Origin of the sequence: Kocuria sp. 2SI, assembly GCF_005502825.1 — a bacterium.
Classification (GTDB): Bacteria; Actinomycetota; Actinomycetes; order Actinomycetales; family Micrococcaceae; genus Kocuria; species Kocuria palustris.
On record NZ_SCNB01000001.1, the window covers coordinates 115,344 to 230,686 of the forward strand.

The following is a 115,343-nucleotide window of genomic DNA, read 5'->3' on the forward strand; positions in this document are numbered from 1 at the left end:
CAGGTGTAGGCCGCGCCCTCGCCGATGAACGTGGTGAGGAAGGCCAGCAGGCCGAAGGACGAGGTCACCAGCAGCGCCCGCATGGGCACGCCGCGGCGGTTGACCTTGGCCAGCCAGGCCGGGGCCTTGCCGTCGGTGGCCATGGACCAGAGCATGCGCGTGGAGGCATACAGCCCGGAGTTGCCGGCCGAGAGGATGGCCGTGAGGATCACGGCGTTCATGACGGAGCCGGCGAAGGCCACGCCCGCGTTCTGCAGCACCAGGGTGAACGGCGAGATCGCGACGTCCTCGATGTCCGAGGCCAGCAGGTTCGGGTGCGTGTACGGCAGCAGGAAGCCGATCACGATGATCGCCAGCACGTAGAACAGCAGGATGCGCACGAACACGGTGCGGATCGCCTTGGGCACGGTGCGCTCGGGGTCCTCGGCCTCACCGGCCGCCACGCCCACGAGCTCGGTGCCCTGGAACGCGAAGCCGGCGACCATGAAGATCGCCAGGATCGACATGGGCCCGCCCACGAACGGCGCCTGCCCGTCGGTCCAGTTGCCGAAGCCGGGGGCGTCGCCGCCCATGATGCCCAGCACCATCAGCACGCCCAGCACCAGGAAGACGACGACGGCGGCCACCTTGATCGCCGAGAGCCAGAACTCGCCCTCGCCGTAGGCCCGCGTGGACAGGGCGTTGAGCCCGAAGACGATCAGCAGGAACAGCGCCGACCAGACCCAGGCGGGGACGTCGGGGAGCCAGTAGCGCATGACCAGTGCGGCCGCCACGAGCTCCGCGGCCAGGGTGATGGCCCAGTTGAACCAGTAGTTCCAGCCGATCGCGAAGCCGAAGGACGGCGAGACGTAGCGCGCCGCGTGATCGCCGAAGGATCCGGAGGTGGGACGCCAGGCGGACATCTCGCCCAGGGACTGCATGAGCAGGAAGACCATGAGCCCGATCGCTATGTAGGCCACGAGCGCACCACCAGGCCCGGCCGTGGCGATCGAGTTGCCGGAGGCCACGAACAGCCCGGTGCCGATCGCACCGCCCATGGCGATCATGGTCATGTGCCGGGTCTTGAGGCTGCGGCGCAGGCCCTCGCCCTCGGACCGCGCCGAGGCGGGGTCCAGTCTGGTGCTCTGTGTGGACACGGTCAGTCACTTCCGACGTCGGGGATCGAACGGCGCCGCGACGGGCATCGATCAGTGGCGCCTGCATGCACGACGAGGCGCAGCACGCCCAGGGGTCTGCCAGATGCTATCCGACACGGCGGGCGAGCCCGGTCCGCGCGCGGGACGGTGACGCAGCGGATGGTGACAGATCGGCACCCCATCAGGGCTGATGGGGTGCCGATCTGTCACCATCCCGAGCGCCTGTCCTCGCACGGGCGAGGCGGCGTCAGTCGATCAGGTCGCGCAGCTCGATCGTGTTCTCGCGGCCCGGGCCCACGCCGATCGCGGAGAACCGGGTGCCGGACATCTTCTCGAGCGCCAGGACGTAGTCCTTGGCGTTCTGCGGGAGATCGTCGAGGGTCTGGGCCTGCGAGATGTCCTCCGACCAGCCGGGGAACATCTCGTAGATCGGCTTGGCGTGGTGGAACTCGGTCTGCGTCATGGGCATCTCGTCGTGGCGCACGCCGTCGACGTCGTAGGCCACGCACACCGGGATCTCCTCGAGCCCGGTGAGGACGTCGAGCTTGGTCACGAAGTAGTCCGTGAAGCCGTTGATCCGCGAGGCGTGACGCGCCATCACGGCGTCGTACCAGCCGGTGCGGCGCGGGCGCCCGGTGTTCACGCCGAACTCGCCGCCCACGGTGCGCAGCCGCTCCCCGGACTCGTCGAACAGCTCGGTGGGGAACGGACCGGCACCCACGCGGGTCGTGTACGCCTTGATGATGCCGATCGAGCGGGTCAGGCGCGTGGGCCCGATGCCCGCGCCCACGCAAGCGCCGCCGGTGGTGGGGTTCGACGAGGTCACGAACGGGTACGTGCCGTGATCGACGTCCAGGAAGGTGGCCTGCCCGCCCTCGAGCAGGACGGTCTCGTCGCGGTCCAGGGCGTCGTTGAGCAGGCGCGTGGAGTCCACGATCATGGGCGCCATGCGCTCGGCGTAGCCCATGAAGTAGTCCACGATCTCGTCGTTCTCGAACGCGCGGCGGTTGTAGACCTTGAGCAGCAGCTCGTTCTTCTGCCGCAGGGCGCCCTCGATCTTCTGGCGCAGGATCGACTCGTCCAGGATGTCCTGCGCGCGCAGGCCCAGGCGCCCGATCTTGTCCATGTAGGCGGGCCCGATCCCGCGACCGGTGGTGCCGATCGCGCGCTTGCCCAGGAACCGCTCGGTGACCTGGTCGAGGGTCTGGTGGTACGGGGCCACCAGGTGCGCATTGGCCGAGACGCGCAGCTTGGAGGTGTCCGCGCCGCGGGCCTCGAGGCCGTCGATCTCCTCGAACAGCGCCTGCGGGTTGACCACCACGCCGTTGCCGATCACGGGGGTGGCCCGCGGGGAGAGGATGCCTGCGGGGAGCAGCTTGAGCTCGAACTTGTCGCCGCCCACCACCACGGTGTGCCCGGCGTTGTTGCCGCCGTTCGGCTTCACGACGTAGTCCGCGCGGCCGCCGAGGATGTCCGTGGCCTTGCCCTTGCCCTCATCGCCCCACTGGGCTCCGACGATCGAGATGGCTGGCATGCGACTGCTCTCCTGACTGGGCCCGCACGAGGTCTGGATGCTGCGCCACGCGCCTTGTGGAGGCCATGGTGGATCGCGCGCCACGGGCCGGGGGCGCGACGGTCCGGGGCGATCCTATCGCGCGCCCCTCCCTGGCGGCCGTGGCAGATCTCGGGGGTTGACAAGCAGGGCCGCCTGGGGTGGTATCTATCTCGCTATCTATCCAGAGCGACCGAGAGACCTGGCTCGTCGACGTCGCAGCAACCATCCCCGCGGATCTTGCGGGGACCGGTGCTCCCGCCAGGACCGATGGAGCGTCTTCTCAGACTTCCGTGGTCCACCGGACCCGTGCCTTTCCGCGCATCGTTAGCGCCGGCACGGGCCTCCGTGCGCACCCCGTGGTCTGCCCTCCATCGGGCATCCACGGAAAGGCGAACACGGAATGTCCGATCACCATCCCCCAGCACCGCGCTCGGATCGTCCCCCGGAGACGGGGGCGCCGTCGCACCGCAAGACGGTGCCCGCGCTGTCCTACGAGCTCTACCCGCCGCGCAGCGCAGCCAGCACCGAGTCCCTCCTGCAGACCATCGAGGCCCTGGCGCCCACGGTGCCGGACTACGTCTCGGTCACCGCGGCGGTCGATCCGCAGCGCCGCGTCCAGTCCATGGCGCTGCTGTCCCACCTGATCTTCGAGACCCCGCTGCGCCCCCTAGCCCACGTGCTGTGCACGGGAGTCACGGAGACGCAGCTGCGCGAGCTGATCCACGAGCTGCTGGACCTGGGCGTGCGCGGCGTCCTGGCCCTGCGCGGGGACCGGGATCCGGCCGTCGAGCCCGGCCCTGAGGAGCTGCCCTTCGCCCGGCATCTGGTGGACCTGATCCGCTCGGTCGAGCGCGGCCGAGCCGCCCAGCTGTGCGCCGGCAACGTCTCGATCGGCGTGGCCGCCTATCCGATCAAGCACCCCGAGTCGACCTCCGTGCACCAGGACCTCGAGGTGCTACTGGCCAAGCAGCGCGCCGGCGCCGACTTCGCGATCACTCAGCTCTACCCCGAGGCCGACGACTACGCGGCCTTCGTGTCCCGGGCTCGTCGCGCCGGAGTGGAGCTGCCGATCATCCCCGGGATCATGCCGGTCACGAGCCTGCGCCGGTACCTGCGCATCTGCGACCTGGCCGGCCTGGAGCCGGACCCGCTGCTGGCCCACGAGCTCGAGACGGCCGACTCGGACGCCGAGCGCCACCGGATCGGCGTCCGCTGTGCCGTGCACAGCGCACGCGCTGCCTTGGATTCCGGGGCTCCCGGGCTGCACCTCTACACGTTCAACCAGCACGAGGCCGCCCTGGACGTCCTGGAGCAGCTCGATCTGCCCCGCCCCACCCCTTCAGCCGGACTCGCCGGACTCATCCCCGCATCCCAGCCCGCCGACGGGCGCCCCATCCGCACCTATGAGGAGACCGCAGTGACCATCTCGAACGACGCCCAGCCCGCCGCCTTCCCGACCGCCACGATCCTGGGCTATCCCCGCATCGGCCCGAACCGCGAGCTCAAGCGCGCGCTCGAGTCGCACTGGGCCGGACGCAGCGACCTGGAGCAGCTCGAGTCCTCCGCCGCCGAGCTGCGTGCCTCCATCGCCGAGCGCCTCGAGGGGCTGGGCCTGGAGCAGGCCTCGGCCGTGCCCGGCTCCTACGCGCTCTACGACCACGTGCTCGACACCCTGATCGCCGTCGGCGCGGTGCCGACGCGCTTCGGCGACCTGCGCACCGAGGCCGGAACCGTGGACCGCTCCGGGGAGTTCGTGCTGGCCCGCGGCGACGACGCCCGGCAGCCGCTCGAGATGACCAAGTGGTTCGACACCAACTACCACTACCTGGTGCCCGAGATCGGCGCGCAGACGCAGTTCGCCGCAGCGCCCGGCCGCCTGCTGGAGCAGCTGGCCGAGGCCGCCGAGCAGGGCGGGAGCCTGCGCCCCGTGCTCGTGGGCCCGGTGACCTTCCTGGCCCTGGCCAAGGACGACGGCACCGCAGCCGAGCCCATCGAGCCCCTGGATCGTCTCGAGGAGCTGCTGCCGGTCTACGGCGAGATCCTCGCAGCGCTCAAGGCCGCCGGGGCCGAGTGGGTGCAGATCGACGAGCCCGCCCTGGTCGCGGACCACTCCCGCCTCTCTCAGCAGGACCTGCGCACGGCGATCGAGCGCGCGGCCGGATACCTGGGCGGGCTCGACGAGCGCCCCCAGCTGCTGCTCACCTCCCCCTACGGCGATGCGGGCGAGCTGCTCGGCGCGCTGACCGGCTCGGGTGCCGAGGCCGTGCACGTGGACCTCGTCCGCGGCGGTCTCACCGACGACCAGCTCGGCCTGTTCACTTCGGCAGACGCCCCGGTGCTCGTGGCCGGAGTCGTCAACGGGCGCAACGTCTGGCGCACCGACCTCTCCGCCGCACTCAAGCGGCTCGAGGGCTTCCGCGACGCAGGCGCCCGGGTCTCCGTGGCCACGTCGAACTCGCTGATCCACGTGCCGCACAACCTCGAGGCCGAGCCCGAGCTCGACCCCGAGATCCGGTCCTGGCTGGCCTTCGCCGACGAGAAGGTCCGCGAGGTCGCCGTCCTGGCACGCGGGCTCGCCGAGGGCCGCGGGGCCGTGGCCGCCGAGCTGCAGGAGGCCGACGAGGCCCGCCGCACCCGCGCTGCGGCCCCGGGTGTGCGCATCGACGAGGTCCGCGGTCGCACTGCCTCCCTCACCGAGGCCGACTCGCGGCGCGGCACCGCCGAGCAGCGCCGAGCCGCCCAGGCCGAGCGATCGTTCGGCAGCGGCCGCCTTCCAGTGCTGCCCACCACCACGATCGGGTCCTTCCCCCAGACCGGGGAGGTCCGCCGCGCCCGCGCCGATCACCGCGCCGGACGGATCGACGACGCCGCCTACGACGGCTTCCTGCGCGAGGAGATCTCCCGGGTCATCGCCCTGCAGGACGAGCTCGGCCTGGACGTGCTGGTGCACGGCGAGCCGGAGCGCAACGACATGGTCCAGTACTTCGCCGAGCACTTCGACGGCTTCGCGACGACCGCCAACGGCTGGGTGCAGTCCTACGGCTCCCGGGCCACGCGTCCGTCGATCCTGTGGGGCGACGTCTCCCGCGAGGGCGAGGGGCTGCGCGGCGAGGCCTTCACGGTCCCGTGGATCACCTGGGCGCAGCAGCAGACCGACAAGCCGGTCAAGGGCATGCTCACCGGGCCGGTCACCATCCTGGCCTGGTCGTTCGTGCGCGACGACCAGCCGCTGGCAGAGACCGCCGATCAGGTGGCCCTGGCCCTGCGCGATGAGATCGCCGACCTCGAGGACGCTGGGATCGGCATCATCCAGGTCGACGAGCCGGCCCTGCGCGAGCTGCTGCCCCTGCGCCGAGCCGATCGCAGCGCCTACCTGGACTGGTCGGTCGAGTCCTTCCGCCGGGCGACCTCCTCGGTCGACGACGCCACGCAGATCCACACGCACCTGTGCTACTCGGAGTTCGGCGAGGTCATCACCGGCGTAGACGCGCTGAACGCCGATGTCACGAGCATCGAGGCGGCCCGTTCGCGCATGGAGGTGCTGGCCGACGTCCGCGCGGTCGGCTTCGAGCGCGGGCTCGGCCCCGGCGTGTGGGACATCCACTCCCCGCGCGTGCCCAGCACCGACGAGATCGAGTCGCTGCTCACCCAGGCCCTCGAGCACGTCAGCTCCGAGCTGCTGTGGGTCAACCCCGACTGCGGCTTGAAGACCCGCGGCTACGACGAGACCCGCACCTCGCTCGAGCACCTGGTCGAGGCCACTGCCCGCGTGCGCGAGAGCCTGGCGGCCAGTCAGGCCGCCTCCGCCGAGACGGCTGAGGCCTCCGCGGTCTGATCAGCCGTCCGGGCCTTCGCTGCTCGGCGACGACGAACGGCGCGGCCGCACCCCTGCTGCAGGGGGTGCGGCCGCGCCGTTCGTCGTCAGGCCGTCGCCGGGGTCGACGTCAGCTCTGGAGCTGCTCGGCCGCCGTCGGGTCGGAGTCGTTGAGGAACTTCTGGATGCGCTGGGCCTCGTCGAGCTCGCCGATGGCCGCTGCCGCCTGGCCCAGCGCCGACAGAGCGCGCAGGAAGCCGCGGTTGGGCGCGTGGCTGTACGGCACCGGGCCGTGGCCCTTCCAGCCGCTGGCGCGCAGGGCGTCGAGACCGCGGTGGTAGCCCACTCGGGCGTAGGCGTAGCCCTCGAGCGTCCGGCCGTCGGCCAGCGCCTCCTCGGCCAGGATCGCCCAGGGCAGCTGCTCCTTGGGGAAGGCCTGCGCCAGGTCCTCGGCCTCGTCGCCGGCGTCGAAGCGCGCGACCATCTCCGCGTTCTCCTGCAGCAGGGTGGGATCGGGCTCGCCCAGCAGGTTCTTGCCGATGCTCGACATCGGTGCTCCTCTCGTCGTGCGTGCCCCGGGCTCCCCGGGACGCTCTGCTCCCAGCCTATGCGTGGTGGCACCACGCCCGCTCGGTCGCTGAGATCATGCTTCCGTGCGGCCCAGCCGCCGAGATCCCGCTTCCGTGCGCGAAATCGCCCGAATCGCGCACGGAAGCATGATCTCGGCGGACGGCGGCGTGCGCTGGCAGACGCAGCAAGGCGCGACGCAGGAACGACGGCGGCCCGGCATCCCCTGAAGAGCAGGGGATGCCGGGCCGCAGCGCGGGTTGCGCGGATCAGGCCGCGCGAGAGGTCACTCGACCGTGACGGACTTGGCCAGGTTGCGCGGCTGGTCGACGTCGTAGCCCTTGGCCTCGGCCATGGCGGAGGCGAAGATCTGCAGCGGCACGGTGGCCAGCAGCGGCTGGAGCAGCGTGGGCGACTGCGGGATGCGGATCACGTGGTTGGCGTAGTCCTCGACCGAGGTGTCGCCCTCCTCCGCGATCACGATGGTCTCGGCACCGCGGGCGCGGATCTCCTGGATATTGGAGACGACCTTGGAGTGCAGCGAGTCGCGGCCGCGCGGGGACGGCACGATCACGAAGACCTTCTGGCCCGGCTCGATCAGGGCGATCGGACCGTGCTTCAGCTCGCCGGCGGCGAAGCCCTCGGCGTGGATGTAGGCGATCTCCTTGAGCTTGAGCGCGCCCTCCATGGCCACCGGGAAGCCGACGTGGCGGCCCAGGAACAGCACCGAGGTGGTCTCCGCGAAGTCCTTGCCGAGCTGGCGGATCTGGGACTCGTCGTCGATGACGGCCTGGACCTTCTCCGGCATGGCCTGGAGCTCCTCCAGGACGTCCTGGATCTCGTCGGCGAACATGTTGCCGCGCAGCTGCGCCAGGTACAGGCCCAGCAGGTAGGCGGCGGTGATCTGCGCCAGGAACGCCTTGGTGGAGGCGACCGCGATCTCCGGGCCGGCGTGCGTGTACAGCGAGGCGTCCGCCGCACGCGGGATGGAGGATCCGTTGGTGTTGCAGATCGCCAGGACCTTGGCGCCCTGCTCCGAGGCGTGGCGCATGGCCATGAGGGTGTCCATGGTCTCGCCGGACTGCGACAGCGCGACGACCAGGGTCTTCTCGTTGACGATGGGGTCGCGGTAGCGGAACTCGTGCGCGAGCTCGACCTCGGTGGGGATGCGGCACCAGTGCTCGATCGCGTAGCGGGCGACCTGGCCGGCGTAGGCGGCGGTGCCGCAGGCGATCACGACGATCTTGTCGACGGAGCGCAGGACGGACTCGTCGATGCGCAGCTCGTCCAGGGTCAGCTTGCCGTTCTCGTCCAGGCGGCCCAGAAGGGTGTCGCGCACGGCGGCGGGCTGGTCGTGGATCTCCTTGTCCATGAAGGACGGGAAGCCGCCCTTCTCCGCGGCCTCGGCGGACCACTGGACCTCGAAGGGCTTGCCCTCGGAGGGGGCGCCGTCGAAGTCGGTGATCTCGAAGCCCTCGGGGGTGACCGTGACGATCTGGCGGTCCTCCATCTCGACGGCGGACTTGGTGTGATCGATGAAGCCCGAGACGTCGGAGCCCAGGAAGTTCTGGCCCTCGCCCACGCCGATGACCAGCGGGGAGTTCAGGCGGGCCGCCACGATGCGGTCCGGGTGGTCGACGTGGATGGCCAGCAGTGTGAAGGCGCCCTCGAGTCGGGCGCAGGCCAGCTGCATGGCGCGGGTCAGGTCCTGGTCGGCCTGGTTCTCGTAGATGTCGGCGAGCAGGGAGGCGGCGACCTCGGTGTCGGTCTCCGACACGAAGGTGTACCCCTTCTCGGTCAGCTCGCGCTTGAGCTCCACGAAGTTCTCGATGATGCCGTTGTGCACGACGGCCAGGCGGCCACCGGCGACGATGTGCGGGTGCGCGTTCTCATCGGTGGGGCCGCCGTGGGTGGCCCAGCGGGTGTGCCCGATGCCCAGCGGCGATCGCGGGAGGGGGCGCTCGGCGAGCTCGGCATCGAGCGCGGCGACCTTGCCGGCCTTCTTGCGCACCTCCATGACGCCGTCGGCGAGCACCGCTACGCCGGCGGAGTCATAGCCGCGGTACTCCAGACGACGCAGTCCCTCCAGGACCACGTTCAGAGCGTTCCGGTTCTCATCGATCTCGGGGGCTCGCCCGACATATCCCACGATTCCACACATGCCGGGAATGCTACCGCAAACCTTCGGCCGCACACCGGTGTCGGTGCAGGCAGCGGGCACCGACCTGCGACGACAGGGCCCCGCCTCCGTCACACGTCGTCGTCGCTGCTGCGCTCCCGTCGCGCTGCGGTGACGACGACGGCCCCCGCCCCCGCCCCCCGACGGGGCAGGAGCGGGGGCCGACGAGGCCGCGCTGATCAGGCCGCAGCGAAGACCTCGGACAGCGCCGGGAACAGCGGGTGCTCGTCGGCGATGCCGGTCAGGTCGGTGACCAGCGCATCGGTGGCCTGACGATCCCCGCGCGCGGCGGCCAGGCGGGCCTGCAGCTCGGCGGACTCCGGGTCCTCCGGGACGTCGAAGGCCAGGGCCGCGGCGACGGCGGCCACCAGGGCGTCGGCGCTCAGACCGCGCTCGGCGAGCTCGGCGGCCGGGCCGACGAAGCGCTCCGTGCGCGAGATCTTGCGCAGCGGGGCACGGCCCACGCGCTCGACGGTGTCCGGCAGGTGCGGGTTCGTGAAGCGCGTGATGATCTTCTCGACGTAGGCCTGCTGGACCTCCGGCGCGAAACCGAACTTGGCCACGAGCAGCTCCTTGGTCTCGGCCAGCACGGCCTCGACCTGGGAGCGGACCTGGGCATCGGCCAGGACGTCGGAGATCTTGGTGATCCCCGCCTGGCGACCGAAGTACGCGGTGGCCGCGTGCCCGGTGTTGACCGTGAACAGCTTGCGCGTGATGTACGGCTCGAGGTCCTCGACCCAGGTGATGCCCGGGACGTCCGGGGTCTGGCCCTGGAAGGGACCGGACTCGACGGCCCACTCGTGGTAGGTCTCCACGGTGACGTCCAGGCCCTGGCCCGGCGCCTGATCCGGCACGATCCGGTCCACCGCGGTGTTCGCGAAGATCGCGACCTGATCGGCCTCCGGGTACGCGGCGCGGATGGCCTCCGCCAGCCCGTCGGTCGCGTTGATCGCGTTCTCGCAGGCCATGACCGCCACGCGGCCCTCGACCCCGGCCTCGGCGCGGGCGCGCAGGCCCTCGGCGATGGTGGGCCCGATGATCTGCAGGACGCGCGGTCCCACGGCGGTGGTGATCATGTCCGCCGAGACGATCTGCTCGCGCAGCCCGTCCAGGTCGGAGGCCGAGTTCACCCCGGAGAAGCCGGTGACCTCGTGATCGCGGGCGCCCTCGCCGACCTCGTGGACCACGTACGAGTCCTGGTCGTTGATCTGCCCGATCAGAGCGTCGGCGACGTCCGCGAAGACCAGCTCGTATCCGGCCTCGTGGAGCAGGACCCCGACGAAGCCGCGTCCGATGTTGCCTGCGCCGAAGTGCAGTGCCTTCATGAGTTCACCTTTCCGAAGATGTCGAGGATCTCCTCCGGAGTCTGCGCCGCCTCGAGCTGGGCGACGGTCTCCTTCTTGGAGAAGATCTTGGCGATCTTGGACAGCAGGGCCATGTGGCCGCCGTCCGCACCGGCGATGCCGATCACGAACCGGGTCTCCTTGCCGTTCCAGTCCACCGGCTCGTCGTAGCGGATGAAGGACATGGCCGACGTGCGGATGGCCTCCTTCGCCTCGTTCGTGCCGTGCGGGATCGCCAGGCCGTTGCCCATGAACGTGGACACGGACTGCTCGCGCTCGTGCATGGCCGTCACGTAGGACTGCTCGACGGCGCCGACCTCGACCAGGAGGGCTCCGGCCTGGTCGATGGCCTCATCGCGCGAGGCGGCCCGGCCGTCCAGACGGATGGTCTGGGGCGTGAGCACCTTCTGGTCGTCTTGGTGCTCGGCGGCCTCGGAGGCCGGCGTGGGATCGGTCTGCGATCCGGCCGGAGCGGCGACGGCGGTCGCGGTGCCGGCTGCGGCGCCTGCTCCCGCACCAGCTGCGGCGGTGCTGCCCGAGGTGCCCTGCTCGGCCGGGATCTCAGCGGAGCCGGTCGAGCCGCCCTGACGCTGCTCGCGGATGAGCTCGACGATCTCGTCGTAGCGCGGGGACTGCATGAAGTTGTCCACCGTGACGTGATGCACCGAGGGCGTGGGGGTTGCCGCGCGATCGGCCAGGTCCTCGTGCGAGACGAGCAGGTCGTACTCGTCCGTGAGCGAGTTGATGGCCTTGTTGACCACGGTGACGTCGCCGCCGAAGCCGGCGTCCTTGATCTTGCTGCGCAGGACCGAGGCGCCCATGGCGGAGGAGCCCATGCCGGCGTCGCAGGCGAAGACGATGGCCTTGATCTCGGGGATCGAGCCGGCGGAAGCACCTGCAGCGCCGGCGGCGCCGCCGGCTGCGAACATGCCGCCCACGGAGGACTTCTTGCCCTTCATGGCCTCCATGTCGGCGGCCGCCTTGGCCAGGTCGCCCTCGTCGCTCTTGGACATGCGCAGGATGGCGCAGGAGATCGCGGCGGAGACCACGGTGGCGGCCAGGAAGCCCAGGATCACGCCGAGCATTTGGGCGGGCGGGGCGTTGCTGATGAGGAAGATGATCGAGCCCGGGGCAGCCGGTGAGCGCAGACCCGCGTCGAAGAGCAGCTCCACGAGCACACCGGACATGCCGCCCAGGATGGTCGCGATGAGCAGCTGCGGCTTCATGAGCACGTACGGGAAGTAGATCTCGTGGATGCCGCCGAAGGTGTGGATGATGGCCGCGGCCGGTGCGGAGCCCCGCGCCATGCCCTTGCCGAAGATCATGTAGCCGATCAGCACGCCCAGGCCGGGGCCGGGGTTGGCCTCCAGCAGGTAGAGGATCGAGTAGCCCTGCTCGAGGGACTGCTGCGTGCCCAGCGGGGTCAGGATGCCGTGGTTGATCGCGTTGTTCAGGAACAGGATCTTGGCCGGCTCGATCAGCAGCGAGGCCAGGGGCAGCAGCGAGCTGTCGATCAGGAACTCGACGGCCGCACCGGCGCCCGCCATGAGGAGCAGCATGATCGGGGCCAGCAGGAACATGGAGGCGATCGCCATGATCGCGCAGATGATGCCCGCGGAGAAGTTGTTGACCAGCATCTCGAAGCCGGCGGGGATGCGGGGCACGGCCCACTGATCCCACTTCTTGATGACCCAGGCCGACAGCGGGCCCATGATCATGGCGCCCAGGAACATGGGCGAGGCGGGGGCGTCGCCGATGAACACCGGCGAGGAGGCTCCCGAGATGACAACCACACCCCGTTGGCGTCGGTGTTCAGGCGCCCGCCCGATGGGGCAACGAGTGTCATACGGCCAGAATGACACGGTGCTTGGTGGCTGCCTCTTCGAAGCCTGGAGCGCTGCTCGTTTGGGTATGTTGTCCTTGTGCATCTGTAATGGCCGGTGCACCCGAGGCGAGTCCGAGGGTCCTCCCATCGAGGTCAGCGCACTGCCGAGGGTTTGGTGCGGTTGCCAGGAATCTCTAGCATCACCACGTGCCGTTCGATGGGGCTGTCGCCCATCATGACGGTCGTGTGGGAGACGTACTCAGTCAGGTGGTTCGAGGGGGACTTGTCTTTCGGCGGGGTAAGCCTCAGCACAACCAGGAATCCGATGCGGACGTCGGAGGCCTCGTAGGCCACGGTCTGCTTGATGTAGGCGGCCTTGCCGTTCACGGGGATGGCCGTGTGGTCCGCCTTTAATTCCAGGTACAGGTGGAAGCCCGAGAACTGGATTTGGATGTCGACCCGGCCGGAACCGACCTCCTGGACCTCAACGTTCGTGAAGCTGCCGAGCTGGCCCTGACGGAGCCAGTCGTACAGGTCCTTGTGGAGGTCGTGTTCGTCCGCGTCCCGGTCAAAGAGGTAGGATTTCCACGACTCCTGAGAGTTAAGTCGCTGACGGACGAACTTGATGAGCTGGTCGAGCACGGTGGTGACCGCGGAGACCACGTCCTCTTTGAAGTCTGCGCTCGCCGACAGGGCCGCGAGCATCTCTTTCCGTATTGCTGTGACTATCAGATCAGGATCCAGGTCTGTGCTGGCCTCGCGGTCCGCGAGGTCGGCGGAGATGCGGATTAGCTCGTCCTGCGGGACGCTTGCTAGCGCCTCGGCGGCCTTCGGGGCAGATCCGAGAAGGTCGGCTAGCAGGGGCGGTAAATCCGCCGCCTGCTTATCCGGTTTTCCCAGCGGCTCCAGCGCGGCCGTAAGGCTTGCCCGTGCGCAATCTAGGATCTTTTCGGCGGTCGTCACACGGATGCGAAGTTCTTCGTCGTCCTCGGCTTCCGCGAGACGTGCCCGAAGCGCTTCGGTGTGGTCGACCAGGTTCCGCAAGAGCCCGGCACGGGCTGCGAATCCGCTGGCTACCGCTGGACGAAGCACCGCGACAACGCTTTCGTCTCTCGCCCCTCCGAGCGTGAGCTCGTAAGTTCGGGAGGCCGCGTAAATCTCACCGAGGTCGTCAAGCACCACCGAGGCCTCGTACAGACTGTCTCGAGTGAGCGCATCACCGAGATGTGCGAGGTCGTTCGCGAAGCGGCTCCACCCCTGCAGAACAGTCGACTTGCGGTCCCCGCTCCAGTGGTTCAGTCCGTGGGTGTCGAGAGCGAACTCGTCTGCTCGCGCGGCGATGACACGTGCCGTGTCAAGGTCGGCCGCCCAAGTGTCGGCGTCCTTCGGGCCTGGCCCGTTGGGGAGCGACGTCAGGAGGTTCCGCAACAAGCGAAGGGCTGCTTGGAGTAGTTCGGCGTCCTGCCGATCGTCGGCGACGACGACTGCTGCGAGATGTTCCAGGGCGTTGTCGAGCTCGGTGCAGATGTCGGAGGCAGTGGTGAGGTTGAGGGCCTTCGAGACGGAGATGTTGGCCAAGGCCCATGCGGCGTCGGGCGCCACCTCGTGGCGGTAGATCTCGTTACGGACCAGCACGCTGCCGTCGACGGAGGTCGAGTACTTCGGTGCAGCGACGCCTGTCAGGATGTCGATGACTCCGGCAACTTCGTCGTCGAGTGTCCAGTGGTCGAACGCGGTCGTGACCGTGCGGACCACAGCCTGGGCGTAGCGGCGCGGTTGAGGCTCGGGTATGTCCTCCAGGAGTCCCAGCAGCTTGTTCTTTGACCCGTGGCCGCTCACGGCGAGCCGGACGAGAGCCTCGAGCGCAGTTGCGCGACGGACGACGGACGCCTCCGCGAGTCCGTCTTGGACTGTGGTCGGCGGTGCCGCGAGCCGAAGGCACTTGGCTGCGACCCCGTCTCCGGCGAGGTCAGCGAAGACTGCGTTGGAGCACAGAAGATCTACGCCCCACGCAAATGTGCCCGGGTCGGTGGTCTCCAAAACCGCTGCGGCGACAGCAGACAGCGCCGGCATGAGCACGCCGATTTCGGAGCCGTCGCCTGCTGCACGCCCGGCGTCCCGGGCCACGAGCGTGGCGACCGGTCCGAGAAGTGGGTCATCGACAAGCAGGGGTGCTGCGGCCTCGATGGCTGCCCAGCCTCCGAGGGACTCGAGCAGGTCCGCTGCGGGTTCCGTGCCGACGAAGGCTTGTCGGAGCGAGGCGACGACGGCGTCGCGATCGAGCTGATCCGTCATTGCACCTCCTTGTGGGCCTTGGGGATTGAGGACTGTTCTAATCGGTCTTCAGTTGGTCGTACGCGCCGCGTGGCTGGACGCAATCACTTGGTCACCAGACGAAGTCCGTTCCGGTGGCGACCAGCAGGTTGGGCTTCGGGAGGACTTCGATGAGCATGGATCCGTGGGTGGTGGCGACCACGATCTGCAGGTCGGTCTCCTCCGCCACTGCGGTCATGGCTTCCAGCATGATCTTTAGGTCCGCCTCAGGAATCTCCTCGGCTGCCGGCGAATCGACAAATAGCAGACCGGGGTGCCGCCCGACGCCGTCACGGTGGCCCAGCTCGATCAAGGCGATTACCGCCGCGAGCTTGATCCGCAGCTTCTCTCCGTTGGTCAGGCCACTGTAGGTAGCGTTAGCACCGCCCTTGACGATGTCCATGTTGCCGTTGCCTTTGAGTTTCACGCCCGTGATGTTCGTTGACCCGAACCGGCGGGCGAGGACAGCAATGGCTTCCGAGACGGACTCCAGAAGCGGACCTTGGTCGTCCCTAACCCACTTCTTGGTTAATTCGGATGCGGCACGCAGTACGATCAGCTCGGCATCGTCGGCGGCGTCGATGGGCTGCTGGGTGGTCGCGTTCTGAAGCGTCTCGAGCGCGCTCTGAGCGCGCGCCAGCTCGAACTCTGCTTGGAGTCGGGCACGAGCGGCGTCGAGCTTCTCGCGGCCTTCCACGGCCGCACCCTCTGCCTCGACGCGCTTGGCCTCGGCCTGTTGGTGCATCTGCTGCAAGGCTGTCACGCCGGCTTCGGAGTCGGCGACGGCTTCGCGCAGTGCCTGAAGCGGGTCGACATTCTCCTCAACAAGCTCCTCGTCATCGACCTCGCCCTCGCGCTCTTCACCGCCGTCACCGTCCGGGCCGTCGACCTTGATGGCGATTTCCTCATCAAGGTCGAACTCGTGCAGGCACAGGGAACACTCGTGATCGGTTGCCTCGGCGGCGTACCGCTCAAGGGTTACCTTCGTTGAGCAGCGAGGGCATACCGATGGTGTCATCCCGTTGAACATGCGCCGGGCGACCGCATCTTCGGCAGCCGCTTGCTGACGCATCTCTTCGGCACGCAGGTGGGAGCGCACCTCAGCGTCCGAGCTCCGGGCAGTCATTAGCTTTAGCGAAAGATCTTGGGCCTCGCGAGCACGCTCAGAAGCGGTCGAGGCGAGCGCGAACACGGCGTCGACGTCTGGTTCGGTCGTGTCAAACTCGTCGTACAACTCCTGGGCCCTTGCTACCCGATCCTCGGCCAGCTCGAGCGCGGTCGCGGTGACCGACGCCGCGGCTTTCCGCTGGGCCTTGCTCTCCTCGTCCGCATAGGTAAGGGAGTTCAATGCGGTCGCGACCTGTGCGTCGACCGTGGCCCAGCTCGTCCCGACGAACATCTGAAGGATGCGGGTCTTGAGGGTGTTCTCGTTGCCGATGATCGGGTCGAGCTTGTCGGCGTGCACCGTGAGCGCCGCCGCGTAGGAGGGCCAGGTGTGCTCGGTCTCGACACCCTTGGAGAACACCGAGATAGCATCGAGGCGGAGCCGCTCGAGCATGACCGAGCCCATGACTGACTCGAATTCGGCGTGTCCGGAGAATGCACCAAGGACGGTCCGGCTACCCGAGGTGACCTTCTGTTCGACCTTCCCGGCCGGCATGCCGTTGTTGACGTCGAATTCTACGTAAAGCGGGACGCCGTCGACCTCGAACTCGGCGTTGACGTGGTCGACCCAGGAGATGACGTCGGCTTGCAGGTGGCTACGACCGGTGAGCGCCCACATGGTCAGGTGCAGGACTGAGGACTTCCCGCGAAGGTTTGCTTCGGACCCGACACCGTTGACCCCGGCCCCGGGCGTCCAGTTCAGGTCGATAGGCGCGGTCTTCATTGCAGCCGTCGCGGTCTCTCTTCCGGGCGTTTCGGAGTACTGCTTGTTACCGCTCACGTGAAGTCGCTTGACCCGCAGTCGTGCGGGGACGCCGCGGGATGCGGTCGAAGAGACGTCCGCGTCAAGCAGGATCTTCTCGACCTGGGCCAGGTCGATCTCCACTCCGCGGCGCTCGAGTTCGGCGCGGACCGCTTCACCAAGGATGGTCATGACGCTCCTTCTCCGGCCACGCCAGCCGCCATGGTCTGAACCGCAGCCAGCCGTTCACGGACGCCGTCGTGGATAGGTGCGATATTCGTGCCAAGCTTAGTGCGGGCGTACTCGGCCTGTTTGTACTGACGCTTTTTCAGCTTGCTGCCGATGTCGGTCCCGGCGACGAGTGCGACGAGCTCGACTTGGTCGGTGTACCAGGACAAGACCTTCTCGGTGCGCAGGTCTTCGACTGCCTTCCGGCCAGCCTCGGTCAGGAAGAATTGGCTGCGGGCTGTCTTCTTGATGCCGCCTTTGCGGGTGACCTTTGCGAGCCCATAGGCGGAGAGTACAGAGAAGGCGTCGTCTATGGTCTCGTAGGCGCCGTGATGCCAACGGGGCATCGGGTACCAATGCAGGTCGGGTTCGGAGTTATTGAGCAGACCCTCGACGACTTGCAAGTACTCAGCGGTATCCAGCGCCCCTGCCTCGACCATCGTGAGGAGCTCCCCGGCGAGGTAGTCGGGGTTTCGGAGCCAGAAATCGAGCGCTTGCAGGCGTAGCTCAGCGCGAATGACGGCGACACACCCTTTGGGGTCTCCCTGCACAACGGATTCCCCGCATCCATCTAGGAGCACAAGGAGCCGAATCGCGTGCTGCATGACGCTAGGGGCTGGGCGCACCGATTCGTCGGCGTCATCACTCCTGCTCATCGTCCCCTCCATCCGAGACAATGTAGGACCGTTTTTAGACAGTCTATCCGGGGCGGAGGAGCAGCGCGGCTTACTGGCTGCTACGGCGCGTCCCTCGTCCGTCGGCAGCTATCAACAGACCGGGCTGTCACGGCAACAACACCGTCGGCCTGCCGCTGTCGCGGCGCAGGACCGCCGAGGAACCATCCACCAGTTGCCGCTCCCTACCGTGTCAGGGAAGGATCGTGCATCCGACTTCAAGGCGCCAGCAGGTCGGAACCGGCCTTCAGAGCTGCGTCTAGCCGCCGCGAAGGTTCGGTTCGTATCCGGCATGACCCCGGGATGTTGGTTGTTGACGGGTAAGACCACCTAGGTCGTCTCGAAGTAGACAGCTAGACTCGTCTCAACCAATCGGGGTGCACTTTCAATTCCTCGACGAGGTCGCCAGGATGACACCCATGGTGCCCACTGCGCCCACGACGCCGCCGCGGACATCCGCCACGAGCTTGCCGCCCGTGTAGGCGATCAGCAGGGGCAGCAGGTACGTGACCATGGGCCCGACCATGGAGCCGATCTTCTCGTTCGGCGTGAAGCCGGCCGGGATGAACAGAGCGGTGATGATGCCCCAGGCGATGAAGGCGCCGATGTTCGGCATGATCATGGAGGAGAGGAAGGTGCCGAACTTCTGCACGCGGACGCGCGCTCCGCCCTTTTTCTTCTCGGTCTGCGCGGGGGCAGACGCGGTGGCGGTGGTGGACAAGGGACTCCCCTGGTGTTTCAAGTCGCCTCGCCTCGAGGGGCAGGGCCTGCAAGCGGGGCTCACGGACCGGTCTCGAAGGCGGAGTCGAGCGTTGGTGCGGTCTCCGGTCGGAGGGCGCGGAAGGCGTCGGTCTCGACGCGCGTTCGGTCAGCTGGTGGTGCGCTCGAGATGAGCCCCACAAGGGGCAGTGCCCGGATGCTGCCCACAGACTAATGCCCCGCGTCACACCTGGGAACACGCTGAAGCACATCTGACGCACTGGCCGTCTCAGATGTGTCCACAGGCTGCAACGCAGGCACGAGGGTCCGAGGGCGAGCCCGCAGCGGTCCGGGCACGACGACGGGGCCACCCTCCCCTGCGGCGGGGAGAGCGGCCCGTGGAGCCGACGACGATTGCGCGGTCAGCGCAGCGCGTCGGCGATGATCAGCAGAAGATCACTTGACGCTGGTACCGGCGGAGCCCAGGTTCTCGCAGGCCTGGACCACGCGGGCGGCCATGCCATCCTCGGCCTTGGCGCCCCAGACGCGGGGATCGTAGAGCTTCTTGTTGCCGACCTCGCCGTCGACCTTCAGCACGCCGTCGTAGTTGGCGAGCATGTGACCGGCGACCGGGCGGGTGAAGGCGTACTGGGTGTCGGTGTCGACGTTCATCTTGACGACGCCGTAGGACACGGCATCCGCGATCTCCTGCTCGGAGGAGCCGGAGCCGCCGTGGAACACCAGGTCGAACGGGCGGTCCTTGCCGTACTTCTGGCCGACCTCGTCCTGGATCTGCTTGAGCAGCTCGGGACGCAGCTTCACGTTGCCCGGCTTGTAGACGCCGTGCACGTTGCCGAAGGTCAGCGCCGTGATGTAGCGGCCCTTCTCGCCCAGGCCCAGGGCCTCGACGGTCTTGATGGCGTCGTCGGAGGTGGTGTAGAGGGTGTCGTTGATCTCGCCAACGACACCGTCCTCCTCGCCGCCGACGGCGCCGATCTCGACCTCCAGGACGATGTGCGCCTTGCCGGTGCGCTCGATCAGGTCCGCGCCGATGCGCAGGTTCTCGTCCAGGTCGATCGCGGAGCCGTCCCACATGTGCGACTGGAAGATGGGGTCCTCGCCGCGGGCGACGGCCTTCTCCGACTCCTCCAGCAGCGGCAGCACGAAGCCCTCGAGCTTGTCCTGCGGGCAGTGGTCGGTGTGCAGGGCGATGTTGACGTCGTACTGCTTGGCGACCTCGCGGGCGAAGGCGGCGAAGGCCAGCGAGCCCACGACCATGTCCTTCTTGGAGGAGCCGGACCAGTAGGCGGCGCCGCCGGTGGAGACCTGGACGATGCCGTCCGAGCCGGCCTCCGCGAAGCCGCGGATGGCGGCGTTCAGGGTCTGGGAGGAGGTGACGTTGATCGCGGGGTACGCGAAGCCCTTCTCCTTGGCGGTGTCGAGCATCTGGCCGTAGACGTCAGGTGTGGCGATGGGCATGCCTGGCTCCTTCTTCCTCTGGAGGATCTCCGGACGGACGCTGAGCTGCGCGGCCCGGTACGTGCTCCCTCCAGTCTAGGCCGTGCGCTCTCGCGGCGGCAGGCTCCTGCACCCGGTGGCCTCAGTTGCCGGTCGCGGCCGGGTCCACACGCAGCACGACGCCGCGATGCGGCTCCAGCACGATCGAGCCGCCCACGGTCCGACCCTGCCCGTCGACGAGCCCAGGAGGCAGATCGATCCGCCGCCGGCGTCGTCCGTCCTGGTTCAGGTTCACGGCGGCGAAGCCGTGCGCGAACCGCCGCTGCCAGACGTGCCGATCCCCCTGCGGCTCCTCGAGGGGGGCACCCAGGTCCATGTCGAGCTCGGGGACGTGCTGGAGCTTGGAGTAGTCGTCGTGGCCGGTGGCCGAGTAGGCACCGCGGCCCTCGCCGAAGATCCAGAAGGCCGCCAGGCCGTACAGGAAGTTCGGGTGGGTGTCGGTGCCGTCCGTGGGAACCCGCAGGATCGACAGCCCAGGCCCGGCAGCCTGGGGCAGCTGTGCCTCGGCGGTGACGGGGTCGAACAGGTCGGTGGGGCTGTAGCCCAGCCAGACCTCCTCGAACCCGCCGCCCCAGCGCGCGTGCTCCTGCCAGCGCCCCGGTGTGCGCCGGGACTCGGCGATGTTGGGGATCAGCACCTTGCCGTGGTCCTGCAGCCCCGCCCCGGCCGCGGCCACGAGCTCGCCCAGGGCCTCGCGGATCTGCGCCATGGACTCGATCCCCTGAAGGGGCACGTCCAGGCCGTAGTAGTCGTCGTAGACGTCGTTGTCGGCCATGACGCCGTCGAACGGGGAGCCCTCGAGCTCGGCCACGACATTTCGGACCCATCGCTGCCGATACCGCGGATCCCACACGGCCATCTGCCAGTGCCCCGGATAGCGCTGCCACTCGATCCGAGATCCGTCCGGGCGCCGGGCGAACCAGTCGCCGCCGGCGCCCTCGGCCTCCGCGTGGGAGACGCCCGAGGAGTAGACGGGCCCGGGCTCGTAGGAGCGCGTGGAGGACAGGCACTTGTAGCAGATGACCGTCATCTCCGGGCGGCGGCGCTTGAGCTGCGCCGCCGCCTCGAGCTCCCAGGGCTGCAGGATCGCTGCCCGGTAGTGCTCGGCTGCGAAGTCGAGCTCCTCCGGGCGCAGGGGCTCGCCGTAGCGGATCCAGGCCCCGGCACCGCTCACCGGCGGTGCCCGGACTCGCGGATCGCCGCGAGGTCGAACACGGTGTCCAGCTGCGAGACCGCGGACTCGTCGGCCTGCTGGGCCGCAGCGGCCAGCGGGCCGTCCACCGGGTCGAGCAGCTCGTAGTCCTCGAGGTACAGCGAGGCCGGCACGCGGCCGGGGATCCCGCCGAGCATCCGGTAGAGCTGGTTGTAGGAGGCCATGACCTCGTGCAGCTGGAAGAAGTTCTGCACGCGGTCGCGAGCGGTCTGGCTGTAGGCGCGATAGCGCTCGGGATCGCTGATCACCGCGCGGATGCCGTCGGCCATCATGCGGGTGTCGCCGGCCTCCACGAGCTGACCGCAGGGGCCGTAGACCTGATCGTCGGCGCCCTTGAGGTCGTCCCAGATCAGCTGCTGCATGCCGCCCACGTTGGTGCCCACGGTGGGGATGCCGGCGGCCATGGCCTCCAGGACCACGATCGGCTGGCCCTCGTTGTAGGACGGCAGGACCAGCAGGTCGAACTCGTGCAGCATCTCGCGCACGTTGACCGTGCCGTAGATCGTGACCATGTCCTCGAGGTCCAGGGCCTTGATCTTCTGCAGGCACATGTCGCGATAGCCCGGATCGTGCTCAGTGGGGCCCAGCACGTGCAGGTGCACGTTGCCGTGCCCGGACTCGCGCAGCATGGACATGGAGTCCAGCAGGTCGAGCAGGCCCTTGATGGGCACCAGGCGGGCGATGTAGACGAGGTTCCAGGTGTGGCTGGACGGATCCGCGAGCATGGACTGCATGGCCTCGGCCCGGGCCATGTACGGGCGCTCGAACTCGTCGATGACCATGCCGTTGGGCAGCACGACCGCCTTGTCGATGTCCGAGCCCAGCGAGGCTGCCTCGGCGATCGCCGACGGATAGAGGTAGGTGACCACCTTGGCCGACGGATAGCAGAAGTGGCCCATCTCGATCCACCAGGCCATCCAGGCCCGCTCCTCGGCGGAGACGTCGAAGGTGCGGTAGTCCCCGGAGGCGATCGGCAGGGCCATGTTGCGCCCCAGCAGGGTGTTCACGGTGTCGCGGACGTACAGGTTGTGCTCGGTGAGCAGGAAGGACGTGCCGTGCTCGCGCGCCGCGCCGGCGGCCATGAGCGAGGCATAGCCGGTCGTGTGCGCGTGGTAGACGCGAGCCCGCGGCATGGTCTCGCCCAGCACCGCATGCGCCAGCGAGAAGTAGTTGCGCAGCAGCCAGAACGCGTCCGACAGGGACATCCCGAGCCCCGGCAGGCGGCGGGAGACGCCCTCCATGAACTCGCGGGTGCCCAGCAGCGCCCACAGCGGGTACGTGCGGGTGGACTCGAGCATGCCCTCCTCGAGCAGCTCCCACAGGGGGCCGTCCTCGCGGCGCTCGGACAGGGCCTCCAGGGCGTCGAAGAGCCGCTCCACGAGACGGCGGCGCTCGCTCGGGCTCATGCCCAGGGCCTCGGGGCGCACCGAGGAGAAGTCGTGGCGGTGCTCGTCGAGGGCCAGGAAGACCGGACGGACCCACTTCACGTTCGAGGGGACGTCGTAGAGATCCGTCAGCGGGGAGTTCGAGTCCCAGGCGATGTGGATGATGCCGAACTCGATGTCCGGGTTGCCCACCACGATGTCGTGCACTACCGCGGAGACGCCGCCCTTGAGATAGGGGTAGGTCGACTCCATGACGATCGCGACGTCGACCTCGGGGTAGTCCCCGCTGCGGACCGCGACGGCCGGGATGGACATGTCGGTCGAGGGCGTGCCGAAATCCGGGCGACGGCGCCCGAGGGCGCTGGTGAGGTGGTCGAGGATGCTCATGCGGAAGTCTCCTGTGCGGCGATGCTGCGCGGGTCTGGGGGTACGGCGGACGACGGGGCGTCGGCAGGCGGGGCCTGCAGGGGGTCGGCGCGCGAGAGCCCGGCGCCGACCCGAGGGGTCACCAGGCGACGGCGTGGCGCCAGAAGAGCGTGTACTCCGGCTGCGACCAGTGCCGCTTGTAGAGGACCCAGGCGATCGTGACCAGGACCAGGTCGGCCAGCAGGACCACTCCGTAGGCGCTGAGCACGGGCAGCGCCGCGAAGGACAGCGCGAGCACGGCGATGTGGATGGCGCCCAGGGACTGCGGGGCGAACCGCTCGCCGATGTAGTCCAGCTCGTAGCTGAGCATGGTCAGCATCAGGAAGCACCAGGACGACAGGGCGACGACGACGGCGAGCATGAGCTGCTCGGGGAAGATCGAGCCCAGCACCAGGGAGCAGGCCAGGGTGAGGACCATTCCCAGGGCGCCGGTGCGCAGCACCGAGCGGTCGATCACCCGGGACAGGCGTCCCGAGGTCGAGACGAGCTCGGTCATGGACTCGCCCTGGATCGCGGTGTGCAGGCCCTGGATGGACTTGTCCACGGCCGGGGCCAGGTTCACGAAGTAGAAGTTGTAGGCCAGCACGGCGGGCAGCATGGCCATGAAGACCACGATCACGTGGAAGCCGCCGTCGGTGCTCAGGAAGAGCACGAACTTGTCCGCCCACAGCACGGCGCCCAGCAGCAGGCCGCGCACGAGGTCCTTGGCGACGTCCTGGTGCGCCAGGCGCTGCACGGCCGCGATGTGGCGCAGGTTCCCGCGGATGAACCAGAGCTGGGTCGCGGCGGCGGCCAGCGGCGGCAGCCACACCCAGGTGGGGGCCACGGCCAGCGCCAGGGCGTAGGCGGCCCAGGCGGCGGCCCAGTGGCCGCGGTTCTGGCCCACGTTGGCGATCACGAGCGACTGGACGAACAGCAGGTGCAGGAGGCACAGCACTCCGTAGAGCCCCACGGCCTGCAGGTTCCACCCGGTGGCCAGCCACAGGGGCACGGCGAAGAGGACGACCAGCGGCATGGACTGCACGAACATGGGCAGCCAGCCCTGGCAGAACCGCCGTGCGATCCGGTCCATGTCCTTCTCGGCCATCATCTCGGCGATGCCGCGGTAGGCCGGCATGCAGGCCGCCTGGGCGAGCCAGGGGGTGGTGATCGAGCTGGCCAGGATGATGTGCGTCAGCGAGACGCCCGCGAACTCCTGCTGGGAGATCGTCGGCGAGACCAGCGGGAACACGATGTTCAGCAGGATCAGCGGCGACAGGTAGAGCACCAGGGCCACGCCCTGGCGCATGGTGCCCGCGCTCTCGTGCTCTCCCACGATCGCGGAGTTGAGCCTGGTGCTGGGCATGGACATCACGGTCACCAGGCCGATGACCACGCCGGCGGCCAGGACGATGCCGCGCTGCCCCTGGGGGACGCTCGGCAGCAGCAGCGGAACGGCCAGCGTGGCCAGTGCCGCGACGGCGATGGTGATGATGCGTCGACGGCTGTAGACGTCGTGAAGGACTTCGGACACGGTGGCCATGGCTCTCCCCGGAAATCGTGCGCCGACGAGATGACATGCCTGCGGACCCCCCGGTCCTCACGGACTCCCCGGTCCGCTGAGCTGTCAGACATTCCTGCGGGAATGGTCGTCGCGCCCCTCAAGAATGGGCCGGGACGACGGGAGCATTCCCGTCTTTTCGCGGTGACCTGCATCTCGGTTCCGCTCCAACCAGGGACGATGAACTGTCATAGAGGGAGGTCATGCCTGCGATCATGCGGATCGTTCATTTTCAGGACACGACCGCGATCACACCTGTTCGCGCTGGTCGCAGCGGACTATGACGAGTTGCTACGCGCCGGTACGATGAATTCGCACTTATAAAGGTGCAATAGCAGTTCTAGAGAGGCAGGTCTCAGCTCTCTCCAGCGGGGATCTGCCCGTGGACATGCCGTCGGATCCACGCATGCATCGTCACGGCTGCCGCGGCACCGGCATTGATCGAGCGGGTCGAGCCGAACTGCTCGATCGCCACGGTGGCCACTGCCGCCTCCAGGACCTCGGGCGAGACGCCGGGGCCCTCCTGCCCGAACAGCAGGACGCAGCGCTGCGGCAGGTCGAAGAGCTCGAGCGGCTCGGAGCCTGCCACGTTGTCCACCGCGATCACCGGCAGCCCCTCCTGCCGGGCCCAGGCCAGGAACTGCTCAGTGCTGGGGTGGTGGCGCAGATGCTGGTAGCGATCCGTCACCATGGCCCCGCGCCGGTTCCAGCGGCGGCGCCCGATGATGTGCACCTCCCTGGCCAGGAAGGCATTCGCGGTGCGCACCACCGAGCCGATGTTGAAGTCGTGGCCCCAGTTCTCGATCGCCACGTGGAAGCCGTGGCGCCGCTCGTCGAGGGCGGCCACGATGGCCTCCAGCCGCCAGTAGCGGAACTCGTCGACCACGTTGCGGCGGTCGCCGTGGCGCAGCAGCTCGGGGTCCCAGTGCTCACCGTCCGGCCATGGGCCCTCCCACGGGCCGACGCCGACCTGGTGCGGCCCGTCTTCCGCTGGCGGCTCAGTCAAGCCCGAGCTCGTCCTTGCCGAAGGCGTACAGGCAGGGCACCCCGGCGGATTCCTCGATGCGCTCCTTGGCGCCGGTGGCGCGGTCCACGATGATCGCGACGGCGACCACCTCCGCCCCGGCGCGCTGCAGCGCCTCGACCGCGGTCAGCGCGGAGCCGCCCGTGGTGGAGGTGTCCTCCACCACGACGACGCGGCGGCCCTCGACCGAGGGGCCCTCGACCTGGCGCCCCATGCCGTAGGACTTCTGCGCCTTGCGCACCACGAAGGTGTCGATGGGACGCCCGGCGTCTCCGGCGGCACGCATGATCGCCGAGCCGACGGGGTCGGCGCCCATGGTCAGCCCCCCGGCGGCGTCGAACTCGATGCCGGCGTCATCCAGCAGCTCCAGCATGACCTGCCCCACCAGACGGGAGGCCTCGTGCTGCAGGGTCACGCGGCGCAGATCGATGTAGTAGTCGGCCTCCATGCCGGAGGCCAGGGTGACCCGTCCGCGCACGACGGCGAGCTCGACGATGAGCTCGCGCAGCCTCTCGCGAGCTGCGGCGGAATCCGGGGCGGTCTGCGTCTGAGTGGTCATGGTGGAGATTCTAGGCGGCGGGGCAGTCGTGGCCCGGGTAGCGCAGCCCGATCTGGGCGCGCATCTCATCCAGCAGCTCCATCTGCCGCAGGGTGTCGGCCCACGGCATCACGGGCGATTCCTGCAGGCCCTCCTGGACGCAGCGGGTGGCCTCGCGCATCTCGTAGCAGTACCCCGCGCCCTGGACCTCGAAGCTCTCCTCCCTTCGGCCGCCCTGGAGATCGACCACGGTGAACGAGGCCGGGCGGTGCATGGGGGAGGCGATCTCGATCATGCCCTGCTCACCGGAGATCACCGCGCGGCGCGGACCCTGGGACAGCAGCGAGACGGCCATCTGGGCGCCTCCGTGCTCGGTCTGCAGGGAGATCTGCGTGAGCCCGTCGACGTCGCCGCGGAAGACCGCCGAGGCGCTCAGCCGGGTCGGCTCCCCGAGGGCCAGCCACGGCCAGTGCAGGGCGTAGCAGCCCATGTCGAGCAGGGCGCCGCCGCCGGCGTCGACCCGCCACAGGCGATGCTGGTCGTCATCGGGGCCGCGGAAGCCCAGGTCCGCCTGCACCCAGCGGGGACGCCCGATCTCCCCGGAGTCCAGGATCTTGGCGATCCGCCGGCGCACCGGCAGGAAGCGCGTCCACAGCCCCTCCATGAGGAACAGCCCGCGCTCCCGAGCCAGCTCGATCGCCTCCCGCGCCTGTGCGGCAGTCATGGTGAAAGCCTTCTCGCAGACCACATGCTTGCCCGCCTCCAGCGAGGCCATCAGGTGCTCGTGATGCTGCCCGTGGGGCGTGGCGATGTAGACGACGTCGACCTCCGGGTCGGCGAGCAGCCGCTGCATGCCGTCCACACCGCCACAGGCCCGTTCGATCCCGTGCTCGGCAGCGAAGGCCTCTGCGGAAGCGGCGGTGCGCGAGGAGACGGCGACCATGCGGGCATCGGCCAGGGCGGCGATGTCCGGCACGACCTTGCGGGCGATGGCTCCGGTGGAGATCACGCCCCAGCCCAGGGTGCGGCCGGTGGCGGTCAGGACGGGATCGGAGGCGCTCATGGAGGCCATGCTGGCACGCGGCACCGACTCAGCGGATCCGCCCGGCCTCCAGATGCAGGGTGCGATCGGCCAGCGCGCGGGCGTCGTCCGGGTCGTGGGTGACCACCACGGCGGTGCGGACCTCGAGCAGGCGCGCGAGCAGCTCGCGCAGGTCCTGCGAGCCCTCGGCATCCACGGCCGCCAGCGGCTCGTCGAGCAGCAGCACCTCCGGCTCGGCTGCCAGGGCGCGAGCCAGGGCGACGCGCTGGGACTGCCCGCCGGAGAGCTCGTGGGCGCGGCGCCGGGCGTACTGCTCGGTGCCGGTCGCCTCGAGGCAGCGGCGGGCCCGTCGGCGGGACTCGGCACGGCTGGCCCCAGCGCTGCGCGGGCCGAAGGCGACATTGTCGAGCACGTCCAGGTGCGGCAGCAGCAGCGGGTGCTGGGCCATGAGGGTGATCCGGCGCCGATGCGGCGGGACCCAGAGGCCGCGGCCCCGCAGATCCATCAGCCGGCGCCCGCCGAGCTCGAGGCTGCCCCGATCGGGCACCAGCAGCCCGGCCACCACCTCCAGGATCGTGGACTTCCCGGAGCCGTTGGGGCCCCTCAGAGCGACGGTCTCCCCGTCGGCGACCTCGAAGGCGACGTCGAGCCCGCGCTGGGCGAGCGCGAACTGCACGCGCAGGCTCACGGGCGCTCACCGCCGGAGCCCAGCGGGGCGGCGGCAGCGACGGGGTCGCGGGGGCTGTCGCTGCGGGGCTCGACTTCCCGGGCGCGGGCATCGCGAGCGCGCGCAGGCCGAGCCCGTTCGAGCTGCCGCGGCGCGGACAGCCCCACGATCAGCACCGCGACCAGCACCAGCACGAGCGCCAGCGCCACGGCCGCCTGCGGATCGGACTCCCGCTGCAGATAGATCTCCAGGGGCAGGGCCCGGGTGACGCCCTGCAGCGACCCCGCGAAGGTCAGGGTCGCGCCGAACTCCCCCAGGCACCGGGCGAAGGCCAGGACCGCGCCCGAGCCCATCCCCGGCAGCACGAGCGGCAGCGTGACCCGGCGCAGCACGGTCGACGGCGAGGCCCCCAGGGTGGCGGCGATCGCCTCGTGCCGATCGCCGGCGCTGCGCAGGGCGCCCTCGACCCCCACGACCAGGAAGGGCAGCGCCACGAAGGTCTGCGCCAGCACCACCGCAGCCGTGGAGAAGGCGATCTCGATCCCGAGCGCCTCCAGGTGGCGCCCGAGCAGCCCGACCCGACCGAAGACGTAGAGCAGCGCCAGCCCGCCCACCACCGGCGGCAGGACCAGGGGCAGCAGCACGACCGAGCGCACGAAGCGGTGGCCCGGGAAGCTGGTGCGCGCCAGGATCAGCGCCATGGGCGTGCCCAGCACCAGGCACAGCGCGGTGCTCACGGCGGCGGTGCGCAGGCTGAGCCACAGGGCATCCAGCGAGGCCTCGGACGTGATGAGCGGCCAGAGCCGCCCGGGCTCGATCCGCAGGATCATCCCGAGCACGGGCAGCACGATCAGCAGCGCGCCGACGACGGCGGGGATCAGCAGCCAGCCGGGGAGGGCCAGGCGGGGGCGTCGGGCCCGCGGAGGCCTTCCTGCTCCAGCCGTACGCCGCGCTCTTCCCCGGCTCGCTGCTCGGTCCCCGCGTCCGGCACCGTCCGCGGGGCACTGCTCATCAGCGCTGGGCTGCCCGGACTGCTCGCTCACGGAGCGCCGAAGCCCTGCTGCTCGAGCCGCTCCCGCCCGGTGTCGCTGCGCACGAAGTCGGAGAACTCCTGGGCCAGGTCCTGGTCCTCGGAATCGGTCAGGACCGAGATCGGGTAGCGGTTGACGGCCCGGTCGGCGTCGGGGATCTCGATCTCCTCGACCTGATCACCCGCGGAGGTGACGTCGGTGCGATAGACCACGCCTGCGTCCGCCTGGCCCGAGGTCACCTTGCCCAGCACGTCCGTCACGGAGCCCTCCTCGCTCACCGCGGCCACCTCCACTCCGGTGACGTCCTCGAGCTCGACGGTCGCGGCGCCGCAGGGCACGCGCTGCTCGCAGATCACGGTGTCGAGCGCGGCGGAGGAGAGGTCCTCCCAGGACTCGACTCCACCGGGATTGCCAGCCGGCACCGCGATGGTCAGGGTGTTGGTGGCCAGCGTCTGCGGCTCGCTCTCGAGCAGCTGGCCCTCGGAGGCCTGGTCCATGGTGCGCTCATCGGCGGTGGCCAGGATGTCGGCGTCGGCGCCCTCCTCCAGCTGGGAGACCAGCGCGGAGGAGCCGGCGAAGCTGAGCTGCACGTCCACGCCGGGGTGGTCCTCCTCGAACTGCTCGGCCAGATCGGTGAAGCTGTCCGTCAGCGAGGCGGCCGCGAAGACCGTCAGCGTCTGCTGCTCCTCGCCGTCCTCTTCCAAGCCTCCGCAGCCGCTCAGGGCCAGCGCGGCGACGGCCGCCAGGGCCAGCGGGCGGAGGGCGCGCGCGCTCATCGCCCCTCCCCCGGGACGTCGACGACCACGTGGGTGGCCTTGACCGAGGCGGTGGCGATCGAGCCGGGCTCCAAGCCCAGCTCCTGCACGGCCTCCGTGGACATCAGCGAGACCACGCGGTGCGGACCGCACTGCATCTCGACCTGGGACATCACCGTGTCCGAGCAGACCTCGGTGACGAGCCCGACCCAGCGGTTGCGCGCCGAGCTGACCACGGCCGTGGGGTCCTCCGGCTGATGGGCCTGGCTCTTGGCCAGCTGCGCCAGCTCGAGGGCATCGACCACGCCGCGCCCGGCGTCGTCGCGGTGCTCCGTGAGCCTGCCCGCCGAGATCCACCGCCGGACGGTGTCGTCGCTGACATCGAGGAAGGAGGCCGCCTGGGCCACCGAGAGCGCCTTCATGCGCCTCACTGTATTCCGGATCCGCAGATGCGGCAAGAGGTTGCCTGATGTTCCGCAGATCGGGCTTCATGCGGGGTTTCCGCCCGCACTCAGAGCCCACGTCCCCGGACGTGCAGGCTGGCTACAATGAGTCCATGCGCAAACTGCAGAAGGCGATCATCGAGGAGATGGGCGTCCAGCCCCGGATCGATCCGGCGCAGGAGGTCCAGCGCCGCGTGCAGCTGCTGTGCGATTACGCGGCGGCCTCCCACTGCCCTGGATTCGTCCTGGGGATCTCCGGCGGTGTGGACTCGACCCTGGCCGGGCGGCTGGCCCAGCTGGCCGTCGAGCAGATGCGGCAGGAGGGGCGGGAGGCCTCGTTCGTGGCCGTCCGCCTGCCCTACCGCGTGCAGGCCGACGAGGACGACGCCCAGGAGGCCCTCCGCTTCATCCGCGCCGACGAGGCGCTCACGGTCGATGTGGCCCCCGGAGCCGACGGGATCGCCCAGCAGGTCGAGGCCGCCCTGGGCGCTGCGACCAGCGACTTCAACAAGGGCAATATCAAGGCCCGCGTGCGCGCCGTGGCCCAGTACGCGATTGCAGGCCAGCGGGGCCTGCTCGTGCTCGGCACGGACCACGGCGCCGAGTCCGTGACCGGCTTCTTCACCAAGTTCGGCGACGGCGCCGCCGACGTCCTGCCGCTGTTCGGCCTGGACAAGCGCCAGATCCGCAGCATCGTCCGCCACCTCGGCGGGCCCGAGTCGCTGTGGTCCAAGGCCCCCACCGCCGATCTGCTCGACGCCTCCCCCGGTCGCACCGACGAGGACGAGCTCGGGCTGGGCTACGACAGCATCGACGACTATCTCGAGGGCCGCGAGGTCCCCGACGAGATCGCCGAGCGGATCGAGGCTCGCTGGCGGATGACCCGGCACAAGCGCACCACCCCGGCCACGCTGCTCGACGACTGGTGGCGCTGAGCACTCGCTGAGGGGCCCGGGCGCCAGCAGCCCAGGCCGCGGCCCTCAGGCGCGGCGCAGCAGGATGCCCTGGTGCGCGCGCAGGACCTGGGTGCCGCGCATCGGGGCCCCGTCCGGGCCCAGCATGCCCTCAGGGATCGTCACATGACGGCGACGCCGCCCGTCGGAGGCCAGGTTGACCACGGCCCAGCCGCCCTCGAACTCGCGCGACCACATGCTCACCACGCCCTCGGCAGGTCCCAGCGGGGCTCCGAGGTCCCACTGCATCTCCGGGATCCAGTGCGCCCGGGTGCCGTCGCGGGAGCCCGCTGCGAAGCGGCCGCGCCCGGCGCCGAAGACCCAGAACGCCGCCAGCCCGCAGCGCACGAGCTGCTGCTCCTGGGCCTGGTCCAGCTCGGTGCGACGCAGCAGCGACGCCGCGATCGGCATCCGCACGAGCACGAGCTGCTCGGCCGGCACCCGACCCGGGCCCTCGCTCGTGATGAGCGAGGCCTGCTGCCGGGCGGCCCCGGGATCGAGCATCCGGCCGTGGGCGGTGCTCAGCCACGTCGGCTCGCACACCCCGCCCCAGGCCGAGAGCTCGACCCAGCGCGCAGGCATCCGCCGCGCGTCCTCGACGACGGCGATGAGCAGCTTCCCGATCCCGTTCAGCGCCTCGCCGGCCTGGCGGATCAGGGCATCGTGCGCCTCGCGCAGCTGCGTGTCGGAGCCCAGGTCCGGCAGCGGGAGGTCCAACGGGTGGTCGTAGAGGTCCAGGTCATCGGCCAGCACGCCGTCGAAGGGCGAGTCCGACAGCTCGCGCACGATCGCCTCGGTCCAGGCGGTGCGGCAGGCCGGGTCCCAGATCCGCAGCTGCCACTGGCCCGGGTGCGCCTCCCATGTGATGGCCTCCTCGGCCCGGCTGCGCGCCACCCAGCCGTTCGCCTCGGCTTGGTCGCAGGACAGCCCGTTCGAGTGCACGGGGCCGGTCTCGGACTCGTCCACGATCAGCGTGCGCCGGCGGCACAGCACCACGACCGCCGGGTCCTCGGACTTCAGCCGTTGCGCCGCGGCCGTCTCCCACGGCTCCAGCACGACCGTGCCGACCTCGCCCACGGCGTGCCCGATCTCCAGTGCGCGCCTGCCCTCGCTGGCGGCGCCTCCCAGCCGCACCCACGCGCCCGGACGGCCGCCCCCGATGCGCTCTCGAGCGCTGTCCGTCGAATCGGCCATGTGCTCCGCTCCCCCTTCTCGTCGGCCGGCGCGCACTGCGCACGACCCGTGCCCGGTCGCGGACGATGCCGTCGCCGGGACTCCCCTGTACCGGGCGACGGCCCCCACCGTCGCCCCTGCGCCGCTGCCCGCGGCGCCGCGCGATTCCGCGCTGGGCAGACACATTGGAACCGACCGCGCATCGCAGCGGCAACGCGGGGCATGTCCCCTCAAGGGCGAACGGCACGGCCAGCACACCCCCCCCTGCGAGCCCCGACGAGCACAGGATCGATGCCGCCCGGTTCCAACGACAATCATCATCTCTGCACGTCAGCAACGTGTTCCGGAGCACCCGGCTCGCACGTGGGCGGACACCGCCGATCTGGGGTCGGGCTGAATCGCGGCGGATGTCTGTGACCCGTTGTGTCGACGGGCTCCCGGCCTCCGGCCCGCGTGCTGCGTCGACTCCCCCGGCTGCGGCGTCAGCCGGCACCGATACCCTGAGGCCCATGAAGATCGCCACCTGGAACGTGAACTCGATCCGTGCCCGCGCCGATCGCGTGGAGGCCTGGCTCGAGCGCACGGACGCCGACGTCCTGGCCATCCAGGAGACCAAGGCCAAGGACGAGTCCTTCCCGTGGGAGGCCTTCGAGTTCTCCGGCTACGAGGTCGCGCACTTCGGGCTGAGCCAGTGGAACGGGGTGGCCATCGCCTCGCGCGTGGGCCTCGAGGACGTCGAGCGCACGTTCCCGGGGCAGCCGTCATTCGGCAAGGAGGGCCAGGAGCCCGTCCAGGAGGCGCGCGCGATCGCCGCCACCTGCGCAGGGGTGCGCGTCTGGTCTCTCTACATCCCCAACGGCCGCGGCCTGGACGACCCGCACATGGTCTACAAGCTCGAGTGGCTCTCGGTGCTGCGCGATCGCGCCCGCGAGTGGTTGCGGGAGGATCCCCGGGCGCAGATCGCCCTGGTGGGCGACTGGAACGTGGCACCGCAGGACCACGATGTCTGGGACATGCAGTTCTTCCTGGACAACGGCATGACCCACGTCTCCGCCCCGGAGCGCCGGGCCTTCCAGGCGTTCCTGGACGAGGGCTATCGCGACGTCGTGCGCGAGCGCCTGCCCGGCCCGGAGGTCTACACGTACTGGGACTACACGCAGCTTCGCTTCCCCCGCAACGAGGGCATGCGCATCGACTTCCAGCTGTGCTCCCCGGCGCTGGCCGAGCGCGTCTCGGATGTGTCGATCGACCGCGACGAGCGCAAGGGCAAGGGCGCCTCGGATCACGTGCCGGTCGTCATCGAGGTCGAGTGATGCCCGCCGTCGTCGCGGTGACGGGGTCGCTGCCGTGGCGCCGCTGAGCGGGCTCGGAAGCGCCTGGCGCGCATCGACCGCACCGGCGCAGCGCTTCGCCCTGCGCGTGTACGTGCCGCAGGACGACCTCGACGGCATCTACCAGCCCCTGGTCCCCGCAGCGGTGCCGCCGGAGGAGGGCTCGGCAGCGCAGCTCGAGGAGCAGCTGGTCCGGCTGGCCGTCGCCGAGGACGGCTCCCTGCCCCCGCGCTTCGACGCCCTGTGGAGACTGCCGAGCTCAGCCGCTCCGGCGCACCCGGGCGAAGGCCCGCCCAGGCCGCTGTTCCACCCGTCGCAGCGCCTGCGCCGCAGCCTGCAGCTGTTCGCCGCGGCCGAGGAGGGCGATCAGGACGCCGCGCTGCTGTCCCTGCTGCTGCCGCATGACGAGGTCGTCGGCCGTGCCCGGAGTGCTGCCCCCGAGCATTTCCTGCCGCAGTACGCCCGCCAGTCGGACTGGACGGTGCCGCTGTCCTGGTTCGCCCTGTTCCTCGAAGAGGACCTGGTGCGCACCCCGTTCCGCGGGCGGATCGTCCACCGGCTGATCGCCCCTGCCTCCGTGGCCGCCCAGCGCGCCGGGGAGGCCTCCGGGACCATCGCGTCGCTGCAGCGCGAGGACGTGGCCGAGCTCGCCGAGGATCTGCAGCGGCTGTCGCGATGGGTCGGCTCCTTCGGGCACGGGGCGCTCATCACCCTGGACTACGGCGCGGTCGCCGATCGCCTGCAGCCGGACGAGAGCCCCCGCGACATGGCCGATGCCATGGCCTTCGCCCGCGACGGAGACCTGGAGTCCACGGCGCTCGCCCTGCGGCGGCTGGTGCGCCGCTGGCTGCCGATCGCGCAGCTGGAGCACGCGAGCTGAACCGCACGGGTTCGGCTCCGCCCTGATCAGGCCCCTTCCGCTCCCGGATGCCGTAGAGACACGTGCGGAGACCTCGGCGGACAGCTCGAAGGCCGTGACCCCCAGGCCGGAGAGGTGCTCCTCCGGCAGCCAGACGACGAAGCCCTCCTCCTCCATGACCCGCAGGAGGTGATAGGCCGAAGAACGGGGCAGCTCGAGCGCCGAGGCGATCGACGCCGCAGCCACCGGACCGCCCCGGCCCGCCAGGTTGCGCAGGGTGCTGCTTGCCGCCGGGACCTTGGATCAGGCCATGGACTTCATCCTCCACGTCGTCGTGAATGCCCTGAGGGCCTCGTGCGCACAGGGCGATCGGGTCGTCGTCGACCCCGGCTCAGTGAATGTGCATCTAGCACTGTGCCACTCGAATCGGCGGAGGCGAACCGCACCTGCCAAGATGTGTGCTGCGGCTCGGGAGGATATGCCATCGCGGACAGATCCTCAGCCCACTGCCTGCCCGAGCGCACCCCAGAGCTGGATCTTCAGGAGAGCCCATGACCCACCACGACCCTGCCCGGCAGCCTGCCGCCGACCTCGCTCCCGGCAGGGAGGGCACCGAGCTCAAGCGCGGGCTGAGCAATCGGCATATCCAGTTCATCGCGCTGGGCTCGGCGATCGGCACCGGCCTGTTCTACGGCTCCGCCTCGGCCATCTCCATGGCCGGGCCCTCGGTGCTGCTGGTCTACCTGATCGCCGGGCTCGCGGTGTTCATGGTCATGCGCGCCCTCGGCGAGCTCGCTGTGCGCCACCCGCTGCCGGGCTCCTTCGGCCAGTACGCGGCGCGCTACCTCGGGCCGTTCGCCGGCTACGTCACGGGCTGGACCTTCGTGTTCGAGATGGCCGTCGTGGCCATCGCCGATGTCACCGCGTTCGCCGTCTACATGAGCTTCTGGTTCCCCGGCACGCCGGCGTGGATCTGGATCACCGCCGTCATCCTGTTCATCGGGGCCATCAACACCCGCAACGTGAAGACCTTCGGCGAGCTCGAGTTCTGGCTCTCGAGCATCAAGGTCCTGGCGATCATCGCCATGATCGTCGGCGGCATCGCCCTGATGGTCATGGGCGTCTCCTACGCCCCGGATGCCTCCCCCGGCCCGCACAACCTCCTCGACCACGGCGGCTTCATGCCCGAGGGCGCATGGGGGCTGCTCGCGTCGCTGTCGGTCGTGGTCTTCGCCTTCGGCGGCATCGAGACCATCGGCATCACCGCCGGCGAGTCCGACGACCCCGGCCATGCCATCCCGCGGGCCATCAACGCGGTGCCGTTCCGCATCCTGCTCTTCTACATCATGGCCCTCGGCGTGATCATGTCGCTGGTGCCCTGGGACAGCATCGACGGCGAGACCAGCCCGTTCGTGCAGATCTTCGACGCCCTCGGCGTCCCGTGGGCCCCCTCGATCCTGAACCTCGTGGTGATCACCGCCGCGATCTCCGCGATCAACGCCGACACCTACGGCGCGGGCCGCGTCCTCTACGGCCTGGCCCAGCAGGGGCACGCGCCCAAGGTCTTCGCCCGCGTCTCCCGCACCGGTGTCCCGTGGCTGACCGTTCTCGGCATGCTGCTCGTGCTCGCACTGGGCGCGGTGCTCAACACCGTGATGACCGACGTCTTCGTCTTCATCGCCTCGATCGCGACCTTCGCGACCGTGTGGGTGTGGCTGATGATCCTGCTCTCCCACCTGGCCATGCGCCGAGAGCTCGGCCTCCGCGGCGGCCCCGAGTCCGAGTTCAAGGTGCCGCTGTGGCCGGTGGCCTCCTGGGCCGCGGTGGCCTTCGTGCTGCTCGTGATCGTGGTGCTGGGCATCATCCCGGACACCCGGATGGCCCTGGTGATCGGAGTCGGCTGGCTGCTCCTGCTCGGCATCGGCTACCTGTTCATCCGCGGACGCGGCCACGCCCGCCCCGAGCTCGACGACCGCACCGCGACGAACCCCCGCGTCCGTCGGGACTGAGCCGCCGTCGGGGCCCCGCAGCGCGGGACCCCGACGGCCGGGCGGTCCTCGCGCGTGCCTTGCGGCCCGTGCGCGAACCGAGCGGCGCCGCTCGATCTCAAGGCGCACACCACGGAGCCACTGGATTCCCATAGTGCTCCGCAGGGGACGTCACAAGCCCGTGCGGTCGCCGAGCGTCCCCAAACAGCTCACGCGGGGCGGGTCAGGATGAGGGGGTGCTCGACGACGACGCGTCCTCGCCGCACTGGTGTTGCTTGAGGACCTCGACGTCGATGGCACCCGTGATTGCCTCGTCGTCGGCCACTGACTCGCCCGCGTAGCGCTCCAGGTGCTTCTCGTGGCCCTGGGTGTAGGTGCGTCGCGGGTCCTCGCGCAGCGTCAGCAGGGCGCGGATGCGATCGCGGCGACCGGTCTCGCGCACGAGCTGCACACGGCGGCGCGACCACACCACGAACAGCGCGCGTCAGTACGCCGAAGAAGCCGCCCCAGCGGGCTTCGCGGGTGTTCGGGAGGCTTCCGCCGATCACCAGGGTCATGGAGACGGCCAGCATCATGTTCATGCAGGCGTAGTTGATGCCGGAGAGCCACCAGGGCCGCACGGGGGTCTCGTTCTGCTGGGCGACCTCGTTGAACGCAGAGGTGTCCACGGGCAGCTGGAGCATCGTGTAGACGAAGGCCGCCAGGACCGCGATCACGATCAGCTGCGTCACCAGGGAGATGATGTTCGAGACCCGGTCGACGTCGAGCTGGCCCACCGCCAGCACGCGCAGGGTCATCAGACCGGCGCCCATCCAGGTGGGGATGCCGATCGCGCCGAAGGAGATGAAGTACTGGATCACCTCCTGGCCCGTGGCGAAGCCGGCTCCGACCACCAGCCCCACGAAGGCCTGAGCTGTCATCAGGACGGTGCGCATGCGCATGGAGGATCCCGGGCAAGCGTGGATCGGGCACCCGGGTCCCCAGCGGATCCCCCAGGGCGGGCGCCGCTGGGCACGCCCTCCAGTGCAGGCCCCCTCACATGCTCGGGGCCCGCCGGGGCGTCAGCCCCGCTGCTGCGAGGAGCCGCCCCGGCCGCGGCCGTCGTCGCGCGCGCCGCCGCCGTCGGCACGCGCCGCACGGCCTCGCGCCTCCTCGATGAGCTCCAGGTCCAGCGCCTCGGTGAGGGTCTCGCCCTGCGCCGAGGAGTCCTGCAGGTACCCGGCCAGCTTGCGCTCGTGGCGCGCCGTGAAGCGCCGCTTGGGATCATCGCGCAGGCGCAGCAGTGCGCGGATGCGATCGCGGCGCCCGGTCTCCTGGCCCACCTGGACGCGGCGGCGCACCCACCAGACGATGAAGACGACGATCATCAGCATCCCGATGTAGCCGACCAGCGGGTAGATGTAGGACATCAGCGTGGAGAAGCCCAGGAAGCTCAGGGCGTAGGCCACCAGGCACACCAGCAGGAACACGGGGCGGTAGCGGTGCGGGGCCCGCACCGTCAGGCGCCGCCCGAGGGCGTAGAACAGCCCGATCACGGTGTTGAAGATCATCAGGTAGACGATGACCACCATGACCGCTGCGGCCGCCGGGTGGATGGACTCGAAGAGGCTGAGCATGGGGACCTCGGCCTGCCCCACGTCCTGGATGTTCAGGTACAGCAGCACCACGACCATCAGCACGAGGATCATGTAGAGCAGGCCGCCGCTGAAGCCGCCCCAGACCGCCTCGCGCGTGTTGGGGGTGCTGCCGCCGATCACCAGGCACATGGACACCGCGACCATGAGGTTCATGCCCGTGTAGTTCATGGCCGAGACCCACCAGGGCCGCACCGGCGACTCGGCCTGCTGGGCCACGGCGCTGAGCTGGGAGAGGTCCTGCGGCAGAGCGAACATGGTCCAGACGAAGGCCGCCAGGATCGCGATGACCACCAGCGGGGTGATCCCGGAGATGATGCTGGAGACGCGGTCGACGTCGAGCTGACCCGCCGCCAGCACGAGCAGGGTCATCAGCCCGGCCCCGATCCAGGTGGGCAGGCCGAACTGCTGCTCCAGCGTGGAGCCCGCGCCGGCGATCATCACGAAGCCGACCGAGAACAGCGTGAAGGTCACCGACCAGTCCAGGAACCGCGACAGCCACGGGTGCGCGACGTTGCCGAAGACCTTGGAGTGGCTCTCGGCCATGAAGTAGCTGCCCAGAAGCAGGGTCACCGACCCCGCCGCCGTCACCAGCAGCCCGGAGATCACCGCGCCCCAGATCCCGATGGCGCCGAAGGACGTGAAGTACTGGATCATCTCCTGGCCGGTCGCGAACCCCGCCCCCACGATCAGCCCCACGAATGCCAGGGCGACCTTCACGGCCGTCATCTTCCTCATGCGGGTCAGTCCCTCCTCGGAGATGGAGCAGGGCGGGCCGAGGCCCGCCCTGCTCCGGATCGGCTCGGTGAGCTTCCGATCCTATGCGCCCTGCGTGGTGCGCCTCACATCACACGACGCCGACGGACGCGCAGCGAGGCAGCTGCACCGAGGCTCACGCCGGCGCGCGGTCGCCGTCGTGCTCCGCGGAGCCCTCGTCGTCCGAGAGCTCGAGGTCCTGCTCCGTGCGCGATTCGAGCACCTGGGTCAGGCGGTCGTCATCGGCCGGCGACTGCCGCACGGCCTCCTCGTAGCGCTTCTCGTGACCGGGGGCGTAGTCCTTGCCCGGGTCGCGGCGCAGGCGCAGCAGGGCGCGCAGACGGCCGCGGCGCGTGGTCTCCTCCGCGATCTGCGTGCGGTAGCGCGCCCAGCCGAAGACCATGACCACGATCATGACCATGCCCGTGTAGCCGATCACCGGGTAGACGTACTCCATGAGGGTGTCGAAGCCGGCGAAGCTCACGCCGTAGCCGAGCAGGCAGGCGAGCAGGAAGACCGGGCGGTACTTGTCCCGGTGCGAGGCCGTCAGCCGGCGCCCCAGTGCGTAGAACATGCCGATCGCGGTGTTGAAGATCATCGCGAAGATGATGAACACCATGATCGTGGCCAGCACCGGGTGCATGGCCTCGAACAGCTGCAGCATGGGCACCGCGGAGTCGCCGACCTCCGCCATGTTGAAGTACAGGGCGACCGCTGCCATCAGCAGCAGCACCGTGTAGAGGATGCCCCCTATCAGGCCGCCGAGACCGGCCTCGCGCGGCTCGGCATTGTTGCCGCCGATCACCAGGCACATGGACACGCCCAGCAGCAGTGCCAGGCCGTTGTAGTTCAGGGCCGAGAGCAGCCACGGCTGGACAGGGGAGGCCTGCTCCTGAGCGACCGAGCTGAGCTGCGAGAAGTCCTGCGGCAGGTTCGCCATCGTGTAGATGAACGCGACGATCACGGCCAGGATGATCAGCGGGGTGAGCATCGAGATGACGTCGGAGACCTTCTCGACGTCCAGCAGGCCCACCAGCATGACGATCACCGTCATCACCGCAGCGCCTGCCCAGGCGGGGAAGCCCCACTGCTGCTCGAGCGTGGAGCCGGCTCCGGCCAGCATGACGAACCCGACCGCGAAGAGGGTCAGGGTCACGGCGATGTCCAGGAACCGCGAGATCCCGGGGTTGGCCACGCTGCGGAAGACGCGGTTGTGCTCCTCAGCCAGGTAGAAGCTGCCCAGCTGGATGATCACGGCGCCGGCCAGCGCGAACACCACGCCTGCGACCACGGCGCCGACGAGGCCGATGGCCCCGAAGGAGAGGAAGTACTGGATGACCTCCTGGCCCGTGGCGAATCCCGCTCCCACGAGCAGGCCCACGAAGGACAGGGCGATCTTGCAGGATCTCTTCAGAGACACTCTGTACAGGCTCCTCATCGTCTGTTGTCCGTCCCGGAGACGCCGTCGCGGCTGCGGCAGGGCGCGAAACGGCCCCCAGCCTCTTGTCGTCCTGGGGGCCGCGGATCTTCCGGGTGGGCGCTCATGCGCCGACGTTCCACTGTAGGGGAGCCCGCTGATGATCCCCAGCGCGGGGTCACAGACCGGTCACGACGTCCGCCGCTCAGCTCGAGCAGTGCCGCCTGATCCAGAGATCGACGGGGTCCAGGTCCGTTCGCAGCTCGTCGAGCTCCTGAGGCTCCAGGCCCATGCCGTAGTCCTCGAGCAGTCCGGCGGCCTCGTCGAAGTCGTCGCGCACGGCGGCCGGTGCGTCATCTGCGGCCTCGCGCACGTCGGCGGCTGTGGCCGCGGGATCCAGCGACGGGGCGCCGTCCTCCTCGGCCAGCGGCAGCAGGGTGAGGGAGAGGTACAGCTCGGAGACGACGGCACACTGCTCGGGTGCGGCCGGATGCGGCTCAGCCTGCTCGCGCGATACGGTGCCGGCTTCCGCGCTGGCCTGGGGCCCCGGCACGGCTTCCGGGCTCTCCAGGGGCGCATCGCCGCCGGCGGCGCAGCCCGGCAGCACCGCGACGGCCGCCAGCAGGGCGGACGCGGCCATCAGACGACGCGGTGCGGATGCTCGGCTCACGCCCACACAGTAGCGGCCGCGCGAGCCGTCACGGGCGGGCGAGCTCGAAAGCCACGATGTCAACGGCGCTGCCACCGGGCATGTCCGGGTAGTGCCGGTCGAGAGCGGCCTGCAGCTGGGCGAGGGACTCGAAGCCGTCGCGCACGGCGTCCTGCTCGCTGAGCTCGTCGCGGCGCACGGTGCGCGCGCCAGTCACCTCCGCGCCGATCACGACGTCCTCGCCGGAATCCTTCTCGAACACGATCTCGGCCGGACCCGGGACGAAGGGGTCCTGGTACCGCACGGTCTGGCGCTTGCTGCCATCCCGGATCAGGGTCTCGTAACCCTCCCACATGAGGATGCGCTGCAGCGGCTGTCCGCCGGCGTCGGGGCTCTGGTGCTGGTTCGGCTCTGCGGTCATGACGCCCACGGTAGCCGCCGCTCCGTCGCCCTCGACCGGCCGATTGCGGACTGCCCAGCCGTCGGCTGGTGGGATGGGGAATCGGCCGCTCGGACAGCGGAGGGGCTGACGCTCGACAAGCGGGCGGGCATGCAGAAGGCCCCCGCACTGGTGTGCGGGGGCCTTCTGGGCTGTGGCTCCGACCGGCGTCGATCCGGTGACCTTACGATTTTCAGTCGTACGCTCTACCAACTGAGCTACAGAGCCAGGCATCCGGTGTCTCAGATGCCAAGACGGCCTCAGCTGAGCTGACGCCGTCCGTGCGACCCTGACGGGACTTGAACCCGCGACCTCCGCCGTGACAGGGCGGCGCGCTAACCAACTGCGCTACAGGGCCTTGTGGAGTGCTTACAGGCGGTCCCGCGGGACCTCCCTGCCGTTTTCCAACGAGGCAAGATATTAGCACCATGACAGCCCCTGCGCGCAAATCGGGATCCGCAGCCCCCGGAGCTCATCCGTCGGGCGCTGAATGCCCCCGGAGACGACGAAGCGCCCGGCCGGCTGATGCCGACCGGGCGCTCGCCTGCGCTGGTACCCCCAACGGGATTCGAACCCGTGTCGCCGCCGTGAAAGGGCGGTGTCCTAGGCCTCTAGACGATGAGGGCGCACCGCGCGCAAGGCACGCGGACGGAACCGGAGCCTATCAGGTCCGCCCCCTCCCCCGAGGGCCCGACGATGCCTCGACGACGGCGATCAACAGCCGTTGTCAGGCCCTTGCGCGAGAATGCAGCGGTGATGGACGTCAGCGAGGCCGAGTTCGAATCCCTGGTCGATGATGCCCTCGACGGCATCCCCGAGGACATCTTCGCGATGCTCGACAACGTCGTCGTGCTGATCGAAGCACGGCCTCCGGAGGGGATGCCGGAGCTGCTGGGGCTCTACGAGGGCGTGCCGCTCACCGAGAGGGACTCGTCGTGGATGGGCTCGCTGCCCGATCACATCCGCATCTTCCGCGAACCGCTGCTGCGCATGTGCCGCGATCGGGATGAGCTGGTCCACGAGATCACCGTGACCGTCGTGCATGAGATCGCCCACCACTTCGGGATCGAGGAGCAGCGGCTGCACCGACTCGGCTGGGGATGAGGCAGCCGTACCGCGTGCTTGCAGGAGCGCGGGGCAGAATGTCCGCAGGAGCCCACCGCACACCACTCGTCAGCAGGAGACAGCGATGACCGCAGAGGATGGACTGCCCTCGGAGACGAGGCCCGCGACCTGGAGCACCTGGGACCGCTCCGGGACGGCGGAGGACGTCCGCACGCTGCGCCCCCAGACCGTCGAGCAGCTCTCCGAGGCCATGGCGGCGGCCGCGGCGGCGGGGCTGAGCACCCGGGTCACGGGCGCGGGCCACAGCTTCAACCTGCTGGCCGAGCCGCAGCAGCTGCGCCTGGACACCTCCGAGCTCGTGGGGCTGCAGGAGGTCGACCGGCCGGGGCGCCGAGCCACGTTCCTGGGCGGCACACCCCTGATCCAGGCCGCGCGCGAGCTCGACTCCTGCGGGCTGGCCTTCTCCAACCTTCCCGACACCCTGCACCAGTCCATCGCCGGGGCGATCTCCACCGCCACGCACGGCACGGGCGCCGGCTTCCAGTCGCTGTCGGGGCAGGTCGTGGCGCTGACCCTGGTGCTGGCCTCCGGCGAGATCGTGGAGTGCTCCCTCACCCAGCGCCCGGAGCTCTTCCAGGCGGCTCGCGCCGGGCTGGGCGTCATCGGCGTGATCGCCGCCGTGACGGTGCAGTGCGAGGAGTCCTACCGCCTGCACTCGGCCGAGTTCAACGAGTCGCTCGAGCCGGTGATGGCGGGGCTGGGCGAGCGCATGGCCTCGGCCGATCACTTCGAGCTGTACTGGAACCCGGGCAGCGACTCCGCCCACACCCACATCATGAGCCGCCTGCACCGGTTGCCCTCCGAATGGTCCGCCCCCGGCTCCCGGATGGCCCAGGGCGTGCGCCGCAGCGACGACGCCGTCCTGCGCCGCGCCCTGCCGGCGGCCCTGAACCGCCTGGCCGGGGCCGCCCCGCGGGCGATCCCCGGGCTGCGCCGGCTGGACTCCCTGTCGCTGAGCTCGCGGCGCTACACGGATCTGTCCTACAAGGTCTTCGCCTCCTCGAGGCCCGTGAAGTTCCTGCAGACCGAGTGGGCCGTGCCCCTCGAGCAGCTCCCGGAGACCTTCCGCGAGGTGCAGAAGGTGCTCGATCGCGAGCAGGCCGATCTAGGTCTCCCGCTGAGCGTGCGCTGCTCGGCACCGGAGGAGACCTGGCTGTCGCCGGCGCACGCGCGCTACACGGGGTGGATCACGGTGCGGCAGTTCTGGCGGCGCTGGCGCCCGGAGACCTTCGAGGCCCTCGAAGAGGTGTTCCTGGCCCACGACGGACGCCCCCACTGGGGCGGCCGCCACAGCCTGCAGGCCGAGCAGCTGCGTCCCATGTACGCGCACTGGGACGACTTCCTGGCCGTGCGCGAGCAGGCAGACCCCCGGGGGCTGCTGCTCAACGACACCGCCCGAGGCCTGCTGGGCCTCTGAGAGCAGCTGCCGGTCCCGCCCCGCGAGCGGGGCAGGTCCGGCAGACAGGGCTCAGCCCTGTCGGGAGACCCGGACCATCTCCTCGCGGTCCACGACCTTCACGCGCTCGCGGGGGTTGCCCTCGGCGTCGTGGGAGGAGGCGCCGAGCGCCTGCTCGTGCTCGTCGAGCTGCAGCCAACCGTCCCAGGTGGTGTACTCGACGCCCTTGGACTCGAGGGTCACGACGACCGCCTCGGGCTCGGGGCGCACGGCCGAGAGCTGGCCGCGGTCCTCGAGCAGGTGCGTGATGGTCTCGAGGGCATCCGACTTGGTGGCGCCGATCAGGCCCACGGGTCCGCGCTTGATCCAGCCGGAGGCGTAGACGCCGTTGAGCACCGAGCCCTCGGGATCGACCACGCGCCCCTCCTGGTTCAGGATCACGCCGCGGTGGAGGTCGAACGGGATCTCCGGCAGCGGCGAGCCCAGGTAGCCGATCGCGTAGTAGACGGCGCCCATGGGGTGGTCGACGTACTCGCCGATCGGGGACACGGAGCCGTCCTCGTTGAGGCGGGTGCGCTCGGTGCGAAGCGCCACGACCTTGCCGTCCTCGCCCAGGATCTGCTCCGGGCGCTGGAAGAAGTGCAGGTGCAGGCGGCGCGAGGCCGTCTTGGGGGTCTCGTCCTCGACCCACTTGCGCAGGGTCTTGAGCATGACCTTGGCCTGGTTGGAGTCACCGGCTGCCTCGTCGGCCACATCCTCCGGGGAGTAGTCCTCGTCGTGGACGATGACGTCGACGTCCGGGACCTTGCCGAGCTCGCGCAGCTCGAGCGGGGTGAACTTCATCTGGGCCGGGCCGCGGCGGCCGAAGACGTGGACGTCCGTGACCGGGCTGGCCTTCAGCCCCTGGTACACGTTGCCCGGGATCTCGGTGGTGAGCATGTCATCCGCGTGCTTGGCCAGCACGCGGGCCACGTCCAGGGCCACGTTGCCGTTGCCGATGACCGCGACCTGCTCCGCCTCCAGGGGCCACTCGCGCGGGTAGTCGGGGTGCCCGTCGTACCAGGCGACGAAGTCCGCCGCTCCGTGCACGCCGTCGAGCTCGACGCCCTCGACCTCGAGCGGGGCGTCCTTGACGGCTCCGGTGGAGAACACGACGGCGTCGTAGAGGTCCTGGAAGTCGCCCAGGGTGAGGTCCCGGCCGTACTCGACGTTGCCGAAGAAGCGCACCGCGCCGCTGCCCAGGATCTGACGCAGGGCCGTGATGATGCCCTTGATGCGGGGGTGATCGGGGGCCACGCCGTAGCGGATCAGGCCGAAGGGGGTGGGGTAGCGGTCGAAGAGGTCGATCGAGACCTCCACCTCGCCGGACTTCACGGCCTCCGACTTGGCCAGCATGTCCGCGGTGTAGATGCCCGCGGGGCCGGCGCCGATGATCGCCACGCGCAGCGGCCGTGCGGCGCCCTGCGTCTGCGTCTGCTCCGTCATGTATCTCTCCTCCTCGGCCCCAGCCGGGGGCCGTGCGTACGTTTCTGCGGCTGATCCACTGAGGCCAGCCTAAGCAATGAGTTGGTCCGCTCAGGACCGCAGCAGGCCGCGACCTCGCAGCAGCCGCTTCTCGAGCGGGTTGAACAGCAGCAGCTCGATCACGATGCCGACCGCCAGGATGGTCAGCACGGCGGTCAGCACGACCGCCATGTCCGAGACGGTGCGGCCCTGCGCCAGCAGGGAGCCCAGCCCGAAGCCGATCGAGCCGCCGATCGCGATGAGCTCGGCACCCATCAGGGAGCGCCACGAGAACGCCCAGCCCTGCTTGAGCCCGGCCACATAGCCCGGCATCGCCGCGGGCAGCACGACCTTCAGCGCCAGCGTGGAGCCCGTGGCCCCCATGATCCGCCCGGCCTTGAGCAGCTGCGGCGGGATCTGGTCCACGCCGGCCAGCATGCCGTTGACGATCGACGGGATCGCGCCCATCAGCACCACGAAGTAGACCGTGGCATCCGACAGGCCGAACCACACGATCGCCGCCGGCACCCAGGCCACCGAGGGCAGCACCTGCATGCCGGAGATCAGCGGGCCCACCGCGTTGCGCAGCCCCTGCCACGAGGCGATCAGCAGGGCGAGAGGCGTGGCCACGAGAACCGCGATCAGGAAGCCGCTGATGCCTCGCCACAGCGACGTGCCCAGCGCCCCGGGAAGCGTGCCGTCGGCGGTGGCCGCCCCGATCTGCCGGGCGACGTCGATCGGTCCCGGCATGATGTCCGGGCGCGGATCCATCAGGGCCACGAGCAGCTGCCAGATCAGCACGGCGGCCACGAGCGCGGCCAGCGTGGGGGCGGCGCGCTGCCGGAAGACCTCCCCCGGGGAGCGTCGACGGCGGCCGTCGGACTGCAGCGCGTCCAGCCCCGCCAGGGCGCTGTCCGGGGAGTCGGGGCTGGACGCGGACGTCGCCGAGGACGACGGGCCCGACGACGGCGTGCCGCGACCCTGCGCCCAGGGCGTCTGGGCGTCGGCGGTGGTGCGATCAGCGGGCATGGCGGCCGATCTCCTCCCTGAGGCGGCGGGTGATGGTGCGGGTCAGCTCCGCCAGCGTCTCCTCGGAGGTCTGGCCGCTGGCCTCGAAGCCGTAGGAGTCCGGATCCTTCCAGGGCCCCGTGTCCCACTGCTCGACGATCCGCCCGGGCCGCGACGACAGCAGCAGCACGCGCTGGCCCAGGTGGACGGCCTCGGAGACGTTGTGGGTGATGAACACGATGGTGCGCCCGGTGACCTCCCAGATCCGCAGCAGCTCCTCCTGGAGCAGGTCCCGGGTGATGGCGTCCAGCGCTGAGAAGGGCTCGTCCATCAGCAGGACCTCGCGCTCCTGGGCGAGGCCGCGGGCCAGGCCAACGCGCTGGCGCATGCCTCCGGAGAGCTCGTGCGGGCGCTTGTCCGCGACCTGCGGCAGGCGCACGAGCTCGAGCAGCTCCTCGGCCCGCTCGCGGCGCTGGGCACGGGGCACGCCTGCCAGCTCGAGGGCCAGCTCCACGTTCTGCCCGGCGGTGAGCCAGGGGAACAGGGAGGCATCCTGGAACATGAACGCGCAGCCCTCGGCAGGTGCCGTGACGCTGCCCGCGGTGGGCTCCTCGAGTCCGGCGATGATGTTCAGCAGCGTCGTCTTGCCGGAGCCCGAGGCCCCGAGCAGGGTCACGAACTCGCCACGGCGCACCTCCAGGTCCAGGTCCGCGAGCACGGGAGGCCCTCCGAAGGACTTGGCCAGCCCGTCCAGGCGGATCACGGACTGCCCGCTCACTGCTGGGCCTCCACGGGCTCCAGGCCTCGCTGCTCGCGCACGCGGTTCAGCGGCTCCACGTCGACCATGCCGTCCAGCGAGGCATCCTGCGTGACCCCGGCGGAGACGCCGTTGTCGAGCAGGGTCGAATACGTCGAGGCCATGGGATCGGCGGTCCACTGCATCTGCTCCAGGGCGCTGATCAGCGTCTGCTCAGGCAGCGCCTGGCCCTGGGCGTCGACCATCGCCTCGTTGAGCATGACGGCCTCGTCCTCCTGCGGCATCTGCTCGAGGTGCTCGACCGAGTCCTCGAGGCCGTCGAGCAGCTTCTCCACGGTCTGCGGGTGCTCCTTGAGGTAGTCGGTGCGCACGGCCAGCACCGTCGTGGGGTACTCGCCGTCGGGCCACAGATCGCCCTCGTCCACGAGCACGCGACCGCCCTCCTCGGTCATGAGGGTGACCCACGGCTGGGGGCCCCAGAAGCCGTCGATCTGGCCCTGCCGGAAGGTCTGCAGCGCCTGACCGGAGGGCATGGGCGTGATCGAGACGGAGTCCGGGGAGCCGGTGTCCACCTCGTAGCCGCGCTCCTCGAGCCACACGCGCAGCGCCACGTCCTGCGTGCCGCCCAGCGCCGGGGTCGCGAACGTGCGCCCGGCCAGGTCGTCCTCGCCGGCGACGTCGTCGGAGACGATGAACTGCGCGCCGCCGGAGGTCGCCCCGCCGATGATCGTGATCGACTCGCCGCCGGACTGCACGTACGAGTTGATCGCGGGGTTCGGGCCCATGAACGCGGCATCGACCTCGCCGGAGTTCATGGCCTCGATGGTCGTGGGGCCGGTCGAGAAGACCTGGGTGCTCAGCTCGGTGCTGCCCAGCGCCTCGTCGAAGATCCCGTCGTGGACACCGGCCAGCGCCGGGCCGTGCGTCAGGTTGGCGAAGTAGCCCAGCGTGAGCTCGTCGGCATCCGAGGTCTGGATCCGCTGGTCCTCGAGCGCGTCCAGCGTCCCGTTGGCGCGCAGCGCCGTGGCCGTCACGGACAGCACGAGCAGCATGGCCAGGCCTGTGAGCACCAGGGGCCAGCCGGTGAAGCGGCGCTTGGGCCGCTGCCGCCCCTGGGACCCGCCGGGGGTGCGCGTGACGGTCTCCAGCGGTTCTGGGGCGCCGTCGCGGCCGCAGCTGCGTTCGGCCACTCAGCCCTCCCCGACCAGGCCGGCGGCCAGGGTGTTCCCGGACTGCTCGTCGATCAGCAGGAAGGCGCCGGTGCGGCGCAGCTGGGCGTAGTCGTCCAGCGGCAGCGCCGACGGGGTGCGCAGCACGACCGAACCGATGTCGTTGAGCTCGAGGGACTGCGCCTGGCCCAGCTGCATGGTCTCCAGGTCCAGGGCGCCGACGATCTCGCCCACCATGGCCTTGACCGTGGCGGTGCCGTGCTTGAGCAGCACGCGGGAGCGCGGGCGCAGAGGGGTCTCGCCGAGCCAGGCCAGGCGGGCCGCGATCTCCTTGACCGGCTCCGGCGGGGTCGGATCGGCTGCGGCGATGAGCTCGCCGCGGGCCACGTCGAGGTCATCGGCCAGGCGAAGCGTCACCGAGCGCGGGGCGGCGGCCTCCGTGAGCTGCTCGCCCGGGAAGGGACCGGCCTGCTCGGAGGCCGTGCCGGCCACGTCGATGCCCACGACCGTGCTCCGGCGCCCCGACGGCTGCACGACGACCTCATCGCCCACGGAGACGGTCCCGGAAGCGATCTGCCCGGCGTAGCCGCGGTAGTCGCGGGTGGCCTCGGGATCCACGCCCTGGGCCACGCCTCCCTGCGGGCGGATGACGTACTGCACGGGGAAGCGGAAGGGTCGGGCCTCGCCGCGGCCGGACTCGTCGACCGTGGGCAGCTCCTCGAGGATCCGCAGCAGCGGGCGGCCGTCGTAGCCGGCCCGGGAGTACCAGGACAGCCGCTCGGAGGGCTCCACGACGTTGTCGCCCTCCAGTGCGGAGACCGGCACGACCTTCAGACCCTGGAGGAGCTCCTCGGAGCCGATGCTGCGAGCGACCTCGGTGATCTCGTCGCGGATCTCGTCGAAGCGGGCCTGCGACCAGTCCACCAGGTCGATCTTGTTGACGGCCACGATCACGTGTGGGACGCGCAGCAGCGCCGTCACGGCCAGGTGGCGGCGGGTCTGCTCGAGCACGCCGTGGCGGGCGTCGACCAGCAGGACGACGGCGTCGGCGGTCGAGGCGCCGGTGACCGTGTTCTTCGTGTACTGCACGTGCCCGGGGCAGTCGGCCAGCACGAACGAGCGGCGGTCGGTCGCGAAGTAGCGGTAGGCCACATCGATCGTGATGCCCTGCTCGCGCTCGGCGCGCAGCCCGTCGGTCAGCAGGGCGAGATCCAGCTTGCCCTCGCCGCCGCCGAAGCCGCGCTCGGCGGAGGTGCGGGCCACGGCCTCGAGCTGATCGGCCAGGATCGCCTTGGCGTCGTGCAGCAGCCGGCCCACCAGGGTGGACTTGCCGTCGTCGACGGAGCCGGCGGTCGCGAAGCGGAACAGCGAGCCGGGATCGATCGTGGAGGTCACGGCGGGAGCGGAGGTCTCGGTCACGGGCACCTTCTGTGGTTCTTCGGCGCGCATCGGCGCTGGGGCGTGGACGGGGCGGAGGCAGCGGGGCTCACGGCCCGGAGGATCAGAAGTAGCCGTCCTTCTTGCGATCCTCCATGGCGGCCTCGGAGATGCGGTCATCGGCGCGGGTGGCGCCTCGCTCGGTCAGCGTGGAGACGCCCACCTCCGCGACGACGTCGGCCACGGTGGCGGCCTGGGAGACCACCGCTCCGGTGCAGGACATGTCGCCCACCGTCCGGTAGCGGACCTGCTTCGCCTCGATCTGCTCGTCCTTGCGCGGCTGGCACACGGGGGTCACCGACATCCACATGCCGTCGCGCTGGAAGACCTCGCGCTCGTGGGCGAAGTAGATCGGGGGCAGGTCGATGTGCTCGCGCTCGATGTAGCGCCAGATGTCCAGCTCAGTCCAGTTGGAGATCGGGAAGGCGCGCACGTGCTGGCCCGCCGTGTGGCGCCCGTTGTACAGGTTCCACAGCTCGGGGCGCTGGTTGCGCGGATCCCACTGCCCGAACTCGTCGCGCAGGGACAGGATGCGCTCCTTGGCCCGGGCCTTGTCCTCGTCGCGGCGCCCGCCGCCGAACACGGCGTCGAAGCGGTTGTCGGCGATCGCGTCCAGCAGCGGGGTGGTCTGCAGCGGGTTGCGGGTGCCGTCGGCGCGCTCGGTGAGGCGGCCGTCGTCGATGTAGTCCTGGACGGAGGCCACGACCAGGCGAAGCCCCAGCCGCTCGACCGTGCGGTCGCGGAAGGAGAGGACCTCCGGGAAGTTGTGCCCGGTGTCCACGTGCAGCACCGGGAACGGTATCGCCGCCGGCCAGAACGCCTTGGCCGCCAGGTGGAGCATGACCACGGAGTCCTTGCCGCCGGAGAACAGCATGGCGGGGCGGTCGAACTCGGCGACGACCTCGCGGATGATGTGGATGGCCTCGGACTCGAGGGCGTCCAGGGCGGACTGCTCGCCCGTGGCGGACACGGCGGCAGACGCGGCGGTCTCTGTCATGGGGTCTCGCTCTCCTGAAGGTTCGGTGGTCTCGTGGTGCGGGCGGACCCGCGCGGGCATCAGAGGTGGATGCCGCACTCGATCTTGTCGCTGCCGGACCAGCGCCCGGCGCGGGGGTCCTCGCCCGGGGCGACCTTACGGGTGCAGGGCGCGCAGCCGATCGAGAGGTAGCCCTCGGACAGCAGCGGGTTCACGGGCAGCCCCTCGCTGTTCGAGTGCTCCACCAGGTCGTCCAGCGACCAGCGGACCATGGGGTTGACCTTGACCAGCTTGTGGGTCTCGTCGAAGGACACGAGCGGGGCGTCGGTGCGCGTGGGCGACTCGTCGCGGCGCACGCCGGTGAACCAGACCTCGTAGTCCTGCAGGGACTCGGCCAGCGGCTCCACCTTGCGCATGGCGCAGCAGGCCGTGGGGTTCGTGCGGAACAGGTCCTTGCCGTGCTGCTCGTCCTGCTGGGCGACCGTCAGCTTGGGAATCACGTCGATCACGTTGATGTCCAGCATGGCCTTGGCGGCCTCCTTGGTGCCCTCGGTCTCCGGGAAGTGGTAGCCGGTCTCCAGGAAGAGCACGTCCACGTTCGGGATCTGCTCGGCCACCAGCGCCGGCAGGACCAGGTCCGCCATCGAGCAGGCCACGGCCACCCGTGCGTTCGGGAAGTTCTCGGCGACCCAGCGGATCGCGGCCGTGTGATCGGCCTCGCCCTCGGCGGGGACGTGGCCGTCGGCGTCGAGCTCGGCGCCCAGCTCGCGAGCGCCCGCGGCGGCGAGCTCGCGCAGCTCGTCCTCGCTGCGCAGCGTCTTCTCAGCGGTTCCAGCGGTCATTGCAGATCCTCCTCCTCGGCGCGGGTGCTCCACGCGGCGAAACCCTCTCCGGGCTCGCGTTGTTCCGCGAAGCGGCGGGTCAGGCGCTCCACGTACTCGGGCAGCTCGTCCTGGAACACCTTGAGCCCGCGCACGGTGCGGCCCAGGTTGGCGTCGCCGCCGTGCTCCGAGCTGGTCAGCCCGCCGCCCAGGTGCACCTGGTAGCCGGGCTTGGAGCCGCCGTCCTCGGTCGGCAGCAGCTGGCCCTTGAGCCCGATGTCGGCGACCTGGATGCGCGCGCACGAGTTGGGGCAGCCGTTGATGTGCAGGGAGATCGGCACGTCCAGCTCGAGGTCCTCGAGACGGCGCTCGAGCTCGTCGATGGTGTCCGAGGCGACCTGCTTGGTCTCCACGATCGCCAGCTTGCAGAACTCGATGCCCGTGCAGGCCATGGTCGAGCGGCGGAACGGCGACGGCTTGACCTTGAGGTCGATCTCGTCGAGGGCCTCGATCGCGGCGTCGACGTCGTCGTCGGCGATGTCCAGCAGGACGATCTTCTGCTGCGGGGTCAGGCGCACCCGGTCCGAGCCGAAGCGCTCCATGATCTCGGCCAGCGCGGCGAGCTTCTCCCCCGGCATGCGGCCCACGCGCGGGGCCGCGCCCAGGTAGTTCCGGCCGTCCTTCTGCCGGTGCACGCCGATGTGGTCCGAGGGGCCGGTGGGCGCGGCCGGGGCGGGGCCGTCGGCCAGGGCATAGCCCAGGTACTCGGTCTCGAGCACCTCGCGCATCCTCTGCGGCCCCCAGTCCTTCATGAGGAACTTCATGCGGGCCCGGTTGCGCAGGCGGCGGTAGCCGTAGTCGCGGAAGATCGAGGTGATCCCGCGCCAGACGTCGCGAACCTGGTCCTCCTGCACGAACACGCCCAGGCGCTGGCCAAGGTACGGCTGCACCGACAGCGCGCCGGCGACCCACAGGTCGTAGCCGGGGCCGAGCTCGGGGTGCACGACGCCCACGAACGAGCAGTCGTTGATCTCGTGGGCCACGTCCAGCGACGGGTGCCCGGTGACCGCGGTCTTGTACTTGCGCGGCAGATTGGAGAACTCGAGGGTGCGCACCTCGGCCTTCAGCGCCTCGATCGCGGGCGTGGGGTCCAGGATCTCGTCGGCGGCCGCACCGGCCACCGGGGAGCCCAGGATCACGCGGGGAACGTCGCCGCAGGCCGAGACGGTGTCCAGACCGACCTCGTCCAGGCGCCGCCAGATCTCCGGGACGTCCTCCACGCGGATCCAGTGGTACTGGATGTTCTGCCGGTCCGTGATGTCCGAGGTGCCGCGAGCGAACTCCTGCGAGATCCCGGCCAGGCAGCGCAGCTGGGCGCGGGACATGGCGCCGCCGTCCAGGCGCACGCGCATCATGAAGTACTCGTCCTCGATCTCCGCGTCCGACAGCGCGCCGGTGCGGCCGCCGTCGATCCCGGGGCGGCGCTGGGTGTACAGCCCCCACCAGCGGAAGCGCCCGTGGAGATCATCGGGATCGATCGAGGCGAAGCCCTCCTTCGAGTACTTCTGCTCGATCCGGGCGCGCACGGCGAAGCCGTCGTCGGCGGCCTTGAACTCCTCGTTGTGGTTCAGGGGCTCGCGGCCGTCGACCGCCCACTGCCCCTCGGGCTTGGGCTTGCGTGCGCGTGCAGGGCGCGAAGTGGTCTCGCTCGTCATGCCGACCATGGAACGACGACGGGGGCCGCCGCGTCACATGGGAGGTCACCCGGCGTCATCATTGACTTCTCAGGCTTGACTAAGTTAACGGCCCGGCTCATGCGTCATCCCGGAAGACGTCCTCGAGCCGCGTGCCCGCCTGGAGCAGCGGCCAGCAGCGGATCAGGCGCAGCATCTGCTCCTCCGCGCCGACGGCCTCCCCGGGATCCCGGCCGCGCAGCCCGAGGGCGGTGCGAGCCGCGACCCGGACGGGGTGGATCCGCGCGAGCACCTGGCCGCCGCCCGTGACCACCAGCGCGGGCGCATCGTGGGCCGCCGCCTGCTCGCAGGCCTCCTGCAGACCGCCCGGCGGGATGCGGCAGGCGCGCACCAGCTCGACCTCGAAGCGCGGACGGACACGAGCGGCGCCCCCCTGCCCGCCGACGGAGGGAGCGGGTCTCCCCAGCTGCACCCGCGGATCGGCCGCCAGCATCTCCTCCAGCTCCTCTGCCATGTCCCCGGACCCGCCCGGGAGCCGCACGTGGACATCGCCGGATCCCAGCAGATCCCGCACCGCGAGTGCGGCCGCGCCCGTGCGCAGATGCTCCTGCCTCTGCGCGGCATCGCCCCAGGTGACCACGATGTCCGCCACGGCATGCACCATCCCCGAGGGCCGGGCGATCGGGTGGGTGATCCGCGAGGCCAGGCGCAGGCTCTCGCGGTTCTTCTGCAGCACGGCCGCCGACGGATCGGCTTCCGAGCGCCCGCCCCAGTCGGCCCCGCGGTGCACCGCGCGCGCCGCCGGGGCATGCAGCAGCTCGCAGCCGCCCAGCACGGCCTGCCAGCCCAGCTCCCAGTCCTCCCCGCCGTAGCCGACCATCGCGGCGTCGAACCCGCCGAGGCGCTCGAAGGTCGAGCGGCGGCAGGAGAGCACCGCGGAGATCACGTACCGGAAGTGGGAGTCGTCGTGGCGGCGCAGATGATCGGTCTGCGCCCACGCCCGGGCCAGCCACTGCGGCTCGCCCAGATCACGCGGCGGGTGCGCGGTGTCGTCCACATGGACCCTGGTCCCCACGACGAGGGCGTGGGGATGCTCGCGCAGGGCCTCCTCGACGGCGGCGAGGTAGCCCGGCTCGGGCACGGTGTCGCCATCGAGGAAGACCAGGATCCCGCCGCGGCAGTGCCCGGCCCCCAGGTTCCGCGCCGCCGCCGCTCGAAACCCGCGGTCATCCTGGCGCACCACGCGCACCCCGGCGGGGACCCGGGGCGGGCGCGCGGAGCCGTCATCGGCCACGACGATCTCCAGCGCCTGCACCGGCTCCTGCGCGCGCAGCCCCGCGAGCACAGCGTCCAGGCCCTCCTGGTCCTCGAAGTACGGGATCACCACGGAGATCCCGCCGCTGTCGGCCCCAGCGGACGCGAGCGTCATCGCAGCAGCTCCTTCCACGCATCCGCATAGGCCTCGGCGACCTGCGCCCAGCCCCACCGCGGCAGCGGGCGATCGGCCCGGGTCCGCCGCGGCTCGGCCAGCAGCTCGCCCACCGCCGTCCCCAGCTCCTCGCGCCGACGACGCAGCACGGCGCCGGGCCAGCGCTCGTCGATCTCGCGCATGTACGGGCCGTCCACCACGAGCGGCCGGCGCCCGTGGGCGATCCACGTGTTGAGCGAGCCCGAGGCGGAGACGTGCAGGTGCGGGCACACGGGGACGTCGACCGCCTCCAGCTGCCCCGCCAGCTCGGGCTCGGGGACGTAGCCCGTGAGCTCGAAGCGCACCCCGCGCGCCGCGGCGCGCTCCCGCAGCACCTGGACGTCGGCGTCGTGGCCCGCCGCACTCGCCCCGATCGCGCGCACCAGGGTCCCCCGCGGCACGGAGTCGATCACATCCTCGATGCCCTTGCCGGGATGCACGAAGCCCAGAACCCCCACGACCGCGCCATCGCCGGCGGCCGCGGGGCGCCCGACGGGCAGAGCCTCCTCGAGGGGCAGCGGCACTGCGCGCACGGCGGTGCTCGCCCCGCCGTCGGGCCCCTCGCCGGCCGCCGCGCGCAGGGCCGCAGCCTCGTGCTCGGAGTGGGCGATCACCAGATCGGCGCCGCGCACCAGGCGGGCGAAGGCCGTGCGGCGGCGAGCGAACCTCTGCGCCCCCTCCTCCGGCTGCGGCACGTCGTGGGGGCCCACGCTCAGCAGGCCGCGGCCGCGCAGCCGCAGCACGGCCTCGACCGCGCCGTCCGCATCGGCGCCGAACAGGGCGTCGGTGAAGCTGACGTGCAGCAGCGCCTGAGCGGACGGCTCCGCGACGGGCAGCTCGACGGTCCGTCGCACGAGCCGGTGGTCGAACCCGCCGACCCCGGCCTCCCGCGCGGCGTGGAACAGACCCAGCCCGTGCCGGACCACCCCGTGGCTCTCGGGGCCCACGACCAGATGGCTGATCACCGAGGCCCGGCGGCTCACGGCAGCAGCCCCAGCATGGTCATGCGCTGCCCGTGCCGGGCCAGGGCGCGCTCGATCAGCCGCGGCCTGGCCCGGCAGAAGGCGAGCTGCTCCCGGGCGATCCCGGCCTCATCGAGCTCCCGGGCGTCCCGGCCTGTGCCCAGCCGCCATCCGCTCGTGCGCGCGTCGGGGCGCAGGACAGCCCCGAGCGCCCTCGCGTGCATCGGATCCACGGGGGCCTCCACCGAACGCAGCAGCTCGCGCCCGGGATCGGCGACGCCATCCGGGTCCGGGGCGAAGCCCAGCCCCCGGCCCAGCTCCTCCAGCACCCGATGGGCCAGGATGCGCAGCGTCGCGTTGTCGGGGTGATTGATGGTGTGCCAGTGCGGGCGGGCCTCGAGCGCATCCGACATGACGACCGTGCCATGGGCCTGCTCGCGTGCTCGCAGCTGCCCCACGGATTCGGCATGCAGGGCCTCCAGCGCCTCGGCCTCCAGCCGCGGGGCGTTCGGCGGCAGGGCGTCGGGCCTGAGGCCCGTGCCCGCCCGCGAGGCCTGCGCGATCGTGCGCAGATCCGAGTACGGCACCGCCGGCGGATCCAGCGAGCTGTCCTCCGGGTCCCGGACGATGACCTGGAACGGGTGCAGCCCGGCATAGCGCAGCACCGGAATGCGCAGCCGCAGGGACGACGACGGCAGCAGCGCCTCGAGCTGGCGCGTGCCGGAGGGCAGGCCGCGGTAGTCGTCGCGCACCGGCTGCATCACGAGCGCGTCGGTCCGGGCCATGAGCCGGGCGGCCGCCTCGGCATCGCGGGTGCCCCACTCGAAGACCGGCGGGACGCGCACGGAGCGCAGGCCGGGATCGGCATCCAGCAGCACGCGCAGAGACTCCGCCTGGCAGTTGCCGATCACGACCACGAGGGGCAGATCACCCGGGGCGGCGTCGTCCTGTCCGGCGCGCTCCGAGGCCTGTCCGTAGAAGTCCGCATAGTGCTTCGCGCGCCCGGGGTTGCTCACCGTATGATGATAACGATACTTATGACCAGGGGCCCCGTGGGGTCCCTTCTGCGCGGAAGGCGGTGGAGGGCTGACAGCAGTGCATCGTGCTGTGCAGGGGCCTCAGAGACTGCGAGCAGCGCCGATCCCCGCCCATCATCCCTATGTGGACGCCGTGGAGCCGCTGGCCGGCTGGGACGGATTCGAGCTCGTCGCACCCCCCGAGCTCGACGCAGCAGGACCGGGGACCTGGATCCCGCACCCGCTGCTCGAAGCGCAGCGCCTGGCCGAGGACGCCGATCGCGTGGATGTCCTGCACGTGCACTTCGGCTTCGAGCACCGCACCCCGCAGCAGATGCGCGAGCTCGTCGAGCAGTGCCGCGCCTCCGGGATCCGTCTGGTGCTCACCGTGCACGATCTGTCCCATCCGCATCTGCGCACCGCTCAGGAGCAGCGGGAGCACCTCGAGCGCCTGGCCGTGCTGATCGAGGCAGCCGAGACCGTCATCACCCTCACCGGTTCGGCGGCCGAGGAGATCCACCGGCGATTCGGCCGCCGGGCGGAGGTCATCGCCCACCCCTGCGTCGTCGCGCCGCAGCGAGCGCGACGACTGCAGGAGCAGGTCCGCGAGCGCGGCGGGCCCTCGCTCGGGGTCGCCGTGTTCCTCAAGGACCTGCGGGCCAGCACCGTGCGGGAGCTGTCCTGGCACCGGGATCTGGCCGAGGGGCTCCGAGGGGTCGGCGCCCGACTCACCGTCTTCCTGGACGAGCGCGCGGCCGGCACCGAGCTGGGCCGCGGCCTGAGCGGCATCCAGGGCCTGGAGCTCGTGGTGCATCGGCGGATGGACGACGAGCGCCTGTTCACACAGGTGGCCGAGTGCGCCGTCGTCGTCCTCCCCTACCTTCGCGGGACCCACTCCGGGTGGCTGGAGATGTGCCGGGACCTGGGCGTCGTGGTCGTGGCCCCGGACTGCGGGCACTTCGCGGATCAGGCCGACCAGCCGGGCGCGGTGCTCTCCTGCCGCACGGGCGACGGCCGCGATGCCGCCCGTGCGGCCGCACAGGCTCTGGGCGTCGCACCCCTGCCATGGGCCGGCGACCGCGCCGCCCAGGCCGAGCGCATCGCGCTGCGGCACCGCGAGCTGCTTGCCGAGGCAGGATCATGAGGATCGCCGTGATCGGCCCGTCGCGCATGCCGATCGCCCCGCCCTTCGGCGGAGGGCTCGAGGTCTTCGTCCAGCGCATGGTCGAGGGGCTGCGCTGTCGCGGGCTCGACGTCGACCTGTTCGCAGCCGCAGGCTCCCAGGGGCATCGCCGCGATCTGGAGTTCCCCGGCGTCGACTGGAGCGGGCACGAGCACGGCGCCCGCGACGACCGCTATCCGCCCGGCGCCCGGGAGTCCGAGACCGCCGCCTTCGCCCGCGTCTGCCGGCATCTGGAGCGCTCCGACTACGACCTGGTGCACAACAACAGCGTGCACCCCTCCATCCTGGAGCTGGGCCCCGCCCGTCGCCCGCCGATGGTCACGACCCTGCACACCCCGCCCCAGGACGACATGCAGGGCGTGCTCGGTCGGGTTGCGGGCGCCTCCGAGAGGTTCTGCGCGGTCAGCCGGTTCACGGCCCGCCAGTGGTCGCTGCCGCGCGCCGCGGAGGTGATCCACAACGGCGTGCAGACGGACCAGTGGCGCCCGGGCCCCGGCGGCGGAGGGGCGGTCTGGTTCGGGCGCCTGACCCGGGAGAAGGCCCCCCACCTTGCCATCGAGGCCTGCCGCCGGCTCGGGATGCCGCTGACCCTGATCGGGCGCTGCGCGGATCCGACCTACTTCTCCCAGCGGATCGCTGCACACTTGGGGGATCAGGTGCGCTGGCTCGGGGCCATGGCTCCGGAGCAGATCATGGACGAGGTCGGGCGGGCCTCGCTGGCCCTGGCCACGCCGCAGTGGGATGAGCCGTTCGGGCTCGTGCTGATCGAGGCGCTGTCCTGCGGCACTCCCGTGGCCGCGTTCAGCCGCGGGGGCATCCCCGAGATCCTGCGCACCGTGCCCGAGCACCTGGCCCGGCCCGACGACGTCGACGACCTCGTGCGCGCGGCCCGCGCAGCCCTGCACCAGCCGCGCGCCGAGGCCCGGGCCATCGCGGTCGAGCGCTTCGACCTGAAGGTGATGATCGATCGGTACCTGTCCTTGTTCGAGGAGGTGATCGCGTCGTGATCGGCCTGTACGCCCATCATCAGGGGGCCGGGCATCTCACCCGCTGCCGCGCGCTCGCCCGCGCCCTGGCCCCGCACGAGGAGGCGGTGATCCTCTCCTCCCACCCCGAGGCCGATGTGGTCCTGCCGATGGACGCCCCCGCCGACGAGCGCGGCGTCACCGCCCACGGGGCGCTGCACTGGGCGCCGCAGGGCCACGACGGATACACCGAGCGCATGGCGATGATCGCCGCGTGGGTGCGCGATCACCGTCCCTCGGTCGTCCACGTGGACCTCTCCGTCGAGGTGACGGCGCTGGTGCGCCTGCTCGGGGTGCCCACGACCGTCCAGGCCCTGCCGGGCATCCGCGACGACGCCCCGCACGAGCTCTCCTTCCGGCTGGCCGATCGGATCGTGGCGGCGTGGCCTGACTGGGTTGCACTGCCGGCTCACCTGGCGCCGTCAGCCGAGCGGGTGCATCGGGTGGGCGGGATCAGCCGCTTCGAGGGCCGCTCCCTGTGCGCGGTGCGCGGTCGCGATGCGGCGATCCTGCTGGGCCGCGGCGGCCAGGACGGCTCGCCTGCCTACTGGCACGAGGTCGCGCGGATCGCCTCCGCTCACCTGGGCGGGCGCTGCCGGCTGCTCGGGCTCGACGAGTGGGTCGAGGACCCGTTCGAGGTCCTCTCCGAGGCGGGGGTCGTGATCACGGCGGCGGGGCAGAACTCCGTGGCCGATGCAGCCGCCGCCGGGGCCCCGATGATCGTGCTGGCCCAGCAGCGCCCCTTCGCCGAGCAGGAGACCACCGCGCGCATCCTGGCCGACGCCGGCCTGGCCGTGGTGCCCGAGGCACCCGGTCTGCCGGCGGCGGGCGAGTGGCCGCAGCTCATCGACCGCGCGCTGCTGCTGGGGTCCCCGCAGGACCGGCGCCGGGCATGGCAGGTCGACGGCGCCGCCAGCCGCGCCGCCGAGACCGTCCTCGGGGCGGCTGGACACGGGCGGGGCGGGTCATGAGCGCGCCGGCGGCGCCTTCCGTGCACGTCGTGACGGTGTGCTCGATCGGGCGGCGGGACCACGTCCTGCGCCAGCTCGAGGCCGTGCGGCGCTGGCTGCCCGCGGCCGTCCACCACACGGTGCAGATCGGCCCCGAGCCCTTCGAGGCCCCCGGGACCCGTCGGCTGGATCGCACCGGGCCCGGGCCCGTGAACCTGGCGGCCGCGCGCAACGCCGCTGGCGACACCGCCTGCGACGCCGGTGCGGACGTGATCATCTTCCTCGACGCCGACTGCCTGCCCGGTCCCGATCTCGGCGCGGCCTACACCGCTGCGGCTGCCGTGCGCCCCGGGGTGCTGTGCGGACCCGTGACCTACCTGCGCGCGCAGGACCGCCCCTACGACCTCGACCTGCTGAGCTCGCTGCGCAGCCCCCATCCCGCTCGCCCCGATCTCCCGCGCGGACAGGCCCGCTGCGCTCGCCCCGGGGAGCACGTCCTGTTCTGGTCCCTGAGCTTCGCGCTCAGCGCCGGGACGTGGCGGGGACTGCGCGAGCGCTTCGGCGGCTTCTGCGAGGAGTTCACCGGCTACGGCGGCGAGGACACGGACTTCGCCATGAACCTGTCCGCCCACGGCGTCGCGCTGCAGTGGGTGGGCGGTGCCGACGCGTATCACCAGTGGCACCCGGTGTCCTCGCCGCCGGTCGAGCACCTGGACGACATCCTGCGCAACGCGGAGGTCTTCGCCCGGCGCTGGGGCTGGTGGCCCATGGAGGGCTGGTTCCGAGCCTTCGAGCAGCGCGGTCTGGTGGTCGCCGACGGACCCGGATGGCGCCGCGCGGGAGCTCCCGACGGCGCACCCGGCACCGAGCCCGTTCAGCGGGTCAGAAGCCTGAGGGCAGCGTCGCCGAGCGGTCGAAGCGCTCGGTCACGGCCACGCGGCCGTCGGCCCCGATCAGCGTGACGGCCTCGGCCGTGCCCCGCTTGGAGCCACCGGCGATCTCGGCCCCGGCATCGACGATCACGTTCTCGAGCTGCACCCCCGCGCCCACGCGCACGCCGTCGAGCAGCACGCTGTGGCGCACGACCGCGCCCTCCTCGACCACGACCCCCGGACTGAGCACCGAGTGCTCGACCGTGCCCCGGATCCGGGAGCCCGCCGAGATCAGGGATTCCGAGACCTCCGCCGAGGCCGCGATGCGGGCCGGGAGCAGCTGCGGCTGCCCGGAGACGATGGGCCACTGAGGGTCATCCAGCACGGCGCCGTCGCCGTCGAGGATCTGCAGCTGCGCCGTCCAGTAGGACTGCAGGGTGCCCAGATCCATCCAGTACCCGTCCATCCGGTGCTCCACGACCCTGCGGCGCTGCACGAACCACGGGATGAGGTCGTGGCCGTAGTCCTCCAGCCCGCCCTCGGCCTCCTGAAGGTCCTCGAGCGCCTCGATCAGCTGGGGTCCGTCGAAGAGGAACATCTCCGCGGCCACGATCTGCCCCTGGGGGTCCTCGGGCTTGTACGCGAACTGCCTCACGCTCCCCTGTCCGTCGGTGCTCACCACGGAGTAGCGGGAGGGATCCTCGTCCACTCGGGTGGTGACCAGGGTCAGGTCGGCGCGCTGGCGCTGGTGGGTGTCGATCACGTCCAGGAAGTTCAGCGTGTAGAGGTGATCTGCCGAGAGCACGAGCACCAGGTCCGGGTCGAACTCCTGGATGGTCTGCTTCTGCCGCAGCAGCGAGTCCGAGTTGCCCTGAGGGAAGCCCTCACCCTCGGCCCCCTGGAACGGAGGCAGCACATGCAGACCGCCGTGCGTGCGGTCGAAGTCCCAGGGCCGCCCGTTGCTCAGGTGCCGATTCAGGGTGTGCGGCAAGTACTGCTCGATCACCCACACGTCCGAGAGATGGGAGTGCATGAGGTTCGACATCGAGATGTCGATCAGCCGGTAGGTCCCGGCCACCGGCAGCGCGGGCTTGACCCTGTGCTCCGTCAGGGCCTCCAGCCGGGAGCCCTTTCCCCCTGCCAGGACCATCGCCATCGTCCGCGGAATGCGCATGCGGGCCCTCTCCTCGTCGTGAGTGTCCTGCCGACGATCGTAGTCGCGCGATCCCGGGATGAGGGTGACAGAGGCAGGCCCGTGCCATAGTGTCCCGACCCACGGGCCGCCCGTGCGCCCCTCCCCTGCCCGGGAGGCGGCATCGCACCGCAGACCGGCCCTCCCTCGTCCCGAACGGATCCATGACGCTCCCCGCTGACACCACCCCGGCCGCCCTCGACCCGCAGTCGCGCTGCCCCTGCGGCTCCGGCGACGTCTACGGCGGCTGCTGCCTGCCGCTGCACCAGGGCAGGCCCGCACCCACGGCAGAGGCCCTCATGCGCTCGCGCTTCAGCGCCTTCGCGGTGGACGACGAGCAGCACCTGCTGCGCACCTGGCACCCCGACACCCGGCCCGAGACCCTCGAGCTGGATCCGGACCTGCGCTGGTACCGCCTCGACATCCACGCCACCACCGGCGGCGGCCCGTTCGAGGAGTGGGGCACGGTCGACTTCACCGCCCACTACCGGCCCATGCCCGGGACCGATGCCCCGCGCGGCAGCCAGCACGAGAACTCCCGCTTCCGCCGCGTGGACGGGCAGTGGCTCTACCTCGACGGCGCCGTCCACTCCGCCTGACGGAGGAGCCGGCGATGCGGAGGTGTGGCCGGTTCCACACCTCGCCGGCCCATATCGGCCGCGGCGGGCCCGGCGACCCGCCGTAGAATCGGCTGATCCGTCGGAGTGCCGCATGACCGACGGCGCCCTTCTCGAGAGAGCCGCACCATGTCCTCACCCTTCTCGCGCGACTCGTCGCAGCCACCCTGGCAGGCCTCCGACGCCCCGTCCGAGCACACCGCGCCCGCCTCCGCGGAGCAAGCGACCGCCACCGGCACCGACGTCGCCGCACCCCCGTCGGCGCCCAAGGGCGGCCTCGACCGCTGGTTCAAGGTGACCGAGCGCGGCTCCACCATGGGCCGTGAGGTCCGCGGCGGCGTCGCCACGTTCATCGCCATGAGCTACATCGTGGTGCTCAACCCCCTGATCCTGGGGCTGGGCGCGGACTCGACCGGCGCCACCCTGGGCGTGGACCGCGTGGCGGCCATGACCGCCCTGATCGGCGGCGTCATGACGATCCTGATGGGCGTCGTGGCCAAGACCCCGTTCGCCGTGGCCACCGGCCTGGGCGTCAACGCGTTCCTGGCCGTCACGATCGCCACCACGCCCGGGCTGACCTGGGCGCAGGCCATGGGGCTGATCATCTGGGCCGGCGTGATCATGTTCGTGCTCGTGCTCACGGGCTTCCGCACCGCGGTGTTCAACGCGGTGCCGGCCTCGTTGAAGTCGGCGATCGTCGTGGGCATCGGCCTGTTCATCGCGCTGGTCGGCCTCGTCAACGCGGGCTTCGTGCGCCGCATGCCGGATGCCGCCGGGACCACCGTGCCCGTGGACCTGGGCGTGAGCGGCGAGCTCATCGGCTGGCCGCTGCTGACATTCGTGATCACGCTGCTGCTGACGATCACCCTCATGGTCCGCAACATCCGCGGGGCCATCCTGATCGCGGTGCTCAGCGGCACCGTCCTGGCGCACGTCCTGGAGGCCGTCGCGCCGTCCGGCTCCTCCGTCGAGAATCCGGCCGGCTGGTCGCTCGTGGTGCCCTCGACCCCCACGGGCCTGTTCTCGCTGCCCGATCTGTCCCTGGTGGGCGAGGCCGACCCGGTCGGGCTGTGGACCCAGCTGGGCGTCACGACCGTGCTGCTGCTGATCTTCACGATCCTGCTGTCCATCTTCTTCGACGCCATGGGCACCATGGTCGGGCTCTCCGAGCAGGCCGGTCTGGTCAAGGACGGGAAGATCGACAACGTCGACCGCATCCTGCTCATCGACGCCGCGGGCGCGGTGGCCGGCGGCGCGGGCTCGGTGTCCTCGAACCAGATCTTCGTGGAGTCCTCGACCGGCATCGCCGAGGGCGCGCGCACCGGCCTGGCCAACGTGGTCACGGGCCTGCTGTTCCTGGCCGCCATGTTCATCACCCCGCTGGTGGAGGTCGTGCCCTTCGAGGCCGTGGCCCCGGCCATGGTGGTCGTCGGCTTCCTGATGGCCAAGAACGTCGTGCGCATCGACTGGGACGACTGGGGCATCGCGGTGCCGTCGTTCCTGACCTTCGTGCTCATGCCGTTCACGTACTCGATCGCCGACGGCATCGGCGCCGGCTTCATCTCCTACGTGTTCATCCGCGTGGTGCAGGGCCGGATCCGCGAGATCCACCCGCTGATGTGGGTCGTGGCCGCGGCCTTCGTGGCGTATTTCGGCATCGGGGTGATCGAGGGCTGGATCCTCTGAACCCCTGACCCCACACCGCCGAGTGGATCCTGATTTGCGCTGTTTGGCCCGATAGCGCAACTCAGGATCCACTCGGCGTCTCAGGGGTCTCGGCGGGGAGGGGTCGTCCCGACGAACGCGCGCACCCAGCTCGCGTCCTTGTGCTGAGCGGGCACGGGATCGATCAGCAGCTCGCGCTCCATGGCCGCGGCCTCCGGCGAGGCAGCTGCGGGCAGGGGCGCATGGGAGGCGGCCAGCACGACGTTGCCGTAGCGGCGCCCCTTGAGCATCGCAGGATCGGCGACGGCGGCCACGTGCTCGAACACCTCCCGCAGCGCCGCCGCCTCCGCGCGGGCTCCCTGCAGATCGCGGGTGTCGCCCACGTTGAGCAGGTACAGCCCGCCCGGGGCCAGCACACGATCGACCTGACGGGCGAACTCCACGGTGGTCAGCGGCTCGGGCGTCACAGAGCCGGCGAAGACGTCGCGGATCACGACCTCGCGCGTGGACTCGGTCAGCGACTCGGTGACCTCCCGAGCCTCCCCGGCGCGCACGCGCAGCAGCGGGGCCCGCGGCAGGTCGAACCAGCCGCGCACGAGCTCGACGAGCCGCGCATCCAGCTCCACGACCACCTGCCGGGCCTGCGGCCACTGCCAGTGCACCCACCGCGCCATGGAGCAGGCGCCGCCGCCCAGGTGCAGCACGCGCAGGGTCGTAGGCTCCAGGTGCGCGGCCACGTGCGTGCGCAGGAGCGCGGCCATCCAGCGCATGTACTCGAAGTCGAGCAGCTCGGGCCGGGAAGGGTCCACGTGCGAGGACGGGACGCCGTTGACGAGCACCGTCCAGGCGCCGGGGCTCAGGTCATCCGGACGCAGCTCGACCTCTCCCGTGGCGATCGGCCACGTCCCGGGCTGCAGCGCATCCGGATCCTCGGAGGCCTGTGCATCGTCCCTGCGGTTCCTGCGCTGTCGGCCCATGCGCGCCAGTCTAGGCGCGGCGCTCCTTACCCAGATCTTTGACTAGCAATGCAAAAACACTGCTATAGTGCATTTATCAGCCCCTGCCGTTGACCCTCCATTGATCAGGAGAGCCGCCGATGACAGGGGCTTCCTTCTACCCAGGGGATGACATGGGAGACACCCGTCGGCACGGTTCGACCCAGGGGCCACAGGCTCCGACGCCCATGCGAGAGATCGTCACCGCCATCATGGTGGATGGCGGCTTCTACCGTCGACGAGCGCGACGGCTCTTCGGCGAAAAGACTCCTGAGCAGCGGACTGAGGAACTCACCAAGTACTGCCGCAGGCACATCAGGAAGTCCCGCAGCCACCTCTACCGGATCTTCTACTACGACTGCCCACCCTCGGAGAAGGTCCTCTTCCACCCACTGAATCAGCAGCAGGTGAACCTGGCCCAGACCCCCGAGTTCGAGTGGATGAGCGAGTTCCTCCAGAAACTCGTGAAACAACGCAAGGTGGCCCTCCGACGCGGGGAGGAACTTCAGACTCAGCAGGGCTATCTCCTCAAGTCCGACCCCCTGAAGAAACTGTGCCGCGGAGCCATCAGCGTCGACGACCTGACAGTTCAGGACTTCACGCTCGACATCACCCAGAAGGGCGTCGACATGCGCATCGGGCTGGACATTGCCTCCCTCGCCGAACGCCGAGCCGTCAACCAGATCATCATGATCACGGGAGACAGCGACTTCGTCCCTGCGGCCAAGCACGCCCGCCGCGAAGGCATCGATTTCATCCTGGATCCAATGTGGGCGAATATCGCGGACAGCCTCAGCGAGCACGTCGACGGCGTGAGGGAATGCGTCTCCCGCGCCCCTGCCAACCTGAACGACCCGCTGCACGTCGACAACTTGCTGAGCCGAGCGCCTGTCGATGATGACGACGAGCTATAGAGCCCGCCGCATCCGGAAGGTCTCCTGCCCGGCCCACGGGCCATCCGCCGGGTAGGACGGGCCGATGCGCTCGAACCCGTTCTTGGCGTAGAAGGCCTCCGCCCGCGCATTGCCCGCCATGATCCAGAGGTAGACCGGGTCGTGGCCCTCGACGGCCTCGTCCAGCAGCTGCCGACCCAGTCCGGAGCCGTGCAGGCGCTCCAGGACGTAGAGCTTCACGAGCTCGCGCTCGGGCTGCAGGTCGGGCTCGAACTGCAGCTCCCAGCGCTGGGGGCCGTCGCACACCGTGGCGAATCCCGCAGGCTCGCCCGTGCCGTCGAGCCCCAGCACCACGCGGCCGGCGGGATGGGAGAGGAACTCACGGTCCTCGGCGGCGATGTCCGCCACCGACTCCTCCGAGAGCAGGGCCTCGGCGAAGTCCTGGCCGTACAGCGGCTGGTAGGTCTCGCGCAGGCAGGCGACGTGCAGCCGGGTCAGGGCGTCGGCGTCGTCGGGACCGGCGACGCGCGTGGACCAGGCCACGGAACTCAGGACTCGTCCTGGGCTGCGTGCCCGCCCTCGAGCTGCTGGCGCTGGATCGCAGCCTCCAGACGCTCGACCTTGCCGTCGATCTCGCCAGTGTGACCGGGTCGGATGTCCGCCTTGAGCACGAGCGAGACGCGGGGCCCGAAGCGCCCGACGGCCTCGGTGGCCTCCTTCACGACGGCCATCACCTCGTCCCACTCGCCCTCGATGCTGGTGAACATCGAGTCGGTGCGGTGCGGAAGCCCGGAGTCGCGGACGACCTGGACGGCGGCTGCCACGGCGTCGTGGACGGAGCCGGCGGGGTTGTCCCCGCCCATGGGCGATACGGAGAAGGCGACGATCATGCCCCCAGCGTAAGCCTGCTCACCGGCACTCGGACAGGGCCCCGTCGACGACCGCCATGTGAAACCCCGGGGAAGCCCGGGCAACCCCGGGTCCGGCGGCAGGCCCACCGCCTAGGCTGGACAGCAGACTGGTCTGTGCCCGTCGGCGTGCTCGGGGAAGCCCCCGGGGACCACGCAGGGGCGGGGCACGGAGACGACCTCGACGAGGAGCATCCCCATGACCCAAGGCATCTACCTCAGCGCCATGACCCCGGCCGCCGGCAAGTCCCTGATCGCGCTGGGGCTGACGGACACCCTGTTCAAGAACTCCGACCGTGTGGGCTTCCTCCGTCCGGTGCACCTGGGCGAGACCCCAGAGCAGGACCCCATGCTCGCGCTCATGGCCCAGACCTTCGAGCTGCCGCCGGAGCGGTGCCGCGGCGCTGTCACCCTGGAGCGCTGCCGGGAGATCCTGGCCTCGGGCGATCACGACGCCCTGGACTCGGCGGCCGTGGACGTCTACGCGCAGATGGCCGAGCACTGCGATGTCATCGTTGTCGACGGCACCGACCTGCTGGCGCACAACGCCGCCACCGCGGAGTTCGACCTCAACGCGCGCCTGGCCAACAACATGGGCTGCTCCGTTCTGGCGGTCATCGGCGGTCAGCAGGCGGAGCACCCGGAGGACCTGCTCAACGCCGTGGAGGTCACCCGCACGGAGCTGCGCGACTCCAAGTGCGACATCTTCGCGATCATGGTCAACCGCTGCCCCGCCGAGTGGGTCGAGAAGGTCGCCCACAAGGCCAAGCGCGGGCTGCACAACCTCCCGGTCTACGTCCTGCCCGAGGTCCCGGAGGTCATCAGCCCCACCGTGGAGGAGCTCGTGGAGTCGGCGGGCCTGCGCTCGGACCTCACCGACGTCACCCTTGACCGCGACATCAAGGGCGTGAAGATCGCGGCCATGAACGTCGAGCACTTCCTGGAGCTGCTCGTGGACGGCGATCTGGTGATCACCCCCGGAGACCGCTCGGACGTGCTCATGGCGACCCTGGCCGCAGCGCTCACCCCGGATCAGGCCACCCCCGCAGGTGTGCTGCTCACGGGCGGCTTCGTGCCCGAGGGCCTGGTGCGCTCGTTCGTGGCCGGCGCCCCCTTCCCCGTCCTGAGCACCGAGGAGGACACCTACACGGCCGCCAAGCGCGTCGGCTCCGCCCGCGGGCGGATCGTCAAGGGAGGCGCCCGAAAGTCGGCGGCCGCGCTGGGCGCCTGGGCGAATCAGGTCGACGGCGAGGAGCTGGCCTCCCGCCTGCGCCTGGAGCGCCCCGAGCGGCGCACTCCCCTGCGCTTCCTGCACGAGCTCGTGGAGCAGGCCCGACGAGACCGCAAGACCGTCGTGCTGCCCGAGGGCGACGACGCCCGCATCCTGCGCGCCGCCGAGATGATCCATCGCCGCGGCTTCTGCGACCTGGTCATCCTGGGCGAGCCGGACGAGGTGGCCCGGCTGTGCGATGCCGAGGGCATCGACCTGGACTTCGAGGCCGACGGGCTCGAGCTGATCGACTTCCGCCACGACGCCGAGCGCCGCGAGCGCTACGCCGAGGCCTACGTGGAGTACCGAAAGCACAAGGGCGTGGACAAGGACACCGCCCTGGAGCGCATGCTCGACGGCTCGTACTTCGGCACCATGATGGTCCAGCTCGGCGATGTGGACGGCATGGTCTCGGGCGCGGCCCACACCACCGCCAACACGATCCGCCCCGCGCTCGAGTTCGTGAAGACCAAGGAGGGCGTCGGCGTCGTCTCCTCGGTGTTCTTCATGCTCCTGGAGGACCGCGTGCTGGTCTACGGCGACTGCGCCGTGAACCCCAACCCGAACGCCGAGCAGCTCGCGGACATCGCCAAGGCCTCCGCCCAGACCGCCCGGGCCTTCGGAGTGGACCCGCGCGTGGCCATGCTCTCCTACTCGACCGGCTCCTCCGGCTCCGGCGAGGACGTCGAGCGGGTCACCGAGGCCACCCGACTGGTCCAGGCCGAGGAGCCGGACTTCCCCGTCGAGGGCCCCATCCAGTACGACGCCGCCGTGGACGCCTCGATCGCCCAGAAGAAGCTGCCCGGCTCCGAGGTGGCCGGGCACGCGACCGTGTTCGTGTTCCCGGACCTGAACACCGGCAACAACACGTACAAGGCCGTCCAGCAGTCCGCCGGTGCCGTCGCCGTGGGCCCGGTCCTGCAGGGCCTGCGCAAGCCGGTCAACGACCTCTCCCGCGGCACCACGGTCGAGGACATCGTCAACACCGTGGCGATCACCGCGATCCAGGCCCAGAACGGCTGAGCGTCCGCCGCAGCGGCACCTCAGCACACCGAATCCCACCATCCGAAGGAGCGCCATGCTCGTCCTCGTCGTCAACTCCGGCTCGTCGTCGCTGAAGTACCAGGTCCGGGAGGTCACCACCCAGGAGGGCGGGGAGCCCTCCGCCTACACCTCCTCCATGCCGCGCGTGGACGAGCTCGTGAACATGGACGAGGCCACCCAGGGGGCCGAGGGCGGCGAGGTCATCACCGAGGGCCTGATCCAGAACATCGGCACCTCGGAGATCGAGGATCACACGCAGGCCCTGGAGCTGCTGGCCCAGCGCCTCGAGGAAGAGCTCGGCGACCGCACGATCGACGCCGCCGGGCACCGCGTGGTCCACGGCGGCGAGCGTTTCTCCGCCCCGGTGCTGGTCAGCAACGAGATCATCCGCGCGATCGAGCGCCTGGCCCCGCTGGCCCCGCTGCACAACCCGGCCAGCGCCCTGGGCCTGCGAGCCATCCAGAAGAAGTGGCCGCACATGCCCCAGGTCTGCGTGTTCGACACGGCGTTCCACCGCTCCATGCCGGAGCACGTGTGGCGCTACGCGCTGCCCGAGGAGATGTACTCCGAGTACGGCGTGCGCCGCTACGGATTCCACGGCACCTCGCACGACTACGTCACCGGCGAGGCCGCACGCTTCCTGGGTGTGGAGCGCGACAGCTTCGACGCGGTCGTCGCCCACCTCGGCAACGGGGCCTCGGCCACCGCGATCAGGGACGGAGCGTCCTACGACACGTCCATGGGCTACACGCCGCTGGCCGGGCTGATCATGGGCACCCGCACCGGCGATCTGGACCCGTCGATCGTCACGGCCCTGCTCGAGCGCTACCCGGATCTCGATGCTCAGCGCCTGGACCAGATCATGAACAAGGAGTCCGGGCTCAAGGCCCTGGCCGGCCACTCGGACATGCGCACGGTCGACGAGCGCGCACAGGCCGGCGACCAGCGCGCCGAGCTCGCCCTGGAGATGACCGCCTACCGCCTGGCCAAGTACATCGGCGGCTACCACGTGGCCGTCGGAGGGGCTCAGGCCCTGATCTTCACCGCGGGGATCGGGGAGAACTCCGCGGGCTTCCGCCAGCGCGTGGTCGACAAGCTCGGGGCGCTGGGCGCAGAGCTCGACCCCGAGGCCAATGCCGTGCGCGGCGACGAGGTCCGCCGCATCTCCACGCCGGAGTCGCGCCTGGAGATCCTGGTGGTCCCCACCGACGAGGAGCGCGCGATCGCCGAGGCCACCGCTGCGCTGGTGAGCCGTCGGGCGAGCTGAGCCGCTGCGCACAGGCCGGATCGCAGAAGCCCCCGATGCCGCTGCGGCATCGGGGGCTTCTCTGGAACTGGACGACTCAGGCGGACGGGGTGACCGGGGGTTCGTCCGACCAGGGGAAGACGATCCACTCGTCGGTGGCCTTCCACACGAAGTCCGGGTCCACCAGGGAGCGCGGCTTGGAGTAGATGACGGCCGAGCGGGTGTCCGACTGGTAGCCCTTGAGCAGCTCGAGCACCAGGGCCAGGGTGCGCCCGGAGTCGGCGACGTCGTCGACCACCAGCACCTTCTTGGAGGTGATGGACTCGACATCGAGCATGGGGGCCAGCAGAACGGGGTCCGGCAGGGTCTCGTGGACGTCGGTGTAGAACTCGACGTTCACCGCGTCCAGCAGCTTGGCGCCCAGTGCGTAGGACAGCGCGCCTGCCGGGACCAGCCCGCCGCGGGCCACGCCGATGATGATGTCCGGCACGAAGCCGCTGTCAGCGATCTCCTGCGCGAGCTCCCGGGTGGCGGCGCCGAAGCCCTCCCACGTGAGGATCTCCTTGCCGTCAACGTCTGCCGCGTCTGCGTGATAAGCCATGCACACACCCTAGTCCCCGCCCGCGCGCGAGGGCAGGGACGAGGACGACGACCGCGCAGGATCAGTCGGCGAGCATGTCCTGGACCAAGCGGCGGACCTCGGTGCCGTAGAGCTCGATCGAGCGCATCATGGCGCTGTGCGACAGGGTTCCGACCGCGTACTTGAGGTCGAAGCGGGCAGCGCCGAGAGCCTTCTGATGGCGCACGATCTTGCGCGCCACGGTCTCCGGGGAGCCCACGTAATAGGCGCCGTCGGGCCCGGCCATCTGCTCGAACGCCTCGCGGGACAGCGGCGGCCAGCCGCGCTCGCGCCCGATCACCGCGTGATTGTGGGCCTGGGCGGGGAAGAACTCCTCGCGCGCCTGCTCGTCCGTCTCGGCCACGTGGCCCGGCGAGTGCCAGGCGATGGGCAGCTCCGGTTTGCCGAAGTGCTCCAGAGCCCGGCGATAGTGCTGCGCGAAGGCCGCGAAGGCGGTGGGGCTGCCGCCGATGATCGCGAAGATCACGGGCATCTCGTAGTGCGCGGCACGCACGACCGACTGCGGGGAGCCGCCCACCGCGATCCAGGCCGGCAGGCGCCCGGACTCCGTCTTGGGATGCACCTCGAGTCCGTCGATCGCCGGGCGCAGACCTCCCTCCCAGGTGATGGGCCCCTCCGACTGCAGACGGGAGAACAGCTCGAGCTTCTCCTCGAACAGCCGCTCGTAGTCCTGCAGGTCGAAGCCGAACAGGGGAAAGGACTCCGTGAAGGAGCCGCGGCCCAGCACGACCTCGGCCCGGCCGGAGGACAGGGCGTCGACGGTCGCGAAGCGCTGGTACAGGCGCACCGGGTCGTCCGAGGAGAGCACGGAGACGGCGGTGCCCAGACGGATGGTCTCGGTGGCGGTGGCCAGTCCCGCCAGGACCGTATCCGGCGCGGAGACCGCGAAATCGCTGCGGTGGTGCTCGCCGACCCCGAAGAAGTCCAGGCCCACACGGTCGGCCTGGATGCCCTCGGCCAGGACGTCGCGGATGACCTGGGCATCCGAGAGGGGCTGACCGTCCGGGCCGGGGTGGACGTCGCCGAAGGTGTTGAGTCCGAGCTGCATGGCATCTCCTCTGATCGCGGGACGCCCCGAATTATAGTTGATACATCACGTAGATGTGAGGGTCAGTCGGCTCGATGCCTGGGCTGCAGTCCCCGAAGGTGCACCAGGAACCCGGTGACCATGGAGCACGAGCGCAGCAGCTCGCCGATCAGCATCCACCAGGCCATGCCCACCGCAGTGTCGGTCCCCAGCAGCCAGGCCCCGCCCACCACCAGGACCAGCTGAGCCCCGCTGATGACCATGAAGAGCCGCTCGCGCCCGCCGAACATGAGCACGTTGCTCGTGGCCGAGGTCAGGGCGTTGATCAGCGTGGCCACCACCAGGATGACGGAAGCGCCCCACGTGCCCTGGTACTCCGGGCCGAGCAGATCGACGATCCGCTGCTCGCCCAGCACCAGCAGGAAGCCGAGCAGCAGCGTGGGAAGCACTGCCGAGACCGCGGCCGCCTCCAGCACGAGGGCGACCAGTCTGCCGCGCCGGGTCACGGACATCGCGATCCGCGGCATGAAGACGGTGGCCACGGCGGTGGTGCCCATGGCCCCTGCGGACTGGATGCGCTGGGCGACCTCGTAGGTGCCGGTGGCCGCCAGGGAGCGCGCGCCTAGCAGGAACATCAGCCCGCGCACGCTCAGCGCGGTCAGCGCGGACCCCGCCGCCAGGATCAGCGACTGACCCCACGGCACCGGCGGGACCGTCACGCTCGGCGGCGGCGGCCCTGCCGAGGGCGACAGCCGCCAGAAGGCGATGCTGATGATCACGAAGGCGGCCACCTGCCCCGGGATCAGCAGCTGCGGGGCGAGCAGCGCGGAGGCGATCGCGATCAGCAGCGCGAGCCCCGGCAGGGCCACGGACTCCAGGAACTGCCCCGCCAGCGGCGCCTGCCGCGCCACCCGCTGGACCATGAACAGGCGCCCCAGGGCCGAGGAGACGGCTACGCCGTAGAGGACGAGCACGAGCCCTCCGGTCCCCGCGGTGAGCTGGACGATCAGGGACGCCGCCAGGGCGAGGACGGTGAGCACCGCCCAGATGCGCAGCAGGGCCCGGGCGTCGCGGCGGGCGATGGCGCGGGCCTCGTCGTGCCTGCCCTCGGCCCACAGCGGCGACTGCGAGCGCATGCCGGAGGTGTCGAGCCCGAAGGTGCCGGCGGCGCGCGCCACCAGGGCCACGGCCCACATGATGCCGTTGAGCCCCACCATCTCGACGGGGAAGCGCAGGGCCACGACGGCTACCAGCAGCATCTGCAGGGCGGCTCCGCCGATGCGGATGGACATGACGAGTGCGGACTGCAGGGCGGCAGCGCGCTGTCTCTCAGCAGCCATGTCCCACCCGTCCTCCGCTCATGCCGTGCGATCCCCGTGCCGCGGCGCCGGACCTCCCGGTCCCCGCACCGCCCCCGCGGCGCGCAGGCGCCTGCCGGCGGGCCTGTCTTGCGGCGCCACAGTCTACGTCCCGCCTCCGGCGCAGCACCCGGGTCGGGCACCCCCACTTGTGCGGCTCAGGCACGTCGACCCGGGTCGCTCTCGGGCGGGTCCGAGCCGTCCGGCCGCCCCGGCTGCGGGCCGACGGGCTCGGGCCCGCCCTGTGCCCAGGGGACCGTCACTGCGGCGCTCGCCCAGGGAGCGATGGCCGCTCCCGACGCGGAGACGGGCTCGGAGGCGGAACCGGGTCCGCATGCGGGGCCGGTCGCGGTCACAGGCTCGGGCGCACCGACGGATGCCGCGGCGGTCGTCGGCTCCGCGGTCAGGGCGAGCACCACGCCGGAGAGCAGGAAGGGCAGCCCGTACATCGGCGGGGCCACGAACACCGGTGCTGCGACCGATTCGATGGCCATGGCCGCGAGCCACCCGACGCCCACGGAGCCGATCCAGCGCAGGTGCGGATCCTGGCTGCGGCGCATCATCCGCCAGGCGGGCAGCCCGAGCATGACCAGACCGCCGATGTAGCACAGCAGGCCCAGGACGCCGGTCTCCGCAAGGGGCGCGGGCCAGAAGGTGTCCGAGAGGAAGTCGACCTCGTCGTGGCCCGTCATCCCCCAGATGCGCGTGTAGCCGAGCTCCTGGTAGTAGGGGCTGTAGTTCTCCGCGGCCGTGAATGAGGCGAACCGCCCGAAGCCCACGCCGAGCGGGAAGGCCCCCAGCGCCAGCGGGATGCTGTCCAGGGTCAGGCGGATGCGAGCGGTCTGGCTGACGTCGGAGAGGTACTCGGTCAGCGTGGCATCCACGACGCGCGTGAGCGTGTCCCAGCCCAGGATCAGCGCCACCGGCGTGAGGATCGCCAGGCTCGTGAGGTACATGGCCTTCTTGCCCGGCAGCGACGCTCGGGTCCCCAGGGAGACCACGAGGGCCGAGGCGATCGACTTGCGGCGGAAGGCCAGCAGGCAGGCGAGCCCGGAGCCGATGAGCAGCGCCAGGCTGATCCGGGAGCGGCGGATCGTGGAGCGGTAGGCCAGGATCGCGATGAACGCCAGGGACATCGTGGTCCCCAGTCCCACCGGGTGGTTGAACGGCCCGGAGAGGCTGGCGATCCCGCCGCGCTCGCTGAGCTCGACCGTGCCCGCGCTGATGAAGTCGTTCCACGCCGCGGGTGCGGCCGCGTTGGCCGCGGTGAACAGCAGGATCACGACGACGGCGACGGCGCCGCCGCGGATCAGCCCGGGGATGTCCTCGCGGCGCCAGTCCAGCTGCGCCAGGGCGAAGGCGAGCACGGGGCCCTTGAGGAACAGGAAGGCTCCGGTGACGGTGATGCCCAGCGGCACCGAGTGCACGAGACCGCTCAGGACCCCGAGCAGGCCGAAGGCCAGGAAGAGCCACAGCGCGGCGAAGCAGCGGACCGCTCCGTGATCGCGCAGCCTGCGCAGGGTGAACAGCACGGCGGCCAGCAGCACGCACAGCTCGTCCATGTACCCCACAGCGCTGCTGCCGGTGACCGTCTGCGCCGTCTGGGAGATCACGGTCGACACGGCGACGACGCCGGCGAACGCCTTGGGCGCGCGGAAGGCCGCGCGCAGCAGCCACAGCACGGCAGCGCCACCGAGGGCGCAGACCGCCGCGAGCACCAGCGCCTCGGCAGGACCCGTCACCTCTCCCCCTCCCCCTGCGACGCTCCCCCGAGCGTCGTCCGCCCGCGCGCATCCGACGGGCGGCGCGCGGTCTCCGGGCCCATGCTCGCACGCTCGGAAGCTCATCTGACAAGGGGCGTCCGGTTGTCCCCACATCTGACGTCGCGCAGCAGTTCCTGCGCCGCGCTCTCGACGCGCCGCCGCCGCGCCTGCCTATCATGAGCGCGCCGGGGCTGAGCCCCGAGCAGCGGCATGGCCGACGGCTTCCGGGGGGACCGTCGCGCCCGAGGCGCCGCTGGGATGACATGGCGCGCCCAGGGCGCGCGGGGGACCGACGAAGGGCAGGCCATGCACCAGAGCTCGGCAGGAGAGAAGACCGTGGCTCCGGCAGTGCGCGACATCAGCGGCGCGGAGCTGGGCTCTGCGCTGCGCCGCGGATGGTGGAAGGCGCTGCTCGGGCTGATCCTGGGGCTCGGGCTGGCCGCGGCCTTCGTCGTCACGCAGGCCCCCACCTACACCTCCGTGACCATGGCGCTCGTGCGCCCCTCCACCGACGACGCGACCTCGGTCGAGAGCCTGGCCGCCGAGGACCTGGCGCAGGCTCGCGCGGCCACCTACGAGTCGCTGGGCAACTCCGTGGTGGTGGCCGACGAGGTGCGCCGCGACCTGGGGCTGAAGACCTCTCCGGAGGACCTGCTGGAGCAGGTCACCGTGGTGTCCACGCCCGAGACCACCGGCCTGGAGATCACCGCCACGGCGGATTCGGCCGACGGCGCCGCCGAGCTGGCCGGGGCCTGGCGCGATGCGCTCAGCGATGCCGCCGACGCCGACGGATCCGGCGGGGCCGGGGACCGCGTGAGCATCGAGCCGGCCGGGGAGCCGACCGTGCCCGCGACGACGTCGGGCCTGTCCGATCCGGCCGTCCTGGTGGTCGGCGGGGCGGTGGGGCTGCTCGTCGGCATCCTGGTGGCGGTGGGCACCGCCCGGCCGGCGCGCAGGGCCTGAGACCGCGCGTCCGCCGTCGGACGCGGGGGCCGCCTTCAGCCGCGGCGCAGCATCTCCCTGACCAGGTACCAGAGGAACTTCGAGTTGCCGACCGCGTAGCGCTTGAACATCCGCCGCGGCTCCAGCACCAGGCGGAAGAGCCATTCGAGGCCGAGGCGCTGGATGATCGCGGGAGCCCGCCGGGTGCGGCCGGCCACGACGTCGAACGAGCCGCCCACCCCCACGCTGAGGCCGACGTTCATGGCCTCGCGGAAGCCGTAGATGAAATCCTCCTTCATGGGCGAGGGCAAAGCCACGAAGAGGATGTCGACGTCGAGCAGGCGGATCGTCTGCGCCATCTCGGCATCCGTCATGTACCGGCGCCAGTAGCCGTCGCGGTGTCCCACCACGTTGGCGCCGCGGGCGGTGAACTCGCGGCGCACTCGCCCGACGACGTCCTCACGAGCACCGAGCAGGAAGATCCGCTGCCCCTCCTGGGCGGAGAGATCGACCAGGCGGTTCATGACGTCGATCCCCGCCACACGCTGCGGAAGCGGGCGGCCCAGGAGGCGGGCGGCCCACACGACGGCCTGGCCGTCGGCGCTCACGAGCGTCCCCTGGTTGAACTCCTCGAGCTTGGTCGGGTCCTCGATGGCCGCCACGAGCTTGGCGGCATTGACCGAGAGGTGGTTCTGCCCCTTGCCTGTGGCGATCATCTCCCGCAGCCGGTCGATGGTCTGATCCATCGTGAGGGCATCGACGCCCACACCCATCACGTCCGTGCGCTCAGGCGCGATCACTCGCTGCATCTGATCCGTCATCGGTTCTCCCCCCAGAGTCCCAATCGGCCCGCCGCCCTGACGATGCCCATGAGGCCAGCGCGACAGCCGCGTGGCCCTGATTCCACCGCATGTGCGGAAGCCCCCTGCCTCCGCTGCGGAATCCGCCGTCGCCGCCCTGCAGTCCCAGCAGATGCCGAATCGCGGCCTCCGGGTCCGGGACCGGCCAGCCGCGCTGCGCTGCGCGGGCCAGATACCCGACCGTGGTGGCCACGTTGTGCACATCCGTCGAGACCTGCCGGTCATCCGCCATATAGAGCGGGAGACCTTCAGGGCTGAGACAGCGGTCCTTCCAGAACTGCGCGCCGCGAGCTGCCGAATCCCCCGATTCGAAGCCCATCTGCTGCAGCGCCCACAGCGAGTCCAGGTTGTAGATCGTGTGGAAGCTGTCGATCCACTCGAGTCCCGGACCCTCACCGTACGGCCAGGAGCCGTCCTCCGCCTGCGCGCGGACCGCCCGGTCCACCGCAGTGCGGATCAGTTCCCTGTCTCCGTCCAGCATCGCCAGCGACTCCGCCGCAAGCAAGGACCCATTGTGCACCAGTCGGTCCGAGGTGGTCGTGTACCGGAAGTAGCCCGATGTGTGGAACTGCCCCTCCAGCCAATCACGGACGTCAGCGCTGACCCGGTCCAGCATCCCCGCCGCGGACAGGGCGCGCAGTGCGAAGGTCACCGCGATGACGTTGGGGCTGCCTGCCGGATAGAAGGCCCAGCGCGTCTGGACGTCGAACTCGTAGCCCCACGGACCCGTCCCGCGCTCCTGGAGGATCCGCTGCGCGAGCTGCCTGGCCGTCTGCTCGTCGCCGGACAGCGATGCAGCCGTCGAGAACAGCGCCATCCCCTTGGTCATGCGCACCGGGGGAACACGTGTGGCGGCGCGCAGGCCGCGGCCCAGGCGCTTGTGCCCCTGCACCCAGGCCTGGCGGGGAACGCGTCCGCGCAGCACGCGCGCGTACGGCGAGAGCAGTCCGTCGTACGGGTCCGTCCCGGCGTAGTCGCGCTCACGGGCGAAGTCCATGGCGCGGCCGAGGGCCCCGTCGACCTCGGCCTGCAGCTGCGGTTCGAGTCCCTGCGACGTCATGGCTTCTCCTCCGTGGTCTGCGCTGCGGCCCCGACGGCCGCCTCGATGATGTCGTCGAAGCGCTGGCGGTAGCCGTCCATGCTGTAGCCCCGCTCCCAGGTGGTGCGGGCGGCGGCGGCGATCCGCTGCCGCCGGGCGTCGTCGTCGATCAGCTCGGCCAGGCCCCGAGCGAGCGCCGTCACCTCCCCCACCGGCACCAGGACGCCGTTCTCACCGTCAAGGATGACCTCCGGGACCGCCCCGACGGGCGTGACGACGGGTGCCAGCCCCCACGCCATGCCCTCGAGCAGCGACAGCGGGAGGTTCTCCGCCCGGCTGGGCAGCACCAGGATCTGGGCGCGGCGCAGCTGATCCTGCAGGGGCTCCGCGTCCAACCAGCCGGTGAGCTCGACCCGCTGCGCGCGGTCCACGGCGGCCCGGATGGAGCCATCCGGGTCATCGAGATCGCCTGCCAGGACCAGGACGGCATCGCGCCCGGCGCTGATCCGGGACCATGCCTGGAGCAGCTCGGGGGCCCCCTTGCGGGCACCCACGCGGCCCGCGAAGAGCACGCGCATCGGATGGGTCACGTGCTGCGGGACCTCTTGAGGACCAGGGACCGCGTTCGGCAGCACGGACACGGCAACATCCGACACCCCGAGCTCCTCCTGGACGAACTGCGCCCAGCTCTCTCCCAGGACGATGACCTGGTGAGCCGCCTGGAACATGTTCTTCACCAGGGCCTGCTCCAGGCGCCCACGAGATCGGAAGTAGTCGTCATAGCCGCCCCCGTGAAGGTGCAGTGCGTATGGACGGCGGCGAAGGCGCACCAGTGCGCTCAGCGTCAGCTTGCGCCATGTGCTGCCGCGGGAGGCCACGGCGAACACCCGCAGGTGCGCTGACGAAGGCCCGAGGCAGTCAGCGGCCGCCCTCACGAAATGCGCCAGCCTCTGCAGAGCCGGTCCGGGAGCACCGCCGGAATCCAGGAAGACCAGTGACGTGCGCTCGGAGCTCGTGCCGAGCAGATGACCGGCCATGATGCCGATTCCGCCCGAGGACCCGGGGGCAGGTCCGATGATGGTCGCCTTGATCATGAGACTCCTTCCTGCTGCTGGGCACCGAGCTCCCAAGGAGCGCGTCCGGGCTTGGCTATCGATGCATCCTGGTCGGCGGCCTGCGACGGCCTCACCCCCAGCGCTCGTCGCCCGCTGCGAGGCTCTGCTCCGAGCGCCAGGCACAGCCCTGCCACTGCGAACGGCAGCCCGTACATCGGCGGCGACAGGAAGACCGGCGCGACGACCGACTCGATCAGCAGCTGGGCGAACCAGGCCACAGTCACCGCCCCGATCCACTTGCTGTGCCCATCCGAGGCCGAGCGCATCATCCGCCAGCCGGGGACGATGAACATGATCAGCGCTCCCAGATAGCACAGGGCGCCCAGGATCCCGGTCTCGGCCAGCGGGGCCGGCCAGAAGGTGTCCGAGAGGAAGCCGCCCATGTCGCCCTGCCCCAGACCCCAGATCCGCTCGTAGCCCAGATCCGTGTAGATCGGGCTGTAGTTCTCGGAGGCCGTGAAGGAGCCGAAGCGGCCCAGACCCACTCCGAGGGGGAACGCACCGACAGCCAGCAGGAAGCCGTCGATCGTCATCCGGATGCGAGCGACCCGATCCCAGTCGGTCAGGTACTCGGTGAGGGTCCCGTCGACGACGGCCGTCAGGGGCTCCCGCAGGAGAACGAGGCCCACGGGAAGGAGGATCACCGCACTCGTGACGAACAGAGCCCGTGGAAGGGGCAGGACAGCGCGAACGCCCAGGGCCACGGCGATCCCCGCCACGATCGACTTGCGGCGGAAAGCCGCCAGGCAGGCCAGGCCCGTGGCGATCAGCAGGACGAACGTGAAGGGCGTCCGGCGCACGAGCAGGCGGTAGAGGTAGATGGCCAGGAAGGCCAGGGCCATGGTGGTGCCCAGCCCGACCGGGTGGTCGAAGGGCCCGGTCAGGCTCGTGAAGCCTCCGCGCTCGCTGGCCACCTCCGTCCTGCTCACCAAGTCGTTCCACGGGCCCGGAGCCGCGGCGTTGAGCGCGCAGGTGAACAGGATCACCACGATCACCGCAGCGCCGGCTCTGGCGATGCGAGGCAGATCTGCACGACGCCAGTCCAGCTGAGCCACCGCGAAGCCCAGCGCCGGCCCCTTGAGGTACAGCAGGGTCCCCATGAGCGTGATGGACGAGGGCACGGCATGCACCACGCTGCTGATCAGGCCGAAGAGGATGAAGGCGAGCAGGAACCACACCGCGGCGAAGAAGCGCAGCGCATGATGATCGATCAGACGCCGAGCGCAGGCCACGCCCACGGCCAGCACGACGGCGAGCTCGTCGCCGTAGTTGAGGATCGAGATGCCGCCCACCGTGCCGACGGTCTGGGAGATCATCGAGTAGACAACGGCGGCCCCGATGGTGGCCTTGGGATGCGTCAGGCAGAGCTTGATCACCCACGCGACGCCGACCAGCAGGACCGCGCCGAGGGCACCCCACGACAGGGCTGAGACTGCAGTCTGCATGTGTGCTCCTCCCCGGGACGGTCCCCGTGCCGTCGAATGCAGGGCGTCGACGCTCCGGATCCCCCGATCCGGTGCCGAGCACCTGCCGCTGCGCCCGACCGCTCCCCAGCGGCGGCACGCATCACGACATGATGGCACGACGTCACGTGCCTCCGGGCAGATGTTCGTTCATGAAGGCTGTTTGTCCACTCAACTGCACGGTTCATGGCCGTATACAGCATGTGCGTCAGATCGGTGACACTACTCTGGGAGACCGGACGGGAGCCTTCGCAGCACTGCAGCACCGTCCGCCTCGCTCTGGGGAGAGCGAACGATTCGAATTCAGGGGGAGCAGCAGAATCATGCAGACCAGCAGGCGCACCGAGACCCGGTCCCGCAATCAGGGCGGCGATCCCATGGTCAGAGACGTGTCCGCCGAGCATCTCGGGACGGCGCTGCGGCGGCGCTGGTGGGCCCCGCTCGTGGGCCTGATCCTGGGTCTCGGCATCGCGCTCGGGCTCGCGGCCTCGGAGCCTCCGCAGTACGAGTCGGTCACGACCATGATGGTCCACGCCGGGGCGGACGATGACACCGCCGCCGAGCGCCTGGCCGCCGAGGAGCTGGCGATCTCCCGCACCACGACCTACGAGGCCCTGGGAGAGTCCCTGGTGGTCGCCGAGGAGGCCAAGAGCGATCTCGACACCGACAAGTCGGCCTCGGAGCTGCTCGACGGCATCACCGTGACGGCCACACCGGCCACCACGGGCGTGGAGATCACGGCCGTGGGCGAGTCGCCGGAGGAGGCGAGCGCCCTGGCGGAGGCGTGGCGCGACGCCCTCACCTCGGTGGTGGCGACCAGCGCCGAGGACGCGCAGGTCAGCATCGAACCGGCGGGCAGCCCCACGACTCCCGAGGATCCGTCTGGCCTGAGCATGACCATGATCGGAGTCATGGGTGCTGCCGTCGGCCTCCTGCTCGGCATCATCGCCGCAGTCGCGACCACGCGCCCGCGCACCGAGCTGCGCTGACCGACGGTAGGTCGGGCCTGCCGTCGGGCTCAGGCCCAGGTCCCGCTGACTCCGGCGATGTTCTGGTCGACGATCCGATCCTTGCCGTTCGGCGGGATCTCCAGGTGCCCCACCAGCTCGAAGCCCAGCTCCACCTGACCGGCCGTGCGTCGGCACATCGCCTGGTAGAACTCCTCGAGCTCCTCCGGGGCGGCATCAGCCGTGGGCTCGACCCGCAGCGTGACGCGGCCGGGCACGTCCTGCCGGAAGCGGAAGCGGCGGATGCACAGGAACTGATGCCCGTGCACGTTCAGTGACGTGGTGGGGAACAGCGAGCCGTCTGCGCGTACCAGGCCCTCTCGGCCGCGCCGTGAGGAGATCGCTCGGAACGTGGGCTGACCCCAGGCATCCGTGCCCACGCGCTCGGCGGAATCTCCCGTGTCATAGCGCAGGAACGGCTGGCCCTTGATCATGAGGCTGGTGGTCACGAGCCGGCCGCGCTGCCCCACCTCCACGGGCAGGCCGTCCTCTCCGAGCAGCTCCGTGATGCCGTACAGGGGTTCGGCATGGAAGGTTCCGTCCGGATCCATCGAGGCGAAGCAGGTCCGCTCGCTCAGACCGTAGAAGTTGGAGATCCCCGCATTCGGGAACACCCGCTCGAAGGTCTGCTGCTGGCCGGGCGTGAACTCCTCCGAGACGGCCAGGACGCCGCGGATCTGATGACGCCATTCGTCGTCGGGCAGCTGCTCCTCGACCAGCTTGGCCATGTAGCTCAGGGCCGACGGATAGCCGTGCAGGTAGCGGATCCCGCGATCGCGCACCCAGCCCCACTGCTCCTGGATGCGTTCGGGGGCCAGCGCCTGGACCCGCAGCACCAGCTCGCCGGTCGCGCGCTGCAGGTAGTGATCCGCCCCACCGGGCAGATCGGCCGCCCCTCGCAGGAACAGCCGCCAGTCGTCGAGCTCATAGCCCGTGGCCCGGTGCCAGGCATCGAAGACGTAGGCCCACTCAGCGGCCCCGCGCTGCCGGTCCAGGTGGAACAGGATGGGATCGCCCGAGGTGCCGGAGGTGGCGGTCATCTGGACGCCGCTCTCCGGGACCGTGAGCATGCGCAGGGAGTGCTTGGACAGCTGCTCGCGGGTCAGGATCGGCAAGCGGGAAAGTCGTTCGAAGGCGCCGACGCCGCGCTCGCGCAGTGCCTCGTATCCGGGCTCGGAACCGTAATAATCGGTCTCGGCTGCTTGATCGAGCAGCTGCTCGAGCCGTCGTCCGCGCTCCTGGGCCGCCCAGGACGGCACCGTGCGAGCCTTGCGCAGCTCCCTCAGCGTCCGCTGGAACACCGGTCCATAGCGCAGCGACGGCGGAATGGCTCGGACGAGGGGGCCCACTCTCTCCCGCTGGTCCGCCGGAAGGTGGGCGACCTTCTCACGAAACGATCTCAAGCTCTCCCCTTCGGATGTGGTCGCGCCGGGGGTCATCGGATCAGCTGCCCAGAGGCGCGCACCTCTGATGCGAGGTTACGTGTTCGTCCGCAAATTCTCCATGCGATTGCAGGATCATGACCAGGTGGTCGCCGCCCCCGGAATCTGCTGATCCACCAGACGCTCCTTGCCGTTGGCCGGGACCTCCAGACGGTCCACCACCTCCAGCTCGAGGTGGATGCGATCCCCGATGACCGCCGCCATCGCTCTGTAGAGCTCCTGGATCTGCGCATCGGTGGCTCCGGTGACCGGCTCCACGAGGAACGTGGCCTTGCCCGGTTCGTGCTGTCGGAACCCGAACTTCCGAGCTGCGAGCACCTCCATGGTGTGCATTCCGAAGATCGCGGCGGGCAGGAAGCTGCCGTCATTGCGGATCAGCCCCTCCCGCCTGCGTCGAGAGCGGATCTCGCGGAAGATCGGCTGACCCCAGGGATCCGTTCCCGTACGCAGCGCCGAGTCACCCGTGTCATAGCGCAGGAAGGGCTGTCCGATGAGCCGCAGACCGGTGGTGATGATCCTGCCGCGAGCGCCGACCTCGACGGCTCGGCCCTGCTCATCGACCAGCTCGACGGCCCCGTAGAGGGGCTCGGGGTGGAAATCGCCGTCGTCGTCCATGACGGCGAAGGCCGTGCGCTCGCTCAGCCCGTAGAAGTTGGCCACGCGCGCCTGCGGGAAGACGCGGTGCAGGATCTCCAGGTGGGCCTCTGTGAGCTCCTCCGAGACGGCGAGGATCCCCCGGATCCTGTGCCGCCAGTCATCGTCCGGCAGCTCGGTCTCCACCAGGCGCGCCAGGTACGCGATGGCCGATGGCAAGCCGTGCAGGTACTGGATCCCTCGCTGAGAGGCCAGCTGCCAGTGCTCCCTGATGAGCTCGGGACGCAGCGCCTGGACGCGCAGCACGACCTCCCCCGTGGAGCCCTGGACGAACCAGTCCGCACCACCGGGAAGCTCGGCTCCGCGCAGCCGCAGACGCCAGTCGTCGGCCTGATAGCCGGTCCTCCGCTCCCAGGCGCTCAGGACGTAGGCCCATTCGCTGGCGCCCCGGCTGCGGTCGAGCCAGAACACGATGGGCTCCCCGGAGGTCCCGGAAGTCGCGACCCGCTCGAGCTGGGCCTCGGGCACCGTGAGCATCCTGCTGCTGTGCTCCGTCACCGCCTCCCGCGGGAGGATGGGCAGGCGGCTCAGCCGCTCCATCGGCGGCATCGTCGTCTCGACCAGCGCCTCGTACCCCGCAGCTGAGCCGTAGTAGTCCGTTCCAGCCGCGGCATCCAGCAGCGACTGCAGCCGTCGATCTCGCTCTTCACGTCCCCATGACGGGACCGTCCACGCCTTCCGGATCTCCCGCTGGGTCTGTCGGAACACGGGCCCGAATTTGATCCCTGCAGGCACATGCCGGGCGAATCCGGCGATCCGCTCCCGCTGCTCGGGCGGAAGGTGGGCGATGGTCTCGCGCAATGACATAGCTGCTCCCCTCTGCAATGACCGATCGGGGCGCCGCTGGGCAGCGGCGCCCCGATCGGCCCGTCATCTCATCGTCGGCATTCGATTATCCATGCCTCGAGCAGGCATCCGCCGATCGCGCTCCTCAGCCCATCAGCTCGTCCCGCAGCCGGTGCATGTCGGCGAACCGGTTGCCGAATCGGTGCAGCGTGATGGACACGGCCTGCTCGTGGAGCATCTCCTGGATCTCCACGCGGGAGGCGCCGACGATCGGGTGCATCATGACCGCCACGTCCGGGGTGGCCCCCAGATCGACCACCAGGTCCGCATCGGTGCCGACGACCTTGATGCGCGCGCCCACGCCGAGCTCGAGCACCTCGGGATCGGAGTCCTCCGAGGCCCGGCCGCCGAAGGGCAGGCGATCGCGCAGCTTCTGCACCGCGGAGCGCTGCTCCTCCGGCTCGGACATCGCGCGGTAGGCGGTGCGGGCGCCGAGCAGGCGTCGGGCCTTGGCCTGGACGCGGAACCGCTCGTCGTCGACGGCGGGCAGCACCTGGGTGAACAGGGCGCGGGCCGCCCGCGGCAGGGCCTCCATGACGGCAGGCGCGGCCGAGAGCGTGACCTCCGAGCCGGAGCGAGCGGCGGCCAGACCCACGCGGATCACGTCGGTGACCGGGGCATCCTCCGCAGCGCGCACCACGATGTCGCGGGCGCGGTAGCGGAAAATGTTGGCCTCGCTGACCAGGCCCGTGGGGTCCTTGGCCACGCCGAACTCGGACTCCCAGGCCCGCTGGTCGGCGGCAGCGCAGGCTCGCAGCCAGGCCAGATCCTCCGCGGGCAGCGCCTCGATCACGTCGGCGTCGCCCAGGACGTCGCGCACCGCGGGCAGCAGCCCCGGCTGGACCTCCACGGAGTTGCCTGCGCGGAAGGCGCCCTTGGTCCAGTGGCCCATCTGGGTGAGGTAGTTCGGACCGCCGGCCTTGGCACCCAGGCCCACCGACGACTTCTTCCAGCCGCCGAAGGGCTGGCGCTGCACGATCGCGCCGGTGATGCCGCGGTTGACGTAGAGGTTGCCGGCCTCCACGCGCTCCAGCCAGGAGCCGACCTCCTGCACGTCCAGGGAGTGGATGCCGGCGGTCAGACCGTACTCCACGGCGTTCTGCCACTCGATCGCCTGGTCCAGGTCCTTGGCGTGCATCAGCCCGAGCACGGGGCCGAAGACCTCGGTCTCGTGGAAGAAGGAGCCGGGCTTCACACCCGTCTTGATGCCCGGGCGCCACAGGCGGCCGGAGTCGTCGAGCTGCTTGGGCTGGAGCAGCCACTCCTCACCCTCGTCCAGCTGGGTGAGAGCGCGCTTGAGCTTGTCGCCCGGCTGCTCGACCGTGGGGCCCACGATGGCCTGCAGGTTCTCCGGCCAGTCCACGACCATGGACGACGCCGCGTCCAGCAGCTGCTTCTCGTAGCGCTGCGAGGTGGCCACCGAGCCGACCATGATGCCCAGCGAGGCCGCCGAGCACTTCTGCCCGGCGTGGCCGAACGCGCTGGTGACCAGATCCCACACGGCCTGATCGCGGTCCGCTGCCGGAGTGATGATCAGGGCGTTCTTGCCCGACGTCTCGCCGATCACCGGACGGCCGCTGCGCCAGCCGCCGAACAGCTCGGCGGTCTCGTAGGCGCCCGTCAGCACGATGCGGTCCACGCCCGGGTGGCTCACCAGCGCCTTGCCGGTGTCGCCCTCGACGGCGTCCACGAGCTGCAGGACGTCGCGCGGGACGCCCGCCTCCCACAGCGCCTCCATCAGCGCGGCGGAGCAGCGCACGGTCTGCGGCGACGGCTTGTGGATGACGGCGGCGCCGGCGGCCAGGGGGGCGACGGTCGAGCCGGTGGGGATGGCCAGCGGGAAGTTCCACGGCGGGGTGACCAGGTCCAGGACATCGGGCTCGAACTCGGTGCCGTCGACCTGCTCCAGCTCCTCGGCATGGCGGGCGTACCAGCGGCAGAAGTCGATGGCCTCGGAGACCTCGGCGTCCGACTGGGTGAACGCCTTGCCGGTCTCGGCAGCGGCCACTGCCATGAGGTGCCCGCGGCGCTCGGCCAGCTTGTCGGCAGCGAGGTTGAGGATCTCCGCGCGCTCCCGGGCCCCGCGCTCGCGCCAGCCCTTGGCAGCATTGCGACCGGTCTCCACGATCTCGGCGACGTCGTCGAGCTCGAGCGAGTCCGGGGTGGCCAGACCCTGGTACCAGGACCGGTCCGTGATCAGATCCCGCAGCTCGAGCGCCCACTTCTGGTTGGCCGGGATCGAGATGTCGGTGTCCGGCTCGTTGCGGAAGGGCTCGTCGAGCGGCTGATGGCCCTGGTAGCCGCTCTGGCGCCCGGCGGCCTCCTGCGTGCGGTCCTGCACGCGGTGCGGGCCCGGGGCCCGCTCGCCGTCCAGGACCATGCCCTCCTCGAGCAGCTGCTCGACGGCGGCGCGGAAGCGGCCCTCCTCGCGGCGGAAGATCTCGTTGCCGGGCTCGATCTCGAAGATCCCCGACATGAAGTTCTCGGACTCGGCATTCTCCTCGAGGCGGCGCACCAGGTAGGCCACGGCGACGTCGAACTCCTCCGGGGCCACGGCGGGGACGTAGTAGAGCACTCCCCCGACGTCCTCGGACACGGCGATCGACTGCTCGGCGGCCATGCCCTGCAGCATCTCGAACTCGATGCGCTCGGAGACCCCGCGCTGCTCGGCGAGCAGCTTGGCGAAGGCGATATCGAAGATGTTGTGCCCCGCCACGCCCATGCGCATCCCGCGCAGGTGCTCGGGGTCCATGGCCCAGGCCAGGACCCGCTTGTAGTTGGCGTCCGTGGCCTGCTTGGTCGGCATGACGGCCAGCGGCCAGTCGTGCATCTCGGCGTCCACGCGCTCCATGGGCAGGTTGGCGCCCTTGACCAGGCGGACCTTGATCTGCGCGCCGCCCTCGGCCACGCGCCGCTCGCCCCACTCGGACAGGTGCTGCACCGCGCCCAGGGCATCGGGCAGGTAGGCCTGCACGACGATGCCCGCCTCCAGGCTCTTCAGCTCGGGGCGCGAGAGCAGGGTCGTGAAGACCTGGGTGGTCAGGTGCAGGTCCGAGTAGACCTCCATGTCCAGGTTGATGAACTTGGTCCCGGCCGGGGCATCGGCGGCCTTGCGGTACAGCGGCAGCAGGCGCTCGACCACGCGCTCGACGGTCTCGTCGAAGCCCCAGTGCGAGAGCTGCGGGACCACGGAGGAGACCTTGATCGACGCGTAGTCGACGTCGTCGCGGGCCAGGATGCGGTCGACCTCGTCCAGGTGCTTATCGGCCTCGGCGAGGCCCAGGACCTCCTCGCCGAGCGGGTTGATGTTCAGCGAGTCGCCGCGCTGCGTGATGTGCTCGACGGCCTTGCCGAACGGGCCCGGTCGGGAGTCGACCACCAGGTGCCCGACCATCTGGCGAAGGCGGCCGCGGGCGATCGGGATGACGACGGCCGGAGCCAGGTGGCTCATGTAGCTGCCGGAGACGATCTGCGAGCGATCCAGCGCGGACAGGGACTTGGGGGCGATGCTCGCGATGCGCTGCAGGGCGCGAGCGGCGGCGACGCTGTCCTCGGTGCGGATGACGCGATCGACGAAGCCGACGGTGAAGTCCAGGCCGCGGGGGTCCTGCAGGATGGCGGAGAGGCGGTCGGCGGCGTCCGAGTCCGCGACTCCCTCTTCGGAGAGCTGCTGGGCCCTGCGGATCCAGGTGGTGGCCTGCTCGACCGCCGGATCGATCAGGCCGGCCAGATCGGCGAGCTCGGCGGGACCAGCAGGGAGGTTGTCAGTGGGAGGAGTGACCATGAGGCGATTCGCTTTCAGGCACGTACTGCGGGGATGACCGTGGCACTCCCACGGTCATCGGCCTCGAGTCAGGGTTCGCACGTGGGGATCTTCGCTGCTGGGCCGATTCGGCCATCCTAGGAGACGCACCCCACACTGCGCACACCATGCGTCTGCTGATGAATCTGCCCCGCCAGACGCCTCAGCGGCCCCGGAAGGCCCAGGGTGCGATCCGGCGCAGCACCCGACCGACCCGGCTGCTCAGGGAGTGCTCCTTGATCCGCTGCTCGGCCTTCTGGGTCAGCTCCCGCTGCGCCTGCACGGCCTCCAGGAGCTGACGGTTCTGCTCGAGCATCTGCTGCTGGGCCTCCTGCATCTGCTCGAGCCGCTCGCGCAGATCCTGGATCTCCCGCGCCATCCACAGCGGCAGGCCGATCCCGTTCTGATCGGTCCATTCGCGCAGGTGCCGCTCGCGCACCGCAAGATCGTGCTTCTCGTGCAGGGCCTTGCCCGCGCACATCGAGTTGCCGTCCGCGCCGAGCGCGCTGGGGCGCTGATGCCAGAACGCCAGGGGCCGGCCCGGCAGGAAGCCGATCGTCGCGCTCGAGGCGACGCGCAGATTGAACTCCCAGTCCCCGACGGCCGGCAGGGACTCGTCGAAGCCCCCCACGAGCCCGTGCAGGCTGCGACGGTAGAGGAAGCAGATCGGCACGCCCCGGTTGATGCTCAGCAGCTCGCTGAGGGTGATCGCGCTCTGCTCGGCCCAGAACAGGGCGCGCCCGGTCTCGCGCACGCTCTTCTGGCCGTCATGGTCGTCGATCTGCTCGTAGACGATCTCCGTGCGGGCCATGACCCCGGCATCTGTGCACGACGGCCGCTCCAGGAAGGCGACGGTGCGCTGAAGGAACTGGGGGTCCCAGGTGTCGTCGTCGTCGTGGATCACCACGAACTCGCTGTCCGAGGCGGCCACCCCGCGGTTGGAGGCGGCCTCCATGCCGACGCTGCGGCGGTGCGAGAGGATCCGGCAGCGTCCGCGGAAGCGCTGCTCCCGGGCGTCGACGAGGCGCTGCACGGGCTCGGGATCGCCGCCGTCGTTGACGATGACCAGCCGCCAGTCGGCCAGGGTCTGGGCCAGGACGTCGTCCAGGGCGCGCTCGAGCAGCAGCGGCCGGTCCTTGGTGCGCATGATGATCGCCACGGAGGCCGCCGAGCCCTCCGCGATCGGCGCCTGCGGATCCGTCCAGTCGCGGCGCAGCGCACGGGAGAACTCGGTGCCTGCCCCTGCCGCCGGGACCTCCGGAACCTCCGCCGGGCCGGGCAGCGCCCCGGACAGCCCCACCAGGACCCCGTCCCACCAGGCCGCGGCCGTCTCGCGCACAGCGGCCCGACGCGCCAGCAGATCGCTCCAGAACTCCCGGTGGCCCTCCACCGCCTCCTGGGTCCAGCGCTGCGCGGCCTGATGCGTGTCCCACGCTGCCTCGCGCGGGGTGATCAGCGCCGCCAGCGGGACCACCTGCCCGGAGATGCCCCAGGTGCGCAGGGCGCCCTCCATGCGCACCTGGGAGTAGCGGTCCACGGCGATCGGCAGGACGGTCGCACCTCCGGCCAGGCCGAAGACCAGCGGGTGATAGCGCGAGCTCACCACGTAGTCGGCGCTCAGGGTGCGCCGCAGGCTGTCCTCGGCGTCCTCGATCGGACGGTGGGCGGCCGCATGGCGCATCCGGGCGGCCACGAGCCGGTGGAAGGCCTCGTCGCCGTCGTGCTCGCCCGGACGGGCCAGGTGCGGCACGAGCTCCACTGCCCCGCCGGTGCGCTCGACCAGCGCGTCCAGCACGACCGCATAGACCTCAGCGGCCTCATGCTCCTCGAACGGGCCGGCGCCGGGGGCGAAGGTCGCCACGATCCGCGGGGCGGTGGGATCCGACGGCGCCTGGGCCTCGACGTCCTCCGCAGCAGCGCCCGCGGCCGGGCTGCCCGACGGGGAGGCCTCAGCTGATGGCGCCTCCGCGAGAGGCTGCGCCGCGGCCGTCGAGCCGCCGGGCGCCGCGGCCTCGCTCTGCGTGGTGTTCCAGGGGGCGGAGAGCACCTCGAGCGCCCAGCCCACCGAGTCGTCGGGGCACGCGCGCAACCCCGGATGCCCGGGGCACAGCTGCTGCGCCAGCGCCAGGGAGTCCGGGTCGCGCAGGCCCACGAGCACCGCGGTCTCGAGCATCCTGGCCAGCACGGGGCGGTCCTGCTCGCTGAGCTCGGGGCCCAGGGTCTGCCCGCTGATGACCACGGGAAGCCCCAGGCTGCGAGCGATCTCGACCACGGCGGCGCGCTCGCTGAGCAGCCAGCCGTAGCGGGAGTTCATGTTCCCGCCGCCGCCGATCAGCAGCGCGTCCACGCCGCGCAGCGCCTCGATCAGCGCGAAGACCTGATCCTCCGGCGGCAGGGCGTCGGTGCGGCCGTCGAGCACCTCGCGGATCTCCCCGAGGTAGCGCGCGCGATCCTCCGGGGGCCAGGGGAAGCGCAGGGTGGGCACCGGCGCGACCGACTCGAACCGAGCCGCGGTGTGCTGCGGATCCCGGGTGATCATCACGGGCTCCTGGATCCCGCGAGCGCGCAGGGCGGCGACGGCGGCGTGGCCCATGGCCTCGTCGCCCACGTGGTAGTCGATCTGTCCGACGTCGACGAGGAGTGCTGCCTGCATGGCGATGATCCTCCCACAGCCGCCTCGGGCGCCGCCGGGCGGCAGCGGCGAGCGCCCGGAGGGCTCAGCCTCCCCGCGTGAGGTCCTGGCCGTCGGCGGTCTCGGGATCCTCCTCGGGGTCGTCGTGCAGCACGGGCGCGGGGCGGCGCCCCTCGGCCTCGTCGAGTGCGGCCAGCGCCTCGATGAGGCTGAGGTGGGAGCTCACGTGCGGCATGTTGCCGAGCATCCGGCCCCCGTGGTCGGGATCGCCGTCGTAGGCGGTCGAGAGCAGCCCCAGATCGGTCGCCCGGCGCAGGACGCCGGCGAGCGTGCGTCGGGCCTCGTCGAGCTGGGAGCTGCGCGCCTGGTAGGCCGCCAGCCACAGCGTCACGCCGAAATGCGGGCTGTCCGGGCCCTCGAAGCCGTCCTGGCCGATCTGCGACTCGAAGTCGGCGGGATCGGAGCCCGGCGGCACGGACACGTTCTGGTAGCGGCGCAGCAGCCCGGACTCGGTGCCGAGCTCCTCGACGATGCGCTGGGCGGTGCGCACCATCCGCTCGTCCTCCCAGTCCACGAAGCCCAGGGAGGGCAGCTGCAGCAGCGAGGCGTCGACGCTCTGGGCGCCGTAGCGCTGCACGAACGTCCCCACGGCGGGGTCGTAGCCCGAGGTCCAGATCTCGAGCGCGAGCTGATCGCGGTGGGTCTCCCAGAGCTGCAGGTCGCCGTCGAGCCCGTGCGTGCGCACGGCCTCCACACCGGCCTGCAGCGCCGCCCACATCATGACCCGCGAGTGCGTGTGGAACTCCCGGTCCCCGCGCATCTCCCAGATGCCCTGGTCCGGCTCCTCGTACGACGCCACGACGTGGCCCAGCAGCGCCTTCTGGATCGGCCAGGACAGCTGATCCTCCTCCAGCCCGCGGCGGCGCAGCCGCTCGAAGGCCACGAGCAGGTAGCCCGCGGTGTCCGACTGCAGCTTCCCGGAGCTCGAGTTGCCCACGCGCACCGGGCGCGAGCGCTCGTAGCCCGGCAGGTCCACCGTGTGCTCGGAGGCCTCTCGCTCGCTGCCCACGCCGTACACGCTCTGGATGTCCTCGGCCGGCCCGGCCACGGAGCGCAGCATCCAGTTGCGCAGCTGCAGGGCCTCGCGGTCGTGGCCGTGCTCGAGCATGACCTGCAGCGCCTGGGCGGCATCGCGCAGCCACGAGTAGCGGGCATCCCAGTTGCGCTCCCCGCCGATCTGCTCCGGCAACGACATCGACGGCGCCGCCACCAGACCGCCGCTGCGCTGGTGCATGAGCGAGCGCACGACCAGCAGGGACCGGCGCACGGCCTCCTCGCGCTCCTCGAGGCTCAGCAGGGGATCGGGGCCGTCCTCCTCGGCGGCGGCTCCGCCGTAGGTGGGCGCGCCGTCGCCGCCGTCGCTCGGCTCGACCTTCCCCTCTGTCCGCTGCGTGTTCTCCCACTGCTCGTCCCATTCGCGCCAGGTGTCCAGGGCGGTGCGCAGCTCGTCGCCGGCATCGACGGGCGGCGGCGGGGTGCGGTGCGACTCGAAGTGCGTCAGCACCAGGTCCCGGGTCTGACCGGCCGAGACGGTGAAGCGCGAGACGTGGCGCGGGCCGTTGTCGTCATCGATGCGCTCGGCGGGGGCCTCGCTGCGCAGGACCATGGCATCGGCACCGGCCAGGGCGATCAGCTCCTCGTCGCCGATCTCCCCGGTCTCGGGGTCCTCCAGGCCGGCGAAGTGCGAGATCCAGGGGGTGATGCGCCCGTAGTCGAAGCGCAGGCGCAGGTCCTGGACCATCTCCACGTCCCCGGTCAGGCCCTCGATCCGCCGGACGACGTTCAGCTGGGTGCCCAGCGGCATGAAGTCGGTGACGCGCACCGAGCCGGTGTCCGTGATCCACACGGTGTGCAGCACGAAGGTGTGCTCGGCGTAGAAGCGATCGCCCACGCGGCATTGATCGCGCCACTGCTCCTCGGGCAGATCGCGGCCGTCGTCGTCCACGGTGGCGGCCGGCGCCAGCAGCCAGCGGCCGTGGTCGGCATCGCCCAGGATCGCTCCGAAGACCGACGGGGAGTCGTAGCGGGGCACGCACATCCAGTCGATCGAGCCGCGCCGCGAGATCAGCGGCCCGGTCTGCATGTCGGAGAGCAGCGCGTAGTCCTCGAGGGGGGAAGCCATGGCACCAATCTGACATATCCGAGCCCGCTTCGAGCACTCGGCCCGGGTGGAAGGCGCGCGGGGCGGCGGGCTCGACGATCTCCCGGTCATCGAGCAGCCGCCCCGCGGCCCCGCCCGCCCGTCAGGACGCGCGGGCACTCCCCCCGCCCGCGGGCCTCGGTCTCCCGGCCTCGGCCCGCGGCTCGGCCGCCCCTGCCCGGGGCGGCCGCTCTCCGCCCGGCGGATGCGGGCGGAGGCCTGTCCGTCGCCGGCCCTTCAGGAACCGACGACGAGTCGTGCACCGCGCCTGCGACGCGCAGGGCGCCGCGGCAGCGGAAGTCTGTGCGCGGATCAGTCCAGTCGCTGCGCGGAGGACCTGCGCAGCAGCGCCAGTCCCCCCACGAAGGACCCGGTGGCCAGCAGCGCCAGCACGAGCCGCTGGGCATCGCGATCGGAGGACACCTGCGGCTGCGAGCCGGAGGCGGCCAGCCCGCTCTCGGAGGCCGGCACCGCAGCGACCGTCTCCGACTCGGGCACCTGCTGACGGGCCACGGAGATGTCGATGCCGTCCATCGACCCGACAGCGCGCAGCGCCTCGGCGCCGGCCAGGTCAGGGCTGTCGCCGTACCAGGTGCTCAGGGCCTCGTCCTCGCGGCCGGGCTCCCAGACGGTGACCTCGAGCAGCACGGGCGCCCCGGGCCGGGCGGCTCCCTGCAGGAGATAGCGGCCCTCGGAATCGGCCTGCACCGAGCCGAGCGGTTCGCGCCGGCCGTCGAGGCCCGGCGCGAAGGCCTCGACCCGCGCCGTCTCCCGGTCGCTGAGCCCGTCGACGATCCCGGAGATCTCGAGGGGAAGGGTCAGGGACTCCTGCGCGGATGCCGTCTCGACGGCCGCCGGCGGGGCCTGGTCCTGCGCCAGGGCGGGAGCCGCAGCACCCACCAGCAGCAGCGGGACGGTCGCGGCGATGATCTCAGCGGAGCGTCGAACGGACATCATGTCCTCCTCGGTTCGTGTGCTAATGCAATCTTTGCATAGGCACATCACGAACGCAAACTTCTGCTGCTGTCGTCGCCGAGAAAGCCTCGAGGCCGCACCTGCGCCGCCCATCCGACCGGAGGGGAAGCTCAGGTGCGGCCTCGATGGACGCGCCGCGGGATCAGCTCACTGCTCAGGGTGGACGCGCTGACCGAACTGGGGGCCGCCGTCGTCATCTGCCGGCTTCTTCCCGGAGTCCTTCTGCGCCTCGCGCTGCTCGCGGGTGGCCCGGCGTTGGGCGTAGAGCTTGGCGGAGGAGCGGTTGACGCCGGTTCCCTCGCCCAGGGAGGGGTCGTTGGGCTTCTCGATCATCATGAGGGTCGCGCACACCACCACGGAGGCGATGAATGCGATCCCGCCGATGATCAGCCCGAGGTCCAGCCGCAGGCCCCCCTCGGTCCCGCCCGCGCCCACGACCGAGGCGATGCCGAACGCCACGAGCCCCAGGACCGCGGACACCGCCAGGGGTGCCTTCACATCCGGGGTGCGGCGCTTGGACCGTCGGTTGTCTCCAGCCACGGGGCTGTCCTCCTGAAGTCGTCGTCATGCGGGCTCGAGAGCCAGTGCTGCGCCCTGCGCCGAAAGCGGGCCGTCGAGCGGATGCGAGCCCCCGTGCGAGCGTCACTCGGACACCCAGGCGCGCCGGAGGCACACCGTTCCAGTCTACTCCGCGCCGCGCGGGTCCGGATCGGCGGGGACCCCGCCGGAGCGGGACTCATGGCGCAGGGTGAGACCGGCGAGCAGCAGCAGGACCCCCGAGATGATCGCAGCGCCTCCCACGACACCCAGGATCGCGTGCGGCCCCAGCCCGGCCACGAGCAGCACGCCGATCGCGGCCGCGGCGGTGACGAGACCCACGATCTGCCAGTCCTTGGCCAGGGGATGCAGGCCGCGGCGCGACGTGCCCAGCCAGCCCTCCGGCAGGCCGACCAGGAACAGCACGACGGAGGCCACCAGCGCCAGCGTCTCGGCGGTGGACGGGATCATCACCACGGCGATGCCTCCCAGGACCCACATGATCCCGGTCGAGCGCGGCACGGTGGCCAGTCCGCCCAGATCCAGGCTCTTGTGGTCACGGGAGCGCAGATCGCCCCACAGCACGCAGGCGCCCACGGCGGCCATCCAGAGCCCGAGCAGCCAGATGCTGAAGCCCAGGCTCGGGTCCGTCACGAAGATCGTGCAGGCGGCGAAGGCCAGCGTCAGCAGGGCGCGCACCAGGGTGGGCGCGACCAGACCACGCAGGGCTGCTGGTTCGTAGGACACGGGCATCAGCTTCCGGGGACGACAGCGGCGGGGCATCCGCAACGGGATGCCCCGCCACTGTAGTGCGAGGTCCTGACGGCGCAGCCGCTGAGTCGGCTCAGGCGTCGAAGCGAGCGCCGCGGGGATTCGGCTCCAGCACCAAGAAGTACAGGAGGATGAACCCGCCGACCATCGGCACGAAGGAGATGAAGTACCACCAGCCGGAGCGATCAGTGTCGTGCAGGCGGCGGACGGTGGCGGCCAGCGTCGGGAGGAACGTCACGAGCCCGACGAGTGCGAGCAGGCTGTAGAGCAGCATCGCCACCACCGCTGCCCCTGCACCCACCCCCGCCGCGGTATCGCTGCCGGTGGAGGCGCCCGCCGCGGAGGCGATCAGAATGATGATGATCAGGACCATCACGACCATGCTCAGGGCGAACAGCACCAGCGCGGGCCACCAGTACTGGGAGCGCGAGGCTCGCCCGGAGAACTGCACGTACTTCCGGAAGTAGTCCTTCACCGCCTCGGCGAGGCCCATGGGCTGGCCGGGCTGGGTGCCCTGAGGCAGCTGGACCCCTCCGCCGTACCCGGGCTGCTGCTGGTACGGGGACGAGTGCTGGGGCTGGTACTGGTACTGGGGCGTGCTCATGAGGGCCTTTCGCCGAGCTGAGGTCACGGTGGGGGCACCGACCCGGAGCCGGCAGACCGCATCCACAGGAAACTGATGCGACGACATCATTACTCAGCAAGCGTGAAATTTGCAATCGACACACTTGCATGCGTCGCGGATGACGTCTCGGCAGTCGCAGGCAGGCCCCCCGAATCTCCCGCACACGAAGGACCACGGGGCTCGGAGCCGATCGGCTCCGAGCCCCGGGGATCCGCCCGAGAGGCTGAGGACTCAGCTCTTGTCAGCCTGCGCCCGGTTCGGCACGACCATCACGGGGCACACGGCGTCGACCAGCACAGCCTGGGAGACCGAGCCCAGGACCAGTCCGCGGAAGCCGCCGCGGCCGCGCGTGCCCATCACCACGAGGTCCGCGGAGGCGGAGGCCTGCACGAGGGCGTCGGCGGGGCGGCCCGAGAGGATGTGGATGCTGGTGTCCAGGCCGGAGAACTGCTTGACGATGTCGTCCTCGACCTCCTGCAGCATGTTCCGCGCCGGCTCCGTGAGCTGCTCCGAGACCGCCTGATCGAGCTCCGCGGAGCCCGAGGGCAGGGAGGTCATGGACGGGATCACGGTCACGAGCGAGAGGCCCTTGCCGTGGGCCTGGGCGTACTCGGCCGCCTTCCGGACCGACGGTGACTCCAGGCCGAGCTTGTCGACGGCCACGACCACGCGGCCGGTGAAGTCGCCCTGGGTGGGCTCGATGGTCTCCGGCAGGACGATGACCGGGCACTCGGCGTGGGCGGCGGTGGCGGCGGAGACGGAGCCCAGGCGACCGCGCAGACCGTGCAGGCCGCGCTTGCCCAGGACCACCAGGGAGCTGTTCCGCGATTCGTTGACGAGGACCCCGGCGACGTCGCCGCGCTCCAGGACGCCCTGGGCGCGCACGCCCGCATCCTTGGCCTTCTGCACGGCGCGGCGGGCGGTCTGCTCGGCCTCGTCCTCGATCTTCTCCAGGAACGGACCGGTGATGGCGGCATCCGCCACGACCGGGCGACCGGTGGAGACCACCACGGTCAGCTCGCCGTCCAGGGCCTTGGCCTCTCCGATGGCCCAATCCAGGGCCTTCTCCGCGAACTCGGAGCCGTCATAGCCGACGAGGATCTTCTGGGTCATCGCTCTGCCTTTCCACACTGAAAGCCGGTGGAGAGGCCCTGTGCGACCTGGCGGATCGGGCCCGGAGACCGTGCGCCTTGCGGCGCCGCTCCTGACTGCCTCTCCACCTTCATTCTATGACAGCGCGCACATCCGGGCCCGTTGTGATGGCAACCGACGGCATCCGCCGATCACCTCTCGAGATGGGCTCCAGGTGCGCCCGGTCGTCGCGTCGGCGGGCCCCGACCGGCCGCTTCTCCACCGCCCACGCATCGACGGAGCACCGAAGCAGGTGATGCGCCCCGCGGAGTCAGTCGAGCGGCGCCGCCGCCGCAGCGGCTCAGGCCTGAAGCAGCCAGCGATCCCCTCGGGAGCGCACTCCGAGCGTGACCCCGCGAGCTCCCATGTAGCCGAACGCGTAGGCGATCCACAGCAGCACCAGCCCGAGCGAGCCGCCGAGATCCGCCAGCACCAGTGCTGCGAGCATCGGCAGGTAGACCACCAGGTTCACCACACCCGCCAGGGCCAGGTAGCGGGCGTCGCCGGCTCCGATCAGCACGCCGTCGAGCACGAACACCCAGGCCGCCAGCGGCTGGCCCAGGGCCACCACGATCATCCCGAGGGCGAAGAGCCGCTGGACGTCAGGCGAGGGCGTGAGCAGGGGCGCGGCCAGCGGCAGGACAAGACCCACCACGAGCCCGGTGACCACGCCGAAGACCATCCCGAAGCTCACGATGCGCCGCACCAGGACGCGCACGGCCTCCCGGGCCTCGTCGCCGTCGGGGCCCTCGGCGCGGGTGTCGCGAGCCCCGGTCTCCTTGCCCACGAGCGCCTGCGCGGCGATGGCCAGGGCATCGAGCGCGTAGGCCATGACGTTGAAGATGGTCATGATCAGCTGATAGGCCGCGAGATTCTCCGCCCCCTGCCGGGTCACGACCACGACCGTGAGCATCAGCGCAGCGCGCAGGGAGACCGTGCGCAGCATGAGCCAGGAGCCCACCCCCATCAGTGCAGCGACCCGGCGCGGGGAGGTGGCCATGCCCACGCCCTCGACCCGGCAGCGCCGCCCGAGCAGGAGCAGCAGGACGGCTGCCATGGCCCACTGCGTGAGGCTCGTGCCCAGAGCCGCACCGGCCACGCCCATGCCGACCCCGTGCACCAGCGTCACGTTGGCGCCCACGTTCAGCGCAGCACCCGCCATGGCGATGACCAGCGGCGTGCGGGTGTCCTGCAGCCCGCGCAGCACGCCGGTGGCGGCGGTGACCAGCAGGATCGCGGGCAGCCCGGGCAGCGACCACCACAGGTACGACGAGGCCTGCTCCAGCACCGCGCCCTGACCGCCCATGGCCTGCAGCAGCGGTCGCCCCAGCACGGTGCCGAGCACCGCCAGGACCACGCCCAGTCCTGCGCCGAGCCAGAGTCCGTCGCGGCCCACCGCCAGCGCCTCGCGCATGCGCCCGGCACCCAGGTGCTTGGCCACTGCGGGAGTCGTTGAGTAGGCAAGGAACACCATGAGCCCCACGGCCGTCTGGACGACCGCCCCGGCCAGGGCCACGCCGGCCAGCGGCTCGGTGCCCAGCCGCCCCACGATGACGGTGTCCGCCAGCAGGAACAGCGGCTCCGCGATGAGGGCGCCGAAGGCAGGCACGGCGAGTCCGAGGATGCGCCGATTCAGCCCCTTGCCGCCCGGCACATCGCTGCGCTGCACCTGTCCTGCCTCCGTCGTCTTCCGCCGTCTTCGAGCGCCTGTTCGTCGCGCCCCGTTGCTAGCCTTCCACAGTATCCATCCAGGGCCTCTCGGCCTGACCCGCACCCCCCAGGAGGTCTCGCGATGGCCCGCTCGTCCGGCGGACGCCCCGTGCGCTCCTCCCACCCGTCGTGGCCCCCGCTGCGCGTGCGCGCTGTGCTCAACGGGCTGGTCGCAGCCGCGGCGGGCATCGGGCTGCTGTGGCTGACCTGGGGAGCCCTGGACTTCACGGTCTACGACGCCTCCGGGGTCCCGGCTCCCATGCGGGTCATCGCGCTGTGGTTCGCGGTCGGGCTGCCGATCGCCTGGCTGGCCATCGGGCTGCACCTGCTGGTGGCCGCGATGCTCAGCTCAGACCGCGTCCTGCTCGCCCACGGCTCCGCCGAGTGGGAGCCCGGGGCCCAGGACGACGTCCTGCGCGGCGTCCGCGTGCGCCGCTGGCGGCTGGGGCTGCTCGGCGGTCGTCGCGTCTCCGCCCCCACGCTGGGCTGGCTCCCCGAGCTCTCCCCGTACGGCCTGGCACCACTGGGCGGCGGGATCCTCACGCTGCTCGTGATGCTGGCCTGGATGGCCCGCGGCTACGGCGCCGGAGTGATCGCGCTGATCGCGGCGATCCTGTGGCTGGGCTGGCGGCTGCTGCGCGGCTGGCAGGCCTGGAGCGACGTCCGCGACCACCGAGCCCGCCCGCGCCCTTCCCAGGAGCCGGACTCCACCCCGGACGAGGTCTGGGAGGACGAGGAACTAGACGACGGCTGGCAGGACGAGCCCGAGCCCGCACGCAGCCGCGCCGAGGACCTCGACTCCATCGCCGGGATGCCCCGCTACCGGGAGGATCGGCCGACCGCCGCGAGCATCGCCGCGACCCGGCGGGTCGATCGCGCCGAGGAGGACGACCCCACTGCCGCCCTGCCGCTCTACGTGGACGACGACGAGCACCGCAGGGCCCCCGAGGACGGTCCGCAGACCGCCCCGCTGCAGACCGTGCCCGCACGGGACGAGCCCCTGCGCCGCGGACGTCGCGGCAGGCGCGGGGCACGCGGGGACTCAGAGCACGGCTCTGCGGACGACGGCCCGCCGGAGGTGCTGGTCGATCGCTCCGTGCAGCGCGCGATCCGCGCCAAGCAGGCCCGTCGCGGCGCACCCGTGGAGCAGCAGGAGCCCGCGCGCGGCCGCTCCGGGCGCGGTCGAGGAAGCGGCCGGGGGTCTCAGCGCCCGGGCCCGGCGGCCGCGGACGAGCAGCCCCAGGGCCTGCGCGCGTACCTGGGCCAGCGCCGCCACCAGGGACAGGAGGATTCCGGGACGCGGGCCCTGCGCGAATCCGCGGGCCAGCGCATCCGCCGCGAGGACCGGGTCCCGGCCCCGCGCCCCCGTCCGACGTCGCGGCCGACGCGCTCGGACGAGCCCTTCGACCAGGACCGTCCCTCACGCCGCGGCGGCGCGCCCACGGCGGCCGATGCAATGGACGAGATCTACGGCCACGACGACCACGCGCCCTCGCTGCTTCCTACCTCTCCCGCCGCCGCGACGACGACGCCGGCTGAGGGCCTCGCGCGCAGCTGCGCGTCGCGCACGTGAGAAGCGCCCGCCGCCGGCTGCTCCGGGGGCGCAGGGAGGCTCTCGTCGGCGGCCGCCCCCTGGGCTCAGTACCCGCGCAGCTGCTCGATCTTGCGACGGTCCTTCTTGGTGGGCCGCCCTGCACCCCGGTCGCGCTGCGGCACCGCGGAGCGCAGCTGGGGCGGCGGCGGGGTCGAGCGGTCCTCGTAGCACTCCCGGGCCACCGGGGCGCCCACGCGCTTGAGCAGCAGCCTGCGGACCACGATCTCCTGCTGCCAGCCCGGGCGCCTGACCGTGACCGTGTCCCCCACGCGCAGCGCCTGCGCCGCCTTCACGGGAGCACCGTTGAGCCGCACGTGCCCGGCCCGGCAGGCCGTCGTGGCCTCCGAGCGGGTCTTGAAGATCCGGACGGACCATAACCACACGTCCAGGCGGACGGAGGCTGGACCGTTGTCAGGGGCGGTGCTCATGGCGCCATCCTCCCATTCGGGAGCCGTCGAGATTCCTCGCGATGTGGCCTTGCTCACAGCAGCAGACAGGAGTAGCGTCTGGCGCACCACAGGTCGACAGACGGGAGTGCGAATGGAGAAGGCATCCATCAGCGGGACCGACACGGGCAGGGCTGCAGAAGCCGCGCAGTGAAGGCCGGAGCAGACCGCAGCAGCCGAACCGGTTGACGATCGAGCCCAGCACAACGTGAGACGGGTCATCAACACACCGGCGGCGCGCATGCGGCGCAGGCGATAACCATCGAGAAGAGCACGGTGGCAAGCCGACCCCGCAGTAGGACCGCGCAGACCAAACGAGGACCCCGGAGGCGATCGCGACGCCCCGGGGTCCTCGCATGCCCGGGCTCCTCCGATCTCAAGGACCGACGCAGCCGCACGGGCACCTCGCACCCGCGAGGAGTCGCCTGCGCAGACCATCGCTCGCCCAAGCCCTGCGTGAGCGAATCCTCGCGAGCCCCTCAGTCACCCCGGGTCGCAAGACGGGCACCCGGACGGCGCGGCGCCCCGGCTCGCAGGAGCCGGGGCGCCGTGGTCCGCCGATCCCGAGTGCGGGATCATGCGTCAGTCGATCAGGAGGCGACGACGGAGGCCAGGCGGTTCATGGACTCCTCCAGCTCCTCCTCCGAGATCATGGGGAAGTGGACCTTCTTGAGGATCTCGGGGTTGGCGTCCTTCCACGTGTAGGTCTGGGTGACGCGCGTCTGGCCCTCGCCCAAGGACTCGAGCTCCCAGACCCACTCCCAGCCGTTGTCCTCGACCGTGGTGCCCTGCCTAGCGGGCTTCCAGGCGATCAGCTTGTTGGGGTCGAAGCCTGTGACCGTGTTGTCGGTCTTGTAGTCGCCGCCCTGGTCCTCGCGGTGCATGTCCATGGTGAAGACGTCACCGGCCTTCTCGATGCGCTGGTCCGAGCCGTTCTTGATGTTGCCGGAGCCGTCGAAGTCGACGTGGCGGGCAGGCAGGGACAGGATCTGGAAGATCTCGGCCGCCGGGGCATCGATCTCGCGGGTGACGGTGACGGAGGTGTCAGTGGTCGTCATGCTGAAGTGCTCCTTTTCATCAGGGGACTTTCGTGTGACCAGAGTAGGAAGACTGCGGCCCGGATCACAACGCCGTTCTCCCCCAGAGGAAGTGCCGAGAGCCGCTGGCTAGCCTGGAGGCATGCAGCAGCGCACCGTGATCGGCCTGGACATCGGCGGAACCTCCACCCGCGGCCTGCGCGCGGACGGCCCCGCCGCCGCACCGGGGCCCGAGCTCGTCATCGGCGCCGAGGCCTCCGGCGGCAGCTCCAACGTGCAGAACGTGAGCCGCGACCAGGCCCGGCAGAGGCTGGCCGCCGTGCTCGAGGAGCTGGGCGCCCCCGGACTGGATCCGGCCGCGCAGCACGTGGACGTGGTGATCGGGGCGGGCGGCGTGGACACCGACGACGACGCCCGCCGGCTCCGGCGGCTCGTGATCGAGGCGGCGGGGACTCTGGCCGCAGCGCGGTTCCGCATCGTGCACGACACCCGTCTGCTGCTGGCCGCCGCCGGGGCGGACGAGGGCATCGCGCTGATCGCCGGCACCGGTTCCGTGGCCTGGGGGCGGACCGCCGACGGCTCCGAGGCCCGTCGCGGCGGCTGGGGCTACCTGCTGGGCGACGAGGGCAGCTCGTTCTGGGTCGGCCGCGAGGCCGTGCGCCGCGCCCTGCGACGAGCCGACGCCGGCGAGCCCGCCGATGAGCTCGACCGCGCCGTGCTCGAGACCCGCGGGCTGGGGCAGCGCTCGGAGCTGATCGCGGACTTCCACGACCGCTTCGAGCGCACCGCCTGGGCGGGTCTGGCCACGCACGTGGACCGCTGCGCCAGCGCCGGCCTCCTGGGAGCCCGCGAGCTGCTCGAGGCCGCCGCAGGGCACCTGATCGAGATGGCAGCCGGGGTCGCCGAGCAGCTGAGCCTCACGGGTCCGATCGTGCTGGGCGGAGGGCTGGGCTCGTCGTCAGTCCTGAGGGACTCCCTGGCCGAGGCAGCGGCGGCCGCCGGGCTCAGCGCGCCGGAGCCGCTGCGGGTCCCGCCGGTGCACGGGACGCTGCGCCTGGCGGAGGCCTGAGCGCGGGCGCGCTCGCCCGCGTAGGCTCGGAGACACACCCCGTCCGATGAAAGAGGTGCTGATCGTGTCCCCGAATCGCTCCAGCGGCTCCTCCGGAGGCTCCGACGAGCAGCCGGGCGGCGCGCTGTCGCATCCCTCGCAGCTCACGCAGGCGGATCCGGAGCGCCTGTCCGCGCTGACCCGGGATGCGGAGGCCTCCCGCGAGACGCTGAGGGCCGTCCTGTCGGACGCCGGGGCCGAGCCCCGGGATCGCGTGGCTGCCGCGGTGCTGCTCGAGGCCGTCCTCTCGGACAGCGGCGCGATCGACGCCCTGGACGACGAGACCGCTGCCAGCACCCAGGCGCTCGAGCTGAGGTTCGCACCGGCGCTGCGCCCCGCCGCCGCACGGGCCCTCGGCACGCCGGCGACCGTGCAGCTGCTGAGCTGGGCCGCGCAGTCCAGCCCCGGGGCGCCTCCCGTGGAGGCCGCCGAGGCGGCCGCGCACCTGGGCGTGGACGACGACGGACGCATCTACGGCCGCGTGTCGCAGCGAGCCGTGCAGATCTCCGAGCAGAAGGGCCTCAGCCGCGCCCTCAAGGATCGGCTGCGCCGACTCACCGATGCCCTGGGCGTTGCCGATCAGCAGGCCCGACGCCAGCGCGCCGAGCAGACCCCCGCAGACGGGGACACCGCGACGGCCGGCGACTCGACGCCGCAGGCCCCTGCTCACCAGGAGGACCCCGCACCGTCGTGGACCTCGGACGACGATTCCGCCCTGGCCTCGATGCTGGGCCGAGAGCCGGACGATGAGCCTGTCTCGGATCGGCCGCGCCCGTCGGGCGAGGCGAGCACTCAGCCCCCGCAGGCCCCGGACTTCGGCCGGCCCGTGGGATTCGACGGCGGGGGCAGCGCCGCCTTCGACCGACCCTCCGGCTCCGATGAGGACGTCCCGCAGGCCCAGCAGGGCAGCGGACCGGGCTACGGCCCCGGCAGCGGCACGACCGAGGGCCAGCCGCCGCGCTCCTACGACTTCCGCTACCTGGGCGATGAGACCCCCAAGCCGACCACGGAGGCCGAGAAGGCCGAGTTCCGCAGCACGCTGCGCAACTGGGGGATCTTCGCGCTGGCGCTGGTCCTGGTGATGATCATCGTGGCCATCATCCTCTGAGGGCCACGATGATCATCAGGGGCCTCACTGGGCGGTGAACTCCCACGGGCCGCTGGACTCCACGGTGATGAAGTACTCCTCGGCCGGCAGCTCCATGGTGCCCTCGCCGGGGCCGATCTCGTTGAAGATCGTCTCGGCGGTGGGGCCGTCCGGATCGGCAGTCTCGGCCTTGACGATGAAGTTGCCGTCACCCTCGACCTGGACGTCGAAGGAGCCGGCCTCTTCGCCCGTCCAGTGGAAGACCTTGGAGCCGTCGGCCTTGACCGACTGACCGGGGCTGACGTCCGGGATCTCGTCGATCGAGTAGACGTCGAACTGCCACTCGACATCGTCCTCGGCCGAGACCTTCACATCCGTGATGCGCTCGTCCATCCAGTAGGGATCTTCGAAGCCCACACCGGTGGTTCCGGGGACCACGCCGCCCATGGAGGTGGTGGAACCGTCCGTGCGCTGACCGGTGAAGTAGGCGTAGATGGAGCTGTCCCCGCTGGCGGAGCGACTGGTGTAGACCGGCGCGTCCTCGCCGTCCGGGTGCTCCAGGGCGAACTCGCCGTCGCCGGAGCCGGACTCGGACTGCACCGGCTCCACATCGGACAGGCCGGACAGCTCGACCACATCGCCCGTGGCGGAGGCCGAGCCGCCGCCCGAGCCCTCGGAGTCGTCCTCCGAAGCGCCCTCCGACGCATCGTCCGAAGCGCCCTCGGAAGCATCATCCGAAGACTCCGACGAGGCGTCGTCCGAGGAGTCCTCGGAGGCCCCTTCCGTGGACTCCTCCGAGGGCGACTCGCTGGCGGCCGCGGAGTCCTCCGTGCTCTCCTCACTCGACGTCTCCTCGGACGAGGAGGACGACGAGTCGTCGGAGGAGTCGTCGCCGCCGGTGGCGACGCAGCCGCTGAGGGCGAGCCCGGCGCTGAGCGACAGGGCGCCGAGGATCAGCGGTGAGCGGCGGCGCTTCGGCGCGCCCGAGCGCAGCTGCTCGGCGGGCTGGGTGTCCAGCTCCTCGTGCTCGGCGGACGACGACTGGGGGGTCTGTGACTTCCGGAAGCCCATGGGGGTGCTCCTTCTGCGCGGTGGTGCGACGGATGCCGGTGGATCCGGCTCCGCCTCCATCCTGCCTCATGCGTTCCCTAAAGCACACACCTGCGTCGTGATGACTCTGCGTGACGCCGGCAGCTCGGGCCTCTCGTCGTGTCGGGGCGCGGTCATAGGGTCGTGAGAACGGCCCCGGAGGCAGGGGCCAGCCGACCGCAGGAGGAATCATGACCGCCGCTCAGCAGCTGCTCGAGGACCTCGCCCGCCGCCCCGCCGACACCGCAGGACTGGTACTGGACGGCCTGGGCCTCCAGGAGGCGCACACCCAGCCGGGTGGGATCCACAACTCGATCGTGTGGCTGATCTGGCACGCCGCCCGCCAGGAGGACGTCCAGGTCGCCCAGCTCAGCGGCCGGGAGCAGGTCTGGAGCGCAGGCGGCTGGGCGCAGCGCCTGGGGATCGAGCGCGGGGCCGAGGACTTCGGCTTCGGCGACTCGGCCCAGGACGTCGGCGCGGTCACCACCAGCTCTCTCGAGGAGCTGGCCGCCTACCTCACCGAGGTGACGGAGGCATCGGCCCGGTACGCGACCGCGCTGTCGGACGACGAGCTCGCCGAGGTCATCGACGACTCCTACGACCCGCCCGTGACCCGCGGCGTGCGCCTGGTCTCGACCTTCGAGGACGCCTCGACCCACCTGGGACAGGCCGCCTACGCCCGCAGCCTCGTGGACAGCGGCTGGACGATCGGCTTCTGAGGCCCTCCCGGCCGCCGGGCCTGCCGACCACAGTGCCAGTCGTGCTGGGGCGCGGCGCCCGGACAGGCCGGGAGCGCCCCTGAGCGCGGAGCAGCTCAGGGCGGGTCAGCCCTGCGCGAGTCAGCTCTGCGCGGCTCCGGCGGCAAGGCCGGAGAACCACCGCCAGGTGCTGTCCTTGGCCGGGGTCATGGACCCGGAGACGATCCAGGCGATGTCATCGCTGTCCAGCGGGAACAGGGGGCGGCGCCGGGCCTCCTCGCCGGGCACATCGACGACCTCCGTCTCCTGATCCGCCTCCGCAGGATCCCCGCCCAGCTCCGCCCAGGGATCCTCCTGGAGCTCCTCGGGTCGAGCCAGGCTCCACAGCTGGGCGAAGCCCAGGGTCGTGCCGCAGCGCGCGGCGAGCTCCTCCGCCACCGCGGCCGCACGGGGTGCGCCGCGCAGGGTGGTGCCGTCGGGGGCTTCGGCCTCCGCCCCCGACAGCACCTCGGCGTCGCCGTCGGCGGCCTGCAGGAACGCCGTCAGCAGGGCCAGGGACGCATCCAGCAGCGCAGCGTCGCCCTGCGCAGCCGCCTCGGACCCCTCCGCCGCGCCAGAAGCAGGTGCCGCCGACGACGGCAGGTCTCCGTCGAGCTGCTCCCACGCCCAGCGCAGCCAGGACCAGTGCGCCGGCGACGCCGGACGGATCTCCGGCTCCCAGCGCGTGGCCGCTGCTGCCCAGTCGGCGTCGAGGGCGGGGGTGCCGGCGACCTTCGAGCCCTGCGGCTGCTGGGGCGGGATCGGTGCGGCGGGGTGACTGAACATGCCCGCCAGGCTACTGACCCTCGCCCGCAGGACGCGCGACGACGACGCGCCGCGGCCCCCGTTGTGGGGATCGCGGCGCGGCGTCGTCGAGTGCGCGTCGATCAGGCGACCGGGCGCTTCCTGCGGCTCAGGAATCGGAGCTGGCCGACTCGTACTCCTCCTCGGTCATGGGCGTGAAGCTCCACTTGCCGTCGGCGTCGACAGCGATGATGTACTCGCCCTCCTCGATCTCCAGGCCCCCGGTCACGGCGCCGATCTCGTTGAAGACGTACTGGGTGCCGGTGCCGTCGTCCGTGGGGGACTCGCCGTGGACGATGAAGTTCGACTCGCCGTCGTGCTCCACCCCCATGTAGGCGTCCTCCTCGGAGTTCCAGCGGAAGACGCCGGAGCCCTCGGCCTCGATGGTGTCGCCGTCGCCCGCCTCGGGCAGCGCGTCCATCTCGTAGAAGCTCAGGGTGTAGGAGTCGCCCTCCTCGGCCTCCATGTCCCACGAGGAGGTGTTCGAGGCCAGGCCGCCGCTGCTGCCGTACGGGTCCAGCAGGAAGGTCGCGGACTCGCCGGTCTCCACGCCGGAGAGGGTCTGGCCCTTGTCGGCCGAGCCGTAGACGTAGCTGTACTCGTCCTCGGAGGTGTTCTCGAAGACCACCACCAGGGGCTCGTCGTGCTCGGGGATCTCGACGGTGCCCCCGCCCTCGCCCTCGATGACCTCGATGGGCTCGCCGTTCATGGCGCCGGCATCGACCGTGTCGCCTGAGGCCTTGCTGTCCGAGGAGTCCGAGTCCTCGGTGGCCTTGCCGCTGGCCTCGGCGTCGTCGCCGTCCGTGGGGGCGCCCTTGGCGTCGGTGCTCGCGGCGCTTTCATCGGTGTCTTCCGAGGGAGCCTCGCTCGAGTCCTGGCCGGAGTCGCTCGACTCCTCGCTCGGGCGCTCCGTCTCGGCGGACTGCTCGGTCTCGGTCTCGGCGGGCTGCGTGGCCCCGGTCTCCTCGACTGGCGGCTCCTCGGTGGGGACGCAGGCAGAGAGCCCGAAGGCTGCGGTCACCGCCAGCATGCCGACGGTCAGCGGGGTGCGGAGAGTGCGATTCGTGCTCATGACGACCTCCTGAGATCGTGTCATTGGTGGTGCTCGGCTGGGGTGCCTGCCGGTCCTCTTCGTTCCGACACCTCAGAGTTAACCACTGCAAATGTGCATGTGCAAACCCCTGTCGTCCGAACAGCTCATTGTGACGATTCTTTACATCCGCAAACACGTGACCCGGTGGTCCACGACGCGCGAGAGCCCCCTTCGCATGCACGCGAAGGGGGCTCTCGCAGCGGTCAGCGGGGCCAGCCGGCTCAGGCGGCCCGCTGGTGAGCAATCACTCCTCGACCGGCTCGTAGTTCTTCTCGTAGTCCTCCTCGGTGATGGGCGAGAAGCTCCACTTGCCGTCGGCGTCGACGGTGATGATGTACTCGCCGTCCTCGACCTCGAGGCCGCCGTCGATCGCACCGATCTCGTTGAAGGCCAGCTGCGAGGTCTGTCCGTTGTCCTCCGGGGACTCGCCGTGGACGATGAAGTTCGACTCGCCGTCGTGCTTGACCGCGTAGTAGCCGTCATCCTCGAGGTTCCAGCGGAAGATGCCGGTGCCCTCGGCCTCGGAGCCCTGGCCGTCCTTGACCTCCGGGATGGAATCCAGCGGGTAGAAGCTCATCTTGAAGGTGTCGCTCGCGTCGCCCTCCATCTTCCACTTCTTGGTGTTGGAGTCGAGGCCGCCGTTGTAGCCGTACGGGTCCAGAAGGAAGATCACGGTCTCGCCGGTCTCGGCGCCTTCGAGGCTCTGTCCCGGATCGGCCGTGCCGTAGAGGTAGCTGAACTCGTCCTCGGAGGTGTTCTCGAAGACGACCACCAGGGGCTCGTCGTGCTCGGGGATCTCGACGGTGCCGTCGCCCTCGCCCTCGACGACCTCGATGGGCTCGCCGGAGAGCTTGGAGGCATCGACCAGATCGCCAGCCGGAGCAGCATCTTCCGACTTCGAGGAAGCGTCGCCGGAGGGCTTCTCCGAGGCGTCCTCGGACGCGTCCTCGGAAGTCTTCTCAGAGGCCTCTTCGGAGGCCTCCTCCGAGGCATCGTCCGAGGCCTCCTCCGACGGCGTCTCCTCAGCCTGGGTCTCCTCGGCCTGCGTCTCCTCCGAGGACGCGGCCTCGGTCTCCTCGCTCTGGCCCGAGTCGCTGGAGTCGTCCTCGACGGTGGGCACGCAGCCCGACAGGCCGATGACGCCCGTCAGGGCCAGGAGCCCGACGGTCAGGGGGGTGCGGAGATGACGATCCAGGCTCATGCTGTGCTCCTTGGGAAACGGCGACCAGATGGTGCGCGGGCCATGAGGTGACCTCGCGGGCTCAAGACCTCTCCAGGAAATCACGTATGCACACACCGGTTGGAATGAGAAGTCAACATGTCGGTACATGACGCTGGATGAAAATTCGGAGAGGGCCCCGGCCCGTCCGACCTGGGACGGGCTCAGACGCGCCGCCCGCTCTACCCTGGGGCCATGATGACGTCCTCCGCCCAGCTGGCGACCGCCCGCACTGCCCTGTTCACCCCCGCGCTGCGCCCTGATCGCGTGCTGAAGGCCCAGGGCTCAGGAGCCGACTGCGTGGTGGTGGACCTCGAGGACGCCGTGGCCGCCGCGGACAAGGACGCCGCCCGCGAGCACCTGATCGCTCTGCTCACCGGGACCCATGAGGCGGGCGCCCTCGCAGGGTCCGTGGCCGTGCGGATCAACGGACCGCAGGCCGAGGCGGGGCGCGCCGATCTGGATGCTCTGCGCCGTGCCGCTCGGGCCCACGAGCACAGCGCGTCGGCCCGTGCCGCCGCGGCCGCCGTGGGCGGTTCCGCTCCGGGCTGCACCGAGGCCCCCGAGCTGCTCGACGCCGTGCTGATCCCCAAGCTGGAGTCGCCCGATCAGGTCCGCGACGTGCGCGCCGGCCTGGGCTTCGAGGTCGGGATCGTGGGCACCGTGGAGTCGGCCGCCGGACTGCTGGCCCTCGAGGAGATCGTGGCCGAGCCCGGCGTGATGCGCCTGGCGGTCGGAGCGCTGGATCTGGCCTTCGACCTGGGCTGCGGCGCGGACTCGCGCACCATGGCTGCGGCGATGGCGCGCGTGGTCACCGTCTCGCGAGCCCGCGGCCTGGCCGGCCCGCTGGACTCCCCCACCCCCGAGTTCCGCGATCTGGAGCCGGTGCGTCGGGCGGCTCTGCGCGCCCGGGAGGACGGCTTCACCGGGAAGCTGTGCATCCACCCCGCGCAGGTCGAGGCGGCGGCTGAGGCCTTCGCGCCTACCGAGGAGGAGATCGCCTGGGCCCGCTCGGTGGTCGAGGCCGTCGACGGAGCCAGCGCCGTGGACGGAGCCATGGTCGACGCCCCCGTGATCGCCCGAGCGCGACGCCTCCTGGGCGAGGGCTGATCCCACGCTCTCCCTGCGGAACGTCCAGGTCTGAGCCGGCGCTGCCCGTCAGGTGGGCAGAGCCCGAGCCGGCACTCCCCCCCGGCAGGAGGACCGAGGCCGATATGATCCGCGCTCTGGGCGCGGATCAGGGCTGCGGCCCCGCACCGCGCGGTGCGGGGCCGCAGCCCTGTCCTTCAGGAAGTGCTCGGGCGAGCTCAGCAGCCTGCCGGAGCGCCCGCCATCGCGGGGGCGGCAAGAGCCTGACTGCCCTGGACCTGGCCGGAAGGAGCCTGACCGCTGGGGGCGGAAACCTGCTCGGCGCCGTTCGGAGCCGCGGGTGCGCCGCCGAGGAGATCTGCAGGGATGTCCGAGGAAGCCTCCGCAGCATCGGCCGGAGCCGCCTGGACTGCGAGCGCGGTGCCGGACTGAGCCGCGACCGTGCCGGTCGTCTCCGTGCCGGTCGTCTCCGTGCCGGTCGAGACCGTGGCGGTCTCGGTCGCAGCCGTCTCCGTCGTGGTCTCGGTGCCGGTCGTGGTGTCCTCGGCGGCGGTGTCCTCGTCCGAGGAGTCCGAGGCGTCCGTCGTGCCCACGGCCCCGGACCAGCAGGACTCGGAGGCGGCCCACGGGGTGCTGCCCTGTGCCGCGTAGAGCTCGAGCGCCGCAGCATCCTGGACGGACTCGGGGGCCGAGGATGCCGTGGAGTAGCCGGCCGAGGCCGACAGGGACTGCCAGGTGGAGTCCAGGAACTGGTAGGCGCCCGAGGCTCCGGAGGAGGTGTTGACGGCGGTGTAGTCGCCGCCGGACTCGCACTGCTTGATGGCCTCGAGGGTGGCGTTGCCGGTATCGGCGGCGTTGGCCGGCACAGCGGAGAGCCCAGCGGTCAGTGCCAGGGCCGCGCCGCCGGCGCCCAGGGCGAAGCGGGACAGGCCGCGGCGTCGGGTGGAGGTCGTCGTGGTGGTCAAGGTCTTCTCTGCTTTCGTCGCTGACAGGAACATTCCGGCGGCCGGTCTCGGCTGCCGATGACCAGAACCCTGCGCCTCCTCCGTGATCCGAGTCTGTGCGGAGGCTGTCGCGCTCACAGCGGCATGTGGGGCTCGGAACGCACAGCGGGGCCCCGGGCCCGTCCCTGGATCCGCCGCGTGCGCCGGGGACAGGGGCCGTGGCAGGTCTCAGCGCGAGCAGGCATCCGACACAGTCCCAGCACAGGCTCGGCCCGGATATTCGCGGCTATGAGAATCCTGACAGTGGACCTGACCGCCCGATCCCGCCGCACCGACGAGCCCGTGCCGCCCGGATGGGCCGCCGATGACCTCCTGATCGAGGCCGTGCGCCCCTCCGAGCTCGCGTGGGCCTGCGCGGACCTCCAGCCCGAGGCCGTGGTGGTCACGACGGACTCCGCGGGCCGCGCCGACGCCTTCCTGGTGCGCTCCCTGCGGGAGGACGAGGTGGGCGTGCCCGTGCTGGTGATCGCCGCCGAGGCCGACGGCGAATCGCTGGCCGCCTCCCTGGAGGCAGGAGCCGACGATGTGGTGCCCTCCCCCTCGACCCCGATCGAGATCCGCGCCCGGCTGCGCGCCCTGGCCCGACGCCCCCGCACCTGGATGCCGGACCTGCTCACCAACGGCCCGCTCGAGGTCGACGTGCTGGGCCACCGCGCTGCGGATGACGGCCAGGAGCTCGAGCTCACCGCCCAGCAGTTCCGCCTGCTCACCGTCCTGATGCGCAATCCGGGCCGGGCGATGTCGCGCGATCAGCTGCTGGCCGCCGCCTGGGATCCGGCCCAGGAGGTCAGCTCCAATGTGGTCGAGCAGTCGATCTCCGGGCTGCGCGCGCGTCTGCCGCGCTCCGGGTCGGCACTGCGCACGGTGCGCGGCATCGGCTACCGGCTGGATCGCCTGGACCACGGCGACCGACGGGACGGCGCCGCAGCAGGCACCCGCGCTGCCTGACAGCGCTGCCGATGCTCCGACAGCTGCTGCCCAGGCAGACCGGGTCAAGCTGTCGGCACTGGGGCCCGGCAGCACTCGCAGCGCGGCAGGCAGCGGGTCCGCTCAGGCCAGCGGCAGCTCGATCTCCACGACGGCCCCGTGCGAATGCCCGGGCGCCGGGGACTTCAGCCGGGCGCTGCCGCCGGCGGACTCCGCGATGGTCCGCACGATCGCCAGCCCGAGCCCCGAGGAGCCCTCGGGGCCGGCGGTGCGGGCATCGTCGCCGCGGGCGAAGCGGTCGAAGGCCGTGGGCTGCAGGTGCTCCGGGATGCCGGGGCCGTCGTCGGCCACGGCAAGCACTGCACGGCCGTCGCGGATCCCCAGGCTCGTGGTGACGCGGGTCCCGGCGGGCGTGTGCTTGCGGGCGTTGGAGAGCAGGTTGGCGACGGTCTGCTGCAGCTGAGCGGCCGGGACTCGCACGGGGACGGGCTCGTCCGGGACGTCGAGCTCCCAGGCGTGCTCGGGGCCGGCGGCCTGGGCGTCCATGACGGCCTCGGCGGTGATCTCGCCCAGATCCGCGGGGTCTCCGGACGGCTGCTGCTGGGCTCCGGCGTCGGCATCCAGGCGGGCCAGCAGCAGGAGGTCCTCCACGAGCCCGTTCATGCGCTGCGCCTGCGCGAGCAGCCGGTCCAGGATCCGCTGACCGTCCGGGGTGAGTTCCTCGCGCAGCCGCAGCATGTCCGCGTACCCGCGCACCGAGGCCAGCGGGGTGCGCAGCTCGTGGGAGGCATCGGCCACGAAGCGGCGCAGCTGGGTCTCGGAGTCGTCGCGGCGGGTCATGGCATCGTCCACGCTGAGCAGCAGGGTGTTCAGCGCCCGGCCGACCTCCCCGACCTCGGATCCCTCCTGCGCCAGATCGCCGCGCACCAGGTGATCCGCGACCGGTACCCGGGCTTGGGCCAGCGGCAGCTGGGCGACGTCGGAGGCGCTGCGCGAGATGCGCCGCAGCGGCTCCAGCGACCGGCGCACCCACCACAGCCCGGCCGCGGCGATGACGGCCAGCGCCGCCAGCGAGACCAGCACCACCGTGGTCACGATCGTGGCGGTGGTGCGCTCGATCTGCGCCGCGGGAAGACCCGTGACCACGACGCGGTCCTGCGTCTGCACCTGTGCGTCCTGCGGCGATGCCGACGGGGCCGGGGCCTGCGATGCCTGCGCCTGGCCGTCCGGGGCCTTCTCCGCCGCGTCCTGCGGTGAGGATGGGGCCTGCGAGGCACCCATGCGATAGGCGCCGAGGGACAGCTCGAGGGCTCGGACCGGGCCGTCGGAGTCCTGCTGGGGATCGGCGGCCTCGTTCAGGACGCCGGAGTCCTCGATCGCCGCGACGTCCTCGGCCGGCAGATCCCGGATCTCGCCGTCCTCGCCCAGGTAGCGCGCGCTCGTCGTCCGCCCGTCCTCCTGCACGAGCGCGAGCACCCCGACGGGCTGTCCGGGGGCAGCCAGGGGGTCGCGCTGGCCATCGTCGGCGGGATCGGCGGCGCTCGTCGGGTCAGCGACATCGGAGGGCTCGGCGGCTCCGGACGGCTCAGCCGGGCTCGACGGCTGCGCGGCACCCGGACCGCCGCCCTGATCGCCCAGGAAGTTCCACGACCGGCTCATGGCCTGGCGCACGGAGTCGTCGAGCTGTGCGCTGAGCGTGCGCTGGGCGATCAGCGCGGTCGTCGTCCCCATGGCCGCCAGCACCAGGGCGACGAGCACGACCACCCCGATGACGGTGCGCAGCGCCAGACTGCGCCGCCAGCGCAGGCGCGGGCTCATGCGGCCGGGCGGATGACGTACCCGGCTCCGCGCACGGTGTGGATCATGGGCTCGCGGCCGGCGTCGATCTTCTTGCGCAGGTAGGAGATGTACAGCTCCACGATGTTCGCCCGGCCCTGGAAGTCGTAGTCCCACACCGCGTCCAGGATCTGGGCCTTGGACAGCACCGCGCGCGGGTTCTCCATGAGGTAGCGCAGCAGCTGGAACTGGGTGTCGGTCAGCTCGATCGGGTCCCCGCCGCGCGAGCACTCTCGCGTCACGACGTTGAGGGACAGATCGCCCAGCACGAGCTCGTCGGAGGAGCTCGAGGCGATGCCCGTGCGCTCCAGCAGCCGGTGCAGGCGCAGCAGCACCTCCTCGATGGAGAAGGGCTTGGTCACGTAGTCATCGCCGCCGGCGGCCAGCCCCGCGATGCGGTCCTCGACCGCGTCCTTGGCCGTGAGGAACAGCGCCGGGACGGCCGGCTGCGTGCGACGGATGCGCTCGAGGACCTCGGGGCCGTCGTACTCCGGGAGCATCCAGTCCAGGACCAGGACGTCCGGGGTCCATTCGCGGGCGATCTCGACCGCCTCGCGGCCGCGATGGGCCAGGCGGGTGTCCCAGCCGAGCATGCGGCAGCCCATGGCGACCAGATCGGCCAGCGCCGGCTCGTCGTCGACGACCAGCACGCGCACCGGCGAGCCGTTCGGATGGCTCAGCGGCGGGAGGTTCAGGGACGACAGGCTCACGGTTCTCCTTCCGACGTCCGCGTCCATCCTGGCAGACCCTTCCGCCGTCACAGGCCCGGACCTACACTCCATGCGGACGCCCGGGAACGGCCCGGGCCCCGCCAGAGGAGCGCACGTGCCCGAGCAGAAGCTGAATCCCGTCCAGGGCGGACCGATCTGGATCGACCTGTCCACCCACGATCTCGACGGCGCCCAGAGGTTCTACTCCGAGCTGCTCGGCTGGTCCTTCCAGGACGGCGGCGAGGAGTTCGGGCACTACCACACGATCACTCACGAGGAACGGGCGATCGGCGGCGCCATGTCCTCGCTGATGGGCCCCGACGGACCCACCGAGGAGCCGACCGGCCCCACCACGTGGACCGTCTACCTGCGCACGTCGGACATCGCCGCCTCGGTCTCCCGCGCGGAGTCCGCCGGGGCGCAGGTGCTCTTCCCGCCCATGGACGTGTCCGATCTGGGCTCCATGACCGTGCTCTCCGATCCGGCCGGGGCCGCCGTGGGCCTGTGGCAGCCGGGAACTTTCGACGGCATCCAGGCCGCCGCCGCGCCCGGGCTGCCCTGCTGGTTCGAGTGCATGTCCACCGACTACGACGCCTCCGAGGCCTTCTACCGCGACGCCCTGGACTGGGATATCGCGCGCATGGGCGAAGACGAGGCGGAGCAGTCCGAGGACGCACCCTCCGGCGTGCGCTACGCGACCCACGGCGCAGGCGAGGCCGCTGCCGCCGGTCTGTGCGAGGCGGCGAGCTTCCTGCCGGAGGGCACGCCGTCGTTCTGGCGCGTGTACTTCGGCGTGGAGGACGTGGACGCCG

At 70.9% G+C, this 115,343-nt stretch carries 94 protein-coding genes, 3 tRNA genes, 2 pseudogenes and 1 riboswitch (2 of these 100 cut by a window edge); of the genes and pseudogenes, 25 read left to right on the forward strand and 74 right to left on the reverse strand.

The genetic code is table 11. The features are described from left to right. A protein-coding gene (locus FFS25_RS00490; protein ID WP_212742696.1) for an amino acid permease crosses the window boundary here: on the reverse strand, nucleotides 1–1,052 show its 5' portion. The gene continues 343 nt to the left of window position 1, outside the view; the window shows 1,052 of its 1,395 coding nt (coding positions 1–1,052); its start codon is at nucleotides 1,050–1,052; its stop codon lies beyond the left edge, outside the window. Nucleotides 1,053–1,383: 331 nt separating this feature from the next. Further along, nucleotides 1,384–2,670 carry an adenylosuccinate synthase gene (locus FFS25_RS00495; RefSeq protein WP_137801522.1) on the reverse strand — a complete coding sequence of 429 codons (1,287 nt, stop codon included), beginning with the start codon at nucleotides 2,668–2,670 and terminating at the stop codon, nucleotides 1,384–1,386. Nucleotides 2,671–2,865: 195 nt separating this feature from the next. After that, nucleotides 2,866–2,965: riboswitch (SAM riboswitch) on the forward strand. A gap of 126 nt (nucleotides 2,966–3,091) precedes the next feature. Between FFS25_RS00495 and metE the strand changes: the two genes are divergently transcribed. Next, nucleotides 3,092–6,526: a 5-methyltetrahydropteroyltriglutamate--homocysteine S-methyltransferase gene (gene metE, locus FFS25_RS00500; RefSeq protein ID WP_137801523.1), complete on the forward strand. Its 3,435-nt coding sequence runs from the start codon at nucleotides 3,092–3,094 to the stop codon at nucleotides 6,524–6,526. 109 nt (nucleotides 6,527–6,635) lie between these two features. Here metE and FFS25_RS00505 read toward each other — a convergent pair whose 3' ends face one another. The 19 genes and pseudogenes from FFS25_RS00505 to FFS25_RS00595 form a co-directional block, all read right to left on the reverse strand. Further along, the gene (locus FFS25_RS00505; RefSeq protein ID WP_053447987.1) at nucleotides 6,636–7,055 is read right to left on the reverse strand and encodes a DUF3151 domain-containing protein; all 420 of its coding nucleotides are present in this window, start codon (nucleotides 7,053–7,055) and stop codon (nucleotides 6,636–6,638) included. Between the two features lie 303 nt (nucleotides 7,056–7,358). Beyond that, nucleotides 7,359–9,233 carry a glutamine--fructose-6-phosphate transaminase (isomerizing) gene (glmS, locus tag FFS25_RS00510; RefSeq protein WP_137801524.1) on the reverse strand — a complete coding sequence of 625 codons (1,875 nt, stop codon included), beginning with the start codon at nucleotides 9,231–9,233 and terminating at the stop codon, nucleotides 7,359–7,361. Between the two features lie 197 nt (nucleotides 9,234–9,430). Then, nucleotides 9,431–10,576: a mannitol-1-phosphate 5-dehydrogenase gene (locus tag FFS25_RS00515; protein ID WP_137801525.1), complete on the reverse strand. Its 1,146-nt coding sequence runs from the start codon at nucleotides 10,574–10,576 to the stop codon at nucleotides 9,431–9,433. After that, nucleotides 10,573–12,387, reverse strand: a complete 1,815-nt coding sequence (locus FFS25_RS00520; RefSeq protein WP_249933703.1) for a PTS sugar transporter subunit IIA — start codon at nucleotides 12,385–12,387, stop codon at nucleotides 10,573–10,575. The genes FFS25_RS00515 and FFS25_RS00520 overlap by 4 nt, the downstream gene beginning before the upstream one ends. 185 nt (nucleotides 12,388–12,572) lie before the next feature. Further along, entirely contained in the window at nucleotides 12,573–14,714 is a 2,142-nt protein-coding gene (locus FFS25_RS00525) for a hypothetical protein (protein WP_137801526.1), read from the reverse strand. A gap of 91 nt (nucleotides 14,715–14,805) precedes the next feature. Continuing rightward, a complete protein-coding gene (locus FFS25_RS00530) occupies nucleotides 14,806–16,830 on the reverse strand; it encodes a hypothetical protein (protein WP_137801527.1) in 2,025 nt (674 codons plus the stop codon). Continuing rightward, nucleotides 16,827–17,534 carry a hypothetical protein gene (locus FFS25_RS00535; RefSeq protein ID WP_137801528.1) on the reverse strand — a complete coding sequence of 236 codons (708 nt, stop codon included), beginning with the start codon at nucleotides 17,532–17,534 and terminating at the stop codon, nucleotides 16,827–16,829. Before FFS25_RS00535 ends, FFS25_RS00530 begins: the two co-directional genes overlap by 4 nt. A gap of 406 nt (nucleotides 17,535–17,940) precedes the next feature. Next, nucleotides 17,941–18,261: pseudogene (locus tag FFS25_RS00540) on the reverse strand (PTS transporter subunit EIIC); the annotation flags it as partial. Nucleotides 18,262–18,695: 434 nt separating this feature from the next. Continuing rightward, complete coding sequence (gene fbaA / locus FFS25_RS00545) at nucleotides 18,696–19,718, reverse strand: class II fructose-bisphosphate aldolase (protein WP_137801529.1); 1,023 nt, start codon at nucleotides 19,716–19,718, stop codon at nucleotides 18,696–18,698. A gap of 121 nt (nucleotides 19,719–19,839) precedes the next feature. Beyond that, nucleotides 19,840–20,931, reverse strand: a complete 1,092-nt coding sequence (locus tag FFS25_RS00550; protein WP_137801530.1) for a putative glycoside hydrolase — start codon at nucleotides 20,929–20,931, stop codon at nucleotides 19,840–19,842. Continuing rightward, nucleotides 20,928–22,742, reverse strand: a complete 1,815-nt coding sequence (gene pelF, locus FFS25_RS00555) for a GT4 family glycosyltransferase PelF (protein ID WP_137801531.1) — start codon at nucleotides 22,740–22,742, stop codon at nucleotides 20,928–20,930. Before pelF ends, FFS25_RS00550 begins: the two co-directional genes overlap by 4 nt. 118 nt (nucleotides 22,743–22,860) lie before the next feature. Then, complete coding sequence (locus tag FFS25_RS00560; RefSeq protein ID WP_137801532.1) at nucleotides 22,861–24,303, reverse strand: hypothetical protein; 1,443 nt, start codon at nucleotides 24,301–24,303, stop codon at nucleotides 22,861–22,863. Between the two features lie 373 nt (nucleotides 24,304–24,676). After that, entirely contained in the window at nucleotides 24,677–25,327 is a 651-nt protein-coding gene (locus FFS25_RS00565; protein ID WP_137801533.1) for a TrmH family RNA methyltransferase, read from the reverse strand. Further along, complete coding sequence (gene pyrE / locus FFS25_RS00570) at nucleotides 25,320–25,904, reverse strand: orotate phosphoribosyltransferase (protein ID WP_006214140.1); 585 nt, start codon at nucleotides 25,902–25,904, stop codon at nucleotides 25,320–25,322. The genes FFS25_RS00565 and pyrE overlap by 8 nt, the downstream gene beginning before the upstream one ends. A 10-nt stretch (nucleotides 25,905–25,914) precedes the next feature. Next, nucleotides 25,915–26,946, reverse strand: coding sequence for a Gfo/Idh/MocA family protein (locus tag FFS25_RS00575; protein WP_249933704.1), 1,032 nt, complete (start codon nucleotides 26,944–26,946; stop codon nucleotides 25,915–25,917). A gap of 28 nt (nucleotides 26,947–26,974) precedes the next feature. Beyond that, a complete protein-coding gene (locus FFS25_RS00580; protein WP_137801535.1) occupies nucleotides 26,975–27,613 on the reverse strand; it encodes an ATP-binding cassette domain-containing protein in 639 nt (212 codons plus the stop codon). After that, a complete protein-coding gene (locus tag FFS25_RS00585; RefSeq protein ID WP_137801632.1) occupies nucleotides 27,610–28,494 on the reverse strand; it encodes an ABC transporter permease in 885 nt (294 codons plus the stop codon). Before FFS25_RS00585 ends, FFS25_RS00580 begins: the two co-directional genes overlap by 4 nt. A gap of 137 nt (nucleotides 28,495–28,631) precedes the next feature. Then, a complete protein-coding gene (gene modA, locus FFS25_RS00590; protein ID WP_137801536.1) occupies nucleotides 28,632–29,399 on the reverse strand; it encodes a molybdate ABC transporter substrate-binding protein in 768 nt (255 codons plus the stop codon). After that, on the reverse strand, nucleotides 29,396–29,800 hold the full coding sequence (locus FFS25_RS00595) for a TOBE domain-containing protein (RefSeq protein WP_024289671.1): 405 nt from the start codon (nucleotides 29,798–29,800) through the stop codon (nucleotides 29,396–29,398). Before FFS25_RS00595 ends, modA begins: the two co-directional genes overlap by 4 nt. 134 nt (nucleotides 29,801–29,934) lie before the next feature. On the opposite strand from FFS25_RS00595, the gene nadE reads away from it, so the two are divergent. Further along, nucleotides 29,935–30,756 (forward strand): NAD(+) synthase, encoded by an 822-nt coding sequence (nadE, locus tag FFS25_RS00600; protein WP_053447998.1) that lies wholly within the window; start codon nucleotides 29,935–29,937, stop codon nucleotides 30,754–30,756. 45 nt (nucleotides 30,757–30,801) lie between these two features. On the opposite strand, the gene FFS25_RS00605 is transcribed toward nadE, so the two are convergent. Beyond that, nucleotides 30,802–31,968 (reverse strand): putative glycoside hydrolase, encoded by a 1,167-nt coding sequence (locus FFS25_RS00605; RefSeq protein ID WP_171004033.1) that lies wholly within the window; start codon nucleotides 31,966–31,968, stop codon nucleotides 30,802–30,804. Between the two features lie 488 nt (nucleotides 31,969–32,456). Between FFS25_RS00605 and FFS25_RS00610 the strand changes: the two genes are divergently transcribed. Beyond that, nucleotides 32,457–33,260, forward strand: a complete 804-nt coding sequence (locus tag FFS25_RS00610) for an exodeoxyribonuclease III (RefSeq protein WP_137801538.1) — start codon at nucleotides 32,457–32,459, stop codon at nucleotides 33,258–33,260. A gap of 34 nt (nucleotides 33,261–33,294) precedes the next feature. Beyond that, nucleotides 33,295–34,158 (forward strand): DUF8083 family protein, encoded by an 864-nt coding sequence (locus FFS25_RS00615; protein WP_249933705.1) that lies wholly within the window; start codon nucleotides 33,295–33,297, stop codon nucleotides 34,156–34,158. Between the two features lie 141 nt (nucleotides 34,159–34,299). On the opposite strand, the pseudogene FFS25_RS14075 reads toward FFS25_RS00615, so the two are convergent. Continuing rightward, nucleotides 34,300–34,413: pseudogene (locus tag FFS25_RS14075) on the reverse strand (helix-turn-helix domain-containing protein); the annotation flags it as partial. A gap of 275 nt (nucleotides 34,414–34,688) precedes the next feature. Between FFS25_RS14075 and FFS25_RS00625 the strand changes: the two are divergent. Beyond that, nucleotides 34,689–36,146, forward strand: a complete 1,458-nt coding sequence (locus FFS25_RS00625) for an amino acid permease (protein ID WP_024289667.1) — start codon at nucleotides 34,689–34,691, stop codon at nucleotides 36,144–36,146. A gap of 188 nt (nucleotides 36,147–36,334) precedes the next feature. Here the strand turns inward: FFS25_RS00625 and FFS25_RS00630 are convergent, their stop codons facing one another. From FFS25_RS00630 to FFS25_RS00665, 8 genes are all read right to left on the reverse strand, one after another. Continuing rightward, nucleotides 36,335–37,066: a hypothetical protein gene (locus FFS25_RS00630; RefSeq protein ID WP_249933706.1), complete on the reverse strand. Its 732-nt coding sequence runs from the start codon at nucleotides 37,064–37,066 to the stop codon at nucleotides 36,335–36,337. A 120-nt stretch (nucleotides 37,067–37,186) separates the two neighbouring features. Then, nucleotides 37,187–38,497 (reverse strand): YkvI family membrane protein, encoded by a 1,311-nt coding sequence (locus FFS25_RS00635; RefSeq protein WP_137801539.1) that lies wholly within the window; start codon nucleotides 38,495–38,497, stop codon nucleotides 37,187–37,189. A gap of 154 nt (nucleotides 38,498–38,651) precedes the next feature. Then, nucleotides 38,652–39,935 (reverse strand): YkvI family membrane protein, encoded by a 1,284-nt coding sequence (locus FFS25_RS00640; RefSeq protein ID WP_137801540.1) that lies wholly within the window; start codon nucleotides 39,933–39,935, stop codon nucleotides 38,652–38,654. A gap of 202 nt (nucleotides 39,936–40,137) precedes the next feature. After that, complete coding sequence (locus FFS25_RS00645) at nucleotides 40,138–40,602, reverse strand: hypothetical protein (RefSeq protein WP_137801541.1); 465 nt, start codon at nucleotides 40,600–40,602, stop codon at nucleotides 40,138–40,140. 28 nt (nucleotides 40,603–40,630) lie between these two features. Further along, a complete protein-coding gene (locus FFS25_RS00650; RefSeq protein ID WP_137801542.1) occupies nucleotides 40,631–41,002 on the reverse strand; it encodes an ASCH domain-containing protein in 372 nt (123 codons plus the stop codon). Between the two features lie 173 nt (nucleotides 41,003–41,175). Then, nucleotides 41,176–41,248 (reverse strand) — tRNA-Phe (locus FFS25_RS00655). A 56-nt stretch (nucleotides 41,249–41,304) separates the two neighbouring features. After that, a tRNA-Asp gene (locus FFS25_RS00660) sits at nucleotides 41,305–41,378 on the reverse strand. A 192-nt stretch (nucleotides 41,379–41,570) separates the two neighbouring features. Beyond that, nucleotides 41,571–41,646 (reverse strand) — tRNA-Glu (locus FFS25_RS00665). A gap of 130 nt (nucleotides 41,647–41,776) precedes the next feature. Between FFS25_RS00665 and FFS25_RS00670 the strand changes: the two genes are divergently transcribed. Then, nucleotides 41,777–42,124, forward strand: coding sequence for a metallopeptidase family protein (locus FFS25_RS00670; RefSeq protein WP_006214124.1), 348 nt, complete (start codon nucleotides 41,777–41,779; stop codon nucleotides 42,122–42,124). Nucleotides 42,125–42,209: 85 nt separating this feature from the next. After that, nucleotides 42,210–43,562, forward strand: a complete 1,353-nt coding sequence (locus FFS25_RS00675; RefSeq protein WP_137801543.1) for a D-arabinono-1,4-lactone oxidase — start codon at nucleotides 42,210–42,212, stop codon at nucleotides 43,560–43,562. Nucleotides 43,563–43,613: 51 nt separating this feature from the next. On the opposite strand, the gene FFS25_RS00680 is transcribed toward FFS25_RS00675, so the two are convergent. From FFS25_RS00680 to FFS25_RS00730, 11 genes are all read right to left on the reverse strand, one after another. Beyond that, nucleotides 43,614–45,026 carry an FAD-dependent oxidoreductase gene (locus FFS25_RS00680; RefSeq protein WP_137801544.1) on the reverse strand — a complete coding sequence of 471 codons (1,413 nt, stop codon included), beginning with the start codon at nucleotides 45,024–45,026 and terminating at the stop codon, nucleotides 43,614–43,616. Nucleotides 45,027–45,116: 90 nt separating this feature from the next. Next, a complete protein-coding gene (locus tag FFS25_RS00685; protein ID WP_137801545.1) occupies nucleotides 45,117–46,073 on the reverse strand; it encodes an ABC transporter permease in 957 nt (318 codons plus the stop codon). Then, nucleotides 46,063–46,830 (reverse strand): ABC transporter ATP-binding protein, encoded by a 768-nt coding sequence (locus FFS25_RS00690; RefSeq protein WP_029643547.1) that lies wholly within the window; start codon nucleotides 46,828–46,830, stop codon nucleotides 46,063–46,065. The genes FFS25_RS00685 and FFS25_RS00690 overlap by 11 nt, the downstream gene beginning before the upstream one ends. After that, on the reverse strand, nucleotides 46,827–47,999 hold the full coding sequence (locus tag FFS25_RS00695) for an ABC transporter substrate-binding protein (protein WP_137801546.1): 1,173 nt from the start codon (nucleotides 47,997–47,999) through the stop codon (nucleotides 46,827–46,829). Before FFS25_RS00695 ends, FFS25_RS00690 begins: the two co-directional genes overlap by 4 nt. Next, complete coding sequence (locus FFS25_RS00700) at nucleotides 48,000–49,427, reverse strand: sulfate adenylyltransferase subunit 1 (RefSeq protein ID WP_487949750.1); 1,428 nt, start codon at nucleotides 49,425–49,427, stop codon at nucleotides 48,000–48,002. Nucleotides 49,428–49,479: 52 nt separating this feature from the next. Continuing rightward, nucleotides 49,480–50,412, reverse strand: a complete 933-nt coding sequence (gene cysD, locus FFS25_RS00705; protein ID WP_137801548.1) for a sulfate adenylyltransferase subunit CysD — start codon at nucleotides 50,410–50,412, stop codon at nucleotides 49,480–49,482. A gap of 59 nt (nucleotides 50,413–50,471) precedes the next feature. After that, the gene (locus FFS25_RS00710) at nucleotides 50,472–51,233 is read right to left on the reverse strand and encodes a phosphoadenylyl-sulfate reductase (RefSeq protein ID WP_137801549.1); all 762 of its coding nucleotides are present in this window, start codon (nucleotides 51,231–51,233) and stop codon (nucleotides 50,472–50,474) included. Next, nucleotides 51,230–52,936, reverse strand: coding sequence for a nitrite/sulfite reductase (locus FFS25_RS00715; RefSeq protein WP_006214115.1), 1,707 nt, complete (start codon nucleotides 52,934–52,936; stop codon nucleotides 51,230–51,232). The genes FFS25_RS00710 and FFS25_RS00715 overlap by 4 nt, the downstream gene beginning before the upstream one ends. 88 nt (nucleotides 52,937–53,024) lie before the next feature. Beyond that, complete coding sequence (locus FFS25_RS00720) at nucleotides 53,025–54,335, reverse strand: glycosyltransferase family 2 protein (RefSeq protein ID WP_137801550.1); 1,311 nt, start codon at nucleotides 54,333–54,335, stop codon at nucleotides 53,025–53,027. After that, nucleotides 54,332–55,357, reverse strand: coding sequence for a glycosyltransferase family protein (locus tag FFS25_RS00725; protein WP_137801551.1), 1,026 nt, complete (start codon nucleotides 55,355–55,357; stop codon nucleotides 54,332–54,334). Before FFS25_RS00725 ends, FFS25_RS00720 begins: the two co-directional genes overlap by 4 nt. Further along, the gene (locus FFS25_RS00730) at nucleotides 55,354–56,352 is read right to left on the reverse strand and encodes a WcbI family polysaccharide biosynthesis putative acetyltransferase (protein ID WP_137801552.1); all 999 of its coding nucleotides are present in this window, start codon (nucleotides 56,350–56,352) and stop codon (nucleotides 55,354–55,356) included. Before FFS25_RS00730 ends, FFS25_RS00725 begins: the two co-directional genes overlap by 4 nt. 145 nt (nucleotides 56,353–56,497) lie before the next feature. Between FFS25_RS00730 and FFS25_RS00735 the strand changes: the two genes are divergently transcribed. From FFS25_RS00735 to FFS25_RS00750, 4 genes are read left to right on the forward strand one after another with little or no spacing between them, the layout of a single operon-like run. Then, a complete protein-coding gene (locus tag FFS25_RS00735; RefSeq protein WP_053448017.1) occupies nucleotides 56,498–57,496 on the forward strand; it encodes a glycosyltransferase in 999 nt (332 codons plus the stop codon). Further along, a complete protein-coding gene (locus FFS25_RS00740; protein ID WP_171004034.1) occupies nucleotides 57,493–58,542 on the forward strand; it encodes a glycosyltransferase in 1,050 nt (349 codons plus the stop codon). Before FFS25_RS00735 ends, FFS25_RS00740 begins: the two co-directional genes overlap by 4 nt. Continuing rightward, on the forward strand, nucleotides 58,539–59,531 hold the full coding sequence (locus FFS25_RS00745) for a glycosyltransferase (RefSeq protein ID WP_137801555.1): 993 nt from the start codon (nucleotides 58,539–58,541) through the stop codon (nucleotides 59,529–59,531). The genes FFS25_RS00740 and FFS25_RS00745 overlap by 4 nt, the downstream gene beginning before the upstream one ends. Further along, the gene (locus FFS25_RS00750; RefSeq protein WP_197017338.1) at nucleotides 59,528–60,472 is read left to right on the forward strand and encodes a glycosyltransferase family 2 protein; all 945 of its coding nucleotides are present in this window, start codon (nucleotides 59,528–59,530) and stop codon (nucleotides 60,470–60,472) included. The genes FFS25_RS00745 and FFS25_RS00750 overlap by 4 nt, the downstream gene beginning before the upstream one ends. On the opposite strand, the gene FFS25_RS00755 is transcribed toward FFS25_RS00750, so the two are convergent. After that, the gene (locus FFS25_RS00755; RefSeq protein WP_137801556.1) at nucleotides 60,393–61,556 is read right to left on the reverse strand and encodes a glucose-1-phosphate adenylyltransferase family protein; all 1,164 of its coding nucleotides are present in this window, start codon (nucleotides 61,554–61,556) and stop codon (nucleotides 60,393–60,395) included. The genes FFS25_RS00750 and FFS25_RS00755 overlap by 80 nt on opposite strands. A gap of 182 nt (nucleotides 61,557–61,738) precedes the next feature. Between FFS25_RS00755 and FFS25_RS00760 the strand changes: the two genes are divergently transcribed. Together FFS25_RS00760 and FFS25_RS00765 are read left to right on the forward strand one after the other, a co-directional pair. After that, nucleotides 61,739–62,173, forward strand: a complete 435-nt coding sequence (locus tag FFS25_RS00760; RefSeq protein ID WP_137801557.1) for a YchJ family protein — start codon at nucleotides 61,739–61,741, stop codon at nucleotides 62,171–62,173. Between the two features lie 147 nt (nucleotides 62,174–62,320). After that, the gene (locus FFS25_RS00765) at nucleotides 62,321–63,877 is read left to right on the forward strand and encodes an NCS2 family permease (protein WP_502704716.1); all 1,557 of its coding nucleotides are present in this window, start codon (nucleotides 62,321–62,323) and stop codon (nucleotides 63,875–63,877) included. 80 nt (nucleotides 63,878–63,957) lie between these two features. On the opposite strand, the gene FFS25_RS00770 is transcribed toward FFS25_RS00765, so the two are convergent. Further along, nucleotides 63,958–64,833: a spermidine synthase gene (locus tag FFS25_RS00770; protein ID WP_137801559.1), complete on the reverse strand. Its 876-nt coding sequence runs from the start codon at nucleotides 64,831–64,833 to the stop codon at nucleotides 63,958–63,960. A 206-nt stretch (nucleotides 64,834–65,039) separates the two neighbouring features. Here FFS25_RS00770 and FFS25_RS00775 point away from each other — a divergent pair, with 206 nt between their 5' ends. Then, on the forward strand, nucleotides 65,040–65,765 hold the full coding sequence (locus FFS25_RS00775) for an NYN domain-containing protein (RefSeq protein WP_137801560.1): 726 nt from the start codon (nucleotides 65,040–65,042) through the stop codon (nucleotides 65,763–65,765). On the opposite strand, the gene FFS25_RS00780 is transcribed toward FFS25_RS00775, so the two are convergent. Together FFS25_RS00780 and FFS25_RS00785 are read right to left on the reverse strand one after the other, a co-directional pair. After that, a complete protein-coding gene (locus FFS25_RS00780; protein WP_171004035.1) occupies nucleotides 65,760–66,287 on the reverse strand; it encodes a GNAT family N-acetyltransferase in 528 nt (175 codons plus the stop codon). The two genes, FFS25_RS00775 and FFS25_RS00780, sit on opposite strands and share 6 nt — an antisense overlap. 5 nt (nucleotides 66,288–66,292) lie before the next feature. Continuing rightward, entirely contained in the window at nucleotides 66,293–66,634 is a 342-nt protein-coding gene (locus FFS25_RS00785) for a thiamine-binding protein (RefSeq protein ID WP_137801562.1), read from the reverse strand. Between the two features lie 217 nt (nucleotides 66,635–66,851). On the opposite strand from FFS25_RS00785, the gene pta reads away from it, so the two are divergent. After that, nucleotides 66,852–68,945, forward strand: a complete 2,094-nt coding sequence (gene pta / locus FFS25_RS00790; RefSeq protein ID WP_137801563.1) for a phosphate acetyltransferase — start codon at nucleotides 66,852–66,854, stop codon at nucleotides 68,943–68,945. 55 nt (nucleotides 68,946–69,000) lie between these two features. Continuing rightward, a complete protein-coding gene (locus FFS25_RS00795; protein WP_061711010.1) occupies nucleotides 69,001–70,233 on the forward strand; it encodes an acetate/propionate family kinase in 1,233 nt (410 codons plus the stop codon). A 76-nt stretch (nucleotides 70,234–70,309) separates the two neighbouring features. On the opposite strand, the gene FFS25_RS00800 is transcribed toward FFS25_RS00795, so the two are convergent. The 4 genes from FFS25_RS00800 to FFS25_RS00815 all read right to left on the reverse strand — a co-directional run bounded on the left by FFS25_RS00800 (nucleotide 70,310) and on the right by FFS25_RS00815 (nucleotide 74,979). After that, the gene (locus FFS25_RS00800; RefSeq protein ID WP_137801564.1) at nucleotides 70,310–70,813 is read right to left on the reverse strand and encodes a phosphoribosyltransferase; all 504 of its coding nucleotides are present in this window, start codon (nucleotides 70,811–70,813) and stop codon (nucleotides 70,310–70,312) included. 61 nt (nucleotides 70,814–70,874) lie between these two features. Further along, complete coding sequence (locus FFS25_RS00805) at nucleotides 70,875–71,900, reverse strand: LLM class flavin-dependent oxidoreductase (RefSeq protein ID WP_058871970.1); 1,026 nt, start codon at nucleotides 71,898–71,900, stop codon at nucleotides 70,875–70,877. Nucleotides 71,901–71,962: 62 nt separating this feature from the next. Beyond that, nucleotides 71,963–73,219: a lipopolysaccharide biosynthesis protein gene (locus FFS25_RS00810; protein WP_137801565.1), complete on the reverse strand. Its 1,257-nt coding sequence runs from the start codon at nucleotides 73,217–73,219 to the stop codon at nucleotides 71,963–71,965. 176 nt (nucleotides 73,220–73,395) lie between these two features. Then, nucleotides 73,396–74,979, reverse strand: coding sequence for an O-antigen ligase family protein (locus FFS25_RS00815; RefSeq protein WP_137801566.1), 1,584 nt, complete (start codon nucleotides 74,977–74,979; stop codon nucleotides 73,396–73,398). A 327-nt stretch (nucleotides 74,980–75,306) separates the two neighbouring features. Here FFS25_RS00815 and FFS25_RS00820 point away from each other — a divergent pair, with 327 nt between their 5' ends. Beyond that, complete coding sequence (locus FFS25_RS00820) at nucleotides 75,307–75,963, forward strand: YveK family protein (protein WP_058871967.1); 657 nt, start codon at nucleotides 75,307–75,309, stop codon at nucleotides 75,961–75,963. A 35-nt stretch (nucleotides 75,964–75,998) separates the two neighbouring features. Here FFS25_RS00820 and FFS25_RS00825 read toward each other — a convergent pair whose 3' ends face one another. Genes FFS25_RS00825 through FFS25_RS00840 form a run of 4 tightly spaced genes read right to left on the reverse strand, consistent with a single transcriptional unit; the run spans nucleotide 75,999 to nucleotide 80,401 of the window. Continuing rightward, nucleotides 75,999–76,763 carry a WecB/TagA/CpsF family glycosyltransferase gene (locus tag FFS25_RS00825; RefSeq protein ID WP_137801567.1) on the reverse strand — a complete coding sequence of 255 codons (765 nt, stop codon included), beginning with the start codon at nucleotides 76,761–76,763 and terminating at the stop codon, nucleotides 75,999–76,001. Next, entirely contained in the window at nucleotides 76,729–77,862 is a 1,134-nt protein-coding gene (locus FFS25_RS00830) for a prenyltransferase/squalene oxidase repeat-containing protein (RefSeq protein WP_058871966.1), read from the reverse strand. Before FFS25_RS00830 ends, FFS25_RS00825 begins: the two co-directional genes overlap by 35 nt. Continuing rightward, nucleotides 77,859–78,935 (reverse strand): glycosyltransferase family 4 protein, encoded by a 1,077-nt coding sequence (locus FFS25_RS00835; protein ID WP_137801568.1) that lies wholly within the window; start codon nucleotides 78,933–78,935, stop codon nucleotides 77,859–77,861. The genes FFS25_RS00830 and FFS25_RS00835 overlap by 4 nt, the downstream gene beginning before the upstream one ends. Further along, on the reverse strand, nucleotides 78,932–80,401 hold the full coding sequence (locus FFS25_RS00840) for a hypothetical protein (protein ID WP_137801569.1): 1,470 nt from the start codon (nucleotides 80,399–80,401) through the stop codon (nucleotides 78,932–78,934). The genes FFS25_RS00835 and FFS25_RS00840 overlap by 4 nt, the downstream gene beginning before the upstream one ends. Nucleotides 80,402–80,742: 341 nt before the next feature. On the opposite strand from FFS25_RS00840, the gene FFS25_RS00845 reads away from it, so the two are divergent. Beyond that, complete coding sequence (locus FFS25_RS00845; protein WP_006214088.1) at nucleotides 80,743–81,408, forward strand: YveK family protein; 666 nt, start codon at nucleotides 80,743–80,745, stop codon at nucleotides 81,406–81,408. A 29-nt stretch (nucleotides 81,409–81,437) separates the two neighbouring features. On the opposite strand, the gene FFS25_RS00850 is transcribed toward FFS25_RS00845, so the two are convergent. The 11 genes from FFS25_RS00850 to FFS25_RS00900 form a co-directional block, all read right to left on the reverse strand. After that, nucleotides 81,438–82,829 (reverse strand): phenylacetate--CoA ligase family protein, encoded by a 1,392-nt coding sequence (locus FFS25_RS00850; protein ID WP_040560545.1) that lies wholly within the window; start codon nucleotides 82,827–82,829, stop codon nucleotides 81,438–81,440. Nucleotides 82,830–82,943: 114 nt separating this feature from the next. Continuing rightward, on the reverse strand, nucleotides 82,944–84,230 hold the full coding sequence (locus FFS25_RS00855) for an AMP-binding protein (protein ID WP_249933707.1): 1,287 nt from the start codon (nucleotides 84,228–84,230) through the stop codon (nucleotides 82,944–82,946). Between the two features lie 223 nt (nucleotides 84,231–84,453). Continuing rightward, a complete protein-coding gene (locus FFS25_RS00860; protein WP_171004036.1) occupies nucleotides 84,454–88,152 on the reverse strand; it encodes a proline dehydrogenase family protein in 3,699 nt (1,232 codons plus the stop codon). A gap of 181 nt (nucleotides 88,153–88,333) precedes the next feature. Next, on the reverse strand, nucleotides 88,334–90,823 hold the full coding sequence (locus FFS25_RS00865; protein WP_137801572.1) for a polysaccharide pyruvyl transferase family protein: 2,490 nt from the start codon (nucleotides 90,821–90,823) through the stop codon (nucleotides 88,334–88,336). 64 nt (nucleotides 90,824–90,887) lie between these two features. After that, nucleotides 90,888–92,984, reverse strand: coding sequence for a glycoside hydrolase family 15 protein (locus FFS25_RS00870; RefSeq protein ID WP_137801573.1), 2,097 nt, complete (start codon nucleotides 92,982–92,984; stop codon nucleotides 90,888–90,890). A 330-nt stretch (nucleotides 92,985–93,314) separates the two neighbouring features. After that, nucleotides 93,315–93,959, reverse strand: a complete 645-nt coding sequence (locus FFS25_RS00875; RefSeq protein WP_137801574.1) for a hypothetical protein — start codon at nucleotides 93,957–93,959, stop codon at nucleotides 93,315–93,317. 165 nt (nucleotides 93,960–94,124) lie between these two features. Then, complete coding sequence (locus tag FFS25_RS00880) at nucleotides 94,125–94,517, reverse strand: hypothetical protein (protein WP_137801575.1); 393 nt, start codon at nucleotides 94,515–94,517, stop codon at nucleotides 94,125–94,127. A 144-nt stretch (nucleotides 94,518–94,661) separates the two neighbouring features. Then, a complete protein-coding gene (locus FFS25_RS00885) occupies nucleotides 94,662–95,261 on the reverse strand; it encodes a DUF308 domain-containing protein (RefSeq protein WP_137801576.1) in 600 nt (199 codons plus the stop codon). Between the two features lie 97 nt (nucleotides 95,262–95,358). After that, on the reverse strand, nucleotides 95,359–95,889 hold the full coding sequence (locus FFS25_RS00890; RefSeq protein ID WP_171004037.1) for a DUF805 domain-containing protein: 531 nt from the start codon (nucleotides 95,887–95,889) through the stop codon (nucleotides 95,359–95,361). Nucleotides 95,890–96,141: 252 nt separating this feature from the next. After that, nucleotides 96,142–97,023, reverse strand: a complete 882-nt coding sequence (locus FFS25_RS00895) for a universal stress protein (RefSeq protein ID WP_137801578.1) — start codon at nucleotides 97,021–97,023, stop codon at nucleotides 96,142–96,144. A 319-nt stretch (nucleotides 97,024–97,342) separates the two neighbouring features. Then, entirely contained in the window at nucleotides 97,343–98,710 is a 1,368-nt protein-coding gene (locus tag FFS25_RS00900; RefSeq protein WP_137801579.1) for an MATE family efflux transporter, read from the reverse strand. A 123-nt stretch (nucleotides 98,711–98,833) separates the two neighbouring features. Here FFS25_RS00900 and FFS25_RS00905 point away from each other — a divergent pair, with 123 nt between their 5' ends. Beyond that, entirely contained in the window at nucleotides 98,834–100,324 is a 1,491-nt protein-coding gene (locus FFS25_RS00905; RefSeq protein ID WP_137801580.1) for an MFS transporter, read from the forward strand. Between the two features lie 65 nt (nucleotides 100,325–100,389). Here FFS25_RS00905 and FFS25_RS00910 read toward each other — a convergent pair whose 3' ends face one another. Continuing rightward, a complete protein-coding gene (locus FFS25_RS00910) occupies nucleotides 100,390–100,773 on the reverse strand; it encodes an RNA-binding S4 domain-containing protein (RefSeq protein ID WP_137801581.1) in 384 nt (127 codons plus the stop codon). Nucleotides 100,774–101,381: 608 nt separating this feature from the next. Then, nucleotides 101,382–101,849 carry an SRPBCC domain-containing protein gene (locus FFS25_RS00915; RefSeq protein WP_137801582.1) on the reverse strand — a complete coding sequence of 156 codons (468 nt, stop codon included), beginning with the start codon at nucleotides 101,847–101,849 and terminating at the stop codon, nucleotides 101,382–101,384. Between the two features lie 121 nt (nucleotides 101,850–101,970). On the opposite strand from FFS25_RS00915, the gene FFS25_RS00920 reads away from it, so the two are divergent. Both FFS25_RS00920 and FFS25_RS00925 read left to right on the forward strand, forming a co-directional pair. After that, entirely contained in the window at nucleotides 101,971–102,897 is a 927-nt protein-coding gene (locus tag FFS25_RS00920) for a BadF/BadG/BcrA/BcrD ATPase family protein (protein ID WP_006214068.1), read from the forward strand. Between the two features lie 64 nt (nucleotides 102,898–102,961). Further along, nucleotides 102,962–104,044: a hypothetical protein gene (locus FFS25_RS00925; RefSeq protein WP_137801583.1), complete on the forward strand. Its 1,083-nt coding sequence runs from the start codon at nucleotides 102,962–102,964 to the stop codon at nucleotides 104,042–104,044. Nucleotides 104,045–104,068: 24 nt separating this feature from the next. Here FFS25_RS00925 and FFS25_RS00930 read toward each other — a convergent pair whose 3' ends face one another. After that, nucleotides 104,069–105,094 carry a hypothetical protein gene (locus FFS25_RS00930; protein WP_137801584.1) on the reverse strand — a complete coding sequence of 342 codons (1,026 nt, stop codon included), beginning with the start codon at nucleotides 105,092–105,094 and terminating at the stop codon, nucleotides 104,069–104,071. Nucleotides 105,095–105,303: 209 nt separating this feature from the next. On the opposite strand from FFS25_RS00930, the gene FFS25_RS00935 reads away from it, so the two are divergent. Beyond that, nucleotides 105,304–105,831: a mycothiol transferase gene (locus FFS25_RS00935; protein WP_137801585.1), complete on the forward strand. Its 528-nt coding sequence runs from the start codon at nucleotides 105,304–105,306 to the stop codon at nucleotides 105,829–105,831. A gap of 120 nt (nucleotides 105,832–105,951) precedes the next feature. Here FFS25_RS00935 and FFS25_RS00940 read toward each other — a convergent pair whose 3' ends face one another. The 3 genes from FFS25_RS00940 to FFS25_RS00950 form a co-directional block, all read right to left on the reverse strand. Beyond that, a complete protein-coding gene (locus FFS25_RS00940) occupies nucleotides 105,952–106,635 on the reverse strand; it encodes a hypothetical protein (protein WP_006214064.1) in 684 nt (227 codons plus the stop codon). 127 nt (nucleotides 106,636–106,762) lie between these two features. Continuing rightward, complete coding sequence (locus FFS25_RS00945; protein WP_137801586.1) at nucleotides 106,763–107,725, reverse strand: prolipoprotein diacylglyceryl transferase; 963 nt, start codon at nucleotides 107,723–107,725, stop codon at nucleotides 106,763–106,765. 265 nt (nucleotides 107,726–107,990) lie between these two features. Further along, nucleotides 107,991–108,947, reverse strand: a complete 957-nt coding sequence (locus FFS25_RS00950; RefSeq protein ID WP_137801587.1) for a hypothetical protein — start codon at nucleotides 108,945–108,947, stop codon at nucleotides 107,991–107,993. A 213-nt stretch (nucleotides 108,948–109,160) separates the two neighbouring features. Between FFS25_RS00950 and FFS25_RS00955 the strand changes: the two genes are divergently transcribed. Further along, on the forward strand, nucleotides 109,161–110,075 hold the full coding sequence (locus FFS25_RS00955; protein ID WP_212742694.1) for an HpcH/HpaI aldolase/citrate lyase family protein: 915 nt from the start codon (nucleotides 109,161–109,163) through the stop codon (nucleotides 110,073–110,075). Nucleotides 110,076–110,272: 197 nt separating this feature from the next. On the opposite strand, the gene FFS25_RS13905 is transcribed toward FFS25_RS00955, so the two are convergent. Next, nucleotides 110,273–111,019, reverse strand: coding sequence for a transglycosylase family protein (locus FFS25_RS13905; protein ID WP_283957198.1), 747 nt, complete (start codon nucleotides 111,017–111,019; stop codon nucleotides 110,273–110,275). Between the two features lie 267 nt (nucleotides 111,020–111,286). Between FFS25_RS13905 and FFS25_RS00965 the strand changes: the two genes are divergently transcribed. After that, nucleotides 111,287–112,006, forward strand: a complete 720-nt coding sequence (locus FFS25_RS00965; RefSeq protein WP_171004038.1) for a response regulator transcription factor — start codon at nucleotides 111,287–111,289, stop codon at nucleotides 112,004–112,006. Nucleotides 112,007–112,108: 102 nt separating this feature from the next. Here FFS25_RS00965 and FFS25_RS00970 read toward each other — a convergent pair whose 3' ends face one another. Next, nucleotides 112,109–113,803, reverse strand: coding sequence for a sensor histidine kinase (locus tag FFS25_RS00970; protein ID WP_137801589.1), 1,695 nt, complete (start codon nucleotides 113,801–113,803; stop codon nucleotides 112,109–112,111). Beyond that, entirely contained in the window at nucleotides 113,800–114,558 is a 759-nt protein-coding gene (locus tag FFS25_RS00975; RefSeq protein WP_051452672.1) for a response regulator transcription factor, read from the reverse strand. The genes FFS25_RS00970 and FFS25_RS00975 overlap by 4 nt, the downstream gene beginning before the upstream one ends. Nucleotides 114,559–114,646: 88 nt before the next feature. Here FFS25_RS00975 and FFS25_RS00980 point away from each other — a divergent pair, with 88 nt between their 5' ends. Beyond that, on the forward strand, nucleotides 114,647–115,343 hold the 5' portion of the coding sequence (locus FFS25_RS00980) for a VOC family protein (protein WP_137801590.1). 125 nt of this gene lie beyond the right edge of the window; 697 of the gene's 822 nt are visible here — the first part of the coding sequence; it begins with the start codon at nucleotides 114,647–114,649; its stop codon lies off the right edge, out of view.

Coding starts and splice junctions, on each gene's coding strand:
- FFS25_RS00495 (WP_137801522.1), bottom strand. CDS start 2,670: ATGCCAGCCATCTCGATCGTCGGAGCCCAGTGGGGCGATGAGGGCAAG.
- metE (WP_137801523.1), top strand. CDS start 3,092: ATGTCCGATCACCATCCCCCAGCACCGCGCTCGGATCGTCCCCCGGAG.
- FFS25_RS00505 (WP_053447987.1), bottom strand. CDS start 7,055: ATGTCGAGCATCGGCAAGAACCTGCTGGGCGAGCCCGATCCCACCCTG.
- glmS (WP_137801524.1), bottom strand. CDS start 9,233: ATGTGTGGAATCGTGGGATATGTCGGGCGAGCCCCCGAGATCGATGAG.
- FFS25_RS00515 (WP_137801525.1), bottom strand. CDS start 10,576: ATGAAGGCACTGCACTTCGGCGCAGGCAACATCGGACGCGGCTTCGTC.
- FFS25_RS00525 (WP_137801526.1), bottom strand. CDS start 14,714: ATGACGGATCAGCTCGATCGCGACGCCGTCGTCGCCTCGCTCCGACAA.
- FFS25_RS00530 (WP_137801527.1), bottom strand. CDS start 16,830: ATGACCATCCTTGGTGAAGCGGTCCGCGCCGAACTCGAGCGCCGCGGA.
- FFS25_RS00535 (WP_137801528.1), bottom strand. CDS start 17,534: ATGGAGGGGACGATGAGCAGGAGTGATGACGCCGACGAATCGGTGCGC.
- fbaA (WP_137801529.1), bottom strand. CDS start 19,718: ATGCCCATCGCCACACCTGACGTCTACGGCCAGATGCTCGACACCGCC.
- pelF (WP_137801531.1), bottom strand. CDS start 22,742: ATGAGCATCCTCGACCACCTCACCAGCGCCCTCGGGCGCCGTCGCCCG.
- FFS25_RS00560 (WP_137801532.1), bottom strand. CDS start 24,303: ATGGCCACCGTGTCCGAAGTCCTTCACGACGTCTACAGCCGTCGACGC.
- pyrE (WP_006214140.1), bottom strand. CDS start 25,904: ATGACCACTCAGACGCAGACCGCCCCGGATTCCGCCGCAGCTCGCGAG.
- FFS25_RS00575 (WP_249933704.1), bottom strand. CDS start 26,946: ATGAGCGCCTCCGATCCCGTCCTGACCGCCACCGGCCGCACCCTGGGC.
- modA (WP_137801536.1), bottom strand. CDS start 29,399: ATGAGCGCGCGCGCCCTCCGCCCGCTGGCCCTGGCGGCCGTCGCCGCG.
- FFS25_RS00595 (WP_024289671.1), bottom strand. CDS start 29,800: ATGAAGGCGCTCTCGGTGGCCCAGGCGGCCTCCTTCCTCGATGTCAGC.
- nadE (WP_053447998.1), top strand. CDS start 29,935: ATGCGCAAACTGCAGAAGGCGATCATCGAGGAGATGGGCGTCCAGCCC.
- FFS25_RS00605 (WP_171004033.1), bottom strand. CDS start 31,968: ATGGCCGATTCGACGGACAGCGCTCGAGAGCGCATCGGGGGCGGCCGT.
- FFS25_RS00610 (WP_137801538.1), top strand. CDS start 32,457: ATGAAGATCGCCACCTGGAACGTGAACTCGATCCGTGCCCGCGCCGAT.
- FFS25_RS00625 (WP_024289667.1), top strand. CDS start 34,689: ATGACCCACCACGACCCTGCCCGGCAGCCTGCCGCCGACCTCGCTCCC.
- FFS25_RS00630 (WP_249933706.1), bottom strand. CDS start 37,066: ATGCGCATGCGCACCGTCCTGATGACAGCTCAGGCCTTCGTGGGGCTG.
- FFS25_RS00635 (WP_137801539.1), bottom strand. CDS start 38,497: ATGAGGAAGATGACGGCCGTGAAGGTCGCCCTGGCATTCGTGGGGCTG.
- FFS25_RS00650 (WP_137801542.1), bottom strand. CDS start 41,002: ATGACCGCAGAGCCGAACCAGCACCAGAGCCCCGACGCCGGCGGACAG.
- FFS25_RS00670 (WP_006214124.1), top strand. CDS start 41,777: ATGGACGTCAGCGAGGCCGAGTTCGAATCCCTGGTCGATGATGCCCTC.
- FFS25_RS00675 (WP_137801543.1), top strand. CDS start 42,210: ATGACCGCAGAGGATGGACTGCCCTCGGAGACGAGGCCCGCGACCTGG.
- FFS25_RS00680 (WP_137801544.1), bottom strand. CDS start 45,026: ATGACGGAGCAGACGCAGACGCAGGGCGCCGCACGGCCGCTGCGCGTG.
- FFS25_RS00685 (WP_137801545.1), bottom strand. CDS start 46,073: ATGCCCGCTGATCGCACCACCGCCGACGCCCAGACGCCCTGGGCGCAG.
- FFS25_RS00700 (WP_487949750.1), bottom strand. CDS start 49,427: ATGCGCGCCGAAGAACCACAGAAGGTGCCCGTGACCGAGACCTCCGCT.
- cysD (WP_137801548.1), bottom strand. CDS start 50,412: ATGACAGAGACCGCCGCGTCTGCCGCCGTGTCCGCCACGGGCGAGCAG.
- FFS25_RS00710 (WP_137801549.1), bottom strand. CDS start 51,233: ATGACCGCTGGAACCGCTGAGAAGACGCTGCGCAGCGAGGACGAGCTG.
- FFS25_RS00715 (WP_006214115.1), bottom strand. CDS start 52,936: ATGGTCGGCATGACGAGCGAGACCACTTCGCGCCCTGCACGCGCACGC.
- FFS25_RS00720 (WP_137801550.1), bottom strand. CDS start 54,335: ATGACGCTCGCGTCCGCTGGGGCCGACAGCGGCGGGATCTCCGTGGTG.
- FFS25_RS00740 (WP_171004034.1), top strand. CDS start 57,493: ATGAGGATCGCCGTGATCGGCCCGTCGCGCATGCCGATCGCCCCGCCC.
- FFS25_RS00750 (WP_197017338.1), top strand. CDS start 59,528: ATGAGCGCGCCGGCGGCGCCTTCCGTGCACGTCGTGACGGTGTGCTCG.
- FFS25_RS00755 (WP_137801556.1), bottom strand. CDS start 61,556: ATGCGCATTCCGCGGACGATGGCGATGGTCCTGGCAGGGGGAAAGGGC.
- FFS25_RS00760 (WP_137801557.1), top strand. CDS start 61,739: ATGACGCTCCCCGCTGACACCACCCCGGCCGCCCTCGACCCGCAGTCG.
- FFS25_RS00765 (WP_502704716.1), top strand. CDS start 62,321: ATGTCCTCACCCTTCTCGCGCGACTCGTCGCAGCCACCCTGGCAGGCC.
- FFS25_RS00770 (WP_137801559.1), bottom strand. CDS start 64,833: ATGGGCCGACAGCGCAGGAACCGCAGGGACGATGCACAGGCCTCCGAG.
- FFS25_RS00775 (WP_137801560.1), top strand. CDS start 65,040: ATGCGAGAGATCGTCACCGCCATCATGGTGGATGGCGGCTTCTACCGT.
- FFS25_RS00785 (WP_137801562.1), bottom strand. CDS start 66,634: ATGATCGTCGCCTTCTCCGTATCGCCCATGGGCGGGGACAACCCCGCC.
- pta (WP_137801563.1), top strand. CDS start 66,852: ATGACCCAAGGCATCTACCTCAGCGCCATGACCCCGGCCGCCGGCAAG.
- FFS25_RS00795 (WP_061711010.1), top strand. CDS start 69,001: ATGCTCGTCCTCGTCGTCAACTCCGGCTCGTCGTCGCTGAAGTACCAG.
- FFS25_RS00800 (WP_137801564.1), bottom strand. CDS start 70,813: ATGGCTTATCACGCAGACGCGGCAGACGTTGACGGCAAGGAGATCCTC.
- FFS25_RS00805 (WP_058871970.1), bottom strand. CDS start 71,900: ATGCAGCTCGGACTCAACACCTTCGGCGACGTCCACCCCGGCCCGGAC.
- FFS25_RS00810 (WP_137801565.1), bottom strand. CDS start 73,219: ATGGCTGCTGAGAGACAGCGCGCTGCCGCCCTGCAGTCCGCACTCGTC.
- FFS25_RS00820 (WP_058871967.1), top strand. CDS start 75,307: ATGCACCAGAGCTCGGCAGGAGAGAAGACCGTGGCTCCGGCAGTGCGC.
- FFS25_RS00825 (WP_137801567.1), bottom strand. CDS start 76,763: ATGACGGATCAGATGCAGCGAGTGATCGCGCCTGAGCGCACGGACGTG.
- FFS25_RS00830 (WP_058871966.1), bottom strand. CDS start 77,862: ATGACGTCGCAGGGACTCGAACCGCAGCTGCAGGCCGAGGTCGACGGG.
- FFS25_RS00835 (WP_137801568.1), bottom strand. CDS start 78,935: ATGATCAAGGCGACCATCATCGGACCTGCCCCCGGGTCCTCGGGCGGA.
- FFS25_RS00840 (WP_137801569.1), bottom strand. CDS start 80,401: ATGCAGACTGCAGTCTCAGCCCTGTCGTGGGGTGCCCTCGGCGCGGTC.
- FFS25_RS00845 (WP_006214088.1), top strand. CDS start 80,743: ATGCAGACCAGCAGGCGCACCGAGACCCGGTCCCGCAATCAGGGCGGC.
- FFS25_RS00860 (WP_171004036.1), bottom strand. CDS start 88,152: ATGGTCACTCCTCCCACTGACAACCTCCCTGCTGGTCCCGCCGAGCTC.
- FFS25_RS00865 (WP_137801572.1), bottom strand. CDS start 90,823: ATGCAGGCAGCACTCCTCGTCGACGTCGGACAGATCGACTACCACGTG.
- FFS25_RS00870 (WP_137801573.1), bottom strand. CDS start 92,984: ATGGCTTCCCCCCTCGAGGACTACGCGCTGCTCTCCGACATGCAGACC.
- FFS25_RS00875 (WP_137801574.1), bottom strand. CDS start 93,959: ATGATGTCCGTTCGACGCTCCGCTGAGATCATCGCCGCGACCGTCCCG.
- FFS25_RS00890 (WP_171004037.1), bottom strand. CDS start 95,889: ATGAGCACGCCCCAGTACCAGTACCAGCCCCAGCACTCGTCCCCGTAC.
- FFS25_RS00895 (WP_137801578.1), bottom strand. CDS start 97,023: ATGACCCAGAAGATCCTCGTCGGCTATGACGGCTCCGAGTTCGCGGAG.
- FFS25_RS00905 (WP_137801580.1), top strand. CDS start 98,834: ATGGCCCGCTCGTCCGGCGGACGCCCCGTGCGCTCCTCCCACCCGTCG.
- FFS25_RS00910 (WP_137801581.1), bottom strand. CDS start 100,773: ATGAGCACCGCCCCTGACAACGGTCCAGCCTCCGTCCGCCTGGACGTG.
- FFS25_RS00915 (WP_137801582.1), bottom strand. CDS start 101,849: ATGACGACCACTGACACCTCCGTCACCGTCACCCGCGAGATCGATGCC.
- FFS25_RS00920 (WP_006214068.1), top strand. CDS start 101,971: ATGCAGCAGCGCACCGTGATCGGCCTGGACATCGGCGGAACCTCCACC.
- FFS25_RS00930 (WP_137801584.1), bottom strand. CDS start 105,094: ATGGGCTTCCGGAAGTCACAGACCCCCCAGTCGTCGTCCGCCGAGCAC.
- FFS25_RS00935 (WP_137801585.1), top strand. CDS start 105,304: ATGACCGCCGCTCAGCAGCTGCTCGAGGACCTCGCCCGCCGCCCCGCC.
- FFS25_RS00940 (WP_006214064.1), bottom strand. CDS start 106,635: ATGTTCAGTCACCCCGCCGCACCGATCCCGCCCCAGCAGCCGCAGGGC.
- FFS25_RS00945 (WP_137801586.1), bottom strand. CDS start 107,725: ATGAGCACGAATCGCACTCTCCGCACCCCGCTGACCGTCGGCATGCTG.
- FFS25_RS00950 (WP_137801587.1), bottom strand. CDS start 108,947: ATGAGCCTGGATCGTCATCTCCGCACCCCCCTGACCGTCGGGCTCCTG.
- FFS25_RS00955 (WP_212742694.1), top strand. CDS start 109,161: ATGATGACGTCCTCCGCCCAGCTGGCGACCGCCCGCACTGCCCTGTTC.
- FFS25_RS00965 (WP_171004038.1), top strand. CDS start 111,287: ATGAGAATCCTGACAGTGGACCTGACCGCCCGATCCCGCCGCACCGAC.
- FFS25_RS00970 (WP_137801589.1), bottom strand. CDS start 113,803: ATGAGCCCGCGCCTGCGCTGGCGGCGCAGTCTGGCGCTGCGCACCGTC.
- FFS25_RS00975 (WP_051452672.1), bottom strand. CDS start 114,558: ATGGACGCGGACGTCGGAAGGAGAACCGTGAGCCTGTCGTCCCTGAAC.